The organism is Cytobacillus sp. IB215665 (assembly GCF_033963835.1).
Taxonomy (GTDB): domain Bacteria; phylum Bacillota; class Bacilli; order Bacillales; family SM2101; genus Nanhaiella.
Window position 1 is genome coordinate 1 of the sequence record NZ_JAXBME010000004.1, and the last position, 115,343, is coordinate 115,343.

Annotated in this window: 128 protein-coding genes and 3 riboswitches (1 of these 131 running past the window's edge); of the genes, 114 read left to right on the forward strand and 14 right to left on the reverse strand. The window is 34.8% G+C overall.

Annotation, left to right across the window (positions count from 1 at the left end; translation table 11 throughout):
- The first annotated feature begins 264 nt into the window (after positions 1-264).
- From spoIIM to sigF, 11 genes are all read left to right on the forward strand, one after another.
- Positions 265-909, forward strand: a complete 645-nt coding sequence (gene spoIIM / locus SLH52_RS06230; protein ID WP_320208423.1) for a stage II sporulation protein M — start codon at positions 265-267, stop codon at positions 907-909.
- A gap of 109 nt (positions 910-1,018) precedes the next feature.
- Positions 1,019-1,468: a Fur family transcriptional regulator gene (locus tag SLH52_RS06235; RefSeq protein ID WP_320208424.1), complete on the forward strand. Its 450-nt coding sequence runs from the start codon at positions 1,019-1,021 to the stop codon at positions 1,466-1,468.
- A 364-nt stretch (positions 1,469-1,832) separates the two neighbouring features.
- Positions 1,833-2,057 carry a YqzK family protein gene (locus SLH52_RS06240; RefSeq protein WP_320208425.1) on the forward strand — a complete coding sequence of 75 codons (225 nt, stop codon included), beginning with the start codon at positions 1,833-1,835 and terminating at the stop codon, positions 2,055-2,057.
- A 6-nt stretch (positions 2,058-2,063) separates the two neighbouring features.
- Complete coding sequence (xerD, locus tag SLH52_RS06245) at positions 2,064-2,957, forward strand: site-specific tyrosine recombinase XerD (RefSeq protein ID WP_320208426.1); 894 nt, start codon at positions 2,064-2,066, stop codon at positions 2,955-2,957.
- 406 nt (positions 2,958-3,363) lie between these two features.
- Positions 3,364-4,548 carry a phosphopentomutase gene (gene deoB, locus SLH52_RS06250; RefSeq protein WP_320208427.1) on the forward strand — a complete coding sequence of 395 codons (1,185 nt, stop codon included), beginning with the start codon at positions 3,364-3,366 and terminating at the stop codon, positions 4,546-4,548.
- A gap of 14 nt (positions 4,549-4,562) precedes the next feature.
- Entirely contained in the window at positions 4,563-5,384 is an 822-nt protein-coding gene (locus SLH52_RS06255) for a purine-nucleoside phosphorylase (protein WP_320208428.1), read from the forward strand.
- Positions 5,385-5,563: 179 nt separating this feature from the next.
- A complete protein-coding gene (locus tag SLH52_RS06260) occupies positions 5,564-6,868 on the forward strand; it encodes a pyrimidine-nucleoside phosphorylase (RefSeq protein WP_320208429.1) in 1,305 nt (434 codons plus the stop codon).
- Positions 6,869-7,058: 190 nt separating this feature from the next.
- Positions 7,059-8,237 carry a D-alanyl-D-alanine carboxypeptidase family protein gene (locus SLH52_RS06265; RefSeq protein WP_413785496.1) on the forward strand — a complete coding sequence of 393 codons (1,179 nt, stop codon included), beginning with the start codon at positions 7,059-7,061 and terminating at the stop codon, positions 8,235-8,237.
- Positions 8,238-8,341: 104 nt separating this feature from the next.
- Positions 8,342-8,692, forward strand: a complete 351-nt coding sequence (spoIIAA, locus tag SLH52_RS06270; RefSeq protein WP_214480123.1) for an anti-sigma F factor antagonist — start codon at positions 8,342-8,344, stop codon at positions 8,690-8,692.
- Positions 8,692-9,132 carry an anti-sigma F factor gene (gene spoIIAB / locus SLH52_RS06275; protein ID WP_320208430.1) on the forward strand — a complete coding sequence of 147 codons (441 nt, stop codon included), beginning with the start codon at positions 8,692-8,694 and terminating at the stop codon, positions 9,130-9,132. The genes spoIIAA and spoIIAB overlap by 1 nt, the downstream gene beginning before the upstream one ends.
- Before the next feature lie 13 nt (positions 9,133-9,145).
- Positions 9,146-9,904: an RNA polymerase sporulation sigma factor SigF gene (gene sigF / locus SLH52_RS06280; protein WP_320208431.1), complete on the forward strand. Its 759-nt coding sequence runs from the start codon at positions 9,146-9,148 to the stop codon at positions 9,902-9,904.
- A gap of 355 nt (positions 9,905-10,259) precedes the next feature.
- On the opposite strand, the gene SLH52_RS06285 is transcribed toward sigF, so the two are convergent.
- Positions 10,260-12,200, reverse strand: coding sequence for an AMP-binding protein (locus SLH52_RS06285; protein WP_320208432.1), 1,941 nt, complete (start codon positions 12,198-12,200; stop codon positions 10,260-10,262).
- Between the two features lie 214 nt (positions 12,201-12,414).
- Between SLH52_RS06285 and SLH52_RS06290 the strand changes: the two genes are divergently transcribed.
- The 12 genes from SLH52_RS06290 (at position 12,415) to SLH52_RS06345 (ending at position 23,827) form a co-directional block, all read left to right on the forward strand.
- Positions 12,415-13,035: a stage V sporulation protein AA gene (locus tag SLH52_RS06290; protein ID WP_320208433.1), complete on the forward strand. Its 621-nt coding sequence runs from the start codon at positions 12,415-12,417 to the stop codon at positions 13,033-13,035.
- Complete coding sequence (locus tag SLH52_RS06295) at positions 13,025-13,450, forward strand: stage V sporulation protein AB (protein ID WP_320208434.1); 426 nt, start codon at positions 13,025-13,027, stop codon at positions 13,448-13,450. Before SLH52_RS06290 ends, SLH52_RS06295 begins: the two co-directional genes overlap by 11 nt.
- A gap of 217 nt (positions 13,451-13,667) precedes the next feature.
- Entirely contained in the window at positions 13,668-14,252 is a 585-nt protein-coding gene (locus tag SLH52_RS06300; RefSeq protein ID WP_320208435.1) for a stage V sporulation protein AE, read from the forward strand.
- Entirely contained in the window at positions 14,230-15,705 is a 1,476-nt protein-coding gene (locus SLH52_RS06305) for a spore germination protein (protein ID WP_320208436.1), read from the forward strand. The genes SLH52_RS06300 and SLH52_RS06305 overlap by 23 nt, the downstream gene beginning before the upstream one ends.
- 207 nt (positions 15,706-15,912) lie before the next feature.
- Positions 15,913-17,232 (forward strand): diaminopimelate decarboxylase, encoded by a 1,320-nt coding sequence (lysA, locus tag SLH52_RS06310; RefSeq protein WP_320208437.1) that lies wholly within the window; start codon positions 15,913-15,915, stop codon positions 17,230-17,232.
- Between the two features lie 118 nt (positions 17,233-17,350).
- On the forward strand, positions 17,351-17,776 hold the full coding sequence (locus SLH52_RS23335; protein ID WP_413785499.1) for a histone H1-like repetitive region-containing protein: 426 nt from the start codon (positions 17,351-17,353) through the stop codon (positions 17,774-17,776).
- 675 nt (positions 17,777-18,451) lie between these two features.
- Complete coding sequence (locus SLH52_RS06320; RefSeq protein WP_320208439.1) at positions 18,452-18,892, forward strand: peptidylprolyl isomerase; 441 nt, start codon at positions 18,452-18,454, stop codon at positions 18,890-18,892.
- Positions 18,893-19,047: 155 nt separating this feature from the next.
- Positions 19,048-19,199: riboswitch (FMN riboswitch) on the forward strand.
- Between the two features lie 273 nt (positions 19,200-19,472).
- Positions 19,473-20,564: a bifunctional diaminohydroxyphosphoribosylaminopyrimidine deaminase/5-amino-6-(5-phosphoribosylamino)uracil reductase RibD gene (gene ribD / locus SLH52_RS06325; protein ID WP_320208440.1), complete on the forward strand. Its 1,092-nt coding sequence runs from the start codon at positions 19,473-19,475 to the stop codon at positions 20,562-20,564.
- Between the two features lie 15 nt (positions 20,565-20,579).
- A complete protein-coding gene (gene ribE, locus SLH52_RS06330; RefSeq protein WP_320208441.1) occupies positions 20,580-21,239 on the forward strand; it encodes a riboflavin synthase in 660 nt (219 codons plus the stop codon).
- A 142-nt stretch (positions 21,240-21,381) separates the two neighbouring features.
- Positions 21,382-22,575, forward strand: coding sequence for a bifunctional 3,4-dihydroxy-2-butanone-4-phosphate synthase/GTP cyclohydrolase II (locus tag SLH52_RS06335; protein ID WP_320208442.1), 1,194 nt, complete (start codon positions 21,382-21,384; stop codon positions 22,573-22,575).
- Between the two features lie 132 nt (positions 22,576-22,707).
- Complete coding sequence (ribE, locus tag SLH52_RS06340; protein WP_320208443.1) at positions 22,708-23,184, forward strand: 6,7-dimethyl-8-ribityllumazine synthase; 477 nt, start codon at positions 22,708-22,710, stop codon at positions 23,182-23,184.
- A 292-nt stretch (positions 23,185-23,476) separates the two neighbouring features.
- Positions 23,477-23,827, forward strand: coding sequence for a GNAT family N-acetyltransferase (locus tag SLH52_RS06345; RefSeq protein ID WP_320208444.1), 351 nt, complete (start codon positions 23,477-23,479; stop codon positions 23,825-23,827).
- A gap of 293 nt (positions 23,828-24,120) precedes the next feature.
- On the opposite strand, the gene SLH52_RS06350 is transcribed toward SLH52_RS06345, so the two are convergent.
- On the reverse strand, positions 24,121-24,645 hold the full coding sequence (locus SLH52_RS06350) for a DUF309 domain-containing protein (RefSeq protein ID WP_320208445.1): 525 nt from the start codon (positions 24,643-24,645) through the stop codon (positions 24,121-24,123).
- Between the two features lie 175 nt (positions 24,646-24,820).
- On the opposite strand from SLH52_RS06350, the gene SLH52_RS06355 reads away from it, so the two are divergent.
- From SLH52_RS06355 to SLH52_RS06485, 27 genes are all read left to right on the forward strand, one after another.
- On the forward strand, positions 24,821-25,573 hold the full coding sequence (locus SLH52_RS06355; protein WP_320208446.1) for a segregation/condensation protein A: 753 nt from the start codon (positions 24,821-24,823) through the stop codon (positions 25,571-25,573).
- A 7-nt stretch (positions 25,574-25,580) separates the two neighbouring features.
- The gene (scpB, locus tag SLH52_RS06360; protein ID WP_320208447.1) at positions 25,581-26,159 is read left to right on the forward strand and encodes an SMC-Scp complex subunit ScpB; all 579 of its coding nucleotides are present in this window, start codon (positions 25,581-25,583) and stop codon (positions 26,157-26,159) included.
- 123 nt (positions 26,160-26,282) lie between these two features.
- Positions 26,283-26,690: a hypothetical protein gene (locus tag SLH52_RS06365; protein ID WP_320208448.1), complete on the forward strand. Its 408-nt coding sequence runs from the start codon at positions 26,283-26,285 to the stop codon at positions 26,688-26,690.
- 32 nt (positions 26,691-26,722) lie between these two features.
- Positions 26,723-27,211, forward strand: a complete 489-nt coding sequence (locus SLH52_RS06370; RefSeq protein WP_320208449.1) for a YpuI family protein — start codon at positions 26,723-26,725, stop codon at positions 27,209-27,211.
- 97 nt (positions 27,212-27,308) lie between these two features.
- Positions 27,309-28,202: a superoxide dismutase gene (locus SLH52_RS06375; protein ID WP_320208450.1), complete on the forward strand. Its 894-nt coding sequence runs from the start codon at positions 27,309-27,311 to the stop codon at positions 28,200-28,202.
- A 255-nt stretch (positions 28,203-28,457) separates the two neighbouring features.
- Positions 28,458-29,579, forward strand: a complete 1,122-nt coding sequence (locus SLH52_RS06380) for a D-alanyl-D-alanine carboxypeptidase family protein (RefSeq protein WP_320208451.1) — start codon at positions 28,458-28,460, stop codon at positions 29,577-29,579.
- Positions 29,572-30,165: a nucleoside recognition domain-containing protein gene (locus tag SLH52_RS06385; protein WP_214480103.1), complete on the forward strand. Its 594-nt coding sequence runs from the start codon at positions 29,572-29,574 to the stop codon at positions 30,163-30,165. Before SLH52_RS06380 ends, SLH52_RS06385 begins: the two co-directional genes overlap by 8 nt.
- 1 nt (position 30,166) lies before the next feature.
- A complete protein-coding gene (locus SLH52_RS06390; protein WP_320208452.1) occupies positions 30,167-30,700 on the forward strand; it encodes a spore maturation protein in 534 nt (177 codons plus the stop codon).
- 96 nt (positions 30,701-30,796) lie between these two features.
- Positions 30,797-31,537: a pseudouridine synthase gene (locus tag SLH52_RS06395; RefSeq protein ID WP_320208453.1), complete on the forward strand. Its 741-nt coding sequence runs from the start codon at positions 30,797-30,799 to the stop codon at positions 31,535-31,537.
- Between the two features lie 145 nt (positions 31,538-31,682).
- Positions 31,683-32,207, forward strand: coding sequence for a thiol-disulfide oxidoreductase ResA (resA, locus tag SLH52_RS06400; RefSeq protein ID WP_320208454.1), 525 nt, complete (start codon positions 31,683-31,685; stop codon positions 32,205-32,207).
- Between the two features lie 12 nt (positions 32,208-32,219).
- Positions 32,220-33,875 (forward strand): cytochrome c biogenesis protein ResB, encoded by a 1,656-nt coding sequence (locus SLH52_RS06405; protein WP_320208455.1) that lies wholly within the window; start codon positions 32,220-32,222, stop codon positions 33,873-33,875.
- A gap of 1 nt (position 33,876) precedes the next feature.
- Positions 33,877-35,049: a c-type cytochrome biogenesis protein CcsB gene (gene ccsB / locus SLH52_RS06410; protein ID WP_320208456.1), complete on the forward strand. Its 1,173-nt coding sequence runs from the start codon at positions 33,877-33,879 to the stop codon at positions 35,047-35,049.
- Between the two features lie 75 nt (positions 35,050-35,124).
- Complete coding sequence (locus SLH52_RS06415; RefSeq protein WP_214480097.1) at positions 35,125-35,841, forward strand: response regulator; 717 nt, start codon at positions 35,125-35,127, stop codon at positions 35,839-35,841.
- On the forward strand, positions 35,838-37,613 hold the full coding sequence (locus tag SLH52_RS06420; protein WP_320208457.1) for an ATP-binding protein: 1,776 nt from the start codon (positions 35,838-35,840) through the stop codon (positions 37,611-37,613). Before SLH52_RS06415 ends, SLH52_RS06420 begins: the two co-directional genes overlap by 4 nt.
- Before the next feature lie 249 nt (positions 37,614-37,862).
- Positions 37,863-38,090, forward strand: a riboswitch (cobalamin riboswitch).
- A 286-nt stretch (positions 38,091-38,376) separates the two neighbouring features.
- Complete coding sequence (locus tag SLH52_RS06425; RefSeq protein WP_320208458.1) at positions 38,377-39,408, forward strand: ABC transporter substrate-binding protein; 1,032 nt, start codon at positions 38,377-38,379, stop codon at positions 39,406-39,408.
- Positions 39,374-40,426, forward strand: a complete 1,053-nt coding sequence (locus SLH52_RS06430; RefSeq protein WP_320208459.1) for an iron ABC transporter permease — start codon at positions 39,374-39,376, stop codon at positions 40,424-40,426. The genes SLH52_RS06425 and SLH52_RS06430 overlap by 35 nt, the downstream gene beginning before the upstream one ends.
- A 7-nt stretch (positions 40,427-40,433) precedes the next feature.
- Positions 40,434-41,912, forward strand: a complete 1,479-nt coding sequence (locus tag SLH52_RS06435) for an adenosylcobinamide amidohydrolase (protein ID WP_320208460.1) — start codon at positions 40,434-40,436, stop codon at positions 41,910-41,912.
- Positions 41,912-42,874: an adenosylcobinamide-phosphate synthase CbiB gene (cbiB, locus tag SLH52_RS06440; protein ID WP_320208784.1), complete on the forward strand. Its 963-nt coding sequence runs from the start codon at positions 41,912-41,914 to the stop codon at positions 42,872-42,874. The genes SLH52_RS06435 and cbiB overlap by 1 nt, the downstream gene beginning before the upstream one ends.
- Complete coding sequence (cobD, locus tag SLH52_RS06445) at positions 42,849-43,925, forward strand: threonine-phosphate decarboxylase CobD (protein WP_320208461.1); 1,077 nt, start codon at positions 42,849-42,851, stop codon at positions 43,923-43,925. The genes cbiB and cobD overlap by 26 nt, the downstream gene beginning before the upstream one ends.
- A complete protein-coding gene (locus tag SLH52_RS06450) occupies positions 43,922-44,497 on the forward strand; it encodes a bifunctional adenosylcobinamide kinase/adenosylcobinamide-phosphate guanylyltransferase (RefSeq protein WP_320208462.1) in 576 nt (191 codons plus the stop codon). Before cobD ends, SLH52_RS06450 begins: the two co-directional genes overlap by 4 nt.
- Positions 44,494-45,282, forward strand: a complete 789-nt coding sequence (cobS, locus tag SLH52_RS06455) for an adenosylcobinamide-GDP ribazoletransferase (RefSeq protein WP_320208463.1) — start codon at positions 44,494-44,496, stop codon at positions 45,280-45,282. Before SLH52_RS06450 ends, cobS begins: the two co-directional genes overlap by 4 nt.
- A gap of 20 nt (positions 45,283-45,302) precedes the next feature.
- Positions 45,303-45,734 carry a bifunctional adenosylcobinamide kinase/adenosylcobinamide-phosphate guanylyltransferase gene (locus tag SLH52_RS06460; protein ID WP_320208464.1) on the forward strand — a complete coding sequence of 144 codons (432 nt, stop codon included), beginning with the start codon at positions 45,303-45,305 and terminating at the stop codon, positions 45,732-45,734.
- Between the two features lie 16 nt (positions 45,735-45,750).
- Complete coding sequence (locus SLH52_RS06465; protein ID WP_320208465.1) at positions 45,751-46,344, forward strand: cob(I)yrinic acid a,c-diamide adenosyltransferase; 594 nt, start codon at positions 45,751-45,753, stop codon at positions 46,342-46,344.
- 155 nt (positions 46,345-46,499) lie between these two features.
- The gene (gene sigX, locus SLH52_RS06470; RefSeq protein ID WP_320208466.1) at positions 46,500-47,048 is read left to right on the forward strand and encodes an RNA polymerase sigma factor SigX; all 549 of its coding nucleotides are present in this window, start codon (positions 46,500-46,502) and stop codon (positions 47,046-47,048) included.
- The gene (locus SLH52_RS06475; protein ID WP_320208467.1) at positions 47,026-48,264 is read left to right on the forward strand and encodes a GerMN domain-containing protein; all 1,239 of its coding nucleotides are present in this window, start codon (positions 47,026-47,028) and stop codon (positions 48,262-48,264) included. Before sigX ends, SLH52_RS06475 begins: the two co-directional genes overlap by 23 nt.
- Positions 48,265-48,353: 89 nt before the next feature.
- Complete coding sequence (locus tag SLH52_RS06480) at positions 48,354-49,337, forward strand: peptidoglycan DD-metalloendopeptidase family protein (protein ID WP_320208468.1); 984 nt, start codon at positions 48,354-48,356, stop codon at positions 49,335-49,337.
- A 235-nt stretch (positions 49,338-49,572) separates the two neighbouring features.
- Positions 49,573-50,388 (forward strand): histidinol-phosphatase, encoded by an 816-nt coding sequence (locus tag SLH52_RS06485; RefSeq protein ID WP_320208469.1) that lies wholly within the window; start codon positions 49,573-49,575, stop codon positions 50,386-50,388.
- A gap of 86 nt (positions 50,389-50,474) precedes the next feature.
- Here the strand turns inward: SLH52_RS06485 and serA are convergent, their stop codons facing one another.
- Positions 50,475-52,049 carry a phosphoglycerate dehydrogenase gene (gene serA / locus SLH52_RS06490; protein ID WP_320208470.1) on the reverse strand — a complete coding sequence of 525 codons (1,575 nt, stop codon included), beginning with the start codon at positions 52,047-52,049 and terminating at the stop codon, positions 50,475-50,477.
- Between the two features lie 276 nt (positions 52,050-52,325).
- A riboswitch (FMN riboswitch) is annotated at positions 52,326-52,476 on the forward strand.
- Between the two features lie 225 nt (positions 52,477-52,701).
- Between serA and SLH52_RS06495 the strand changes: the two genes are divergently transcribed.
- On the forward strand, positions 52,702-53,289 hold the full coding sequence (locus SLH52_RS06495) for an ECF transporter S component (RefSeq protein ID WP_320208471.1): 588 nt from the start codon (positions 52,702-52,704) through the stop codon (positions 53,287-53,289).
- Positions 53,290-53,329: 40 nt separating this feature from the next.
- On the opposite strand, the gene SLH52_RS06500 is transcribed toward SLH52_RS06495, so the two are convergent.
- Positions 53,330-53,578 carry a ferredoxin gene (locus SLH52_RS06500; protein WP_214480082.1) on the reverse strand — a complete coding sequence of 83 codons (249 nt, stop codon included), beginning with the start codon at positions 53,576-53,578 and terminating at the stop codon, positions 53,330-53,332.
- A 280-nt stretch (positions 53,579-53,858) separates the two neighbouring features.
- Between SLH52_RS06500 and SLH52_RS06505 the strand changes: the two genes are divergently transcribed.
- The 5 genes from SLH52_RS06505 to SLH52_RS06525 all read left to right on the forward strand — a co-directional run bounded on the left by SLH52_RS06505 (position 53,859) and on the right by SLH52_RS06525 (position 58,499).
- On the forward strand, positions 53,859-54,944 hold the full coding sequence (locus SLH52_RS06505) for a helix-turn-helix domain-containing protein (protein WP_320208472.1): 1,086 nt from the start codon (positions 53,859-53,861) through the stop codon (positions 54,942-54,944).
- Positions 54,919-56,439 carry an ATP-dependent DNA helicase RecQ gene (locus SLH52_RS06510; RefSeq protein WP_320208473.1) on the forward strand — a complete coding sequence of 507 codons (1,521 nt, stop codon included), beginning with the start codon at positions 54,919-54,921 and terminating at the stop codon, positions 56,437-56,439. Before SLH52_RS06505 ends, SLH52_RS06510 begins: the two co-directional genes overlap by 26 nt.
- Positions 56,433-57,035 carry a CPBP family intramembrane glutamic endopeptidase gene (locus SLH52_RS06515; RefSeq protein WP_320208474.1) on the forward strand — a complete coding sequence of 201 codons (603 nt, stop codon included), beginning with the start codon at positions 56,433-56,435 and terminating at the stop codon, positions 57,033-57,035. The genes SLH52_RS06510 and SLH52_RS06515 overlap by 7 nt, the downstream gene beginning before the upstream one ends.
- Positions 57,036-57,040: 5 nt before the next feature.
- Positions 57,041-57,655 (forward strand): LysM peptidoglycan-binding domain-containing protein, encoded by a 615-nt coding sequence (locus SLH52_RS06520; protein WP_320208475.1) that lies wholly within the window; start codon positions 57,041-57,043, stop codon positions 57,653-57,655.
- A gap of 382 nt (positions 57,656-58,037) precedes the next feature.
- On the forward strand, positions 58,038-58,499 hold the full coding sequence (locus SLH52_RS06525) for a YpbF family protein (protein WP_320208476.1): 462 nt from the start codon (positions 58,038-58,040) through the stop codon (positions 58,497-58,499).
- Positions 58,500-58,520: 21 nt separating this feature from the next.
- Here the strand turns inward: SLH52_RS06525 and SLH52_RS06530 are convergent, their stop codons facing one another.
- From SLH52_RS06530 to SLH52_RS06540, 3 genes are read right to left on the reverse strand one after another with little or no spacing between them, the layout of a single operon-like run.
- Complete coding sequence (locus SLH52_RS06530; RefSeq protein ID WP_320208477.1) at positions 58,521-59,090, reverse strand: manganese catalase family protein; 570 nt, start codon at positions 59,088-59,090, stop codon at positions 58,521-58,523.
- A gap of 37 nt (positions 59,091-59,127) precedes the next feature.
- Entirely contained in the window at positions 59,128-59,391 is a 264-nt protein-coding gene (locus SLH52_RS06535) for a spore coat protein CotJB (RefSeq protein ID WP_214480075.1), read from the reverse strand.
- Positions 59,388-59,618 carry a spore coat associated protein CotJA gene (locus tag SLH52_RS06540; RefSeq protein WP_320208478.1) on the reverse strand — a complete coding sequence of 77 codons (231 nt, stop codon included), beginning with the start codon at positions 59,616-59,618 and terminating at the stop codon, positions 59,388-59,390. The genes SLH52_RS06535 and SLH52_RS06540 overlap by 4 nt, the downstream gene beginning before the upstream one ends.
- A gap of 166 nt (positions 59,619-59,784) precedes the next feature.
- Between SLH52_RS06540 and SLH52_RS06545 the strand changes: the two genes are divergently transcribed.
- The 6 genes from SLH52_RS06545 to SLH52_RS06570 all read left to right on the forward strand — a co-directional run bounded on the left by SLH52_RS06545 (position 59,785) and on the right by SLH52_RS06570 (position 65,292).
- Positions 59,785-60,417, forward strand: coding sequence for a CBS domain-containing protein (locus tag SLH52_RS06545; RefSeq protein WP_320208479.1), 633 nt, complete (start codon positions 59,785-59,787; stop codon positions 60,415-60,417).
- A gap of 61 nt (positions 60,418-60,478) precedes the next feature.
- A complete protein-coding gene (locus SLH52_RS06550; protein ID WP_320208480.1) occupies positions 60,479-60,874 on the forward strand; it encodes a hypothetical protein in 396 nt (131 codons plus the stop codon).
- A 9-nt stretch (positions 60,875-60,883) separates the two neighbouring features.
- Positions 60,884-61,651, forward strand: coding sequence for a metallophosphoesterase (locus tag SLH52_RS06555; RefSeq protein WP_320208481.1), 768 nt, complete (start codon positions 60,884-60,886; stop codon positions 61,649-61,651).
- 173 nt (positions 61,652-61,824) lie between these two features.
- Entirely contained in the window at positions 61,825-62,415 is a 591-nt protein-coding gene (locus SLH52_RS06560) for a genetic competence negative regulator (RefSeq protein ID WP_320208482.1), read from the forward strand.
- A gap of 341 nt (positions 62,416-62,756) precedes the next feature.
- Positions 62,757-64,037, forward strand: a complete 1,281-nt coding sequence (locus tag SLH52_RS06565) for a Glu/Leu/Phe/Val family dehydrogenase (protein ID WP_214480069.1) — start codon at positions 62,757-62,759, stop codon at positions 64,035-64,037.
- A 283-nt stretch (positions 64,038-64,320) separates the two neighbouring features.
- A complete protein-coding gene (locus SLH52_RS06570) occupies positions 64,321-65,292 on the forward strand; it encodes a YpdA family putative bacillithiol disulfide reductase (protein WP_320208483.1) in 972 nt (323 codons plus the stop codon).
- 184 nt (positions 65,293-65,476) lie between these two features.
- Here SLH52_RS06570 and SLH52_RS06575 read toward each other — a convergent pair whose 3' ends face one another.
- Positions 65,477-66,445 carry an asparaginase gene (locus SLH52_RS06575; RefSeq protein ID WP_320208484.1) on the reverse strand — a complete coding sequence of 323 codons (969 nt, stop codon included), beginning with the start codon at positions 66,443-66,445 and terminating at the stop codon, positions 65,477-65,479.
- Positions 66,446-66,652: 207 nt separating this feature from the next.
- Between SLH52_RS06575 and prsW the strand changes: the two genes are divergently transcribed.
- The 9 genes from prsW (at position 66,653) to fni (ending at position 75,027) form a co-directional block, all read left to right on the forward strand.
- Positions 66,653-67,321: a glutamic-type intramembrane protease PrsW gene (prsW, locus tag SLH52_RS06580; RefSeq protein ID WP_320208485.1), complete on the forward strand. Its 669-nt coding sequence runs from the start codon at positions 66,653-66,655 to the stop codon at positions 67,319-67,321.
- A gap of 592 nt (positions 67,322-67,913) precedes the next feature.
- The gene (gene sleB, locus SLH52_RS06585; protein WP_413785497.1) at positions 67,914-68,759 is read left to right on the forward strand and encodes a spore cortex-lytic enzyme; all 846 of its coding nucleotides are present in this window, start codon (positions 67,914-67,916) and stop codon (positions 68,757-68,759) included.
- Positions 68,760-68,773: 14 nt separating this feature from the next.
- Positions 68,774-70,120, forward strand: coding sequence for a germination protein YpeB (gene ypeB / locus SLH52_RS06590; RefSeq protein ID WP_320208486.1), 1,347 nt, complete (start codon positions 68,774-68,776; stop codon positions 70,118-70,120).
- Positions 70,121-70,216: 96 nt separating this feature from the next.
- Positions 70,217-70,873: a flagellar brake protein gene (locus tag SLH52_RS06595; protein WP_320208487.1), complete on the forward strand. Its 657-nt coding sequence runs from the start codon at positions 70,217-70,219 to the stop codon at positions 70,871-70,873.
- Positions 70,874-71,123: 250 nt separating this feature from the next.
- A complete protein-coding gene (locus tag SLH52_RS06600) occupies positions 71,124-71,309 on the forward strand; it encodes a YpfB family protein (RefSeq protein WP_320208488.1) in 186 nt (61 codons plus the stop codon).
- Between the two features lie 162 nt (positions 71,310-71,471).
- Positions 71,472-72,143, forward strand: a complete 672-nt coding sequence (gene cmk, locus SLH52_RS06605) for a (d)CMP kinase (protein WP_320208489.1) — start codon at positions 71,472-71,474, stop codon at positions 72,141-72,143.
- On the forward strand, positions 72,143-72,742 hold the full coding sequence (locus SLH52_RS06610; protein WP_413785500.1) for a lysophospholipid acyltransferase family protein: 600 nt from the start codon (positions 72,143-72,145) through the stop codon (positions 72,740-72,742). The genes cmk and SLH52_RS06610 overlap by 1 nt, the downstream gene beginning before the upstream one ends.
- An 84-nt stretch (positions 72,743-72,826) precedes the next feature.
- Positions 72,827-73,966 carry a 30S ribosomal protein S1 gene (rpsA, locus tag SLH52_RS06615; RefSeq protein WP_320208491.1) on the forward strand — a complete coding sequence of 380 codons (1,140 nt, stop codon included), beginning with the start codon at positions 72,827-72,829 and terminating at the stop codon, positions 73,964-73,966.
- An 11-nt stretch (positions 73,967-73,977) separates the two neighbouring features.
- Positions 73,978-75,027 carry a type 2 isopentenyl-diphosphate Delta-isomerase gene (fni, locus tag SLH52_RS06620; protein ID WP_320208492.1) on the forward strand — a complete coding sequence of 350 codons (1,050 nt, stop codon included), beginning with the start codon at positions 73,978-73,980 and terminating at the stop codon, positions 75,025-75,027.
- A gap of 300 nt (positions 75,028-75,327) precedes the next feature.
- Here fni and SLH52_RS06625 read toward each other — a convergent pair whose 3' ends face one another.
- Complete coding sequence (locus SLH52_RS06625; RefSeq protein WP_320208493.1) at positions 75,328-75,468, reverse strand: YpzI family protein; 141 nt, start codon at positions 75,466-75,468, stop codon at positions 75,328-75,330.
- 159 nt (positions 75,469-75,627) lie between these two features.
- Between SLH52_RS06625 and SLH52_RS06630 the strand changes: the two genes are divergently transcribed.
- The 29 genes from SLH52_RS06630 to SLH52_RS06770 all read left to right on the forward strand — a co-directional run bounded on the left by SLH52_RS06630 (position 75,628) and on the right by SLH52_RS06770 (position 102,493).
- The gene (locus tag SLH52_RS06630; RefSeq protein WP_320208494.1) at positions 75,628-76,227 is read left to right on the forward strand and encodes a hypothetical protein; all 600 of its coding nucleotides are present in this window, start codon (positions 75,628-75,630) and stop codon (positions 76,225-76,227) included.
- 1 nt (position 76,228) lies between these two features.
- Positions 76,229-77,125 (forward strand): YIEGIA family protein, encoded by an 897-nt coding sequence (locus SLH52_RS06635; RefSeq protein WP_320208495.1) that lies wholly within the window; start codon positions 76,229-76,231, stop codon positions 77,123-77,125.
- Positions 77,122-77,307 carry a capping complex subunit for YIEGIA gene (locus SLH52_RS06640; RefSeq protein WP_320208496.1) on the forward strand — a complete coding sequence of 62 codons (186 nt, stop codon included), beginning with the start codon at positions 77,122-77,124 and terminating at the stop codon, positions 77,305-77,307. Before SLH52_RS06635 ends, SLH52_RS06640 begins: the two co-directional genes overlap by 4 nt.
- A 297-nt stretch (positions 77,308-77,604) precedes the next feature.
- Positions 77,605-78,915, forward strand: coding sequence for a ribosome biogenesis GTPase Der (gene der / locus SLH52_RS06645; RefSeq protein WP_320208497.1), 1,311 nt, complete (start codon positions 77,605-77,607; stop codon positions 78,913-78,915).
- A 277-nt stretch (positions 78,916-79,192) separates the two neighbouring features.
- A complete protein-coding gene (locus SLH52_RS06650; RefSeq protein ID WP_320208498.1) occupies positions 79,193-80,230 on the forward strand; it encodes an NAD(P)H-dependent glycerol-3-phosphate dehydrogenase in 1,038 nt (345 codons plus the stop codon).
- A gap of 458 nt (positions 80,231-80,688) precedes the next feature.
- Positions 80,689-80,889 (forward strand): DUF2768 domain-containing protein, encoded by a 201-nt coding sequence (locus tag SLH52_RS06655; RefSeq protein WP_320208499.1) that lies wholly within the window; start codon positions 80,689-80,691, stop codon positions 80,887-80,889.
- Positions 80,890-80,918: 29 nt separating this feature from the next.
- Positions 80,919-81,641, forward strand: coding sequence for a hypothetical protein (locus tag SLH52_RS06660; RefSeq protein ID WP_320208500.1), 723 nt, complete (start codon positions 80,919-80,921; stop codon positions 81,639-81,641).
- Between the two features lie 203 nt (positions 81,642-81,844).
- Entirely contained in the window at positions 81,845-83,323 is a 1,479-nt protein-coding gene (spoIVA, locus tag SLH52_RS06665; protein ID WP_320208501.1) for a stage IV sporulation protein A, read from the forward strand.
- Between the two features lie 340 nt (positions 83,324-83,663).
- Complete coding sequence (locus SLH52_RS06670) at positions 83,664-83,936, forward strand: HU family DNA-binding protein (RefSeq protein ID WP_214480049.1); 273 nt, start codon at positions 83,664-83,666, stop codon at positions 83,934-83,936.
- 256 nt (positions 83,937-84,192) lie between these two features.
- Positions 84,193-84,759, forward strand: a complete 567-nt coding sequence (folE, locus tag SLH52_RS06675; RefSeq protein ID WP_320208502.1) for a GTP cyclohydrolase I FolE — start codon at positions 84,193-84,195, stop codon at positions 84,757-84,759.
- Positions 84,760-84,847: 88 nt separating this feature from the next.
- Entirely contained in the window at positions 84,848-85,093 is a 246-nt protein-coding gene (mtrB, locus tag SLH52_RS06680; RefSeq protein ID WP_320208503.1) for a trp RNA-binding attenuation protein MtrB, read from the forward strand.
- A 438-nt stretch (positions 85,094-85,531) separates the two neighbouring features.
- Positions 85,532-86,356 (forward strand): heptaprenyl diphosphate synthase component 1, encoded by an 825-nt coding sequence (locus tag SLH52_RS06685; protein ID WP_320208504.1) that lies wholly within the window; start codon positions 85,532-85,534, stop codon positions 86,354-86,356.
- Positions 86,357-86,360: 4 nt separating this feature from the next.
- Positions 86,361-87,062 carry a demethylmenaquinone methyltransferase gene (locus SLH52_RS06690; RefSeq protein WP_320208505.1) on the forward strand — a complete coding sequence of 234 codons (702 nt, stop codon included), beginning with the start codon at positions 86,361-86,363 and terminating at the stop codon, positions 87,060-87,062.
- A 68-nt stretch (positions 87,063-87,130) separates the two neighbouring features.
- Positions 87,131-88,093, forward strand: a complete 963-nt coding sequence (gene hepT, locus SLH52_RS06695) for a heptaprenyl diphosphate synthase component II (RefSeq protein WP_320208506.1) — start codon at positions 87,131-87,133, stop codon at positions 88,091-88,093.
- Between the two features lie 102 nt (positions 88,094-88,195).
- A complete protein-coding gene (ndk, locus tag SLH52_RS06700) occupies positions 88,196-88,642 on the forward strand; it encodes a nucleoside-diphosphate kinase (protein WP_320208507.1) in 447 nt (148 codons plus the stop codon).
- A gap of 168 nt (positions 88,643-88,810) precedes the next feature.
- A complete protein-coding gene (locus SLH52_RS06705; protein WP_320208508.1) occupies positions 88,811-89,584 on the forward strand; it encodes a protein-glutamate O-methyltransferase CheR in 774 nt (257 codons plus the stop codon).
- A gap of 312 nt (positions 89,585-89,896) precedes the next feature.
- On the forward strand, positions 89,897-91,069 hold the full coding sequence (gene aroC, locus SLH52_RS06710) for a chorismate synthase (RefSeq protein ID WP_320208509.1): 1,173 nt from the start codon (positions 89,897-89,899) through the stop codon (positions 91,067-91,069).
- Between the two features lies 1 nt (position 91,070).
- Positions 91,071-92,156 (forward strand): 3-dehydroquinate synthase, encoded by a 1,086-nt coding sequence (aroB, locus tag SLH52_RS06715; RefSeq protein WP_320208510.1) that lies wholly within the window; start codon positions 91,071-91,073, stop codon positions 92,154-92,156.
- Between the two features lie 2 nt (positions 92,157-92,158).
- Positions 92,159-92,527, forward strand: a complete 369-nt coding sequence (gene aroH / locus SLH52_RS06720; RefSeq protein ID WP_320208511.1) for a chorismate mutase — start codon at positions 92,159-92,161, stop codon at positions 92,525-92,527.
- A 169-nt stretch (positions 92,528-92,696) separates the two neighbouring features.
- Positions 92,697-93,800, forward strand: a complete 1,104-nt coding sequence (gene hisC, locus SLH52_RS06725; RefSeq protein WP_320208512.1) for a histidinol-phosphate transaminase — start codon at positions 92,697-92,699, stop codon at positions 93,798-93,800.
- Positions 93,801-93,816: 16 nt separating this feature from the next.
- Positions 93,817-94,920: a prephenate dehydrogenase gene (locus SLH52_RS06730; protein WP_320208513.1), complete on the forward strand. Its 1,104-nt coding sequence runs from the start codon at positions 93,817-93,819 to the stop codon at positions 94,918-94,920.
- Positions 94,921-94,943: 23 nt separating this feature from the next.
- Complete coding sequence (gene aroA / locus SLH52_RS06735) at positions 94,944-96,221, forward strand: 3-phosphoshikimate 1-carboxyvinyltransferase (protein ID WP_320208786.1); 1,278 nt, start codon at positions 94,944-94,946, stop codon at positions 96,219-96,221.
- A gap of 477 nt (positions 96,222-96,698) precedes the next feature.
- Positions 96,699-97,604 (forward strand): hypothetical protein, encoded by a 906-nt coding sequence (locus SLH52_RS06740; protein WP_320208514.1) that lies wholly within the window; start codon positions 96,699-96,701, stop codon positions 97,602-97,604.
- 228 nt (positions 97,605-97,832) lie between these two features.
- The gene (locus tag SLH52_RS06745; RefSeq protein WP_320208515.1) at positions 97,833-99,089 is read left to right on the forward strand and encodes a tetratricopeptide repeat protein; all 1,257 of its coding nucleotides are present in this window, start codon (positions 97,833-97,835) and stop codon (positions 99,087-99,089) included.
- An 80-nt stretch (positions 99,090-99,169) separates the two neighbouring features.
- On the forward strand, positions 99,170-99,706 hold the full coding sequence (locus tag SLH52_RS06750; RefSeq protein ID WP_320208516.1) for a ReoY family proteolytic degradation factor: 537 nt from the start codon (positions 99,170-99,172) through the stop codon (positions 99,704-99,706).
- A gap of 153 nt (positions 99,707-99,859) precedes the next feature.
- Complete coding sequence (locus tag SLH52_RS06755; protein ID WP_320208517.1) at positions 99,860-100,327, forward strand: YpiF family protein; 468 nt, start codon at positions 99,860-99,862, stop codon at positions 100,325-100,327.
- 152 nt (positions 100,328-100,479) lie between these two features.
- Positions 100,480-100,989 carry a ubiquinol-cytochrome c reductase iron-sulfur subunit gene (locus SLH52_RS06760; RefSeq protein WP_320208518.1) on the forward strand — a complete coding sequence of 170 codons (510 nt, stop codon included), beginning with the start codon at positions 100,480-100,482 and terminating at the stop codon, positions 100,987-100,989.
- Between the two features lie 3 nt (positions 100,990-100,992).
- On the forward strand, positions 100,993-101,667 hold the full coding sequence (gene qcrB / locus SLH52_RS06765) for a menaquinol-cytochrome c reductase cytochrome b subunit (protein WP_320208519.1): 675 nt from the start codon (positions 100,993-100,995) through the stop codon (positions 101,665-101,667).
- Between the two features lie 49 nt (positions 101,668-101,716).
- A complete protein-coding gene (locus SLH52_RS06770) occupies positions 101,717-102,493 on the forward strand; it encodes a menaquinol-cytochrome c reductase cytochrome b/c subunit (RefSeq protein ID WP_320208787.1) in 777 nt (258 codons plus the stop codon).
- Positions 102,494-102,593: 100 nt separating this feature from the next.
- Here the strand turns inward: SLH52_RS06770 and SLH52_RS06775 are convergent, their stop codons facing one another.
- Together SLH52_RS06775 and SLH52_RS06780 are read right to left on the reverse strand one after the other, a co-directional pair.
- A complete protein-coding gene (locus tag SLH52_RS06775) occupies positions 102,594-103,061 on the reverse strand; it encodes a YkyB family protein (RefSeq protein WP_320208520.1) in 468 nt (155 codons plus the stop codon).
- Between the two features lie 497 nt (positions 103,062-103,558).
- On the reverse strand, positions 103,559-103,777 hold the full coding sequence (locus SLH52_RS06780) for a penicillin-binding protein (protein ID WP_320208521.1): 219 nt from the start codon (positions 103,775-103,777) through the stop codon (positions 103,559-103,561).
- Between the two features lie 141 nt (positions 103,778-103,918).
- On the opposite strand from SLH52_RS06780, the gene SLH52_RS06785 reads away from it, so the two are divergent.
- Entirely contained in the window at positions 103,919-104,299 is a 381-nt protein-coding gene (locus SLH52_RS06785; RefSeq protein ID WP_320208522.1) for a CrcB family protein, read from the forward strand.
- Between the two features lie 22 nt (positions 104,300-104,321).
- A complete protein-coding gene (gene crcB / locus SLH52_RS06790) occupies positions 104,322-104,678 on the forward strand; it encodes a fluoride efflux transporter CrcB (RefSeq protein WP_320208523.1) in 357 nt (118 codons plus the stop codon).
- A 116-nt stretch (positions 104,679-104,794) separates the two neighbouring features.
- Here crcB and SLH52_RS06795 read toward each other — a convergent pair whose 3' ends face one another.
- Complete coding sequence (locus SLH52_RS06795; protein WP_320208524.1) at positions 104,795-105,658, reverse strand: metallophosphoesterase; 864 nt, start codon at positions 105,656-105,658, stop codon at positions 104,795-104,797.
- Between the two features lie 204 nt (positions 105,659-105,862).
- Here SLH52_RS06795 and fadH point away from each other — a divergent pair, with 204 nt between their 5' ends.
- The 3 genes from fadH to SLH52_RS06810 all read left to right on the forward strand — a co-directional run bounded on the left by fadH (position 105,863) and on the right by SLH52_RS06810 (position 107,896).
- Entirely contained in the window at positions 105,863-106,627 is a 765-nt protein-coding gene (gene fadH, locus SLH52_RS06800; protein WP_320208788.1) for a 2,4-dienoyl-CoA reductase, read from the forward strand.
- A gap of 161 nt (positions 106,628-106,788) precedes the next feature.
- On the forward strand, positions 106,789-107,028 hold the full coding sequence (locus tag SLH52_RS06805; RefSeq protein WP_320208525.1) for a hypothetical protein: 240 nt from the start codon (positions 106,789-106,791) through the stop codon (positions 107,026-107,028).
- 343 nt (positions 107,029-107,371) lie between these two features.
- Complete coding sequence (locus SLH52_RS06810) at positions 107,372-107,896, forward strand: DUF3993 domain-containing protein (protein ID WP_320208526.1); 525 nt, start codon at positions 107,372-107,374, stop codon at positions 107,894-107,896.
- 50 nt (positions 107,897-107,946) lie between these two features.
- Here SLH52_RS06810 and SLH52_RS06815 read toward each other — a convergent pair whose 3' ends face one another.
- Together SLH52_RS06815 and SLH52_RS06820 are read right to left on the reverse strand one after the other, a co-directional pair.
- A complete protein-coding gene (locus SLH52_RS06815) occupies positions 107,947-108,186 on the reverse strand; it encodes a glutaredoxin domain-containing protein (RefSeq protein ID WP_320208527.1) in 240 nt (79 codons plus the stop codon).
- A 196-nt stretch (positions 108,187-108,382) separates the two neighbouring features.
- Positions 108,383-109,348: an MBL fold metallo-hydrolase gene (locus SLH52_RS06820; RefSeq protein ID WP_320208789.1), complete on the reverse strand. Its 966-nt coding sequence runs from the start codon at positions 109,346-109,348 to the stop codon at positions 108,383-108,385.
- Between the two features lie 183 nt (positions 109,349-109,531).
- Here SLH52_RS06820 and SLH52_RS06825 point away from each other — a divergent pair, with 183 nt between their 5' ends.
- From SLH52_RS06825 to SLH52_RS06865, 9 genes are all read left to right on the forward strand, one after another.
- Positions 109,532-109,768 (forward strand): YkuJ family protein, encoded by a 237-nt coding sequence (locus SLH52_RS06825; RefSeq protein ID WP_320208528.1) that lies wholly within the window; start codon positions 109,532-109,534, stop codon positions 109,766-109,768.
- A gap of 43 nt (positions 109,769-109,811) precedes the next feature.
- Entirely contained in the window at positions 109,812-109,961 is a 150-nt protein-coding gene (locus SLH52_RS06830) for a hypothetical protein (RefSeq protein WP_320208529.1), read from the forward strand.
- Between the two features lie 283 nt (positions 109,962-110,244).
- A complete protein-coding gene (locus SLH52_RS06835; RefSeq protein WP_320208530.1) occupies positions 110,245-110,763 on the forward strand; it encodes a ribonuclease H-like YkuK family protein in 519 nt (172 codons plus the stop codon).
- An 87-nt stretch (positions 110,764-110,850) separates the two neighbouring features.
- Positions 110,851-111,294, forward strand: a complete 444-nt coding sequence (gene cbpB / locus SLH52_RS06840) for a cyclic-di-AMP-binding protein CbpB (RefSeq protein ID WP_320208531.1) — start codon at positions 110,851-110,853, stop codon at positions 111,292-111,294.
- A gap of 61 nt (positions 111,295-111,355) precedes the next feature.
- Complete coding sequence (locus SLH52_RS06845; RefSeq protein ID WP_320208532.1) at positions 111,356-112,222, forward strand: LysR family transcriptional regulator; 867 nt, start codon at positions 111,356-111,358, stop codon at positions 112,220-112,222.
- A 97-nt stretch (positions 112,223-112,319) separates the two neighbouring features.
- Positions 112,320-113,030: a 2,3,4,5-tetrahydropyridine-2,6-dicarboxylate N-acetyltransferase gene (gene dapD / locus SLH52_RS06850; protein ID WP_320208533.1), complete on the forward strand. Its 711-nt coding sequence runs from the start codon at positions 112,320-112,322 to the stop codon at positions 113,028-113,030.
- A gap of 207 nt (positions 113,031-113,237) precedes the next feature.
- Positions 113,238-114,380 (forward strand): N-acetyldiaminopimelate deacetylase, encoded by a 1,143-nt coding sequence (locus tag SLH52_RS06855; RefSeq protein WP_413785501.1) that lies wholly within the window; start codon positions 113,238-113,240, stop codon positions 114,378-114,380.
- Positions 114,381-114,458: 78 nt separating this feature from the next.
- Positions 114,459-114,701: a YkuS family protein gene (locus SLH52_RS06860; protein ID WP_320208790.1), complete on the forward strand. Its 243-nt coding sequence runs from the start codon at positions 114,459-114,461 to the stop codon at positions 114,699-114,701.
- Positions 114,702-115,036: 335 nt separating this feature from the next.
- Positions 115,037-115,343, forward strand: the 5' portion of a protein-coding gene (locus tag SLH52_RS06865) for a peroxiredoxin (RefSeq protein WP_214480013.1). 236 nt of this gene lie beyond the right edge of the window; the window shows 307 of its 543 coding nt (coding positions 1-307); its start codon is at positions 115,037-115,039; the stop codon falls past the right edge of the window.

A 115,343-nucleotide genomic window follows, 5' to 3' on the forward strand; every position in this document is an offset into this window, starting at 1 on the left:
GTGAATTTTAGTAAGCTCAAATTCACCTCTCTTTATTTTTTTAGCTAGTTATGTCCCAGCCTCTTTTTAGTGAACCCCATGCAGTATGGAACATATCACTTAATTTACAAAAATGACCGTACTATTATTTAAAGCATTGAAAATAAATAGTTGGAATATTATTAGTTAATCTTATACTATCATTCTTTTCTAGTTAATAGTTTGTCATAGTTTTAAATTAAAATCATACAATCTATTAATACTGTTCCGTCAAGGAGGAGAATGATGAAAAAACAATCGTATCAGAAAATATTACAATTACACATTCAAGAGCATTCGTCAATCTATTTATTTATTACTGTGCTCTTTTTTATGGGAGTTATTTTTGGCTCGATCGTTGTTAACAGTCTGAGCTTTAGTCAAAAACAAGATCTTTTCTACTATTTAAGTAGATTCTTCGAACAAGTTTCCGAAGGTAAATTTGCATCCTCAAAAGATAAGTTTGTTGAAAGTTACTTTCAAAATATAAAATATATAGGGTTAATATGGTTACTAGGTGTGTCAATTATTGGGTTGCCGCTTATACTCGTGTTACTTTTTTTAAAAGGAGTTGTTGTGAGTTTTACTGTTGGGTTCCTAGTAAATCAAATGGAGGCTAAAGGGTTACTGTTGTCCTTCATATCAATTTTCCCGCAAAATTTGTTAGTAATTCCGTCATTTATTATTATAAGCACGCTTGCAGTCACATTTTCTTTGAAAATGATCCGACAGCAATTTAATAAAAGATTTAATCAGCAAATTTTTCCGCTATTTATGCGGTACTCTCTTGTTATGGTAGTTATAATGATAGTATTATTAGTAGCTTCAGCATTTGAGGCGTTTATTTCTCCAGTTTTAATGAAAAGTGTATTAGAGGTTATTACAAAATAATAATTATTAAATAATATAGGCTTAAATTATTTATTTATAATCATTTTATTTTGACAGTTCCCATATCTTTGCTATAATTATGTAATGAACGGCGAGGGAGGGAATATTAATGGAAAATCGGATAGAACGGATAAAAAAACAATTGCACTCCTCAAGCTATAAACTAACCCCTCAGAGAGAGGCGACTGTCCGGGTGCTACTTGAGAATGAAGAGGATCATTTAAGTGCTGAAGATGTATACCTCCTCGTTAAGGAGAAGTCCCCCGAAATTGGTTTAGCTACTGTTTATCGTACATTAGAATTACTAACTGAACTTAAAATAGTTGATAAAATTAACTTTGGTGATGGTGTGTCACGCTACGATCTTCGTAAGGAAGGGGCAGCTCATTTTCATCATCATCTAGTTTGTATGGAATGTGGATCTGTAGAAGAAATAGAAGAAGATCTTTTAGAGGATGTTGAGAAAATAGTTGAAGCTGACTGGAATTTTAAAATTATGGATCATAGACTGACTTTTCATGGCATATGCAGAAAATGTCAAAACAAGGCTAGTGAGTAATTTACTATTACTACTTAGGGGAAATTCATTTATATAATTTAACGACATAAAATGGTTACATGGTCTATTGCACAATGGGGAACTGTGAACAATGATTTTAAATTTTGTAAAACAAGCTTTAAAAAGTCTAAATAATAAAATGACTAAAGGGTCTAACCAAACACTCTGTATATCTTAAGACAATTTATAGAGACTGTTTGATTTGACCCTTTGATTATACAATAGAAAGCTATATATCGTTCCGCTACTTTTTTATTAAGCGATTAAAAATGAACTTACTAATGAAATATTTAGTGCTTTTACGTATAAAGTTTGTCCTTTTTGTCATATCTTCTAATATGAAGATTGTAATGGAGGATAAACGATGAAATGGTTTACGGTTTTTTATGATATTTTAAAAGTATTTATTCTTTTTACAGGCTGTACAATATTATTTTATTTTTGTATATTGTGGATAAATCAAGAATACCAAGAATATCACCGCTATGATCAACCAGAAGGGAATGCGGTCAAAGTAGTGAAAATGATAGAAAATAAAGATGAAAGCTGGTTAGAACGATTAAAGTTCTTTTATCTTAATGGGGAGTAGAAGAATGTGGAAGATCATTTAAAAGACTTTATACATTATTTAGTAGTTGAGCGGGGGTTAGCTGAAAATACAATTAAGTCTTATGAACGTGATCTTAAGGAATATCACAAATATTTAGCAAAAGTGGAACGAGTATCGAACTGTGATGATATTACTAGGGTTCACATCATTCACTTTTTAGGCCAATTGAAGAACCAAGGGAAGTCTCCGAAAACACTTGCTCGACATGTTGCATCTGTCAGATCATATCATCAATTTTGTCTTCGTGAAAAAATTGCAAACCATGACCCCTCAGTTCATATTGAATCACCTCAAACTGAGAGAAAACTACCGAAAGTGCTCACTGCTGGTGAGATTGAAGCATTATTGGCTATTCCAAGCATAACTACTTCATTTGGATTAAGGGATAAAGCAATGCTCGAATTACTATATGCTACGGGTATAAGAGTAAGTGAGCTTATTCAACTTAACATGTCTGATGTTCATTTAACGATGGGCTTTATTCGCTGTATTGGAAAAGGAAATAAAGAAAGGATTATTCCTTTAGGAAAATTAGCTACAGATGCGATACATAACTATATTAATCAAGGTAGAGGAGAATTAGCAAATAAGAAGAGAACAACAGAATCACTTTTCTTAAATCATCATGGAAATCGCTTAACACGCCAGGGATTTTGGAAGATTCTTAAAAATTTAGCTAAGAAAGCAAATATAGAAAAAGAATTAACTCCTCATACATTACGCCATTCGTTTGCAACACATTTACTTGAGAACGGTGCTGACTTACGTGCAGTGCAAGAAATGTTAGGTCATGCAGATATCTCAACTACACAAATATATACACATGTAACGAAAGCAAGATTAAAAGATGTTTATAATATGTATCATCCAAGAGCATAAACAGAAGAGAAGAAGTGTCTCAACTAGCTATTTTATACAGGAGCCCATTCAAAAGTAGACTTTGAGGGATAGAACATGCCTTCAACTCGAGAGGCTAGAAGACATAGCTACACAATACAGCAAAGCCGCTATAAAGAGAAAAGACTTTATGGTGGCTTTTTTCTTTTTCCTGTAATACGTTAGATCAAGTACTTCAGAACTTGTTGGATAATTGGTTGTTTTCCTATTATTATTTTATTCATGAAATGTTCATTTTTTATTGTTTGCAATATGAGTATGAAAAGGCTTATACTAGGGTTGTCAGACCTCAGACAAGTGTTGCTTGTTAAAGGTTTTTATTGGTTAATATGAACGTTAATGGGAATGATATCTTTTATTGAAAAAGATAGATTTAGGAGGTTATTTTATGTCAGCGCATTCATATAAGCGAATTTTTTTAGTTGTAATGGATTCAGTTGGAATTGGTGAAGCTCCAGATGCAGAGAAATTTGGAGATAAAGGTGCTAATACTTTAGGACATATTGCAGAGCATCGCGGAGGCTTAAATATGCCTCATATGGCAAAGTTAGGGTTAAGTAATATCGAGGTTATAAAAGGAATTGACAAAGCAAAGTCACCTTTAGCTTACTATACGAAAATGCAAGAGTCATCAAATGGAAAAGATACAATGACTGGACATTGGGAAATAATGGGCTTGAATATCGAAACTCCATTCCAAGTATTTCCTGATGGGTTTCCAAAAGAGCTTATAGATGAGCTAGAGAGTAGAACGGGACGTAAAGTAATTGGTAATAAACCTGCAAGTGGTACAGGTATTTTAGATGAATTAGGGCAAGAGCACATGGAAACGGGTGCTTTAATCGTTTATACATCAGCAGATTCTGTGTTACAAATCGCTGCGCATGAAGAGATCATTCCAATCGAGGAACAATATAAAATATGTAAAATTGCTCGTGAACTAACGCTCGATGAAAAATATATGGTAGGTCGTGTTATCGCTCGTCCGTTTATTGGTGAACCAGGAAATTTCGAAAGAACTGCTAATCGTCATGATTATGCGTTAAAGCCTTTCGGTAGAACGGTAATGAATGAATTAAAGGATAATAACTTTGATGTCATTGCAATTGGAAAAATTTCTGACATTTATGATGGCGAAGGGGTAACAAAATCACTAAGAACGAAGTCAAATATGGATGGAATGGATAAGTTAGTTGATTCGTTAAAGATGGATTTTACCGGAATCAGCTTCGTGAATTTAGTTGATTTTGATGCATTATTTGGGCATCGCCGAGATCCACAAGGTTATGGTGATGCGTTGGAAGAATTTGACGCTAGACTCCCTAAAGTATTAGAGAATCTTAAAGAAGATGATTTACTTATTATTACTGCAGACCATGGGAATGATCCGATACATCATGGTACTGACCATACGAGAGAATATGTACCTTTATTAGCCTATAGTCCAAGTATGAAAGAAGGAAATCAATTATCAATAAGAGAGACGTTTGCAGATATTGGTGCAACAATTGCTCATAATTTCGATATTAATATGCCAAAATACGGGAAAAGCTTTTTATCAGAAATGAAATAGAGGAGGAGACTTGAATGAATTTGGAAGCTATTAACAAAGCGACTAACTATTTAAAGGAAAAATTTCCTACAACCCCTGAAATAGGTCTTGTGTTAGGTTCGGGACTAGGTGTATTAGCTGATGAAATTGAATCAGCTGTGAAAATCCCATATGAAGAGATACCTGAATTTCCTGTTTCAACTGTAGAAGGTCATGCCGGGCAATTAGTTTATGGACAATTGCAAGGGAAAACAGTTGTAGCAATGCAAGGGAGGTTTCACTTTTACGAGGGCTATTCCTTTGATAAAGTGACTTTTCCAATTAGAGTTTTAAACCAACTCGGTATAAAAAAGATGATAGTAACAAATGCCGCTGGTGGTGTAAACGAATCATTTAAGCCAGGAGATTTAATGCTCATCACTGATCATATTAATTTCATGGGAACAAATCCTTTAATTGGCCCAAATGATGCAGAGTTAGGAGTAAGGTTCCCTGATATGTCTGAACCTTATAATAAACAATTACAGCAACTAGCAAAAGATATTGCAAATAAACTTTCTATCAAAATTCAAGAAGGTGTTTATGTAGGTGCTACAGGACCTTCTTATGAAACACCTGCAGAGATACGGATGTTCAGAACTCTTGGAGGAGATGCAGTAGGAATGTCCACAGTTCCTGAAGTAATCGTTGCACGTCATTCAGGTATGGATGTAATCGGAATCTCATGTATATCCAATATGGCGTCAGGAATATTAGATCAGCCTTTAACACATGATGAAGTAATTGAAACAACTGAAATGGTAAAAGCGAACTTTCTAGCCTTTGTTAAAACGATCGTGAAAGAAATGTCTAATTAAGTGAACAGAGAACTTATTACATCATTAGCCTTTTGAATAATCTTATATAACAACGTGTAAATGTGTGGAAAAACCCTATAGAAGTGAATCTGACAACTACTGTAGGGTTTATGACACATTAAGTGCAGCTTGATAAATGAAAAATAACAACACCTATTGGAGAACGGAGATGTTTGATTATGAGAATGGTGGACTTGATTCAAAAGAAAAAACATGGTGAAGTATTAACAACAGAAGAAATTAAATTTATTGTTGAAGGTTATGGAAACGGTGACATTCCTGATTACCAAATCTCTTCTCTTTGTATGGCAATATACTTTAAAGGTATGAACGAACAAGAAATTTCAGATCTAACAATGGCGATGGTTAATTCTGGTGATGTGGTCGATTTATCTGCAATTGATGGAGTAAAGGTGGACAAGCATTCTACAGGAGGGGTTGGTGATAAAATTAGTTTAATAGTTGCTCCTCTAGTAGCGGCTGTAGGTGTTCCTGTAGCAAAAATGTCTGGAAGAGGACTGGGGCATACAGGTGGAACTCTTGACAAACTAGAATCCATTGAAGGCTTCCAAATAGAGTTAACTAGTGAACAATTTATCGAAAATGTAAATAATAATAAGATAGCTATTGTAGGTCAAAGTGCCAACCTAGCGCCAGTTGATAAAAAATTGTATGCGCTAAGAGATGTGACTGCAACTGTAGATAGTATTCCAATGATTGCAAGCTCAGTGATGAGTAAGAAAATTGCCTCTGGTGCTGAAAGTATCGTTCTTGATGTAAAGACAGGCTCTGGTGCGTTTATGAAGTCAACTGAAGATGCTATATCGTTAGCTCAAACAATGGTTGATATCGGTAAGAATACAGGCAGAAAAACAGTTGCTGTTATTAGTGATATGAACCAACCGCTCGGTTACGAAGTAGGTAATGCAAACGAGATTAGGGAGGCTATCGAAGTACTACAAGGTAGTAGAGTGGATGATCTAAGAGAAATCGCTTTAACGATATCTTCGCATATGACAGTATTAGGTGGAATTTATGGAGATTTTGAGGAAGCGTTTAAAAGTTTGGAAGAAGTGATAAGTTCAGGCAAAGCAATTGAAACTCTTAAACGATTTATCGAATCTCAAGGAGGAAATTCGGCAGTTGTTGATGATACATCTAAATTGCCACAAGCGAAATATCACAAAGAAATTAAGGCTACCTCAAGTGGGTATGTAAGTGAAATCAACGCAGAACTTGTTGGAGTTTCAGCAATGATGCTTGGAGCAGGTAGAAAGAAAAAAGACGATGTAATTGATCATTCCGCTGGCATTTCGTTAAAGAAAAAAGTAGGAGATCAAATTAACGAAGGTGACACATTGTGTGTATTCCACAGCAACATACAAGACGTAACAGAAGCAGAAAATACATTATTATCTGCGTACACGGTTATACAAGAACAAGTTCCTAAAAAGACAACATACATCCATCATGTTATTGCTTAAGATGTACATTAAATAACCACCCTAAGGGTGGTTATTTTTTTGTGTGATTTTATTGATTAAAAAACATTCTAATGTATAAAAAAATAGTACATGGAAAAAATGATATGTATTGTATAATATTTCAATATAAAAATATTCTACCATTAAAATTCTCTTAATATCGAAATAATGGCGTAAAAACTAGATAAGAATGGAGGGCTTGACTTTGTCTAAAATTTTTTGCTCTATGACAACAGTAATTTTATTTATGCTGTCGATATCTTCATATGCTTCAGCAGAAGAAACAACAGTACAGTTAGTTGAAGATGCTAAATCAGGTATTTTAATTGAAAGAGACACAGGTAATATACTATATGAAAAAAATGCACATGAAAGACTACCACCTGCAAGTATGACTAAAATTATGACTATGTTACTCATTATGGAAGCGATAGATAAGGGAACAGTTACATTAGATGAAAAAATTCGAACTAGTGAATATGCGGCTTCAATGGGAGGATCACAAATTTTTCTTTCTCCGGGAGAAGAGATGACTGTCCAAGAGATGCTAAAAGGGATTGCAATCGGTTCAGGGAATGATGCATCAGTTGCAATGGCTGAACGTATTGCAGGGTCTGAAGAGGCATTTGTAGCCATGATGAATAATAAAGCGAAACAGTTAAAGCTGGAAAATACAGTATTCCAAAATTCAACGGGTTTACCTGCTAATGAACATTTTAGTACATCTTATGATATGGCGATCATTGCGAAAGAATTATTGAAATATGAAGAAATAACAAAATATACAGGGAAATATGATGACTATTTAAGGGAAAACACTGATAAAAAATTTTGGTTAGTTAACACAAATAAACTTGTTAAGTTTTATGAGGGCGTAGATGGTGTGAAGACAGGTTATACAAGTGAAGCAAAGTATTGCTTAACAGCTACAGCGAAAAAAAATGATATGAGGGTGATAGCAGTAGTCTTTGGAGCTCCAACATCAAAGTCTAGAAATGCCCAAGTATCTAAAATGTTAGACTACGCATTTGCGCATTATGAAACGATGCCTAAATATAAACGTAATGAATTAGTATCGACAGCAAAGATAAATAAAGGGATGAAAGAAGAAGTTGATGTAGTGACAACAGAGCCCATTTCACTTCTTATGAAAAAAGGAGAATCGCAAGATAACGTTACTGAAGAAGTCATATTAAAAGACAAAATTATTGCACCAGTAAAAAAAGGTGATCAGCTTGGAACTATAATTTTGAAAAAGGATAATGAAGTTCTTATAAAAAGTGACCTAATTGCTAGCGAAGACGTTAAGGCTGCTAATTTATGGCAACTGATGAAGCGATCTGTTGAAATGATGACTAAAACACAATAGTTTTGCCGAATCTGCACTAGTTTTGTCATGATGAAGGATTATCAGGTGAATATAGCGAAATGACTCACTAAGTAAAAGTAGAAAACATAAAGGAGGATAACATAGTGAGTCTATCTATTACTCTTGAAGTAATGAAGGACGTTTTACTTATTCGTCTACATGGGGAACTCGATCATCATACAGCTGAAGAGCTGAGAGAACAAGTGAATAAAGCGATTAGTAGTAAAAATATTCATCACATCGTCTTAAATTTAGAACAACTTACCTTTATGGACAGCTCGGGATTAGGGGTTATCTTAGGTCGTTACAAACAAATTAAGAATTTAGGTGGGGAAATGGTAGTATGTAATATTTCTCAACCTGTAAAAAGATTGTTTGATATGTCTGGACTATTCAAAATAGTACGTTTAGAAATGAATGAACAATATGCACTCCAAACGTTGGGGGTGGCATAATGAAAAATGTCATGAACCTCCAATTCTCTGCGCTCAGTCAAAATGAATCATTTGCCAGAGTCACAGTTGCTTCATTTATTGCTCAACTAGATCCAACTTTGGATGAGTTAACTGAAATAAAAACTGTTGTTTCTGAGGCTGTAACAAATTCGATCATTCATGGTTATGAAAATGATCCAAATGGCGTAGTGTACATATCTGTAATACTTGAGGATGGCTTTGTTCATATAACCATTCGTGATGAAGGGAAAGGTATTATAGATATTGAAGAAGCTAGACAACCCCTTTTTACAACTAAACCTGAGTTAGAACGATCAGGAATGGGATTTACCATTATGGAGAACTTCATGGATGAAGTAACGATTGATTCTACCATTTCAAGTGGTACGGTTGTTAAATTAACGAAGCATTTATCAAAAAGTAAAGCTTTAAGCAATTAAGGGAGACTTGCCTATGGATGTGGAGGTCAAGAAAGAAAAAGGTCAAACATATTTAAAGGATCATGAAGTTAAAGACTTAATCAAACGCAGTCAAAAAGGAGAGCAAGAAGCTCGTGATTTGATTATTGAGAAAAACATGAGACTAGTTTGGTCAGTTGTGCAACGTTTTTTAAATCGGGGTTATGAGCCTGATGATTTATTTCAAATCGGATGTATCGGTCTCTTGAAATCAGTTGATAAATTTGATTTAACTTATGATGTTAAGTTTTCTACCTATGCTGTTCCGATGATTATTGGAGAGATTCAGCGATTTATTCGTGACGATGGAACTGTAAAGGTAAGTAGATCCTTAAAAGAGATTGGAAATAAAATTCGAAAAGCTAAGGATGAACTTGCAAAGCAATTTGGTAGGGCTCCAACAGTGAATGAAATTGCAGAGTTTTTATCAATATCTCCAGAAGAAGTTGTTATGGCTCAAGAGGCTAGTCGTACACCTACATCAATACATGAAACTGTGTACGAAAATGATGGAGATCCAATCACTTTGATTGATCAAATTGCAGATCATGCTGAGGCAAAATGGTTTGAAAAAATTGCACTAAAAGAAGCAATACATGAGTTAGATGAACGTGAAAGGTTAATTGTTTATTTACGTTATTATAAAGATCAAACTCAAACTGAAGTAGCATCTAGATTAGGCATTTCTCAAGTACAAGTATCAAGGTTAGAAAAGAAGATATTAAAACAAATGAAAGAAAGGATGGGCGGTTAGCCCATCCTTTCTTGCTAAGGTTTTTTTCGGTTTTATTGTTGTTTTTCGTAATAATTTATAAACACAGACACCACAATAGTTTAGTGGCATCTTTTCTGCTATAGTATGATTATAATTACAAAAACCTTCTTTTTTAAGGTGGTAATTTTGTATAAATGACTACCAAGTTTACTACAAGAGCCTTTGCTAAATAAGTATTCACACTAGAAATGCTATTTGTCTTTTCAGCTACGGACAGCCTCTAGCTCTTTTAGCTACTTCATCAATTTATACGAAGGTATAAAAAACACCTCATATGTAAAGGTTCCAACGCTTATCGGGGAGTCAGTATGACAACATCCAACCTTTCTTCCTTCTAACTACTCACATTGCTTATTGATGATATGGCAGATTGGTTTTCTAATGCTGAGAGATCACCTGGATCTTGACCGAGATAAATAGACTTGATGACTCGCCGCATAACTTTGGCGTTTCTTGTCTTTGGCAGCTCAGAGACAGTATAGATGTCATGAGGCTTCAAAGATTTACCAAGATTCCGTTCAACTAATAGATATAGTTCAGAAATTAGTTTTTCCTTGTTTTTTACCTTATCTTTTAGGACAACAAAGCAAACAGCGACCTCACCTTTTATATTATTAGGAACTCCAATAGTTGCTGCTTCCACCACTTGAGGATGTTCAACTAAAATAGACTCTACCTCAGCAGGGCCAACTCTTTTTCCAGCAATATTTAACGTATCATCAGATCGGCCAGTAATTGTCCAAAAATGATTTTCATCTACACTAACCCAATCACCATGTACCCAAATATTTTCCCAGCGATTCCAATATGATTCAATATATCTGTCAGGTTCTTTCCAAAAGCCATTCGCCATACCGACCCAAGGTTTTGTTAGTACTAATTCGCCTACCTCTGAGCGAACCGTTTCTCCTTTAAGGTTATAGACGTCTGCTGCCATTCCTGGTAGTGGTGCATTAAAACTAACAGGTGCGATCGGTTTAAGTAATATATTCCCTAGAATTCCTCCTGATATTTCTGTGCCACCTGAATAATTCATAATGGGGATTTTACTTTTGCCGACTTTATGGAACAACCAGAGCCAAGGTTCTACATTCCAAGGCTCTCCTGTTGAACCGAATACTTTTAGAGATGTTAGCTTAATATTATTCAGCCATTGTTCTCCTTGCTTCATCAATACACGAATAAGAGTTGGTGAAATACCTAAATGTGTAACTTGGTGCTTTTCTACCAATTTCCATAACCTATTTACTTCTGGGTAATCAGTTGAACCTTCATACAACACCATTGTACTATTGTTTAACAGTGTGCCAAATACTAAAAAAGGTCCCATCATCCATCCCATGTCTGTAACCCACATCATTCTTTCGTGAGCATTTAAATCCATTCCAAACCGTGCATCAAATGCGGCCTTTAATGGGAATCCACTATGAGTATGTATGATTCCTTTTGGTTGGCCAGTTGTTCCAGAGGAATATATGAGCATAAATGGGTCAGAGCTATCCATTTCTTCGTTATCAATATGTTGATCGTTATCTATTACATCTTCCCATCGTAAATCTACTTCTTTATCCCACGGGATTTCTCTTCCAATTCGATTCACGACGATCATTTTTTCAATTGATTCCGCTTGCTTAATAGCTTTATCTGCCTCTTCTTTCATTTGAATCACTTTCCCTCTGCGAAGGAATCCATCAGCTGTAATAATAATTTTTGCATCACAACCTGCAATCCTTTTTGCCACAGCGTTTGCTGCATATCCAGAAAATGCCGGGGTGAAAATTGCACCTATTTTACTTATTGCCAACATGGCAATAACTGTTTCAATAAGCATGGGTAAATATAGTGTAATGCAGTCACCTTTTTTTACTCCTAATTGCTTTAGTCCAGCAGCGAAAGAGTTGACTTGCTTTCCTAATTGTTTGTATGTTATTTTCTGAACTACACCGTCCTCTCCTTCCCATATGATTGCTTCTTTCTTTGCGCTATGATCATTGTGTAACCATTTATCGATTGCATTGTTGGTTACATTTAATTTTCCTTCAATATACCATGTTGGCCATTGAACACCTCTTGTTACATCAAGGACTTTTGAATATGGCTGATACCATTCAATATTCATTTCTTTTTCTGCTTCGTGCCAAAACCATTCAATGTTTGTAGTCGAGTCTTTATAAAAAGAATCATAATCGCTGTAGCCAAGTTTATTCATCCATAAATATAAGTTTGTTTTTTTGATGCTTTCTTCATTTGGTATCCATACTGGATGATTACCCATTTCATAACCTCCTCATCTTGTAAGCGCATTCATTAACATATTCTCTGTGTGGATGAATATACCTTCTATTTAGAATTATCAAAATTCATTTTGCTAGTTTGTTGGTAATTGATGGTGAACATTGTTCAATAGAATTGCTCATTGTGTGGAAATACATACTATAACTATAAGCTATTGGCTGAAGTAGGAGATGTATTTATAGGATGTGAGGTTTGTGACACAGGTAATTTATGTTCGTATGTACAATAAAGTTCAGGCAAAACTAAATTCAGTCATTACAGTAGGTGATATAGCAAAGGTGATTGCTGATGAACAGCTTGCAGAAAAGGTCAGGGAAATTAATGTTCATAGAATCCGTTTGCGTGATAAAAATATCCTTGTTGTTGATGTGACACAATTAATCGAGATCATCTTATGTCATTATCCAAAAATAGAAGTGCAAACTATCGGTCCATCCCAAACGATCATTGAGGTGAATTTAAACCAACGTAAATATCATCCTGTCTTCTTTCTATTTATATGGCTGTTGTTGTTTGTTGGAGCAGCAATAGCTATTATGAACTTTCATGAAGACGTTAGTATGCAAAAAGTTCATCAACGTCTATATCTAATTATAACTGGGGAAAAAGTGCTTAAACCATTATTGTTACAAGTTCCTTATTCAATTGGATTGGGTCTGGGAATGATACTCTTTTTTAATCATTTATTTAAAAAACGTATAAATGAAGAGCCAAGTCCACTAGAGGTTGAAATGTTTAAATATCAATTAGATTTAGATCATTATGTCATTATAAATGAAAACAAAGAGAGCTTGAAAAAAACTGATGTTGAATGAAATGTTTATCATGATATTTACTGGCTTTGCAGCTGGACTTGCAGTTGGATCAGGGTTCGTTGCATTCCTGACAGTTTTAGGTGTGATTCCAAGATTAATGCAGCTTTCTAAAACAGAGAAGTATGTTCGAGTGTATGAATGGGGTGTGATATTAGGTGCTGTTACGGGAGGTTGGATTAGCCTTCAAGACAACACGTTTCTCCTACCAATTTTTTTTATCATTCTAATTGGCTTATTAAATGGTGTTTTTGTGGGGCTCTTAGCTGCAGCACTTACTGAAGTACTAAATGTGCTACCGATATTAGCAAAACGTGTGGGGGTAGTTGATCAAATCGTTGTCTTATTAATGGCAATTGCACTAGGAAAGGTAGTTGGTTCATTATTTCATTGGCTTTACTTTGTTGACTACTGGTAAGGGAGCATTGTCTTAATTATGTTATGGGTTAATTTTTAGGGTGTTTTCGAAAATTGTGATGATTAGTCGCTATGCTATTATTTCAAAATGCAAAGGTGCTAAGATTGCTAGTTTTTTTGCGTATATTTCTTAGTACGGAAAACACCAACACATGCAAAAACACTAAATTTATAAAATTGCCATATCTTTACTATGGATGACGAAAGGATAGAGTTGGATGAACGGGAGTCGTCATGTAATCATCATTACTGATGGAGACGAATACGCTTTGAGAACAGTAGAATACATTGCAACGGAAATTGGTGGTAGGTGTATTTCGAGGTCCTTTGGTAATCCAACCAAGTTATCTGGTCCTGAAATTGTTCATTATATTTTACATGCTAAACATGACCCTGTCTTTGTCATGTTTGATGACAGTGGATACATTGGTGAAGGTAGTGGGGAAACGGCGTTACAATATGTCGTTAATCATAAAAAAATTAATGTGTTGGGAATTATCGCAGTTGCTGCTAAGACCAACTTTACTGAATGGACGAAAGTTGATGTGTGCATCGATAATACAGGAGAACTTACACATTTCGGAGTAGATAAATATGGAGTGAAAGAGGGGGAGGTTGGACGAATCAATGGTGACACAGTGTATTGTTTAGATCACATGAAAGTCCCAATCGTTGTGGGAATAGGAGATATAGGGAAAATGGCGATGCAAGATCATATTAAATATGGATCACCTATTACACGTAAAGCAGTCGCCCTTATTTTAGAAAGGAGTGGATTTTATGACAACTTCAAAAAAGAATAAAATTCCTATATCAGCTTCACCATCAGAAAATGAGGAATTTTTTAAAACACATTTGGGACTAGAAACAACCTATGATATAGGAGTTAAAAAGATCAAAATATTAAACAAGGATGTCCATATTTATTTCGTAGCGGCAATATGTGAAACGGCTACGATTATGCAACTCTTAACTGTGCTTATTGAAATTAATGATAGAGAAAGGCAATCCTCAAAAATAAAACAAATCATCGAGAATCGTCTTGTTCACCAACAGGTAAAAGAGGTGGACAATCTAGATGAAGCAGTAGATCAATTGTTAGCTGGCTTAATCTTTGTTGTCATTGAAGGCGAAAAAAGTGGGTTTATCGTTGATGTTAGAGGTTATCCAGGCAGAACCCCAGAAGAGCCTGATACAGAAAAGGTTGTTCGAGGAGCACGAGATGGCTTTGTAGAGATGATGGTAGTAAATACGGCATTAATAAGAAGACGTATACGTGATGAGCGGATTCGCTTTGAAGTTATACAAGTGGGCGAACGTTCGAAAACAGATATATGTATTGCGTATATTAAAGACATTGCTCAACCTAGCTTAATAGAAATTATTAAAAAAGAGATTAATGAGATCGAAATAGATGGATTAACAATGGCAGATAAAACAATAGAAGAGTTTTTAGTCGCACAAGGATTTAACCCTTATCCACGTGTACGTTATACAGAAAGGCCAGATATAGCAGCGACTCACTTACTTGAAGGGCATGTCCTTGTATTGGTAGATACTTCACCTAGTGTGATCATTACTCCTACGACATTTTTCCATCATGTTCAACACGTAGAAGAATATCGCCAATCACCAGCAATAGGTACGTTCATCAGATGGGTGCGTTTTTTAGGGATTGCTGCATCTATTTTCTTATTACCATTGTGGTTGCTTTTTGTGCTTGAACCATCGTTAATTCCTGAAAAAATATCCTATATCGGTCCTGAGGAAAAATCGAACATACCAATTATTATTCAAATCATTATCGCTGATCTAGGCATCGAATTCTTAAGGCTAGCTTCCATACATACGCCTACTGCTCTATCAACTGCTATGGCTCTAATTGCAGCGGTTTTGATTGGTCAAATTGCTATAGATGTAGGCTTATTTGTTCCAGAGGTTATTTTTTATGTTGCAATAGCAACAATTGGGTCTTTCGTAACCCCGAGCTATGAATTAAGTATCGCAAATAAATTGTCTAGACTACTGCTCATTGTCGTTGTAGCAATATTTCATTTGCCTGGTTTATTGATTGGTTCGACTGTCTATTTATTATTTCTAATCCAAATGCGTTCGTTAAATACACCTTATTTATGGCCGTTTATCCCGTTTAATCCTGGTGCTTTTCTACAAATCTTAATTCGGAGATCTGTCCCTGGTTCACGTGTTAGACCAAGTATTGTGCATCCGCAAAATAGAATAAAACAGCAAAAATAGTGTATAAGATACTGATGAAAATAAGATGATAAGTTTGCTGTTATACAATTAATATAAACACCATCTGGTGATAAGAAACCCACTGTTTGTTTAGATTATTCTGTGTCCATATGCTTTTCTTGTAATCATCTATTGCGTGCTAGTGGAACTTGTGATAATGTAGTTTTAATTATTTTTAGAATGAAGTAGAGAAAATGAGGGAATGCAATGTTTTTTCACGGTACTAGTCGAGTTAATAATGAGGGGCATCTAGAAATTGGTGGAGTAGATTCAATTGAATTGGCTAAGCAGTATGGTACCCCACTGTATATTTATGATGTTGATTTAATACGCAAAAGAGCATCAGCATTTAAAGATACGTTCACAGCTTTAGAAGTCGAAGGTCAAGTTGCATACGCCAGTAAAGCATTTTCTTCTATAGCTATGGTACAGTTAGCGGAAGAAGAAGGGTTATCATTAGATGTTGTTTCAGGTGGAGAGTTATATACTGCTCTTCAAGCAGGATTTCCTGTTGATCGTATTCATTTTCATGGAAATAATAAAAGCATACATGAGCTTGAAATGGCAGTACAACATAACATAGGGTGTATTGTTATCGATAATTTTCATGAATTAGCGATGTTACAGGAAATTTGTCAAGCCAAATCAACGAACATAAACGTACTTTTGAGAGTAACTCCAGGAATTGAAGCACATACACATGATTATATCTTAACTGGGCAAGAGGATTCAAAATTTGGTTTTGATTTACTAAGCGGCCAAGCAGATGAGGCACTAAAACAAGTAACGCAATCAGATATGCTTACGATGTTAGGTGTGCATTGTCATATAGGTTCACAAATTTTTGAAACGACTGGCTTTTTACTAGCAGCTAAGAAGTTATTTCAAAAATTACATGAATGGTATAACGAGTATGATTATACTGCTCAAGTGTTAAATTTAGGCGGTGGCTTTGGAATTAGGTACACAGACGAAGATGATCCTATTCCAGCTGACCAATATGTAAAAGAAATTGTTAAAGAAGTAAAAAAATTAGCTGTACAGTTTAATATGTCTGTACCAGAAATATGGATCGAGCCTGGTAGATCTCTAGTTGGTGATGCTGGAACTACAATTTACTCTATTGGCTCTCAAAAAACTGTGCCAAATGTTCGTAATTATGTAGCAATTGATGGTGGTATGAGTGATAACCTTCGTCCGGCATTATATCAAGCAAAATATGAAGCAGCTATAGCTAATAGAATATTAGCTGAAAATGAAGAAGTCGTATCTATTTCTGGGAAATGTTGTGAAAGTGGAGATATGCTTATTTGGGATATTGATCTTCCAACTATTCAAAACGAAGATTATTTAGCAGTTTTTTGTACAGGTGCATACGGGTATTCCATGGCGAATAATTACAATCGTCTACCTCGCCCGGCGGTTGTTTTTGTAGAGAATGGTGAAGCACAATTAGTTATTAAAAGGGAAAGCTATGAAGATCTAGTTCATTTAGACATTCCGATGAAAATGAGAGTTAATAAATAGCAATAACAACAAGAAGAGGTATGGCAAAAAACTTTTTGACATACCTCCTTTTTTATGGTGTTATCAGTATTTATTCATCTGTAGGTAAGGTATTGCTATAGGATTAGAGCGTCTAGGTATATCGCCAACCACTACCAGGCATACCACTGCCCGGCATACCACTGCCCGGCATACCACTACCAGGCATACCACTACCAGGCATACCGCCGCCCGGCATACCGCCGCCCGGCATACCGCCGCCCGGCATACCGCCGCCCGGCATACCACTACCCGGCATACCACTGCCCGGCATACCACTACCAGGCATACCGCCGCCCGGCATACCACTACCAGGCATACCACTACCAGGCATACCACTGCCCGGCATACCACTACCAGGCATACCACTACCCGGCATACCGCCACCCGGCATACCACTACCCGGCATACCACTACCCGGCATACCGCCGCCCGGCATACCACCGCCCGGCATACCGCCGCCCGGCATACCACCGCCCGGCATACCACTACCAGGCATACCGCCACCAGTAATCCAATCATCTAATACTTGACCAATGCCAGGTGGCCATTGGTATTGAGTTGTACCCATAGGGGGATAGGACAATTGGCCTCCACTAGGTTGGTATCTATATCGTGGGTGAAAAGCATTAAAGTACATATGTCTCGATCCTTTCTCTTAGTATAGATATTTGTCTCGGTTTAATATATGTATCTTAAATGGTAGTGTATAGGTATGTGTCTACAACAACGAACATTCTTTATAAATTTATTAATTTGGATTCACAAAAAATATAGAACATTAAGAAATAGTCGAGCTTTTTTCCTAGCTTGTTTCTCAACAATTCATTGTTGATCATCATAAGTAATCTTCTAAACGCATAGAGAAATCGTGACATCTAATCTTATATGATCCTATAACAATTATTTGAAACTATTTCTATATCCTTTGATAGGAATTGCAACAAAGTTTATGAAAGGCTCTTTTCGTAAACTTTGTTGTTAATGTGATCAAATTAGCAACATAGAAATGGTTTTATATTGTTAGTCATTATTGTATACAAGAAAAGATGCCACGAACTTTAGTTTTGTACGTGTTTATTGTTTAGAACGAAAAGCAACAATCAATACAAAAGCAGCCTTACGAAAAGAGCCTTTGTTTTTCATTTGCCGAATGTGATAAGATAGATAATGATTTTACATTTGAAGGAGTGCTTTGATTATGAGTAAAAAAGGTTACATAATAATGAATAGTGGAGAAAAGATTGAATTTGAGCTTTATCCTAATGAAGCTCCTAATACAGTTGATAATTTTGAAAAATTGGCTAATGAAGGCTTTTATAATAGTCTTACATTCCATCGGGTAATCCCAGGATTTGTTTCACAAGGTGGTTGTCCACAAGGAACTGGAACAGGTGGTCCGGGTTATACGATTAAATGTGAAACTGAAGGCAATCCTCACAAACATGTGCCAGGAGCATTTTCAATGGCTCATGCTGGAAGAGATACAGGAGGAAGTCAATTTTTTATCGTTCATGAAGCTCAACCTCATTTAGATGGCGTTCATACAGTGTTTGGTCAAGTTACAAGTGGCTTAGATACTGTTCTAAATATGAAAAATGGGGATGTAATGAAAACTGTAGAAGTTTTTGATGCGGAGTAATAGATGAAACGTAACAAATGGATTGTGTTTATTATTATACTAATAATGAGCATGATTTGGGGATTGATCTATTGGTTATTTATAGCCTAAACACGTTTCAATATGCAAACTAGAAAATGTGTGATATAATATGTAAAACTATAAAATTGAATAAGATAATCCTTCGGGGTCGGGTGAAATTCCCAACCGGCGGTGATGAAGCAATTGTTGTTTCTAAGCCCGTGAGCTGTATATATAATTGGTTATATATGGCTGATCTGGTGAAAAACCAGAGCCGACAGTATAGTCTGGATGGGAGAAGGATATGGCGTGAAGTATATGATTTGCTGTAATCATATGCTAATTTTGTCCTGTTTTAGAACGATGGATAAACACACGAAATATATCGATAACTCTGACCCTAGGTAATTATACCTAGGGTCTATTTGTTAAACTTATATTATGAGCTATGAAAAACGTATGGCTTATTTGCTATGGAGTTATGTTTGTAATATTTCGAATTATGACTATATTCGGTAATTCCCCATCTATTTTCCCCATAAGATTTTCTTGTAACCTACGTTGTTGGAGGTATCCCATTTTGAATGACCATGATTATATGAGAGTTGCACTAGAAATGGCTAAAAGTACCATTGGTCAAACAAGTCCAAACCCAGTAGTGGGAGCTGTTGTAGTTAATAGAGGACAAATTGTTGGTCTTGGGACACATTTAAAGGCTGGTGAAGCACATGCGGAAGTACATGCTATAAACATGGCAGGTAATAAAGCAAAAGATGGAACGATTTATGTGACCTTAGAACCTTGTAGCCATTTTGGTCAAACACCACCGTGTGTAGATTTATTGATCAGTAGTGGTGTTAGCCGAGTAGTAATTGCTTGTGAAGACCCAAATCCGAGTGTAGCAGGTAGAGGTATAAGAAAGTTAGAAGAAGCTGGTTTAAAAGTTGATGTTGGAGTCCTGCAGGATGAAGCTAAGAAATTAAATAAGGTATTCTTTCGTTATATTAAAAACAACACCCCTTTTGTGACGTTAAAAACTGCGATTAGCATGGATGGAAAAATTGCTACACAATCAGGCGAGAGCAAGTGGATTACTGGAGAGTTAGCACGTCAAGATGTGCATAAATATCGTCATCGATATGATGCAATTCTTGTTGGGGTGAACACCGTAGTTGCTGATAATCCTTCATTAACGGCAAGGCTTCCGTATGAAACGAATAATCCTATACGTATTATATTAGATACAAAATTACGAACACCTCTCGACTCAAAAGTGATTACTGATGGCTTAGCACCAACATGGATTGTTGTAGGAGAGGACTGTTCTGATGACGAGATAGCTTGTTATACTTCTCAAAAAAATGTTCGAATCATTCAAATGAGGGAAAAACGTATTAATATTAAGGATTTATTACGCGTATTAGGAGGTGAAGGGATAACAAGTCTTTTCGTTGAAGGCGGAGGGAAAGTAAATACGAGCTTTTTAAAAGCTGATGTTGTTCAGCAATATATTACATATATTGCTCCGAAGCTTATTGGAGGTGAGTGTGCACCTACCTCTTTTAATGGAGAAGGATTTGATCGTTTGTACGATGTACCGAAACTACAAATCAAGTCAATTGAGCAGCTGGGAGAAGATATTAAACTGATTGCTATTCCAAAGAATAAATAAAAAGTGGTGATGACTTTGTTTACTGGTATTGTTGAGGAAGTTGGAAAAGTAAATCGATTAACCCATTCAATTGATGCAATTGAACTACAGATTGATGCTAGAAAAATATTATCTGATATCCAGTTAGGAGATAGTATAGCGGTGAATGGGGTGTGTTTAACCGTTACTTCATTTAATGAATTTGGTTTTGCAGTAGACGTTATGCCAGAAACTATAAAAGCGACTTCATTAAAATTATTAAAAAATGGATCTTCGGTTAATTTAGAACGAGCTATGTTAGCGAATGGAAGGTTTGGAGGACACTTTGTATCAGGGCATGTTGATGGAGTAGGCGAAATAATTAGTAAGACTCGAAAGGGCAATGCAATCTATTACGTAATTGCGATAGATGAGAAATTAGCTAAATATATATTACACAAAGGGTCTGTCGCAGTGGATGGGACAAGCTTAACGATATTTGACGTTGTCGATAAATCTTTTACTATATCAATTATTCCGCATACGCTCTCTGAGACGATTATAGGTCAAAAGGAGGTGGGTGATATTGTCAATATAGAATGTGACGTTATTGGAAAGTATATTGAGCACTTTCTTTTACGAGGTACACACTCTATGGAAAAAGTTAAACACAGCAGGATAACAAAATCTATATTAACGGAAAATGGATTTATTTAGGGATCTTTTCCAAAGTTTTGTTGCTATTGCTCCGAAATTAGCATAGCTAGACTCTATCTCTTTAAACAGCCTTATTCTATGATGAAACACGATTAATGGTTCATTTCCTAAATAAACATTACATATAGAAAGGTGTGCAAACATGTTCCATACTATTGAAGATGCGATAAAGGATTTAGCTGATGGAAAAATAATCATAGTCTGTGATGATGAAGATCGTGAAAATGAAGGTGATTTTGTTGCGTTAGCAGAAAGCGTAACGCCTGATACAATCAACTTTATGATAAGACACGGACGTGGATTAGTATGTTCACCCATATCAGAAGAAATTGCTGAAAGGATTCAATTAAATCCTATGGTGATAAATAATACTGATCCTCATGGAACAGCTTTTACTGTAAGTGTAGATTACAAAACGTCAACTACAGGGATAAGTGCTTATGAAAGAGCGGAAACAATTAAGCAGCTTTTAAATGAACATTCTAAAGCGAGTGATTTTAAAAGACCTGGGCATATTTTCCCGCTTATCGCTAAAAAGGGCGGTGTGCTTAGGAGAGCAGGGCATACTGAAGCAGCTGTAGACCTAGCTAATTTAGCTGGATCGTCCTCTGCAGCTGTTATATGTGAAATAATAAAGGAAGATGGCTCAATGGCACGCGTACCTGACCTAGCTATTGTTGCTGATCAATTCAACTTAAAGATGATAACAATTAAAGATTTAATTAAATATCGTAATCAAAAAGAAAAGTTAGTTAATAGAGAGGTAGAGGTTCTACTACCAACTGAATTTGGTGAATTTAAAACAATTGGATACACCAATGAAATCGATAGCAAAGACCATATTGCATTAGTGAAAGGTAATATTTCTCCAGATCATCCAACTCTCGTTAGAGTGCATTCCGAATGTTTAACAGGTGATGTTTTTGGCTCATTTCGTTGTGATTGCGGTCCACAGTTACATGCGGCACTAACACAAATTGAAAAAGAAGGTAATGGTGTTTTGTTGTACATGCGTCAAGAGGGAAGAGGCATCGGTTTACTTAATAAGCTTCGAGCCTACAAGCTTCAAGAGGCAGGGTATGATACTGTGGAGGCGAATGAAGAGTTAGGTTTTGCCCCAGACCTAAGAGAGTATGGAATTGGTGCACAAATTTTAAAGGATTTAGGAATACGTAAAATGAAATTACTTACTAATAATCCTCGAAAAATAGCGGGGCTAGAAGGCTACGACTTGGAAGTGGTTGAACGTGTGCCTATCCAAATGCCGACTAAAAAGCAAAACGAGGCATATTTAAAAACTAAAAATAACAAGCTAGGACATCTACTAAATATTTAATGAAAGACCATTAAGTAAATGTTGTTACCAAAAAATTAGAATTTTTTAATTAAATAATATCTTTTCATTTTTATAAAGAAGAAAAAATAATCAAAAAACTACATTGTTATAAATACACGGGAGGTATGTTCTATGATTTATGAAGGGAATTTGATCGGAACTAACTTAAGAATAGGTATAGTTGTTGCGAGGTTTAATGAGTTTATTACAAGTAAACTTCTTGGTGGGGCACTTGATGGACTTAAGCGTCATGGCGTAAATGAAGAACAAATAGATGTTGCGTGGGTACCTGGTGCCTTTGAAATCCCTCTATTCGCAAGAAAAATGGCTGAAACGAATAAATATGATGCAGTCATTACTTTAGGGGCTGTCATAAGGGGAGCGACCACTCATTATGATTATGTTTGTAATGAAGTAGCAAAAGGAATTTCGGCTGCAGGAATTTCGACAGGTTTACCGATTATATTTGGTGTGATTACGACAGAAAATATTGAACAAGCAATCGAAAGAGCCGGAACAAAAGCTGGTAATAAAGGGTGGGAAGCAGCATTGTCTGCTATTGAATCTGCAAATTTATCTCGAGAAATTGTTAAAAACTTTGACGAATAGGTTTAAAAACCTATACAAAATGTATATAATGGTTTGTTAGAATGTATATTTACTCTCTTATAAAAAGAAAAGATTCATAATTACAATCGAACTTTACTTTTTTTAGAAGCGTTCAAACTAGGAAAAAGGACTGTGAAAAACTGGTATATAAAGCCTAGAGTAATAGTGACTTGTATGTTTGTAATGTTCATGAGGCTGAAATGCGGGTCAACGAGGTTATGTGACAGCCCAATTTCCAAAAGTTTTGAACTCCTTCTTTAAGTGAGTGTTCAATAATAATGAGGGATATTATATGTTAATTCGATACAAAAAGAATTATGAAAAAATTGCAATGGGACTTCTTTCATTCATGCCAAATGAAAAAGACTTAAAAAAGTTGCAGCAAACCATTAAACAATATGAAGAAGAAAAGGATAAACAATTATTTCTTTGGAAGGAAGAAGATATTATAGGATTGATCGGTGTTATTCAATTTCCAGAAAAAAGAATAGTTGTGCAGCATATTAGTGTTAATCCATCCCATCGGTATCAAGGGCTTGGGAAAAGAATGGTTGAAGATTTAGCTAAACTATTTCCAAATGATCAATTACAGCCAACCTCTGAAACTGCTTCTTTTATAGAAAAATGTAATATCGATCATTAAATACAGCCTTTGTTGTCTCTTTTTATTTTTACGCAAAAGTCATCGTTTGATAGAAGAAAAGATACCCCGAAAGCTAATGGTTTCATGTTTAGCTCTTATTACGAAAAACAACAATCAGCGCTTCTAAAACAGCCTTGTTAAAACAATATTGTTATGTTGTGTATGAAACTTAATTCAATGCATAAAGTGAGAAAACAGCCTAAATTAAAGAAAGGCACTAAAATAGTGCTTTCTTTTTTTATATAGGCTGTTTTTGGAATAAAAACTTAAACGCATATTCATTTAATTTTTAATCAACAAGAGCCTTTATTTTTTTTCTTTCTTTTGGCTAATTGATTAGCTCTTTCTGTTATAACTTCAGTACGATCACGTAAAGTGTGTTTATTAATAAGGAAATTATTAGTTAAATCGCTACTTTTTCCCCATGTCAAGCCTTTTTCACTACATGCATTTTTACATGTAGTTAACAATGATTCGTCTTGAATTGGTAAATTAATACTTATATAAGGCTCATTAGCGATAATGGCATTCAGTTGCGACTGTAAAGTTGTTAATAGTGTTTTTAGGTTTATGCCTAGCTGTTCGACAGTATCTTTTTGAGCTTCTAAGATAGCAATAGCGTTTGCTATCATTTTTTGAGCACCTTTGAAATTACCTCTTCGATGATGATATAATCCGACAGCAATTTGAATGAACCCAACCCAAACTATATCATTGTCTGTTTGTTTCCAATACTCTTCGAGAACTTCATGGCATTCGAAATAATCACGATCCCCATGGAAATACACTAAATAATCTATATAAGCTTTTGGATACAAGAATTTATCACTCCCTATTTATCAAAGTATCTCACCATTTTTTTGTTAATAGTGTATCATAGTATGTAGCAAAAGCACCGTATAAAAGAGTATTGGATAAAAATTTAGTTTGTTCTATACTATACGTTAGTGTTAAGCTATATAAATACTGAATGAAGTATGATATGTTGGTGGGATGAAAGTGCAATATAATGTGAAAATTGATGCTTTTGAAGGACCGCTTGATCTTTTATTGCATTTGATTAATCGATTAGAAATAGATATTTATGATATACCAGTAGCGAAAATTACAGAACAATATATGTTCTATATTCATACAATGCAAGAATTACAGCTAGATGTTGCTAGTGAGTATTTAGTTATGGCTGCTACTTTATTAGCAATCAAGAGTAAGATGCTACTACCTAAACATGAAGAGGAGTTATTCGATGAGGATGTTGAGGTCGATATCACTGAAGATCCTCGAGAAGAGTTAATCAATCGCTTAATTGAATATAGGAAATATAAGGAAGCTGCGACAGACTTAAAGGAGTTAGAAGCTGAACGTAGCAAAGTTTTTACAAAAGCACCCAGTGATGTAAATGAATTTGTAAAAGATACTAAGGCAAAGAGCCAGCCACTTGATGTGAACTTATACGATATGCTCGCAGCATTTCAAAAACTATTACGTAGGAAAAAGCTCCAAAAGCCACTCCATACGAAAATAACTCGTCAAGAAATTCCAATTGAAAAAAGAATGGAAGAAATTATACAAGAGTTATCGTCAATTAAAGGAAGGAAAAGTTTTTTTGAACTATTTCCCTATGAAGATAAAGGGCACATCGTTGTTACTTTTTTAGCCATTTTAGAATTGATGAGAGAAAACGCGATTAATATTGAACAAGAAAAAAACTTTGATGAAATTTTTTTAGCTAGTAAGGTAAGGTGATTTGGCAATGAATATTGTCGAGTGGAAAGCTGTAGTAGAAGGGCTGCTATTTGTCGCCGGTGATGATGGACTATCGTTAAAGCAAATAGCGCTAGTTCTTGAAATTGACGAAAATGTTGCTCATGACATTATTATTGAATTACAGGAAGAATATAAAAATAATAAACGCGGATTGTTTGTTTCAGAAGTTGCTAATACATACCAACTGACGACAAAGAAAGAACATGCAGCCTTCATAAAGAGGTTAGTAGAGTCTCCTGCGTCAACATCTCTTTCACAAGCTGCATTAGAAACATTAGCCATTGTAGCTTACCGTCAGCCAATTGCAAGAACAGAGGTAGAGGAAATTCGTGGCGTGAAAACAGAAAGACCACTACAAACATTAATGGCAAAGGCGTTAATTAAGGAAGTAGGTCGTGTTGAAGGCACTGGGAGAGCCATTCTTTATGGCACAACAAAAGAGTTTCTTGAGTATTTTGGTTTAAGAACTCTTGAAGAGCTCCCACCATTACCTGAGCAAGTTCAAGAGGAATCCGTTCAAGAAGAAGCCGATTTGTTTTTTGAAAAATTTCAAGAAATTGAGTAAATAAGTTAGTCTTAAATTCAAGTGTCATAATATACACTCTTTTTTTTGTATGTTAAGATGGATGTAAAATAACTTTTTTTTTCACAAGATGTTGACGATTGCACAAATGGGATGGTGGGCTGTATGCTAATAAAAAATTGTAATGGTTATGAGCTAGAAAAGGAGAAGCCAAACACATCAGAAGACTTTTTTAATCGATCTGAGGTTACATTTGTTGAAGATGGCGAAGAAAGAACATTTCATTTGCTATATATTCGTTATTTTGATGAACGCTTGAGTGAATTCACACCCTACAACAGTGATCCTATTTTTACAATAGGGGAAAAAGACATCCATTTCAAAGATATTGTAGGATTAATTTGTTTACTAAAAAAACCACAATTTCTTTCACGTAAACGCGTATATATAAATAATATTAATGAATTTGTAGAATATTTTAAGGATGTACAATTTGAAAAACTTCCAGAAATATTTCAGTCGATTGAATATAATGAAGGATATAAGGTCGATTCAACGTTATTGTTTAGTTAAGAAATATACTAATAATAATTTGGAGGGCTATGATGGGGAACAGTATCGTACAAACACAAACAGTAGAAGTTGAAGAATTTTTAAGTAAAACAGTCAACACATTAACAACGTATTTGAATGGCATAACTATTCATACACTGCTTCAAGAAACTCCGGAAAACCAAGTTTATTTTGAAGATATTTTATCAGAAATTAGAAGATTAGTTGTGTATTGTGAAGAAGGGCTTGAAGCTTGTAGAATTGTATTATCAAATGTTCCATTTCGAAAAGCTGCGGCGGAGAAAACACTTTATAAAATATATCATCAATGTATTGAAGAATTCTTTTCACCTAAAAAAGATTTATGGTATGAAGATAGTCGTTCAGCTTACACAGGGAATAACTCAATTAGATTCCGAGAAGTCCCCCCATCTTCTATTAAACAACTGTTAGCATCTTTGGAGAAAGGTTTTCAAACGATTCGAGAAGAGCTAGAATATTATGAAACTGATTATCATACAAAAATTCTTCAATCAAAATAAGTTTGAGGTGGCGATTGCCACCTCTCTTTTTTATATTTGTTTTTCACATTAAGCCTATTTTTGAATACGATATGTTGGAGTAGGAAGGGGTGAATGTGTGAACGATACTAATTATAGAAGGTATATGAGTGATGTTACAAAATGGGGAAAGGATGTTATAGCCCATTTAAATAACAATGATGTTCATAATGCTAGTCTACAAGAAAGGATTCAAAATGTAATCTCACAGGTGCAAGAAAATATAAATAGAGATGGAGTAATTTTAAAAGAGGAAGCAACACGGATTCATGATCAAGTGCTACTTTTACATCACGAATTAGCAAATATACCACAAAATGAATTTAGTAGGCAATCGTTTAATGATCGTGTTCCCATAGGAGAGCATAAGCTTCCTCCATTGCCATACGACTATGATTCTTTAGAGCCTTATATTTCCGAAGAAATTATGCGTTTACACCATGATAAGCATCACCAAAGTTATGTAGATGGACTTAATAAGGCAGAAAAAATGCTTCTTAAGGCAAGAGAGTCAAATGATTACTCTCTTATTTTACATTGGGAGAGAGAAGCGGCTTTTCATGGATCTGGACATTATTTACACACTATATTTTGGAATAATATGACACCGAATAGTAGCGGAAGTCCTCGAGGGTCGTTATTAAAACAGCTTATTTTAGATTTCGGTAATCTTGAACAATTTGTACAGAATTTCACAGCAGCTGCCAAAGCTGTTGAAGGTGTAGGGTGGGCTATAGTTGTATGGTCACCTCGATCGAGAAGGCTAGCGATTCTACAAACTGAAAAACATCAGTTATTTACACAATGGGATACGATTCCAATTATGGTCTTAGATGTTTGGGAACACGCTTATTATTTGCAATATCATAATGACCGTGGGACTTATGTGGATAATTGGTGGAAAGTAGTGAATTGGAATGATATTGATGAACGTTTTGAACATGCGAGAAGCTTAAGATGGGATCCGTATTAATTGTAAGTAGCTCAAAATTATAATGATTCCTTCTTTTTTTAGACAACAAAGTAAAACATCTTCGAACCTATCTTCATCGTTAATTGATGGATTGAGGCACTGGCGTTTTTCCGAATTTTTATTCATATAGAAGCCTGTCTTGCATACACTTGTATTAGTCCGGGTTCAATACGAGGATAGGCTTTTTTTATATCCTCTCATAGAAAAATCTCGGGAAAAAGGGACGGGGATTTGATGGTATGCATGAGAAAATGTATGACATTTCTTTTAATCATTGTTTTATTATTATCAGTTAATCAACAAGTAGCAGTTGCGAATAATGACGTAAGTGCCAAAAGTGCTATCCTTATTGAACAAGAAACAGGTAGAGTCTTATACGGGAAAAATGAGCATACAAAGATGAGAATAGCAAGTATAACAAAAATAATGACTGCTATAATTGCTATTGAGTCTGGAAAACTTGAGGACATAGTGGATATTAGTGAAAGAGCAATATACACTGAGGGGTCGTCCATACTTCTCGAGCTAGGTGATCAGATAACATTAAAAGATTTAGTATATGGCTTAATGCTTCGCTCTGGAAACGATGCAGCCGTCGCAATAGCTGAACATGTTGGTGGTAGTGTGGAAGGCTTTAATTTCTTAATGAATGAAAAAGCTGCAATGATTGGTATGACAAACAGTGAGTTTTCGAACCCTCATGGATTGGACGATCACGAGAATCACTATTCAACTGCGTATGATATGGCATTATTAACGAAATATGCAATGGAAAATGAAGCATTTCGCGAACTATTCGCGACTGAGCTCTACCATCCAACATATAAAACTAAAGCATGGAAGAATAAACATAAGCTAGTGACTGGAATGTATTCCTATACAACTGGTGGTAAAACCGGTTATACGAAAAGAGCGAATCGTACTTTAGTGACGACAGCTGAAAAGAATGGCTTAGAACTTATAGCAGTTACTTTAGATTCAAATTCGAATGACTGGAACGACCATATTAATATGTTTGAAACGGGATTCGATCAATATAATCTTATTAATATATTTGGCCAGGATAACTTGGATAAGGTCAAGGATGAATTTTATAAAAATAAAATATTTGTGGAAAGAGATGTTCTTTATCCTTTAAATAAAGAAGAAGAAAATGAAGTAAACGTTGCTGTACAGCTTATAAAGCCTCAAAAATCTTGGAAAAAAAATAAAGACGTTCCAACGATTATAGGTAAAGTAGTGATCAGCCTTAGTGATGATAAGATCCAAGAAATTCCAGTTTTTTATGATCATGGGAATAGAAAATCGAAAAAGTCATGGTGGCCGATATTTTCACAAGTGTTTGCTATGATTATTGGAGTAAACTCAGATGGTTAATATAATTTGGGTTCTAATGACAGTCGTTGGCATCGTTTTTTCTTTGCTAAATGGAACGATTGAACAAGTCAATGAAGCAATATTTAAAGGTGCTAGAGAAGCGGTGACGATTTGTATTGGACTAATTAGCATTCTCGTGTTCTGGTTGGGGTTAATGAAGATTGCTCAGGAAGCAGGGATGTTAGACAAGCTGGGAAAAATTTTTAAACCACTCGTAAGTAGGCTTTTTCCTGAAGTTCCTGCTGATCACCCCGCGATGGGTTACATATTATCAAATATGATGGCAAATATGTTTGGTCTTGGCAATGCCGCCACCCCGATGGGGATAAAAGCAATGGAACAGTTAAAAAAGCTAAACGGTGATAAAGATGTAGCTAGCCGTTCTATGATAACTTTTTTAGCAATCAATACTTCTAGCCTTACACTAATTCCAACTACGATTATCGCTATACGCATCACTTATGAATCTTCAAAACCAACTGAAATTGTCGGTACAACATTAATTGCCACCTTTTTTTCAACTATTTGTGCAATTTTAATTGACCGCTATTTTTATTATAGAAGGTTAAGAAGGGGTGGAAAATGATATGGCTATACTTACATTAGTGTCTTTATGGTTCATCCCTTTTCTCATTTGCTTTATATTAATAGTTGCTACGGTAAAAAAAGTTCCAACGTATGAAGTTTTTGTTGAAGGTGGTAAGGAAGGAATCAAGATTGCATTTTCAATCATTCCATTTTTAGTAGGGATGCTTGTATCAATATCGATATTTAGAGCATCAGGAGCGTTGGATTATTTTATAGGGATGATAAGGCCGTTATTAGAAGGGATAGGTGTACCTGCTGAAATTATTCCCCTCGCAATAATGAGACCTATTTCTGGAACTGCAGCATTAGGAATGACCACAGACTTAATTGGCACGTATGGACCAGATTCTTTTATTGGAAGGTTAGCTTCGACGTTACAAGGTAGTACCGATACAACTCTTTACGTGCTTACAGTATATTTTGGAGCAGTAGGAATAAAGAAAATGGGTGATGCATTAAAGGTTGGTCTCCTTGCTGATTTATGCGGTATCATCGCGGCAATCACCGTTGTAACAATTATTTTTGCTAATTAAGGCGCATCTCAATAGAGTAGCGTCTTATTTTTTTTATTCTGAAAACTTGTGAAAAGATGTTCAAACAAGTAAGATGTTATCGAGGTGAATTTTAATATGGAACGACTACAAAAAGTAATTGCACAAGCAGGGGTTGCTTCTAGGCGAAAAGCAGAGCAATTAATTTTAGATGGAAAAGTAAGTGTAAATAATAGCATAGTTAAGGAGCTTGGAACGAAAGTTAGCTCACATGATAAAATTGAAGTGAATGGGATTCCTATTGAGCGTGAAGAACCTGTTTATTATTTACTATATAAACCAAGAGGTGTTATTTCCAGTGTATCAGATGAAAAACAAAGAAAAGTTGTCACAGACTTTTTTCCTCATCTAAAACAACGTATATATCCTATTGGACGCTTGGATTATGATACATCAGGGTTATTGTTGTTAACGAATGATGGTGACTTTGCAAATATATTAATGCATCCTAAATACGAGATTGAGAAAGAGTATGTTGCAAAAATAAAAGGTATCCCTACTCGTGAAAATGTGAAAAAGCTTGAGAAGGGGATTCGTCTAGATGACGGAGTAACTTTACCGGCAAAAGTGAAAGTCAAGTCAATTGATAAGAAAAAAAATACTTCAATCGTGCAAATTATTATTAGGGAAGGTCGAAATAGACAAGTTCGGAGAATGTTAACGGCGATCGGTCATGATGTAATGAAGTTAAAACGTGAAAAATATGCCTTTTTAGACTTGAAAGGGTTAAATACAGGGGATGCGCGTGAGCTTTCTCCTCATGAGGTGAAACAGCTACGCTCGGTAGCGAAGACTGGTAATAAAAAAAATATTTATTAAGTTTATGAATCTGTCACACAACATTCAAAATGTAAACACTGTGTAAAACTTATTTAGTGATATAATGTGGAGTGGATTATACTAGGTAAGTGAATTTACCAAGATACAGGGGGATGTTATTTAGCCCTAGAGGGGGATTGGGATCATGAAAAAGCAGCAACGGTTAATTATGCGAACCGTCATTTTAGTTGTATTGTTGGCGGCCCTCGGATATGCCCTATACTCAAATATATTTATGACAAAGGAAGCGGTTGCAAAGGGAGATCAAGCGCCAGACTTTGTGTTAACAGATTTGGAAGGTAACACACATCGATTGTCCGACTACAAAGGCCAAGGGGTATTTTTGAACTTTTGGGGAACTTGGTGTAAACCATGTGAACTTGAAATGCCCTACATGAATAATCAATATCAATATTTTAAAGATAAAGGCGTGGAAATCATTGCAGTTGATATTGATGAATCTGAATTTAGCGTGAAGAAATTCGTCGACAAACACGGATTAACATTTCCAGTTGTAATTGATGAAGACAGCCAAGTGATGAATGCATATGACGTTGGGAATTTGCCAACAACTTTTTTAATAGACAAAGATGGAAAAGTTGTTGATATTGTAAACAAAACCATGAGTGAAAGTGATGTTAAACAATACATGGAAAGCATCATACCATAGGGAGTTAGAGAAATGGAAAATGTTAAGTGTGAATGTGGACACGTAAATCCGCATGGAACGGTTTTATGTGAGTCCTGTGGAAGGCAGATTGATAATGTTAATAATGAAGAGCAAAAACAAGTTGATATGCGCTATGATGGTAGTGCAAGGCGTTCACAAACATATAACAAAACGATAATTGATAAAATATGGAATTTCTTTTCTTCTGTAAAAGTTGGTGTTTGGTTAATAGTTATTACTTTAATAGCTTCAGCTTTTGGAACAATTTATCCGCAATTAATGTATATACCGAATGCTGCTAAGGCTGATCCAGCAGCATACTATGAATCTCAATATGGTGTGACAGGCAAATTATATTACGAATTAGGCTTTCATGAGTTATACGGTTCATGGTGGTATTTAATCTTAATAGGGAGTATCGGTATTTCTCTCGTTATTTGTAGTTTAGATCGAGTAATTCCTTTGTATCGTGCATTAAAAAAACAAGGTATTTCAAGACATCATAGTTTCTTAAAAAGACAAAGGCTTTATAGTGAGTCTCAACTTAAAGACAATGAAAATTCGTTAGCTACAGTGAGGGAGAAGCTATTAAAGAAAAGGTATAATGTCCGTGAAGAAAATGGTAATATTCTTGCTGAAAAGGGAAGGTTCTCACGATGGGGGCCATATGTAAATCATGTTGGACTCATAATTTTTTTAATAGGTGTACTCGTTCGATCAGTGCCAGGGGTATATATTGATAAGTCATTGTGGATGCGAGATGGAGAGACTAACGAAATCCCAGGTACGAATGGGCAATATTATTTACAAAGTCATGGCTTTAAGTTAGATGTCTATGAAAAAGACTCTGAAAAAGAAGTTTTTGAAGATGCGTTAGCGAAAATTGGCGATGGGGTGTTAGCAAAAAACTATCAAACTGATGTTACGTTATATGAACGTGTCGGTGATTTTATTCCAGGTGCGGAACCGGAGCTCAAAAAAATCAAGGATTTTGCAATCCGCGTGAATGAACCTCTAAAATATGACCATTATGCATTATACCAGGCAGACTTTAAATTAAATGAGTTTCGTGAAATGTCTTTTAAATTAGTAGAGAAAGAAAATGAGGATGTAAGCCTGGGTGAATTAACGATAGACCTTCATAATCCCCAGGAAGAGTATGATTTAGGTGAAGGTTATCAAGTAAAGTTATTGAAATACTTTCCGGATTACTATTTAAATAGTAATGGTGAACCTGATACAAAATTAAAAATTCCTAATAATCCTGCTTTTGTATTTGAAATGTATACACCTGATACTCCAGAGGGTGAAAGAAGCTTTGTTGCAATACGACAAAATATTGAGCCTAATGGAGATAATAAATATAAGGTGGCTTTTTCAGGAATTGAAACGGTAAATGTCTCAGGGCTAACTGTAAGGCGTGATTTCTCATTAGCTATTATAGCCATAGGTGGAGCAATATTTATGATCGGTGTTATCCAAGGTATGTACTGGAATCATCGTCGGATTTGGTTCAAGCGTGAAGGGGATTTGATTTATATTGCAGGACATACGAATAAAAATTGGTTTAGTTTGAAAAAGGACATTACATCAATTATCGAGGGTACTCAGCTCGTTATGCCAGTTGATCAAGTAGAAGATCGTAAGAAGCAGGCAAAGGGGGATTAATATGGCAGAATTAAGTAGTAATTTACTATATATTGCTTTTTTATTATATTTAATTGCAACAGTTTTTTTTGGAGGGACGATAGGCAACAAACGCAGTGATAATAAAAAAAACCGTTGGGCACAAATTGGGATTATTATTACGATCTTAGGGTTTGTGTCACAGCTTGGTTATTTTATTTTGAGGTGGATTGTAGCTGGACATGCGCCAGTCAGTAACTTATTCGAATTTACTACGTTTTTTGGAATGATGTTAGTCGGTGCATTCATTTTTATCTATATTATTTATAAAGCTAGTGTACTCGGTTTGTTTACACTACCAATAGCTATGCTAGTTATTGCATATGCTAGTATGTTTCCAACCGATATTTCTCCTTTAATTCCTGCGTTACAAAGTGACTGGTTATACATACATGTTATTACTGTATCAGCAGGTCAAGCAATTCTTGCAGTAAGTTTTGCTGCTGGGTTAATTTATTTACTTAGATCAGTAGATCAATCGAAGAAAAGTAAACGTACTTTTTGGCTTGAATTAATATTGTATAGTTTAGTAAGTACAATAGGTTTTATTACCATTACTAGTGGGTTTAAGGTTTTAGATTATGAAGCGACATTCTCATATGTTGACAAAAGTGAACAGCCACTTGAGGTTACTTATCAACTTCCAGCTTTAGTTGGACCATATCAAGGGGAGCTTCTTACAGCTGAACGCTTTGAGCCATTAATAAGTATGCCTGCCGTAATCGATGCACAAAAATTAAATACATTACTATTATCATTAATAACAGGATTAATTATATACGGCATATTGAGGTTAATACTCCGGAAAAGAATTGGTGCTGCATTGCAGCCTATTGTGAAAAATGTTAACTTAGATCTAGTGGATGAGATAGGTTACCGTGCAGTAACTATTGGGTTTCCAATTTTCACATTAGGCGGGCTAATCTTTGCGATGATTTGGGCGCAAATAGCGTGGAATCGTTTTTGGGGATGGGATCCAAAAGAGGTATGGGCGCTTATTACGTGGCTCTTTTATGCAGCCTTTTTACATTTAAGACTTTCTAAAGGGTGGCACGGTGAAAAATCAGCATGGTTAGCGGTAATTGGTTTTGCCATTATTATGTTTAATCTAGTTGCTGTTAACTTAGTCATTGCAGGATTACATTCATACGCATAATCATAAAGACACATACGCATAAACCTATACGTTAACAATTTCAACTATTAACATTGTCTGAGGAGGACGAGACATATGGAAAGAGAAATTAAGATATTAGTTGTTGATGATGAAGAACGTATTCGACGACTATTAAGGATGTATTTGGAGCGTGAAGATTACGTAATTGAAGAAGCAGACAACGGTAATGATGGTTTACTTAAAGCTCTTGAAAATGACTATGACCTCATTCTTTTAGATTTAATGATGCCTGGGAAGGATGGCATTGAAGTATGTAGAGAACTTAGAGAGAAAAAGGCGACACCTACAATTATGCTAACTGCAAAAGGTGAAGAAGTAAATCGTGTACAAGGGTTTGAAGTTGGGACAGATGATTATATCGTTAAACCATTTAGCCCGAGAGAGGTTGTACTTAGAGTCAAGGCATTATTAAGAAGATCTTCACCGACTTCTTATTTACAAACTGAAACAACTACAAAAGATGTAATTGTATTCCCTCATTTATCAATCGATAATGATGCACATCGTGTATCTGCGGATGGGAAAGAGGTCAGTCTTACACCTAAGGAGTATGAGCTTCTTTATTTTCTTGCCAAGGCTCCTGATAAAGTGTTTGATAGAGAGCAATTATTAAAAGAAGTTTGGCACTATGAATTTTTTGGTGACTTACGTACTGTTGATACACACGTAAAACGTCTACGTGAAAAACTGAATCGTGTTTCTGAAGAAGCAGCAAAAATGATCGTAACTGTTTGGGGTGTGGGTTACAAGTTTGAGGTAACCAATGAATGAAACTTTGGCGAAGTGTAGTAGGGAAATTATGGTTTACCATTTTGCTATTAGTTTCATTCGTATTATCAATTCTAACCGTCCTTTTACTCCAGTTTTTTGAAAATTATCATGTCAATGAGGCAAAGAATGATTTAACAAAAACAGCAACCAAAATAGCCTCGATTATGGAAGAATATGATGATAAACAATTAGCACGGAATATTTCATGGGAATTAATTGATGAGATGACGAAGGTCATTATTGTATATGATAAAGAAAATTATTGGTATTCACCTGATAGTAATGTACTAGAAAACCTACCAATATCATCGATCTTTAATGATAAACAACTAGCTAGGGTGTTTACAAACAGGGAAGTAATAAGCGAAAAGAAATACTTACATGAAATCACAGCTCCAGTAGATAAAAACAGCCAATTGTTTTTAGTTGCTGCACCTTTAAAAGTTTCTAACGAAGAAAATGGCGCAGTAATTATATATCAGTCATTAAGGGCTGTTGAAGAGACATCGCACCAAACAACTAAACTAATACTTTTAGCTGCGGGAGTCGCAATTGTTTTAACGACAATATTTGCTTTTTTCTTGTCAACTAGAATAACTTCTCCACTGCTTAAAATGAGAGAAGCAGCGTTCGAAGTGGCAAAGGGGAAATTTGATACGAAGGTACCGATTTTAACGAATGATGAAATTGGTGATTTAGCTACTGCTTTTAATCAGATGGAGCGACAATTAAAATATAATATGAACGCGTTAAGTCAAGAAAAAGAGCAGTTATCTAGCATTTTAAGCAGTATGGTTGATGGTGTAATTACATTTAATAAAGATGGCTCGATCTTAGTTTCAAACCCACCTTCTGAGCAATTTTTGCAAGCATGGTATTATGAGCAAGGTAATTTAGAGAAGCCTACGGAAGAGCTACCATCAGAGGTTCGAGAATTGTTTAAACAAGTTGTTTCTTTTGAGAAAGAACAGACGATAGAAATCACATTACAAGGTAGGAATTGGGTTATCGTCATGAGTCCATTATACGATAATAAATTTGTCAGAGGAGCTGTCGCAGTACTTCGAGATATGACTGAAGAACGAAGGTTAGACAAGCTACGAGAAGATTTTATTGCGAATGTTTCCCATGAATTAAGAACACCAATTTCTATGTTACAAGGATATAGTGAAGCGATCATTGATGATATTGCTAGTAGCGATCAAGAAAAGAAAGATATCGCAAAAGTAATATATGATGAATCTTTACGTATGGGTAGGCTAGTGAATGAACTGTTGGATTTAGCTAGGATGGAAGCTGGTCATTTAAATTTGCATTTAGAAGAGATAGATATTCAGCCTTACATTCAAAGAATAATTCGCAAATTTCAAGGATTGGCACAGGATAAGTTAATTACATTGGATGTGCATATTAACGTAATACATAAAACAATTATGTTTGATCCTGATAGGATTGAACAAGTATTAACAAATCTGATTGATAATGCAATACGTTATACTGATGAGCAGGGAACTGTTGTTGTACAAGTAAATTCTATAAAAGATGGTTTGAAAATTGACGTCAAAGACTCTGGGGCAGGAATTCCTGAGGAGGACTTACCATTTGTCTTTGAACGCTTCTATAAAGCAGATAAAGCTCGAACGCGAGGACGTTCAGGTACTGGTCTTGGCTTAGCCATTGCAAAGAATTTGATAGAGGCACACGATGGAAACATCTTTGTTCATAGTAAAATTGATGAAGGAACTACATTTTCATTCTTTATACCACAATAATAAAATGCGCAATTATGTCATGTTAAGTTTTTGCCAAGCAGTCAGATTATTCTTGTCAATATATTAATAATCGGGTATTATGAAAAAGAATTTTTAAAAAGGCTCATTTCGTATATGGAGATACGATTGTTAATAAATTAGAATGATAGAAGTGGTATTTTAAGCAATCAGCTTTATACTTACCGTCTTTGCATGAGTAACAATAATCAATGCGTAGACAGCCTAAAAAATAAATAGTGCTAGGTGTCTTTTCTTATATACTACATAGGATATCAAGAGAATTTTAAAACATTCTCATAAAGACTTAAAAGGGAATTCTAGTGTGAATCTAGAACTGCCCCCGCAACTGTATTTGTGGACGAAATGATATTACCACTGTATGGAATAATAATATTATACATATTGTTAGCCATATGGGAAGGATCAAAGTAGGATGAAGCATGAGTCAGTAGACCTGCCAAGCACTATATACGTTTTCAATTCTTCGGGGATTGAGTATTGAGACGGTCGAGTAGTGTATTTATTAATAACAATACATTTATGATGCCGTCTAACAGCTCATCCAATTCGGATGGGCTTATTTCTATTTAGGCTTATTTCTTAAACATTATTGTTTCCTTACCAACAGAGGATAAAATCATTCTCATCGTTGTATAGAAGAAAAGATGCCACGAAACTCTAGTTGTGAACATGTATATTTCCTAATACGAAAAACAACAATCAATGCGAAAACAGCCATATTACAAAAGAAGGAGAAAAAAAGATGTTAAACATTAAAAAGTACTTCCCCACTGTCTTTTTCGTTATTTTATCATTCATTTTATTAGTAGGTTGCGGTCAAACTGAGGTAAATAATAATGCTGCCTCTACAAACGGAGAGCAGGAAACTAAAGTTGATGATAAAGCAGAGTCTACAAACGGAGAACAGGAAACTAAAGTTGATGATAAAGCAGAGTCTAGCTTTCCAGTAACAATTACGGATGGATTAGGTAATGAAGTGACAATAGAAGAAGAGCCACAAGCAATTGTGTCGATAATTCCTAGTAATACAGAAATAGCTTTTGCGTTAGGTTTAGGTGATAAAATGGTTGGTGTTGGTGATTGGGCTAATTATCCACCAGAAGTAGCCGAGATAGAAAGGGTTGGAGGAGCAAAATTTAATGTTGAAAAGATAATTTCATTAAACCCAGACGTCGTTCTTGCCCATGCCTCAAGTGCCCATAGCTCTACTGAAGGTCTTCAACAACTACGAGATGCTGGTATAAACGTGGTCGTTGTTAACGATGCATCATCATTTCAAGCAGTATATGACTCAATTAAAATGATTGGCACTGTTACAGGAACAGAAGAAAATGCAGACAAGATCATAAGTGATATGACAGAAAAATTGAATCTTATTAAAGACAAATCAGCAGAAATTAAAGAAGCTGATCAAAAGGTAGTTTGGATAGAGGTAGATGCTCAATTATATACAACTGGAAAAGGTACTTTTATGCATGAAATGCTCGAAGCGATTGGAGCAATAAATGCTGCTGGTGATCAAGAAGGTTGGCCACAATTTACTGAGGAAGATGCGGTATTACTTAATCCAGATGTTATTGTTATTACATATGGGTATTATGTTGAAAATGCAGTAGAACAAGTATTAAATCGAGATGCTTGGCAAGAGGTACCAGCAGTTAAGGATAAGCTCGTATTCGATATTAACTCGGATTTAGTAACAATCTCTGGTCCACGTTTAATTGAAGGAGTAGAAGAACTTGCAAAAGCTGTCTATCCTGACATTTATCAATAAAAGCCGTGTTCTACCATATATTATTACTGTATGTTTTGTAATATTTTCAATTTTGTTAGGGGTTTCGATAGGGACGTTATCGATTCCCTTTTCTACTATTTTAAACGTTATTTTTTATAGTGTTTTTCATTTAGGATCAATAGAGACGCTTGATACAGCAGTAGTTAATATTATTATGGCAATACGCTTACCCCGAGTGATCCTAGCTTTTATAGTTGGATCTTCTCTAGCGATTGCAGGGGCTGCATTTCAAGGGTTGTTAAAAAACCCATTAGCAGACCCTTATACACTCGGAGTATCTTCTGGAGCATCAGTTGGAGCAGTAATTGTGCTTTTTTTTGGTATACATATCCCTTTTATAGGGAAATTTACTTTACCGATATTTAGTATTTCTTTTGCCTTTCTATCTCTCATACTCGTATTAGTGTTTGCCCGGGCGGTTGAGAAATCCATTTCTGTGGAAACGATCATTTTAACTGGTATTATATTTAGCTCATTTTTAGGGTCTATTATTTCTTTAATGATTGCACTTACTGGTGAAGAATTAAGACAAATCATTAACTGGTTATTAGGTAGTGTAGCGATGAGGGGGTGGGATTATATTAAGATTATTCTACCTTTTTATATGGTAGGCACTGTATTACTACTCGTTAATGGAAGAGAGTTAAATGCATTCTCATTTGGTGAAGAATCAGCTAAAGTTTTAGGGGTTAATGTGGCAAAACGAAAAATGACCATTTTGGCAGCTTCTTCACTATTAACAGGTGCAGCTGTTGCCGTGTCAGGAACAATTGGTTTTGTAGGTCTAGTTATCCCTCACATTACAAGACTATTATGGGGCGCGAACCATATTCGTCTATTACCATTATCGATGCTTAATGGGGGGGCATTTTTAGTTATTGCTGATTTAGTCGCTAGAACAATTATTACTCCACGTGAGCTACCCATAGGAGTCATTACAGCCTTAATTGGTGCACCTGTGTTTGCTTATATTTTTATATCGAATCGAAGAGGATGATATTGTCATGATTAATGTAACGGAAGTTAGTTATCATTATAATCAAAAAAAGGTGTTGGATGATATTAACTTCACTGTTAAAAAAGGAGAAATTTTAGGTATAGTTGGGCCTAATGGCAGTGGCAAAACAACATTATTAAAATTAATTTGTGGAATGGTACATGCTAATACAGGCGACATCAAAATAAAAGGCCAGTCGATAACAAAATATGAGCAAAAAAAACTAGCGAAAATCATTGCGGTTTTACCTCAAACTATTGAAGCATCATTTAATTATTCAGTTCAAGAAACAGTTAAATTAGGTCGATATGCTCACCAAAAAGGGCTATTTCCTCAGTGGACAGATGAAGATGAGAACGTTGTAAAAAAGTCTATTCAACTAACTGGTTTAACGGGAATGGAGCAAATGAGCTTAGCATCTTTAAGTGGTGGAGAGCGTCAAAGAGTGTTTTTGTCACGTGCATTATCACAAGAGCCTGAAATACTCATGTTAGATGAGCCAACCAATCATCTAGATATATCGTATCAAATCCGTTTACTAGATTCTTTATCACAATGGTCTAAGACATCAGAATTAACTGTTATTGCAATTTTTCACGATCTTAACTTAGCAAGTTTTTATTGTGATAAAATTCTTTTGCTGAATAATGGAAAAATGGTTGCGATGGACGCGCCTAATAAAGTACTTAACGAAAGAGATTTAATGAGCGTATACCGAACACAATTAACTGTAGGTGAGCACTCTACAGTACCGAAAACATTAATATCACTCGTCCCCAAATTACCTACTTTACAACAAGAAAATGGGTTGATGTCACAAATATCAATGGACACATCTAAAGAAATAATTGTTATAAAGACTAAACAACCATTTAAAACACTTTCTTCAGCAATAATTGGTGATGGAATTGGTTGGAAAAGTACCTTTGTAAACCGTCACGTCCACAAAAATTATGATTGCAGCAATCCAAAACAAGATATGGCATCATTTCTGCAAAGCCATAGTATGAATAGTCATGATTGTATCGGCATGATGACCGCAGCAACATTAGAAGATGTAGCTACGGAAACGCTTACTCTTGATAACCTTAACATATTTACAGTCATAACCGCAGGTACATCAAATGCAGTTGATGTGAGTAGAGCAATACATAGAGAAGAAGAGGTGGTTTATCCAGGGACGATTAATATGATGATCTTTATTGAAGGTAGACTTACGGAAGCTGCATTTGTACAAGCGATAATGATAGCTACTGAAGCAAAGACAAAAGCGCTCCATGATGAACATATAATGGACCCTTTGTCAGCAACTATAGCAAGTGGAACCTCGACGGATAGTATTGTCATAGCAGCATCTCAGACAAACAAGCTTATAGAATATGCAGGATCTATTACTCCTGTTGGTAAAGCGATTGGGCATACTGTTTATGGAGCGACAAGGAAAGCTATTCAAAATAATAAAATAAGAAGAAGTGGTCGTGAATGATAGAGCATATCTTTGCAATTATTATTGCGCTCGGTTTAGATTTTGTAATAGGAGATCCAAAATGGCTTCCCCATCCAGTTAGAGGTTTTGGCTGGATGATTAAGAAGTGTGATAATGCGTTAAATGAAGGTAGGTTCAGAAAAAGCAAAGGGGTAATAACAGTCATAGTAGTTTGTGGTTTTGCAACAGTCATTTCTGCGGCAGTTATATTTTACCTATATTCATTACATTGGGCCATTGGCATGCTTGTTGAGGCACTGTTTATCTTTACAACAATCGCAACGAAAAGTTTAAAGGAAGCCGCCATTGAAGTTAAGCTACCTTTAGTTGATCAAAATCTAGATTTAGCTCGAGAGAAATTAAGCTGGATTGTTGGAAGAGATACGATACAGCTTGATGAATCAGAAATTGTTCGTGGGGTCGTTGAGACTGTAGCCGAAAATACGAGCGATGGTATTACAGCCCCTTTATTTTTCGCAATACTTGGAGGTGGCCCTTTAGCTGTAATGTATCGAGCAGCAAATACGTGCGACTCAATGCTTGGCTATAAAAATGAAACATACCGAGAATTTGGTTGGGCGGCGGCGAAATTTGATGATTTATTAAATTTTGTTCCTAGTCGAATATCTGGAGTATTAATGATTGTTGCAAATGTTGCATTGACAAAGCAGTCATTAAAGAAATGTATGAAACTCTTATTTCGTGATGCTAGCAAACATCCCAGTCCTAACAGTGGGTGGCTAGAAGCGGCGATGGCTTCGATATTAAGTGTTCAGTTAGGAGGGATTAACTATTATAAGGGCGTTGCATCCAATAGAGCGACAATTGGTGAACCCATCGTTGCACTAACTGTAAAGCATATAGATATGGCAAATCAAGTGATGATCAGAACGGTTATAGCGTGTACTATTTTCTATGTTCTAGGAGGGATGTTCATTGAAAGTACCAACACATGGCGCTAATCCTAAAAAACTGTACGAGGCATATAATATCGCACCTCCAAAAAGGATAATAGATTTTAGTGTTAACACTAATCCTTTAGGAGCTCCTATCACCTTAAAAGACGAATTTAACAAGAGCTTCCACTTTGTCACTGAATACCCAGACATTGAGTCTAGTAAACTATATTCGGCTATTTCTCACAGGGAGAATATTCCAACTTCAAAACTATTTGTTGGGAATGGTGGATCCCAATGTATTTATTTATTATCCCAACTGTTTGCTGGGAAGAAGGTAGGGTTACTAGAGCCAACTTTTTCAGAATATCGAACTGCTTGTACCGCTTATTCATGCCAAATTGAATCGATTCTATTAAATGAATCTAATAACTGGCAACCTCAAATTAATCGTCTTAAAGTCCTCATTAGAGAAGTTGATGTGATGTTTCTTTGCAATCCGAATAATCCTACTGGGACTGTAATAGATGAGGCTATACTACTCGACATTATTGATTATGCAAAGATACATCATACAACAGTCATTTTCGATGAGGCGTTTTACGATTTTTGTGAAACTTCAATATCAATGGTCAAGTATATACAAGAATACAATCATGTTATTATTTTACGCTCACTCACTAAAATGTACCATTTAGCGGGGGTCCGCTTAGGTTATGTGGTTGCATGTGAAAGTATAATAGAACGTTTAAAGACGCTACAGCCACCATGGAGTGTAAACGGAATCGCTCAACATTTAGGTGTGTTATGCATAAGTGATAAAGCTCATGTTGCTAAGACAAAACAATTGGTTGATGAAGAGAGAAGGAGAGTATTCCAACAACTTACACAGCTTCATTATTATGTTTCTCCTTCCACTGTAAATTATTATTTACTGAAAGACCCCGTATATAATAATCAGCAAGATTTGATAAGCTATTTATTGATGAATGGGATTGTACCTAGACACACGTACAACTTTTCAGGGCTTGATGGTAAGTATATAAGATTAGCTATTCGGACAATAGAAGAGAACAATTATCTGTTCGAAGTTTTAATGAGGTGGAAGAACAAATGATGGTATTTGTCTCTGGGGGTGTGAGAAGTGGTAAAAGCAGTTTTGCTGAACAAGTAGTTGAAAAATTAGCTAATAACTCAGAACAAGTTCATTATATTGCTACGTCAAAAGCTGTGGATGCAGAAATGCTTGAACGAATTAGCAGGCATAAACAAGATCGTAAAGCTTTGAAGCGGGACTGGATACTTTGGGAACAACCATACAATATAAATAACCTTATTTCTAACTTTTCAAGTAGCAATCTTATTTTAATTGACTGTCTGACGATTTTAGTAGCAAATGAATTGTTTAGAGAAGGGTGTAATTGGACGAGTAAAGAATATGGTAAGAAATTAATACAAGAGCTTTTAAGCACGTTCTATATGTTAAATGAAAAATGCAAACATATTGTCATTGTATCCAATGAATTGTTTTCAAGTGGGATAGCTTCAGATAAGGGGTCCTATATGTATATGTATGTGCTTGGTAATCTTCATCAAGCAATCGTTCAAGCATGTGACGAAGCTTATTTTGTTCAATTTGGCATTCCTCAATTAATGAAGAGTAAAAACGAGATGAGGGAATTACGTTGAGAATCATCAATGGCTTTTTATTAGCAATTCAATTTTTTACGACTATTCCTTTTAAAAAAAACATTCAATGGGATTCAAAAAGTGGAAGATGGTGTGTCCGATTTATTCCTCTTATTGGTCTTATTTTAGGTATTTTACTAGCTAGTATACATACGTTATTCCTTAATTACTTTTCGATATCAAACGCGGTGATGGCTTTATTTCTTATGTTTTTCTCAGTTTTATTTTCTGGTGGACTACATGTTGATGGGTGGATGGATTGTAGTGATGCATTTTTTTCTTATAAAGATACGGATCGTAGACTAGAGATCATGAGTGATGCTAGAGTTGGTGCTTTTGCTGTGATCTCATTGTTATTCTTATTTGGCTTTCGTTATTTATTCATCTTTGAATCTATGGGTTCCTCTATTATAACTATCGCTTTACTAGTTATACCCATTTTATCTAGAACGTTTATGGTATATTTGCTAGTCACAACACCACTTGCAAAACACGAAGGAATGGCGGCTGCATTTAAAAAACATCTAACCTCAGCTGAAAAGAAATACGTTTATGCAACTGTTATCTTAGTTTTATTACTGCTATACTTCTTCACTCATTTAACCGCTATGCTATTTACAGTAATATTAATGATCGCATCTTTCTTTCTTTTATTTACAGGAAGAGCTTTTATTGTGAAGCATTTTGGGGGCATGACAGGAGATACGTTAGGTGCTTTTGTTGAAGGAACAGAAACGGTGTTATGGTTCATTTGTTGGCTTTATGCTTCTTACTACATATTATAATCGAATGAGGGGGAAGTACAATGCATTTTGTATGTGGAGGTGCCTTCCAAGGAAAGCGGAAGTGGGTAGTGGAAACATATCAGTTACTAACTAAGGAAAGCTGTTGCTGGATATGTGGATATAATGATGAGACAAGTGAAATAAAAGAAGGTTTTTCGATCGTAGTTATCGAAGGAATAGAAGCGTTAATAAAAAAGTCCATTGATCATTGTGTAGATCATCAGTTACGTAGTTTGTGGCAGGAGAAAATAACTCAATGGTTAAATTGGGAGAATGAGTCTGAAGAAAATCTAGTTATCCTTATCGGTACAGATATTACTCAAGGTCTTGTGCCAATTGAAAAAACAGAACGTCTATTGCGAGATATTGTAGGTTGGTGTTATCAAGACATTGTGCAACAATCTATTAGAGTTGATAGAATTTGGTGTGGTATAAGTGAAAGAATAAAATAAAGAGGAGTAGATTACTTTGAAGCTATATACACGATCAGGTGATAAAGGACAAACAAGTATAATTGGTGGTAGAGTAGATAAAGACCATGTTAGAGTAGATGCATACGGAACAGTAGATGAGTTGAATTCCTTTGTTGGACAAGCTATGACGTTACTTAAGGAAGAAACATTTGCTGATATATATAGTGAATTAGAGAAAATTCAGCACGAACTGTTTGATTGTGGTGGAGATCTAGCTGTAATTAACAATAAGCGGGCTTATAAGGTACAGTATGACATCGTTGAATTTTTGGAGAGTAGAATTGATGAATATATTAAGGAAGCGCCTGCACTAGAAAGGTTCATATTACCAGGAGGATCAGCACCCTCAGCAGCCATACATATTGCTAGAACGGTCGCACGTAGAGCTGAACGAAAAATTGTGACGTTACAAAAGCAAGATGAAATAAATGATAATGTTCTAAAATATATTAATCGACTCTCTGATTACTTTTTTGCAATTGCACGTGTAATTAATGCTCGCGACGGAGTGAAAGATGTAGAGTATGAACGAAGCGCGATTGTTTTCAAAGATAGAAAGATAAGGGATGTAAAGAAAGAAGATAAATAGCAAATACCATTAAAGGAAGAATTAAAAATTCTTCCTTTTTGTTAAAATGAGTAGTGTAGTTGTCTAAGAGAGGTATTGTTAATAATTGTAATATAATTTGGTTGTAACTTTTTAAATAAAACTTACGTCAAATACATTGAAACGGGGGGAAAGAGATGAACACCGTTTTCCAGAACTTCTATGAGAAATATCATCAAGATATTTTTCAATTTTTGTTTTATATGGTGCGCAACAAGGAGCAAGCTGAAGACCTTGTTCAAGAGGTTTATATAAAAGTGTTAAAGTCATCTGACCAGTTTGAAGGAAACAGTAGTGAAAAAACTTGGTTGTTTTCAATTGCAAGACATGTTGCGATCGATTACTTTCGTAAACAAAAGGGCTGGAAGCAAAAGATTATAGACTCTTTTGATTGGCATAAACAACCAGTAAGAGATCAAACCCCTCTTCCGGAAGAAATTGCAGTTCAAAATGAAGAGATTCAGCTGATGTATAAGTGTCTTGACAAGTGTACTGTCGATCAGCGACTTGTTATTGTCATGAGATACTTGCAATCGTTATCTATTTCCGAAACCGCAGAGGCGTTAAATTGGACAGAGAGTAAAGTGAAAACAACTCAACATCGTGCGCTAAAAGTGTTAAAACGTTATATGTTGGAGTATGCAGATAAGGAGGGTAACATACATGAAAAAATCACAGTTGAATGAAGAACGGATTGAAGAAATACTTAGGAAAATGCCTTCAATTAAGGACGAACGTGATCCGTTATCCATATATAACCAAGTATCCTCATCTGTAAATAAAAAAAGGAAGGTAATGTGGATTTTACCTAGCTTTGCAACAGCCGCTGCTATAATTATTGTTTTTATACTTCTGCAACCTTTAATGAATGACTTTAATAACCAGGCTACCAATGAGAGCTCTAATAAATCTTCAGCTACTGAACTAACACAAGATGCTACTAATGGAGATCTTCAAGATGTCGTGTCTGAGGCAACCGAATCAGTAGAAGTAAAAAGTGAAGAAGAGAAAAGTGACAGGTCGGTAGCGAATGAAACGAGTATCATTTCGCCGAAGGTTGAAAATAATCGTTTTGTAGTGACTGAAGAGCAATTAAATGATAAAACACTCGTTACCTTTGCCATTCCTGATAAGGATATGCAAAATGTTATTCCAATTAGTTATTTAAGGGAAAATACGAATCAATCAAGTATTGAATTAATGGAAAGTATGAAGTCACAATTACCAATTGAAGAGTGGGGGTTATCAGACTTTATTCTTAACGACTACTCTATAATTGAAGTGAATGATGATAACGAAGTAGGGAAATCAATTATTGTCGATATTCCACAACTAGATCAAGTACAAGAAAAGGGTACGACTGAAGAAACTATATTAAGCAAAAGTGTCTCTGAAACATTTAGATGGATGGGTATCCAATCCGTCAAATTCATGTCAGAAGGGCAAGATGTAGAATTTGGTCATACTGATATAGGAGCTGTCAGCGAGATCAAGCAGGTGAGCAAGAAAGCATATCTTCTTTATCAAGCAGGTGAACAATACCCAACATTTTTAACTCCTACTGAAGAATCGTTTAGTAGCTTGAAAGAAGCATTTATAAATATGACTGTAGTGAATAAGCAATATAATCTTAAACCTTCTATACCTGAAGGTGTAGAAATAGTAGCTGTTGAGTCTAGTGGTGATGGAACTCATGTTAATATTCAATTTTCACAAACAACGGCACTAAGTGACTCCGAGCAGTACAGAATAATGATTGATGCAATCATGTTAACTGCACGTGAATTTGATATTCAAACTGTTTCATTTACTGGAGCAAATATTTCTTCAATAGGTAATGTAGAATTGTTAGCAAGAAATCGAGTACCTGTGGCACCTAACTTAATGGATTTAGACGATTGAGGGATGTTTTTTCATCTCTCTTTTTGTTCTATTTTTGGCCAAGTCCTCATATATAAGATAACGATATATTAATGGGGAGGCTAACAATAATGTTAGATTTTTTTAGACGCTTATTCGTTGTCTTAATGATAGCTTTCTGTATAGGGTTATTATTTGTAGGAGGGAGAATTGCAAAAGCTGAAGGGTTGTCAATAGAAGAGCTAACAAAAAATTGGGTTTGGCCTGCTGAAGGTGAGCTAACAGATAATTTTAATTCTCGAAAAGGGAGACATAAAGGTTTAGATATATCTGGCCAAATTGGGAGTCCAATTATGGCTGCTGCTAGTGGTACTGTTCTGAAATCATATTATTCTAATACATATGGAAATGTTGTATTTATCAAACATAATAACGGTATTGAGACCGTTTATGCACATATGCAAAATCGTTATGTTGTTGAAGGAGAAGAAGTGAAAACTGGGCAACAGATAGGCGAGCTTGGAAGCACAGGTCGTTCAACAGGCCCACATTTACATTTTGAAATACACGTCGGAGAATGGAATTATGCAAAAACAAATGCAATTGACCCCTTATCTGTATTAAAATCTCCTCAACAACAAAATAAAAGGCTGTCTAATGAAGCGATAGCTAGTAATTATAAGCGGTTAATAACCGAAATGGAATTCAGTAATGAAATCATTGAATGGCAAACAATTGATGTTGAAAATGGTGAGCTGTCTTCAGAGATAATCATTGGAAACCAGCAACCAAATTATGAAGATGTGGCTGAACCGGATGAAAAAATTACTGTGAAAGTTGAAGAAAATGATTCTCTTTGGAAAATTGCTTTAGAACATGAAGTTGCGATTAATTCTATTAAACAATGGAATAATTTGCAATCGGATATCATTCATGTTGGCCAAGAGATAGTACTATATCCTAATAGCGAAGAAGTGTATATTGTAAAAGATGGAGATTCGTTACCAGCAATTGCTGCTAAGTTAAATGTGACAGTTGACGAAATTAAGAAGTCAAATAAACTTACGAAGGATGTCATTTACCCATCCCAAGTGTTAGTCGTATCAGGAAGATAACGATTTATATCGTAAGACTATTTTAGTCCGAAGAAATAAACACGTAATAATTTAGCGTTCGAGTATCTTTTTCTCGTTTAATTTTAATGGTGCGCTATATCTCTTAAAGCCGTTCTAATTTATTGACAACAGCAACATAGTTTTCTCAAAGCACTTATACTAGTAACAATGTTATTGTTGTCCCGCGCTCATTGACAGGATATAATGAGAAAAAACATGCGGGAGGAACAGTCACATGCTTACAGATTATCATAATCATTTAGAAAAAGGTACACTAACCATCGATTATTTAAAGCAATTTACGGATGAAGCAGCTAAGAAAAAGATTGAACATTTTGGTATTTCAGAGCACGCTTATCACTTCTATCAAACAAAAGATATTTTGAGTAATCCTTGGGTTGATGAGCGCCGTTATTATGATATGGATGATTATGTTCAGCTATTTCATAATGCTTGGAATGACGGGATTGATGTGAAAATGTCTATTGAAATGGATTATACTCCTAACAAGCATAAAGAAATGGAAGCTTTTATACAAAGCTATGATTTTGACTACGTAATTGGTTCGATTCATTGGGTCGGTAATTTCGGTATTGATTTAGCTGAATATCGCAAAGAATGGGACAGAAGAGATTTATATGATACGTACCGAAAATACTATGATCAAGTTGTAACGTTAGCACAGTCAAATTTATTTGATATCGTCGGTCATCTAGACTTAGTAAAAATTTTCAAATATGTACCTACTGATGAAGAGTTTCTACTTGAACAATATGATCGTGCTACATCGGCATTAGCTAATTCAAAAACATGTGTGGAAATTAGCACAGCTGGGCTTCGTAAGCCTGTTGGGGAATTATATCCTGACCCACGCTTATTAACTATGTGTTTTGATAAAAAAATTCCAATTGTACTTTCATCGGACGCTCATGTACCTGAAGATGTTGGGCGAGATTTTGATCGGGCTATCAAATTAGCAAGAGATGTTGGATATAAAACACTTACAACCTTTCAAAAAGGTCAACGAAAAGAAGTAACACTAGGAGACTAATTGTTGTTGCGTTAACGTGTTTCACGAGTAGGGTTCAAGCCCTCAGAAAAAAGAAGGAGCTTATGCTCCTTCTATCATCTATAACTTTACAGATCTATTTTTCTTATAGAAACGATATCATCAAGAGTGGCTAGTGTAGCTATCATTTCTTCATCAAGTGGTTTATCAAATGATAGCATCATTATCGCTTCTCCACCAACCTCTTTTCTACCAACTTGCATAGTTGCGATATTGATTTCAAGGTCACCTAATATTTTACCAACTCTACCAATGACACCTGGTTTGTCTGTATGTTGTATATATACTAGATTTCCAACAGGATGAAAATCGATTACAAAACGATTTAAGCTAACGATCCTTGGACCGTAATCTTTAATATTCGTACCTTTAATTTCAAATGACTTGTCTTCACCATGAACGGTTACAGTTATACTATTTGAGTAACCATTTGTATCAGAAATCAGCTTTTCACCAACAGTAATACTCCGTTCTTTAGCAATCATTGAAGCATTTACTTCGTTCACAGTGGAATCAACTCTTGGTTTAAAAAATCCAGATAATAAACTTTTAGTAATAAAATCTGTTTCTAAGTCTGCAACACTACCTGAATAGGCAACTGAAATTTCCTTTACAGGCTCATGCATACATTGCGATAAAATTGTTCCCATTTTTTTCGCCAATTCATAAAAAGGTTTTATTTTGTCAAATACGTCTTTTGATAGTGTTGGTAGATTAATAGAAGATGATACAGGTTGTCCTTGTAAATATTGAACAACTTCTTTTGCAACTTGAGCTGCTACGTTCAATTGTGCCTCTTTTGTTGATGCACCTAAGTGTGGAGTTGTTAATACTTGCTCTAGTTGTATTAGTTGAGGGTTGGTAGGTGGTTCAACCTCATAAACATCAAGTGCAGCACCGGCTACATGGCCATTATTTATAAATTGTACTAGGTCGTTTTCATTAATGATTCCGCCTCTCGCACAATTAATAAGGTACACACCTTTCTTTGTTTTAGACAAATTTTCTGCATTAAGAAGACCTTTCGTTTCCTTTGTTAGAGGAGTATGCACTGTTATAATATCAGCTGTTCGTAATAATTCGTCGAGAGAAGATGATTTAACGCCGATTTTTTCGGCACGTGCCTTCGTTAAAAACGGATCAAATACTTGGACTGTCATGCCAAAAGCTTTCGATCGTTTAGCGAGCTCGCTCCCAATGCGACCTAACCCTACGATTCCTAGATTTTTACCATACAATTCTGTTCCAACATAAGAGGATCGATTCCACTCCCCAGATTTAACTGTTGCATTTGCTTGAGGGATATGTCTCATTAATGATGCCATCATAGCAAATGTATGCTCAGCCGTAGAAATAGTATTACCATCTGGAGCATTAATGACAACGACACCATGTTTTGTTGCAGCATCGATATCTATATTGTCTACTCCAACACCTGCACGGGCAACGATTTTTAAGTTGTCCATTTTTGCTAATAGGTCATTGGTAACTTGTGTACCACTTCGAACTAACAATCCATCAAATTCATGTAATTCATTTTCAACTTCACTAACCTTCTTTTGAACAATCTCCACATCATTTGACTGCAATAATGGGGCTAATCCTTCTTCACTCATTTTGTCAGAAACAAGAATGCGATACATGTAAGAATCCTCCTAAAGTTCTGGAATGTGTATAAATTTCTGATAATTTAACATAATAAAGTATCCATGTCAATGGAATAAAAAATAGTCAAAAAATTGAAAGCGTTTTATTAAACAAAGATTTATTTTCATATGAGCGGAACTAATAAAGAGTACACATAGGGCTTTTAAAATTATGTAGATTTATTACTAAACTGAAATGTTTGAATTAAAGATTTTATGATTCACAAATAAGTTCATATGAGGTATAATAATTGATGTACAAAAATTTAATAGGTCTATCTTCGGGGCTGGGTGAAATTCCCGACCGGCGGTGATGAGTGATTTTTTTAACACATTCAAGCTCTAAGTCCGCGAGCTATTTATAATAGCAGGATCTGGTGCGATTCCAGAGCCGACAGTATAGTCTGGATGGGAGAAGATGGAGGTTCTAGCTACGTCTTAAGGTTGTCCATACCTTTTTGTAAGCTTTATTTGTTATGTGATCAAAAAGGAAATGGTAAAGATCAAGAATACACCTTAAATGCAGCTTATTAAGTATACCTTTCATTCAAAACCCTCGTGCCTCTGGCATGGGGGTTTATTGTTGGTATCGAAAAGAACCTTTCCGCTTTTCGTGAGGTGGACTGAAAGACGAAAAGGAGAGAGGAACATGGAAAGACAGAACAACGTTAGAAAATTAGTTACAGTAGGGGTGTTAAGCAGTATTTCATTTATTTTAATGATGCTTGATTTCCCATTGCCGGGAATACCACCGTATTTGAAAATTGATTTTAGTGAAGTGCCAGCATTAATTGCTGCCATCGTTTTTGGGCCAGCCGCAGGAATTACTGTTGAGGCAATTAAAAATATTTTACATTATTTCTTTATGAGTAGTGCAGTAGGTGTACCTGTAGGGCAAGCAGCTAATTTTATCGCGGGATTATTGTTCATTTTACCCGTTTCATATATATACCGAAAATATAACTCAAAAACTGGTTTAACATTTGGATTAATTGTAGGAACGATTGTAATGACGTTAATGATGGCGGTTTTAAATATGTTTATTATTTTACCAGCATATACGATGTTTTTAGGTTACCCTGCTATGTCCAATTTAGAAACAATGAAATTAATTGCTGTCGCATTCATGCCGTTTAACTTGATCAAAGGAGGAGTTATAACGATCGTATTTTTACTTCTTTTCACAAGGATGCGTACTTGGTTAGAACAACAGCAAAGAGCATTGCATAATGCATAAGTAAAAAGCCCTCTGACTTGTCAGAGGGCTTTTTATTATTTTATTCAAATTTTAATGCATCGCCGTCAAATGCTTCGTCTGCAACTTTGATTGAATCTGTAGGGCATCCTTCAAGTGCATCCATCATATCATCTAATAGAACATCAGGAATTTCAACAATTCCTTGATTATCGTCTAATGTTACGAATGCAATACCTTCATCATCATAATCATAAATATCAGGTGCAGCTGCTCCGCATGCACCACATGCGATACATGTTTCTTTGTCAACAATTGTGTACTTTGCCATCAAAATACCTCCCAAAGTTATCTATTAATAAATTAGTTCCTCATAAAATGGAAACGAGTTGCTCATTCCTATTGTAAAACTGTTTTAAAAACTTTTCAATAGAAAAGTCATTGAGAATACTTATCATATAAGGCTTTCTAGCTTGTTAAATAAAAGTAGTGATCAGTGATTAAGACGTTTTTTATAGAGGTTTGACGAGAATAGTTCACATTACTTCTTCAATATTTGCTAAAATAAATATATCTATTCATTTTGAGTTTATTTACCTTAAGGTGATCATATGAAAACTCTCAATTATTTTTCTGTAGTAGTTTTATATTGTCTTAAGAAATTGAAAGGTGAGCGATCTGTTGCTGCTGTACACCATTTATTAAAAGGCAAAAAATCTTCACAAACAATACATGATGGTAAGCTATATCACTTATCAAATTTGTTTTCGGTCTTACCAGATCATTCAATACACGAAGTTACAAAAGCTGTTCATTTATTAAAAGAACAAAATTACATTAGAGAAATTGAGGAAGATCATTACGACGTAACAATAGCTGGTGAAAAAATAGTTACACAATATTTATTGGAAAGTCCATTGCCGGAAAAGCTTGACGGTTGGAAGTATAACAATGTAGCTAGTCATTTTTGGAAAAGACTCACCTTAATTGTGCAGGTACTCTCAAATATTTCTTATAAAAATCAGCAATATACACCTATTCAGACGAACGAAAGCGTTCAAAAATGGGTCAAGGATTTCTTCAACCACTATCAAGGAAACAAATTAGTGTTGATAAATAGTATAGCTAATGAATTAGAATTATTACTTTCCTTGTTGCCAGAAAAAAAAGCGAACCTTTTTGTTCTTAGGCTATCAAGTTTTAATCGCATAGGCTTGACATATAAACAATTATCAACAATGTATCGTGAAGATGAAACGTATATTGTTCTTACTTTTCAAGCTATATTACATGAAATGGTTAATTTAGTTGAACTAAACAAAACTAAAATGCCTATTTTAGCTAAAATGATTGCTGATATTAGCTTTCAATATCCACTAACAGTTTCTGCTCGGAAAACGCTAGCTTTAATTAACATCGGGAAATCAGTAGACCAAATTTCTAAAATAAGAGATTTAAAAGAGAGCACAATTGAGGATCATATTGTTGAAATTGCTCATAACATTGAAAATTTTAGTATAGAACCATTTATTAATACAAATAAGATAGCACTCATTCAAGCTCAAATAAGGGAGTTACAAACGAATCAATTAAAGCTTATTAAACAGGCATTAAATTCAACCTTTTCATATTTTGAAATTCGTCTTGTTTTAGCTAAAAGTGGTGGAGTAAATGAAGTTGGAAACTCAATTAAATAACCGATTTGGATATCAAACATTTCGAACTGGTCAAAGGGAAATTATTGAGGATATATTAGCGGGTGATGATGTTGTAGGGATGCTGCCAACGGGTGGGGGAAAATCTATCTGTTACCAATTACCAGGTTATATGTTGAGTGGCAGTATTATAATTATCTCACCATTAGTATCTCTAATGGAAGACCAAGTTCAACAGCTTAGGATGAATGGTGAAAAAAAAGTAATCGCACTAAATAGTTTTTTACGAACGGGTGCTAAACGCCTTGCTATTAGGGATATAGCAAGTTTTCGCTTTATTTATATTTCTCCAGAAATGCTGCAATTACCTCATATAATTTCAGCGCTAAAGAACATCAATGTTTCACTATTTGTAGTAGATGAAGCCCATTGTATATCCCAATGGGGACATGATTTTCGTCCAGACTATTCTAAGCTAGGTGAAATAAAAGAATTGTTAGGTAATCCAACTTGCCTTGCGTTAACTGCAACAGCAACAAATGAGGTAATTACAGATATTAAAAAATCATTAAATTTACATGATGCGAAGATGCATATTTATTCTGTAGATCGACCAAACATCGCTTTATTAGTTGAAAAAGTTAATACAATTGAAGAGAAAATAGACAAGCTCTTACATTTCATTCGATCTTTGAAAGGCCCAGGAATCATATATTTTTCCAGTAGAAATTGGACTGAAATAATAGCAGAAAGATTATTAAACGAAGGAATAACTGATGTCGCTTATTACCATGGAGGTATGGACCAAGAACAGCGTATGTTAATACAACAACAGTTTCTCCATGATCAATTAAATGTTATTTGTTGCACGAGTGCATTTGGTATGGGTGTTAACAAATCTAATATTAGATTTGTGATTCACTTCCATTTTCCAAGCCAATTTGAATCTTATGTTCAAGAAATAGGACGTGCGGGGCGTGATGGTAAAAATAGTATCGCAATCCTACTTCATACCGTTGGTGATGACAACTTACAAAGAGGTATTATCGAACATGAATTCCCGACAATTAATCAAGTTGGAAAAGTAGTTGATTACTTAGCTCATTCTGGGAAGATAAGCAGCGTTTCCTCTTTTAATAAACAACATGATATAGCCATCGTAGACAAATATCATTTGACAGAAGTACAGTGGCGATTATTAAAGCATCTAATAATGCAACTACCAAAGTTGATGATTAATAATGTTGATAAGGGTGAAATCATCCGTGTAATTTATGCAGAAGTACAAAGAAGAATTGAAGAGAAATATTTGAAGTTACATAAAATGCTGGAATGGATTGAATGTAACGATTGCCGAAGAGAACATTTACTAGCATATTTTTGCGAGAAGCTAGAAAATAAACCATCTAGTTGCTGTGATAATTGTTCATTTCAAATAAACAACTTTTATCAAAACTCTGAGATTACAAAACCTAAACCATTTAATTGGAGGAATGAGCTAAATCGAATGTTTAAAGTGAGTGAAAATAGATGTTAAATAATAGGCAACAACGTTTATTACAAAATATGGACGATCGTGAAATTTTATTTCATTTGTACGCAACACAAACATTATTGATTGTGGCCGCGATTATTTTTGGTTTTTTTCTATTTCCAGATTTTAATTCTTTCAAAGCACTATGGAACTTATTCGATTTCCGTATCATTATATATGGTGGTGGAATAGCGTTATTTGTAATTATAACTGACTTATTATTTATGAAATATTTACCAAACGAGCTAGTTGATGATGGTGGACTTAATGAAAAAATTTTTCAGCATCGAAGCATACCGCATATATTCTTTTTAACTATCGTCATTGCCTTTTCAGAAGAGTTATTATTTAGAGGTGTTATACAAACTCATTTTGGCATTGTCGTTGCAAGTTTAATATTTGCTCTTTTACATTTTCGATATCTTCAAAAGTGGGTTCTATTCATTTCAGTTATATTTTTAAGCTTTTTATTAGGATATATGTTTTTAAAGACAAATAACTTATTTGTCACAACCTTTGCACATTTTTTAATAGATTTTATATTAGCCGTCAGATTGCGTCTAAATTATATAAGTAGCAAAAGACATAGTAAGAGGTGATTGGTATGTCTAATAAGAATGAAAAGTTGCATGATCAAGCTGAACAATTACGGGATAGGATTGCAAATGCTGAAGATGAAAGTGTAAAAAAATCAGTGTTGCCTCCTAGAAGTCACGTACATAAAGCCAAAAAAAAGAAAACGAAATTTAGGGTTAAATACCCCATTATTCGTTTGTTAGCTCTGTTTTTTATATTATTACCAATTGTAATCCTTAGTATTGCATACAGAAACGCTAATAATACTTTAGATACCAATAGTAAGGGTCCTGTGAAAGTAAATATCCAATCCCCTAACAGAGGGAATGTGGAGGACGAAGAAAGCTATCAGCAATCTGAGCTAATAGAAAGTGAAAGTGATGAAGAAGATACCACCACTAATCATGCATCCAGCGATACGAATATAGAGAATGGGGTCGAACAAGATACCGAAATAACAGATAGTAATTCTTACATCATACATTATGTGAAAAATGACGAAACGTTATTTAGCATTTCAATGAAATATTTTAATAGTCAATCAGGAATTGAGGTCATTAAACTAGCAAATAATATACAAGGAAATAGTATATTTACAGGGCAAAAACTTCTAATACCTACGAGACAGAACGAAAGCAAATAAGAGTGCTTTCGTTTTTTAATTAGGCTCTTTTCGCAGTTGTTGCTTTTTTCACTTAGTAACTGTTGTGAAATGGTGAATAATGTTTAGTTCTATTGAATATTTCTCTTTTGGCTTATTTCAACATTTCTACTTGCAGAAGAAAGTGCCTATTAACACGCTTGGTAGGCAGGAGTGGAAGGTAAGGTTATTTATTGCCTCTTTGGCCTGTCTAGCTATTTTCTAAGCCTTTTGAGCCGCTTCTTTTTAAACCATAAAAGATGAAGCGTCTTTATGATTCGTAACTCCCGCATGTTGTCGTTGATCAAATCGCTACCTTATTTTGTTATGGCATAATACGTAGTCCAAGTTAATAGAATAGGAGTAAAGTGAGCTGGAGGTGGTTATGATTGAGGAGAAAATAAAGCAATTACATACAAATACAGATCAAGTAACAAAACAATTGCTTCAGCATCTCGTTGATAGAAAGCGTAAATTTGAGTTTATGAAACAAAGAGTGAAGCTGCTACAGTATACTTTACTATTTCTGTGCATCATATTCTTTCTATATATTTTATTTTTCATTGTACAGCCATTTTATTATTCTACAAGTAGGATCATGTCTATCTTTCTAGGAGATGAAATTCATTTATTCGTATTGCTCACCATATTTTCCGTGTATGGTACAATTCTTTATTATAAAAAGAAGGTTGACAAAGCTGAGAAGGAATTTCATGATTTACGCTGTGAAGTAATAAGAAAGAGTATTGAGCTATGGCCACAACCTATTAAATGGCATGAAAGAGAGCGTGTTTTCGATTTAATGCAGACAGAATATGATATTAATTTATACCATGAAAGTAAATAGCTAATGAGTTAAAGTCATTAGCTAAAAGAATCTCTTTTGATCTTTTTCCTCTTTTAATATTTCTACAGCCTCTCGAAAACGTTGCGCATGAATAATTTCTCTTTCTCTCAAAAAACGTAATCCATCATTCAAATCGGGATCGTCACTTAAATTGATAATCCATTGATAAGTTGCCCTAGCTTTTTCCTCAGCTGCAATATCTTCATACAGATCAGCAATCGGATCACCTTTTGCTGCAATATAGGTTGTCGTAAATGCATCACCACTTGAGTTTTCGTAAAATAAGGCTTTTTCATGATTTGCATAATGTGAACCTAAACCAGCTGCTTTCAATTGTTCAACAGTAGCGTCTTTTGTAAGTTTATAAACCATCGTTGCAATCATTTCTAGGTGTGCAAATTCTTCAGTACCAATATCGGTTAATAACCCGATAACTTTATCAGGAATCGTATACCTTTGATTGAGATACCGTAGTGCAGCTGCGAGTTCTCCATCTGCACCACCATATTGCTCAATGAGGTACTTTGCTAGTACTGGGTTACATGTACTAACCTTTACAGGATATTGTAGTTTTTTTTCATATATCCACATATCTTAAGAACACACTCCTCTTTACTTATGTCATTTGTTATATTTGCCATGGCCAAGGAGATTCGTTCCAATTCCATGGGTAGCCAGCATAGCTATTTCCATATTGTTGCAAAGGACCGTAAATAGGCTCAAGTTGTTTTGTTACTTGATGTTTTTTTGTTACATAATGATTGAATTGTTGAATTGCTTCATAGTCACCAGGGTGTGTATCTAAGTACAAAGATAACTCAAGGAGCACAAAATCTATCGACTGCAGTTCCTCCATCAGTGAGTAAAATTGTTCGGGTAATTGTTTATTCATTGTGATTCTCCCCGCTCTTCTACCTCATTTGGACCATAGTATGGATCATAAAAGATAGGCCATAATGTCCCTTTTCTTAATGCTTCTTTTGCTGTATATTGTGGTAGCCGGTTTGGTTGGAATGTTATATATAGATTAGGTGGGGTAACGAAGTATTTTTCGTATATGGGGTTACACGGGTCATGTGGGCTAACATACGGATGATATGATTTTCTAAAAGTAACCATTTAAAACCTCCTTGTTTAAATTTATTTTCAAAGTATCATTCCATTTTTATGTTTTATTTTAAGGTTTCATGCCCACAGAATAAAAAAACATATACATATAGCAGGAAAACTATTTTCTTTGTAGTATAATATACTATAGAGATATTATAGAATAGAGGTGTTTTTCATGTTTGTAAAGAGCCTACTTATCCCAAAAAGTAAGTGTATATCGGTAGCTCATGATGAGTCTATCCAAACAGCTTTGAAGAAATTAAATGATCATCAGATTGATGCACTACCTATCGTAATGAACGAAAGTTATGTTGGTACCTTAACCCGATATCAAATATATGAAAGTTACTTTCAATCAACGTATAGCAAGGAAGAGTTTTTATCGAAAACGACAGCAAGTGAATTAGCTACTCATCAGGATACATACCTAGAAGGTGAAGAGGTTTTTGAAAAGACGCTAATCCAGTTAAAAGATTTTCCTTTGCTAGCAGTTGTGGACGAAGATAAAACATTTTTAGGTATTGTGACTCGTTATGATGTGTTGAAACAGTTCCAAAGTGCTTTTGGTATGCAAAAGCCAGGTGTTAGAATTGCATTTTCATCTGTAGAAACCGAAGGAAGAATAGCTAGGTTAGCAGAAATAGCAAGGAGTTTCCATGAGCACATTATTTCATTGGTCACTTTTGACGAGACAGATAAGTTAGTTCGAAGAATTGTTATGAAAATTGAAAAAAAGGACAATATTGATAAATTTGTTGCGAAGTTAGAGCAATCTGGTTTTCGCGTTCTAGATATATACGAAGACTAAGCCTCTCTTTGTTCATGATTTAATCCTTCCATACATAGATGTAGTATGGGGGTTTTTTTTTATGTTAATGAAATTAATTAGTTTATTTACCGGTTTTTTATGTGGATATGTCTTTATTCGTTGGATTCCAATTGAATCTCCAGTGACTTTGTCAGGAATTTTAAACAATCTTATATTTGATCCGTTGAAATTCATTGCTGCAATGGTCTGCTTTTTCGTAGGTTTTATTTGTAATGCCTTTTTAATAAGAAGTGCTATTGAACAAACTTATTTAATCTTCAAAAAAAATAAAGTTTCTTTTCTTGATATTGCTTTATCCTACGGGATTTTACCTAGCTTTTACTTGTTATTTAATATGGGGTATTGGCAATCATTAATTTATTTATGCTTTGCTGTGATTTATGGTATGATCTCAATAGACTTAAAGAGGAACTCAGTTATTGAGCTAAATCGTTAGGGAGGAAACATGATTTTTTTTGTTATTACAATAATTATATTAGGATTTTTAATTAGCTATATGTTTTATGAGGCGTTTCAAAACAATGTGAGAGAAATTACTGTTGAGTTCAGCACCTTTCCTGATAGCATAGATTCATTTAAGATGTTTTTTATTTCAGATATTCATCGTAGAAGTATTGATGACGAGATTATTAACAAAGTCAAAGGGGAAGTTGATTGTATAGTCATTGGTGGCGACTTAATGGAGAAAGGAGTTCCCTTTTCTAGAGTAAAGGCTAATCTTCAGAAATTAAAGGAAGTCGGACCGATTTATTTCGTATGGGGAAATAATGATTATGAAGTTGATTATCACCAATTAGATGCATTACTCCTTGATTACGGAGTGAAAATACTAGACAATACAGCGGAGACCTTAGAGTCAGCACAAGGTGAGAAGATTATTATGATTGGTGTCGATGACATGACACATATGCGCGATCGAGTTGATCTTGCACTATTAGACGCTGACCAAGACGGGTTTAAAATTTTGATTAGTCATAACCCAAAGATTATCCAAAAAATAACTATGGAAGATGACATTAAGCTGATTTTGAGTGGACATACTCATGGGGGGCAAATACGTTTTCTAAAATGGGGCCTTTATGAAAAAGGCAAATTAAGAAAGGTTGATTCAACCAATATACTCGTTAGTAATGGATATGGAACAACGGGTTTACCTCTTAGGCTAGGAGCTCCTTCTGAAACACATCTTATAACGTTGAAAAAATGTGATTAATGAACGGTAGGCATTATATTCATTCATGAGGAAGAAACTTGCTTAATTAGCGACAAAATGCTTGTATTTATTATACAAAACATTGTAAACTGATAATTAAATCTAAGAACCTTTTGTTCGATTGAACATAAACTATAAGAAACTTGAGGATGTGTAGGTGGGGAGAGCTGATTATGAGACTCGAGCGTTTGAACTACAATAAGATTAAAATTTTCCTAACATTTGATGATTTAGTCGATCGTGGTTTGACAAAAGATGATCTATGGCAGGATTCTATAAAAGTCCAGCAATTATTCCGTGACATGATTGATGAAGCAAGTGAAGAGCTGGGTTTTGAAGCAAATGGATCAATAGCAGTTGAAATATTCTCCATACCAGCTCAAGGAATGGTCGTTATTGTAACGAAAGATCATGCAGATGTGGATGTAGATGAAGAATTTTTGGATGACTACATCGAAATGAAGGTTACTTTAGATGAAAGTGATGATTTATTTTATGAGTTTTCATCATTTGAAGATGTTATTCAGTTAGCAGGTCGACTATTTTTGTTAAACATTACCGACGGAAAATTATACTCATATAATAATCGTTTTTATATTCACTTTGATGAAAAAATTGACTTGTATAAAGAGCATTTTATCGCAGTAGTAGCAGAGTATGGAAATCCTGCAACGATTACTACACATCGTGTTCATGAATATGGTAAGTTGCTTATGGATGAAAATGCCATACAGCAACTTTATGAGTATTTTATCAAAAAGTAAAAGTCCTTTTTATTTTGTTAAATAAAAAGGCTTTTTCTTGTGGAAAAATAAAAATGAAACCGATTACATTTTCGAGTATAAAAATTAAGAAACTTGTTTTTTTCATCTTGCATTCTATGTAAGAAGGTGTATACTATGTCATGAAAGGTGGACACTAACCTTTAAAAAGTGTTGTTGCAAATAAGGGATAAAAAGAACGGAAATGAAACTGAGGTAGGCACATAATAATTGCCATGTCATTTGACAACCGTTGAATCAGTATGCTGAGAAGTATATTTGAAAAGCCTTTTTCCGGTTTTTTGACATCCTCTATAAGTGATTTTTTTCTAGGAGGTTTATCAATGGTAGCCGATAATAACACCGCTGGTGAGCATGGTAAAGAAGACAAACTAGATGTCCTAAAATCAACACAGACAGTAATACATAAAGCTTTAGATAAGCTAGGATATCCTGAAGAAGTTTATGAGCTATTAAAAGAACCAATTCGTATGATGACAGTGAAAATTCCGGTAAGAATGGATGATGGGTCGGTTAAAATTTTTACTGGTTATCGAGCACAACATAATGATGCGGTCGGACCAACCAAAGGGGGTATTCGATTTCATCCAAATGTAACTGAAAAAGAAGTTAAAGCGCTGTCAATTTGGATGAGCTTGAAGTGTGGTATTGTTGATTTACCTTATGGTGGAGGCAAAGGAGGCATCGTTTGTGATCCTCGAGATATGTCTTTTCGAGAATTAGAACGGTTAAGTAGAGGGTATGTACGTGCCATTAGTCAAATTGTCGGACCTACAAAAGATATACCAGCACCTGATGTATTTACGAATTCACAAATCATGGCTTGGATGATGGATGAATATAGCCGTATAGATGAATTTAACTCACCAGGATTTATTACTGGAAAACCTTTAGTTTTAGGAGGTTCACACGGTCGTGAATCTGCAACAGCTAAAGGGGTTACAATCTGTATACGTGAAGCCGCTAACAAAAAAGGTATTGATATTGAAGGTGCCCGAGTAGTTGTTCAAGGGTTTGGTAATGCAGGAAGCTATTTATCAAAGTTTATGAATGATGCAGGTGCAAAAATTGTAGGTATTTCAGATGCTTATGGCGCTCTTTATGATCCAGATGGCTTAGATATTGATTACTTACTTGACAGAAGAGACAGTTTCGGTACAGTAACGAAGCTATTTAATAATACAATTACGAATAAAGAATTATTGGAACTTGATTGTGATATATTAGTACCAGCTGCAATTGAAAATCAGATTACTGAGCAAAACGCTCATAATATTAAGGCTAGTATTGTTGTTGAAGCTGCTAATGGTCCTACGACAATTGAGGCGACTGAAATATTATCAAAACGTGATATACTACTTGTTCCTGACGTATTAGCAAGTGCAGGTGGTGTTACAGTATCGTATTTTGAATGGGTACAAAATAATCAAGGTTACTATTGGACAGAAGAGGAAGTAGAAGAAAAGCTTGAGAAAGTAATAGTGAAATCATTTAATAATATTTATGAAACATCAAAAACGCGGAGAGTTGATATGAGGCTAGCTGCATATATGGTTGGCGTTCGTAAAATGGCGGAAGCATCTCGCTTTCGTGGTTGGATTTAAGGTCAATCAAAGTTTTAAAATATGTATAATTAATAACGTTAGTATAAATATCGTTGCATGTAATTATAAAATCCCCTATCATTTTGATAGGGGATTTGCTTTTTGAATTTGAGATGCTGTAATACAGATCTTAAGCATCTCGAGTTGTCTAGTTAAATCATCTATCCCTTTAATAATTAACGACATATCAACTGAATAACGTACTTCATAAACTGTACCTCCAGAGCTAATGGGCAAGGAGGTTGAGTATTCGTAGATATTCAGCAAGGAGTGAAATATTATCATGCAAAAGGAAGACGTAATAATTGTAGGTGGTGGACCTTGTGGTTTGGCAGCAGCTATATCGTTACAATCAAAGGGTTTTGCCCCACTTATTATTGAAAAAGGCAATATCGTTAATGCAATTTATCATTATCCTACACACCAAACCTTTTTTAGTTCTAGTGAAAGGTTAGAGATAGGAGATGTACCTTTTATAACAGAAAACCGTAAGCCAGTTAGAAACCAAGCATTAGCATATTATCGAGAAGTAGTCATTAGAAAAAATTTACGAGTGAATACATTTGAAAAAGTAGCTAAAATTTCAAAAAGTAATCGTGGAGTTATAGAAGTAGTTACTTCTAATCAAACATATGAGACAAAAGATGTGATCATTGCAACAGGGTATTATGACCATCCAAATTTCATGAACGTACAAGGTGAAGAACTAGAAAAAGTACATCATTATTTTAAGGAGGCACACCCTTACTTTGACACGGATGTTGTAGTTATTGGAGGCAAGAATTCTGCGGTGGATGCCTCGCTTGAGCTTGTTAAAGCTGGCGCAAGAGTAACAGTGTTGTATAGAGGTAATGAATACTCAAATAGTATTAAGCCATGGATTTTGCCAGAATTCGATGGCTTAATTCGAGATGGTGTTATTAAAATGGAATTTGGAGCTCACGTTACACAAATTACTGAAGATAAAGTACTTTATCATGTTAATAATGAAGAAAAATGTGTAAAAAATGATTTTGTATTTGCGATGACAGGGTATCATCCAGATCATACATTTTTGAAAAATATCGGAATAGATATAGATGTGAAAACTGGACGACCTGTTTTTCATCCAGACACGATGGAAACAAATGTGCCAAGTGTTTTTGTGGCAGGTGTGATAGCAGCTGGAAATAACGCAAATGAAATATTTATAGAAAATGGACGTTTTCATGGAGAACAAATTGCAACATATCTTGAAAAAAAGAGACAGGGTTAAGTTTATTAGTATCTTTAATCAGGTGGAGAGTCTATTCCACCTGATTTTTTCATGTAATTTACTCTTTTTACGAGAGTTTCCTTTTTATTGAGGAAACGATCTGCGTGATAAATGCTCTTTTGTAAACGATCGAATAATTGCACTATTAAAAGTTATTAAGCTTTAATCGCACAGACGGATGTATTTATGAAAAAAAGTTGTTAATTTGTTCGTGATTGTGAGTGACTTCTAAAGCGATCATCAATTTAATTCTTGCCTTTTGGCCATTTAGTCCATTAGAAAAGATAATACCAAGATTCTTTAATTCTTTCCCACCACCTTTATATCCATAAATATCTTGTACAATCCCATTGAAACAGCGAGAAACTAACACAATTGGTATGTTATCTTCAATAAGATCTTGTAGTTTACCTACAGTGTTCGGGGGAAGGTTACCTTGACCTAATGCTTCAATAACTAAACCATCAAGTTGAATTGATTTAATTGCGTTAAATATTGAATCATCCATACCTGCATATGCTTTTAATAATACAACGTTCTTCTGTATGCTTTTGATAGAAAATTTATCTCGGCTAGAAGGAATGTGGTGGAAAAACACCCCCCTTTTCGTAACGATGCCAATTGGACCATATTGTGGACTTTGGAAGGTCGCAATATTGCTAGTATGTGTCTTTGTAACATTTTTGGCAGTATGAATTTCATCATTCAGAACGACTAACACACCTTTCCCTCTAGCATCTTCACTTGATGCAACTTTAACTGATGAAATTAAATTATATAATCCATCTGCACCAATTTCGTTACTTGATCTCATTGCACCTGTAATGACAATTGGTACGTCTACTTGTATAGTTAAATCAAGAAAATAAGCAGTTTCTTCTAATGTGTCAGTTCCATGTGTGACAACTACGCCTTCAATACAGTCACTGACTACTTTCTCTTCAATTTGTTGTTTAAGCTGTAGCATTTCAATAGGCGTGATATGAGGTGAAGGAAGGTGGAATAGTTCTATAACCTGTACCTGTGCGATATCAGACAAAGATGGTGTACTATCATGCAATGGGTTTACTTCATCAGGAGCAACATTGCCCGTTTTTTCATCCTCTTTCATAGAAATGGTACCACCAGTATGTATAATTAATATCTTTTTCACTTAAATACACTCCCTTTTAATGATAAAAATATTGCAATACTTTATAAGTCTAATCTTTACTATCCTGTAATTAAATCACCCCAAAAGGAAAATTATATTTTTCATCTTTTTCCAGTTAACATATGAAAATGTATATGGATGTTATTTTCAAATATAGTTTATCATGGTACGATACATTTAACATTTAAAAAGAAAAGAGGACAGATGATGATAGCGGTTGTTTCCGCAGGTATTGCTCCTGGCCTAGCTTTGTTATGTTATTTTTATTTAAAAGATGATTATGAGGTTGAGCCTATATCTATGGTTGTACGATCTTTTATTTTTGGCGCAATCTTAGTTTTTCCTATTATGTTTATTCAATATGTAATTCATGAAGAATATAATATTAGCTCAAATTTTATTAATTCATTTCTCGTAACAGGCTTACTTGAGGAATTTATTAAATGGTTCATATTATTTTATACAGTATATCAACATGTAGAATTCGATGAGGTTTATGATGGAATTGTTTACGGTGTAAGTGTTTCATTAGGGTTTGCAACTGTCGAAAATATATTATATTTATTTGCGCAGGGAGTAGAGACAGCCATTATGAGAGCGATGCTACCTGTCTCAAGTCATGCATTGCTAGGGGTTGTAATGGGGTATTATTTAGGTAAGGCACGTTTTTCCGAAGAAGCGAGTAAAAGTAAATGGTTAATCCTGTCTCTGTTGACCCCATTTATGCTACATGGATTATACGATTATATCATTTTATTAGCACAACAATTAGTACAAGAAAAGTGGATTTTATTTATCATCCCTTTTATGATATTCCTCTGGTGGTTAGGTTTACGCAAGGTAAAAAAAGCACGTGCTATCAAACATATATATTAGATACAGGGTGTTAATGATATTATACTCCGCATAGTTGATTTACTATGTTCAACTTGTGCGGGTTTCTTAAAGATTGCCTCTAGCTATAGAGGCGATCTTTTTATTTGGCATTTTCGAATCATTTGTAGCTTTTCGTAAAAAGAGCTAAACACAGAAATTCAGCTTTTCTTCTCTAAAGACTACAAAATCATCTAATACACATCAGTTTCTCCAATATAAGTGAAAGAAGTCACAAAGTTTTTTGAAGAAGAACCTTTTCCTTTTGTGACTATACAATAATGAGCAGCTATCATGCAGCACGTGCTGAGGTATTCCTATATAGTACTTTTTGCCCAAAAAATGAAAACGGATTTTAATAGGAAAAATTTGTTGCGTTCAACTCATTTCATAAATATATCGATATTTTTCTTGGACAAGAAAAACCTCATTATATCGTTTTTAAGAAGAAAAGATGCCATGAAAACTAGTTTCTATTTGTTAAATTTGCATATAACGACAACCTAAGCAAAACGACCTCTGAATAAAAATTCTATGTCTACGGAAATCTAATAGTGATAATTGTAGTATGTGAAAAGAGTTGGAGGTTAACAGAATGTACAAAAAATTATATAAGAAAGTATTTTTACTTGCCCTAACATGTACTTGTCTCATGCTTACAAACTCTTCACCGATCGTCACAAATGCTTTTAGTAATCAGGTTATACAAAAAGGTGCTGTCGGTGACGACGTTATAGAATTGCAATCTCGCTTACAATTTATAGGTTTTTTTAAGGGGAAAATAGATGGAGTTTTTGGATGGGGCACATATTGGGCTGTACGAGAATTTCAATCTGAATTTGGATTACCAGTCGATGGAATAGCAGGACCTAGTACAAAAGATAAGTTAGCTAATGCCTCAAAATTTAATAAAGATTTTGTTTATGAACAAATTAATAAAGGAAATCATTTTACTCATTATGGTAACGTCGATTTAGAAAAACAAGTAAAACAAAAAAAGCAGGAGAAAGAGTCTAAACCAGCGAAGAAATCGCAAAAAGGAACGGCACCTAAAAAGTCAACAGCAATGAATATGCCAAGCGGTTACTCACAAAATGATATTCAACTTATGGCGAATGCCGTGTATGGAGAATCTCGTGGAGAAGAATATATCGGGCAAGTTGCAGTGGCCGCAGTCATTTTAAACCGTGTAGAAAGCAGCTCCTTTCCAAATACGGTCTCAGGTGTCATTTTTGAACCTAGAGCATTTACAGCAGTTGCTGACGGTCAAATTTGGTTAACACCAAATGAGAAAGCGAAACAAGCCGTTTTAGATGCAATAAATGGATGGGATCCTTCAGAAAATGCACTTTATTATTTTAATCCAGATACAGCAACAAGTGAATGGATATGGACCCGTCCACAAATCAAAAAAATTGGTAAACATGTATTTTGTAAATAGAGAGGCGGGATATTTTGATTAGAGGAATAATAATAGGAATTTTAACATTAGGTGTAGCGAGTGTATCGTATTGGGGGTATCAGGAACATAGAGAAAAAAACGCAATTTTAATTCAGGCAGAAAATAATTATCAACGCGCATTTCATGACTTAACCTATCAACTTGATTTGCTACAAGATAAGATAGGAACTACATTAGCTATGAATTCTCCATTATCGCTTTCTCCTGCACTAGCGGAAGTATGGAGAATTACATCAGAAGCACATTCTGATGTAGGGCAATTACCTTTGACGTTATTACCTTTTAATAAAACGGAAGAATTTTTATCAAAGATTGGTGAATTTAGCTATCGAACTGCAATTAGAGATTTAAATAATCAGCCATTATCAAAGGACGAATATGAGACATTAAAAACGTTATATGGAAATGCTGCTGAAATTCAAAGTGAGCTTAGGAAAGTACAATACCTAGTGTTAGAAAATAACTTGAGATGGATGGATGTTGAATTAGCATTATCTACTGGCGACGAGCAAATGGATAATACGATTATAGATGGGTTTAAGACAGTAGAAAAAAACGTCGAAGGCTATTCGGAAACAAATTTGGGGCCAACATTTACGAGTTTAGATATGAAAAATGAAGGCTTAGAGCAAATAAAAGGTGAAAAGATTGATGAAGCAAAAGCTCAAAGAATTGCGATCAACTTTCTTGGTTTAAAGGGAGATGAGAAAATAAATATTAGTGAAAATGCTGACGGTTCAAACTATGATTTTTATAGCTTAACAATCCAGGATAACAAAAGTAAAGCTAATACGTATATGGATATAACTAAAAAAGGGGGCTACCCTATTTGGGTAATTCAGGACCGAGAGATTAAAGAACAACAAGTAAGCCTAAATGATGCAGCTAATAAAGCAGCTACATTTTTAAAAAAGAACAAGTTTGAAAACCAGCAGCTTTTTGAGAGTGCTCAATATGGTAATACAGGTGTGTTTACGTTTGTTACCGAGATGGATGGTGTAAGAATTTATCCTGACTCAATAAATATGAAAGTAGCCTTAGATAAAGGAAATATTATTGGGTTTTCTGCTCGGGATTATTTAACGGCTAAGCGGGACAGGGCTATCCCACAACCAACATTAACAGTAGAACAGGCAAAAGAAAATATAAACCCTGATGTAACTATAATGGAAGAGAGACAGGCGATCATTGTAAATAACTTAGGAGAAGAAGTTTTGTGCTTTGAGTTTATAGGGACGATCGACTCAGATACGTATCGAATCTTCATAAATGCAGAAAATGGTTTCGAAGAAAAAGTTGAAAAACTAAAAAACGCAGAACCTATCTACGAACAGCTTTAATGCTGTTCTTTTTCGTTCTTTCATGATTTAATAGTATTAATAAAATAACATATTTTAGTGTTTTTTGGTTTGATTACCTACATAGGAGTGGTTTAGATGTTGAAAGTAGGGGATACGATTACACTTTCTCATACACGTGGTGAACAGACAGATACATATAAATGTAGAATTGTTGAATTGAATACAAAATACATCTATATTGATTATCCAATTAATACGTCGACAGGGAAATCAACATTTTTTACGATAGGTACTCACTTTAATGCTAAATACATAAGAAAAGATCAGCAGGTTTTTACATTTAAGACACATATCATAGGCAAAACTAATCAGCGAATTCCTATGATTTCGTTAGTAAAACCAGCAAAAGACAAGTTTGTTAAAGTACAAAGAAGACAATTTGTTAGAATTGAGACTTCTGTCGATGTTGCGGTACATTCTACACAGGATGACTTCCCCCCTTTTTTAACTGTTACGAGTGATTTAAGTGCAGGTGGGGCAGCCTTGATTATGCCTCAAGATGTAGAGGTTTCACCTAATACAGAGATGTCAGTATGGTTTGTACTTCCTTACCAGTCGGGAGAATATAAATATTTGAAAATACCCTGTAAAGTCATTCGAATGATTGGAGGGGATGATTACGACAGAAATAAAGCAACAATTGAATTTCTTGACATCAAAGAAACTGAGCGTCAAATGTTGATTAGATATTGTTTCGAACAGCAAGTTGCCATGCGGAAAAGGGAATTGTAGTTTTTTTATAATATGAGGGTTTATATTAAATGCTCTTTTCGTAAACTATGTTGCTACTGAGACTAATTTAGAACCGCAATAAATAAATTTATGCAGTTGATATCACTTTAAGACAGTAAAGATGCTAGGATGCTTGGGTTACACGTAATTATTCCTTACGAAAAGCAACAACCAATGCAAAAACAGCCATATATAAAAAATGTTGAATGCATAATTTACTCTGTTTTTTAACACAATAATTAAAAACGGAGTGTTTAAATTGAAAAGATTTGAAGGTATTATCATGAAGTTAGTCATCATTCAAGTTATTTTTTTGATCATAGCTCAAAGTTTATTGGCTCACAATGATGTAAAGCCATATATATCCAAACTAGTTGACTATGAGGGAGTGCAAAAAAATAACTTTACAATTGTGCTTGAAACGTTCGACCAGTAGGTCAGTGTATGTTACAATATAGAGGGAATTTTATTAAAGATTTACTCCGCGCTTATGTGTGAAAAGGGGATTTTCATGTTTTTTTATGATCTGCCGCATGTTAATTTTCTTGTATTAATGAGCGCTTTTTATTTATCTTTGTAAGTAGTTGTAGGAGGCATCATGAAAAAACTGATTTCAATAGCGATTGACGGTCCAGCTGCCGCAGGAAAAAGTACAGTTGCGAAAATTATAGCAGAGCAATTATCGTATGTTTATATTGATACAGGTGCAATGTATAGAACTATTACTTATAATGCATTACTTAACGAACTTAATCTAGATGATGAAAAAGCATTAATTCATTTATTAAAAGATACTGATATTCAATTAAAGCCATCAAAAGACGGACAGATTGTTTTTATGAATGGAAAAAATGTTACTGAAGAAATTCGCAAAGATGATATTTCAAATCAAGTATCAATAGTAGCTAAACATAAACTCGTTCGTGAAGAAATGGTACTTAGGCAACAGCGATTTGCTCAAAATGGTGGCGTCGTCATGGATGGAAGGGACATCGGTACGCATGTACTCCCCGATGCTGAGGTAAAAGTATTTTTGTTGGCCTCTGTTGAAGAAAGAGCGAAAAGACGCCATGAAGAAAATATTAATAAAGGTTACGATTCAAACATCGAACAAATAATGAATGATATAGAATTAAGGGATAAACTTGATTCCGAGCGTGAGATTGCACCTTTGAAAAAAGCTCCTGATGCGATAGAGATAGATACCACATCGTATTCGATCCTTGAGGTTGTTAATATGATTATGGATATCGTTAAAGAGAGGATTTGATAAGGTTGGCTTTTTATACAATAGCAAAGAATATTGTTTGGGGGATATTAAAGCCGTTATATCGCATAAAAATTATCGGATCAGAAAATATCCCTAAAGAAGGGTCAGTATTAATTTGTTCAAACCACATATCTGTATTAGATCCACCCGTTGTTGGCATTACTTCAACTAGACCTATTCATTTTATGGCAAAAGAAGAACTTTTTCGAGTACCAATATTAAAAACAGCGATTAGCAACTTAAATGCTTTTCCAGTAAAGCGTGGCATGAGTGACAGGAGCGCTATTAGGAATGCTTTAGCAATATTAAATGATGATAATGTATTAGGAATATTTCCTGAAGGCACTCGAAATAAAGAAGGAAATCTCGGTAAAGGTTTAGCTGGCGTTGGGTTCTTTGCACTTCGATCAAATGCACTTGTAGTACCATGCGCGATTATTGGACCTTATAAACCGTTTCGTAAGCTTCATGTGGTTTATGGAAGGCCTGTTGATATTACTGAGATGCGGAAACAAAAAGCATCAGCAAGTGAAGTGACTGATGTAATTATGGATGCAATTGGTGAAATTCTTGAAAATTACGATGTCAAAGCAAGTTAATACTTGACAAAAGGTTTTATTTGTAAGAAGTTATTAAAAAGAACTTTTAAAGCTGTTGTTGGGGAATTAAGGAGGTAAATAGAGATGAGTGAGGATTTGAATCAAGTGGAAGTAACAACCTTTGAAGTTGGCGATGTAGTAAAAGGACAAATCACAAAGGTAGAAGAAAAGCAAGTATATATTGATGTAGAAGGTAGCAAACTAAGTGGAATAATTCCAATCAGTGAACTATCTAGTTTGCATGTAGAAAAAGCAAGTGATGTAGTTTCAGTTGATGATATGTTAACAGTAAAGGTTAAGAAAGTAGAAGAAGATGCATTAATTTTGTCCAAAAAAGAAATTGATGCTGATCAAGCATGGGATGACCTACAACAAAAATTTGAAACTGGTGAAATTATTGAAGCAGAAGTAAAAGACGTTGTAAAAGGTGGACTAGTTGTAGATATTGGTGTAAGAGGATTTATTCCAGCATCTCTTGTGGAAAAATTTTATGTAGATGATTTCACAGAATACAAGGGTAAGCAATTAACATTTAAAGTAGTCGAGTTAGATCGAGATAAAAACAGAGTTATTTTGTCACATAGAGCTGTCGTTGAAGAGGAAATAGAAACGAAAAAACAACAACTACTAAATACTTTACACGAAGGTCAAGTGTTAGAGGGAACAGTCCAAAGATTAACTAACTTTGGAGTTTTTGTTGATATTGGTGGAGTTGATGGTCTTGTACATATTTCACAACTCTCTCACAACAGAGTTGAACAGCCAGCAGAGGTTGTTGAAGTAGGTCAAGAGGTTAATGTGAAAATATTAGCTGTAGATCGAGATAATGAACGTATATCTCTGTCAATAAAAGAAACTTTGCCTGGCCCGTGGTCAAATATTTCTGATAAGTTAAAAGCTGGTGATATTCTTGAAGGAACGGTTAAGAGACTAGTATCATTCGGTGCATTTGTAGAGGTATTACCAGGAGTAGAGGGGCTTGTTCATATTTCTCAAATATCAAACTCTCATATAGGGACACCTCATGAAGTGTTGAAGGAAGATCAAAGTGTTAAAGTGAAGGTATTAGATGTTAATGAAGATGAAAAACGAATTTCATTAAGTATTAAAGAACTAGATGAAAATGTGAAAGAAGAAGTAGAAAGTAATTATCAAGCTTTAGAGGAAAATACTGGGTTTCAGTTAGGCGAAGTCATCGGTGATAAACTAAACGAATTTAAATAATGGTGATGGACTTGAGTAGAGCAAAAAGGAAGCAAGAGCATATATTGTTTGCACTTGAAACAGGACAGGAACGAAATAATGGTTTTGATGATGTCCAGTTTGTCCACCAGAGCTTACCAAATATAGCATTAGACAATATTGATGTTAGTACAGAAATAGGCGAACTTAATTTAAGTTCGCCTATTTTTATCAATGGCATGACAGGTGGTGGTGGAGAGGAAACGACAAAGATAAATAAAAGCCTTGCTATAGCAGCTAATGAATGTAATGTTGCCATGGGTGTTGGCTCAGGAATGTCAGCTCTTAAAGACCCAGCTGAAAGAGAATCGTTTCAAATCATTAGAAAGGTTAATCCGAATGGGGTTGTTTTCGCAAATATCGGTAGTGAAGCTACGGTAGAGGATGCACAGCGAGTAGTTGAGATGATCGACGCTAATGGCTTACAAATACACTTAAATGTTATCCAAGAGTTAATTATGCCTGAAGGTGATCGTGACTTTACAAGTGCGTTACATAGAATTGAAAAAATCGTTCATGGATTAGAGGTTCCTGTTTTAGTTAAAGAAGTTGGCTTCGGTATTAGTAAAGAAACAGCTCGACAGTTGTTTGATATTGGTGTGAAAATCATTGACGTAGGTGGATACGGAGGAACTAACTTTTCTAAGATTGAAAATAAGAGGCGCGAAGACACGTTAAGTTACTTTGATAAATGGGGGATTCCAACAGCTCCTTCCATTTGTGAGGTGCGAGCTACCCATGCTGAACTTTCAATCGTAGCGTCTGGTGGCATACAAAATGCTTTAGATGTCGCCAAGGCAATTGCGCTCGGAGCAAATGTAACTGCTTTTGCTGGATACTTTCTAACAATATTAACTAACCATGGATTACACGGCTTAATCGATGAGATTACGAAGCTTAAAAATCATTTAAAGATAATTATGACAGCTTTAGGTACAAGAACGATTACAGAACTGCAACATAGCCCTTTAGTCTTTAATGGGGACACGTATCATTGGCTATGTCAAAGAGGAATTAATACAAGTCAATATAGTAAAAGATAAGAACCTGACACTATCACCTCGATAGTGTCAGGTTCTTTTTTTATGGCTCTTTTCGTGAACTTTGTTGGAATTTGAATCGCGACGAATGGTTTTATACGTTTGTCATCGTTTTTAGAAAAGATACCCCAGATTCTAGTTGAGTACGTATTTATTTCTTAATAGCAAACAACTATCAATTGCAAAAACAACTTTTTAATATGGATGTTTTATGCTGTTCCAATAAATTACAACAACTAAAAGAGTTATTTACATTCGTTACTTTCTGTTGCTATCTTTGAACAACAATAAATACCTCAAATGTTACTGTTCTTGCCCATTGCGTAATCTAGCTTGACTAGGACTCTCAAGTTCTGTTGCACCACGGTAGTGAAGAGCTTGATCTCTGTCAGATTCAGTTTGCTTCTTTTTTTGCAGTTTTTTTTCCTGTCGATCTTTTCCCATATAGTAACCTCCATGTTGTTTAGTTTTAACTAACACAAGTTATAAACAAGATAATTCTAATATTCGTTTTTATAAAGCTATCTATTCATGATGTTTTTCATTTAATTGGATTAAATTTATTGTTTTGTAGCAATAATGGTTATGAAGGGAGAATTGGTCGTGGAGGGACAATTTTTTTATTGGTTCTTTTGGTCTTTGTGGGTTATAGCAACTTTTTGTCTAAATAAGAGTACGAAGAGATTAATGATAGCGATAGTTGCATTATTAACAATCATACTTTCGGTAAGTACGTTAAAAAATGACATCATATCTGTGTCATATAGTTATTTAATGTTGCTAGTCGTATGTTATGCAGTCATATCTAAAAAACGCTGGAACCAACAAATATATACGTTTATTTCAATGATTACCATTACATTTGCTTATGTTAGCTTTCATTTGTTTGAGTTGTTTGATCCTGTTTGGGTTTTATTTGATCGAAAATGGATGCTATCTATCCCACTAGTATATATCACTTTTATGCTTGCAAAATATTCAAAAGATAGAGTGATTATATTTGTAACCGGATTATGTCACGGTGAGTTATTATACTTTATCATTTTACAGAGATTTAACTTCTATTATGAGATTGGTTCACTTAATTTTCTAGATATAGTCTCCATAGGCTTATTTTTAATTATGGGTTGGGCTGCGTTTGAACATATGACAAAGTATTTTGATCTGTTAATTCATAAAAACATAAAGGAGAAACAAGGCTAAGATGAATGAATATACGTATCCGATTTTATTTGGTGTCATATTTGGTACTATTGCACGTTTATATATGCTTCGTACAGATTATAGGCAATATCCAACATACCTTCATGGCAAGATTATACATATAGCTCTTGGGTTTATCGCAGCAGGATTAGGAACAATTGCAGTCCCTGCTATTATGGAAGAAGATTTTTCTGCAATTACTTTTTTAGCATTAGCTGCATCACAATTTCGGGAAGTAAGGAATATGGAAAGAAATACATTAAATGAACTAGATCAATATGAACTAGTACCAAGAGGAAGTACTTATATTGAAGGAATAGCAATAGCTTTTGAAGGTCGCAATTATTTAGTTATTTTTACTTCGCTCATCGCAACATTATGCTATTTAGCGTTTGGGATATTGGCTGGAACAATAGTTGGATTTATCGCAATTGGGTTATCAAGAAAGTTAATGACTGGTGGAAAATTAAAGGAAATCGTAAGTGTGGAATTTGTTGAGCCACGATTTGATGGGAGTGGATTGTATGTAGATAATATCTATATTATGAATATTGGGTTACCAAAGAGACAAGAAGAGGTACTACAATACGGAATGGGTTTTATTTTATCTCCCAAAAATTTCGATGCCCGTTCAACGATCGCGAATTTAGGGCAACGACAAGCGATTCTACATGATATATCTACGGCATTAGGTGTGTATAGAGATTCTGGTACACCTGCGCTCATTCCTTTAGCAAAACGAGATTTAGATGATGGTAGGGTGGGCATATTTATTTTACCACAGGAAAAAGACGTAGTAAAAGCAATAGAGATCATCGGTGAAGTACCTACATTAGAAAGTGCAATTCGTATGCCTACAGAATCTAAAGCTAATGAAAAGGGGCGTGAGCTTAAATGAATCTCGAAAAGTATATTCTTGCAGTAATTACTACAAAAAGTAATAAGGTAGCAGGAGGAGCCCCTACGTTTACTTGTGATAGTACAGCAGAAATGGAAAAGATTGCGGCAAATCTGGAAGCAATTTTAGACGGAATTGCACATGGTTTGAGCGATGATTTATATATCATTGTAAAACATTAAAATAAGATGATGTTTTCGCCCATACCATTTTCATGTGTTCTAATTTTGCAGATGGTATTGATTATCGAGAGAAATTTCGATCTTAAAGAATATACTTATTTACTTGTTCAACTTCACTAAGGGGTTTGTCCTGTTGTTGGTTTTCTGATAATATATAAAAGTTAAACCCTTCATTATTGAAGGGTTTATTTATTAGCATTACTTCTTTATTATATATATGATTGATATTAAAGCACTTTGACACTAATACGACATTCATTTTCTTAATATAGATAACAGAGAGAGGTTGACAAAACTATGACTAAACCAGTTGTTGCAATTGTAGGTAGACCAAATGTAGGAAAATCAACAATTTTTAATCGATTAGCAGGCGAGCGGATTTCTATTGTCGAAGATATACCTGGAGTCACACGAGATAGAATATACAGCTCAGCTGAATGGTTGAATTTTGATTTTAATATTATTGATACAGGTGGGATTGATATAGGTGATGAGCCTTTTATAGAGCAAATCCGTCACCAAGCAGAAATTGCGATTGAAGAGGCAGATGTTATCATTTTTATGACAAATGGTAGAGATGGCATCACAGCATCAGATGAAGAAGTAGCAAAAATATTATATCGATCTAAAAAACCAGTAGTGTTAGCCGTTAATAAAGTAGATAATCCTGAAATGAGAGATCAAATTTATGATTTTTATGGACTAGGTTTCGGTGAACCATTTCCTATTTCAGGTACTCATGGCTTAGGGTTAGGTGATATGTTAGATGCTGTCGCAGCTCACTTCCCAAAGGATTTAGTTGAGGATTATGATGATGAAATTATTAGGTTTTCACTTATAGGTAGACCGAATGTTGGAAAATCTTCATTAGTTAACGCTATTTTAGGAGAAGATCGTGTAATTGTAAGTGATATAGCAGGAACGACAAGAGATGCAATTGATACTGAATATCAGTTCAATGGGCAAGACTATGTTATTATTGATACAGCAGGGATGAGGAAAAAGGGGAAAGTATATGAAAGCACAGAAAAATATAGTGTGCTTCGAGCGTTAAAAGCGATAGACAGATCTGATGTTGTATTGGTCGTAATCAATGCTGAAGAAGGAATCATAGAACAGGATAAAAAAATCGCTGGCTACGCTCACGATGCAGGAAGAGCCATTGTGATAGTAGTGAATAAGTGGGATACAATTCATAAGGATGAAAAAACGATGCGTGACTTTGAACAGAAAATTCGAGATCACTTTTTATTCTTGGATTATGCACCAATTGTATTTTTATCTGCAAAAACGAAGAAACGTATGCATACGCTTCTTCCAATGATCGGTTTGGCAAGCGAAAATCACTCGCTACGAGTTCAAACGAATATCTTAAATGATGTAATTATGGATGCTGTAGCGATGAATCCAACACCAACTAGTAATGGCAGCCGTTTGAAGATTTACTACGCTACACAAGTAGCAGTTAAGCCTCCTGCTTTTGCTATATTCGTAAATGACCCTGAGTTAATGCATTTTTCGTATGAACGTTTTTTAGAAAATCGTATTCGTGATGCTTTTGGTTTTGAAGGGACACCTATAAAAATATTTGCACGTTCCCGTAAATAGGGTATGTAAGGTAAATGTTTATAGCATCTGATCGTAAGGAGAGGGTAATACTGGATATTATGACCTATTAAATTATCCTCGGATTACCTAAACTTTTTTGCAATTGTATTAAAATAGAAAAGCAAAATATTAATTTTAATTAGTTAACGTCATTTTTGAATAAGAAAAGATGCCACGAACACTTGGTTTATACGTATATATTTCTTAGTATGAATAGCAATCATTAATGCGTAAAACATCCATAAAGTTATGAGATAATCAAGAAGGGTGTGGAAAAATGAATAGTATTGCAGTAATAGGTTCAGGAAGTTGGGGAACAGCTCTAGCAATGGTACTAGCTGATAATGGTCATGATGTTCGGATATGGGGGAGAAATAAGAAGCAAATTGATGAAATTAATACTGCTCATATGAATACACAGTATTTACCAGATATTGAATTATCACCTAAAATTATTGGATATAGCTCTTTAACAGAAGCCTTACAAAATGTGAAGACTGTCGTTTTAGCGGTTCCAACGAAAGCGATAAGAGATACGCTGAAAAAGGTTAAACAAATTATTTCAGAGCCGATTACAATTGTCTCAGTAAGTAAAGGGATAGAACCAGATTCTTTATTAAGAATTTCAGAAATAATAGAGCAAGAACTCCCTGAAAGTCTTTTGACAGACGTTGTAGTTCTTTCTGGACCAAGCCACGCTGAGGAAGTAAGTTTACGTCACCCAACTACTGTAACAGTAACTTCCAAAAATATGGATATAGCTGAAAATATTCAAGATTTATTTATTAATCAACACTTTAGAGTTTATACGAATCCAGATTTATTAGGTGTTGAAATTGGTGGGGCACTAAAGAATATCATTGCGCTTGCTGCTGGGATTACTGATGGTTTAGGCTACGGGGATAATGCGAAAGCTGCGCTAATTACTAGAGGATTAGCTGAAATCACCCGCTTAGGTAGTGCGATGGGCGCAAACCCATTAACATTTGCTGGTTTAACTGGAATTGGAGATTTAATTGTAACTTGTACAAGTATTCATTCAAGAAATTGGAAAGCAGGTCATATGCTTGGAAAGGGAGAAAGCCTTACCGAGGTATTAGACAATTTAGGTATGGTTGTTGAAGGTGTCCGTACGACAAAAGCAGCTTATCAACTTGCGAACAAAATGGATGTGACAATGCCGATTACAAAAGCTCTGTACGATGTTCTGTTTGAAGATAAAACTGCAAAAGAAGCTCTTGATTCACTCATGCAACGAACAAGAACAGGCGAGATGGAGGAGCTTTTAAATATCATTAGTATTAATAATAATTAACTAAAGGGTACATATTTCTTGCTAAATGTAATAAAAAATGGGCTGTTGATGATACAACATAGTTCATTTTCGCATAAAATGGAACGTACGACCATATGAGCTTGAGCTAAGCGAAATGGGTTACATTGTCATATGCTGGAGTAGAGCTGCCCCTCTTTACTTCAGCATTTTCTGATGATGAAATAGGATAAGCTGTGATTGTAATCTGACTAAAGCTTGCATTTAAGATATATAGAGGAGTTCATCGTGGTCATCCAACGACTCTAAGCTTTTAATTGTATAACTTTTGCAACTTTCCTCCACAGCGCTTCAACCCATTCACCAAAGCAAAGGTCCGTTAAATTAATGGGTTACAGCATGAGTGCTGCATATCCAAAGAACTTACTGATTTCTCATTGTTGATAACATTTTCATGTGATAAGATATATTATGGTTTTAAAAAGGAGAGATAGTTAAGAATGTCACCAGGGATGATTAAAATGTGGATATCGCTTGCAGCTATGGGCTTTATGTTTGTTGCTATTATAGCGATATATTTTAGTAGATTTAAGTTAAAAGGTGTGTTGAAAGGTATTGTTGCATTTATTGCGTATTGTTTCATGGTATTAGCAGGTATTATTATCTTTTTTGTTGTTTTTAGTGGTCCTGTAAGTGAATAGATATACATAAAATTAAGGAATGATTTACAATGAAATTATTCATTAACAGTGGGGTTACATTATTACTTCTTATGTTACTATCGGGATGTTTATACCCTGAAGCTAACTTGGAAAAAAATCAAATCCCAATCGAAAATCAAGTATCAGCTGTTCAGGAAGCAGTGGTTAATTATCAAAAGGACCAGCAAGGATTGTTGCCGATAAAAACGAGAGAGGCATCTACTCCTTTATATCAAAAGTATCCAATAGACTTTAACAAGCTAGTCCCACGTTATTTATCAGAAACGCCAGGAACAGCGTATGAAAGCGGTGGAGTGTTTTCATATGTTCTTGTAGATGTTGAAACGAACCCTATGGTAAAGCTTCTTGATTTAAGGATAGCGGAGCAAATTAGAGAATTAAATACACGTTTAATGTTCTATAGACAATCAAATGGATACCCTCCATATAAAGAAGTAGTTGATGATGGTGTTTTTACTCTAGATTATGCGAAATTAGGGTATGAAGAGCCACCATTTGTAGTCAGTCCATTTTCAGGACTTAATCTTCCATTAATCATTGCGTCTGATACAGAAATTTATGTTGATTATACAATAGATTTATTTAAAGTATTACAAGAGGAAGACTACTCTTTTAACCAAGATGAAGATATTAGGCATATATTAGTGGATCAGTCAATATTTGTGCCAGCGTATTCGATGCCTTATACAATTGATCCGATAAATGGAGAACCAATTTTTTTATATAAATAAGTCATGAACCCTTTACTTAGGAATACAATCTAAGTGAAGGGTTTTTTAGTAACCCTTTGTTTAGGTCATTGTATGCCATTTGAAAAAAATTGTTCATAATAGTCATAAATAAATAGGACAACATCATAAACATATAATGTCCCCTATTATCAAATAACTGGATTAAATATATTCCAAGAACTCTAAGACCGGGAGGGAATCATTTGGAAAAGGTAGATATTTTTAAAGATATCGCAGAACGCACTGGTGGAGATATTTATTTAGGTGTGGTAGGTGCTGTTAGGACGGGAAAATCTACTTTTATTAAAAAGTTTATGGAGCTCGTTGTGCTACCTAATATCGGTAATGAAGCTGATAAAGCGCGTGCACAGGACGAATTACCACAAAGTGCAGCCGGGAAAACAATTATGACTACTGAACCGAAGTTTGTACCAAATCAGGCGGTATCAGTACATGTCGAAGAAGGTCTTGATGTAAATGTTAGATTAGTAGATTGTGTTGGTTATACTGTACCAGGAGCCAAAGGGTATGAGGATGAGAATGGACCAAGAATGATTAATACGCCATGGTATGAAGAACCTATTCCATTCCATGAAGCGGCTGAAATAGGGACTAGAAAAGTTATTCAAGAGCACTCTACAATCGGCGTCGTCATAACAACCGATGGTTCCATTGGTGAAATTCCTAGAATGGACTATGTCGAAGCTGAAGAAAGGGTTATTGAAGAGTTAAAAGAGGTAGGAAAACCTTTTATTATGGTAATTAATACGGTTAGGCCGCATCATCCAGAAACTGAAGAGCTTAGAAGAAAACTAACAGAGAAGTATGATATTCCTGTATTAGCAATGAGTGTGGAAAGTATGAGAGATACGGATGTATATAATGTGTTGAGAGAAGCTCTTTACGAATTTCCTGTACTTGAAGTAAATGTAAATTTACCGAGCTGGGTAATGGTCTTAAGAGATGAGCATTGGTTAAGAGAAAGCTATCAGGAATCAGTAAAAGATACTGTAAAGGATATAAAGAGACTAAGAGATGTTGATCGCGTTGTTGGTCAATTTAGTGAATATGATTTTATTGATAAGGCAAGTTTAGCTGGGATAGAAATGGGGCAAGGTGTTGCGGAAATTGATTTATTTGCTCCTGATGATCTATATGATCAAATTTTGAAAGAGGTTGTTGGAGTTGAGATTCGTGGGAAAGATCATTTACTACAATTGATGCAAGATTTTGCTTATGCAAAATCAGAATATGACCAAGTGGCTGATGCACTTAAAATGGTAAAACAAACTGGCTATGGGATTGCTGCACCAGCTCTATCAGATATGAGCTTGGATGAGCCAGAAATCATTAGACAAGGATCTAGATTTGGAGTAAGATTGAAAGCTGTAGCTCCTTCGATCCATATGATTAAAGTAGATGTTGAATCTGAATTTGCTCCAATCATAGGCACTGAAAAACAAAGTGAAGAGCTTGTTCGCTATCTAATGCAGGATTTTGAAGAAGATCCATTATCAATTTGGAATTCTGATATATTCGGTAGGTCGTTAAGTTCATTAGTGAGAGAAGGGATTCAAGCGAAGCTTTCTCTAATGCCTGAAAATGCACGATATAAATTACAAGAAACATTGGAAAGAATCATTAATGAAGGATCAGGTGGATTAATAGCCATTATTCTATAATTCAAAGACTCCATAAGGGGTCTTTTTTATTGTTGATATTTGACAAAATGAATCCCCCTAATTATTGGGAATCACTGAAATAGGTGGTCTTAAAGCTAAAATATGCTTGCTATGACTGTTCCAGTGTGATAATCTTTTAACAGTAAAGGCGCATTTTAATAGTGATTGTCTATCTAAAGATTATTAGTCAAACATATTGAATTCTGTCAATTTTTCATATAACATTATGCATGGTAATAAAATGCTGATATTAGTATGTATAGAATTAGTTTAAAATGTGAAAAAATGTTGACAAGATAGCTTTTTATATAACATACATCTTTGGGAGGAGGTGAATGTCATGAATAAAGCAGAATTAATTAATACTGTAGCTGAATCAAGTGAACTTTCAAAGAAGGATGCAACAAAAGCTGTAGATGCTGTTTTTGATACAATCTTAGAGACACTTAAAACTGGTGACAAAGTACAACTAATTGGTTTTGGTAACTTTGAAGTACGTGAGCGTGCTGCTCGTAAAGGACGTAATCCTCAAACTGGTGAGGAAATCGAAATCCCAGCAAGTAAAGTACCTGCATTCAAACCAGGGAAAGCACTTAAAGACGCTGTAAAATAATATTTACATAGTTGGTAGAATCAATATAGCACACACAAAGAGGAACGACTGTTATGTAGTTCCTCTTTTCGTATGTCGTAAGATAAGAATCTGCTTTACGATGCAAGTAGATTTGATAATGAATGTTAGCATCTTAAACCGTCATTAGAGTAAACACTTATTTTTAGCGTTGATTGCGCAATCCTTTACTTTAATGTTGTCGTTATGCTAGAATCTGATTACGACGATAGTATACAATCGTAGGAGGATTTATTGAATGGCAAATATTAATTATGAACAACTTGAACATGCAATGAAATTAATTATAGAAGCTGTTGGAGAAGACCCAAATAGAGAAGGATTACTCGATACGCCAAAGCGTGTAGCGAAAATGTATGCAGAGGTTTTTGCTGGCTTAAATGAAGATCCAAAAGAGCATTTTCAAACGATTTTTAGCGAGGATCATGAAGAGCTTGTACTTGTCAAAGATATACCGTTCTATTCAATGTGTGAGCATCATTTCGTCCCTTTTTTCGGTAAGGCTCATGTAGCGTACCTACCTAGAGGAGGGAAAGTAACTGGGTTAAGTAAATTAGCTCGAGCAGTTGAAGCTGTTGCAAAAAGACCACAACTTCAAGAGAGAATTACTTCAACAATAGCAGATTCAATCATGGAAACTTTAGAACCATACGGTGCAATGGTTGTAGTTGAAGCGGAACATATGTGTATGACCATGCGTGGGGTGAAAAAGCCAGGCTCTCAAACAATAACAACTGCTGCAAGAGGCAGATACGAAAACGATCATATTGCTAGAAATGAAGTATTATCACTTATTAAAGCATAATAAGAAATAATAACTTTCTAAAAATTACCAATAGTTAAACGAATGGTTTTGTGTTATATGACATATAGAAAGTTCAGGAGGTTGTATCGTGAATAAAAATAACAATGGTGATTACATTGTGATTAAAGCCATTGAAGATGGTGTGAATGTGATTGGACTTACTCGTGGTACTGACACGCGTTTTCATCATTCAGAGAAGCTAGATAATGGAGAAGTGATGATTGCTCAATTTACCGAACATACATCCGCAATTAAAATTAGAGGAAATGCTATTGTTCAAACACAACATGGAGAAATGAAATCAGAGCCAACACGCAAAAACAAACAAGAATAGTAAATGTATGTTGAAAATTAAAATATTACATTATACTTCTTGCTAGTTTTTTTGATAAGGCTCATTTTTGTTACTTATGTTAACCAATTAGCTCAACTAGAAGAGCTTATAGATGATGGTCATCGTTATAAAGAGAAAGGTGCTTCGAACTAATGATAAATGTTTTTTTCATAGTTAGAAGAACGCAATCAATATGAAATGGCCTATGATAAACAACAAAATTAATCTGTTACTAAGTACATATTACAATTCATGTCGCTTCGCTGCTTCCTAGAAAGAACTATATCTTTTTTGGGAAAAGGCGAAGCGATTGTCAATAAAGAAATGTATAAACCTGTTTCGAAGAAAATAGTAAATTTTTTAAAAGTTATGTTATAATGGTCACTGGAATTTAGTAATTATCACGGTGTAAATATATGGGAAACAAGGGTGATTTAATTGGAAGACATCTGGGGAAAAATTGCATTATTTAAAGAAGACATTACAGATAGGATACACTATCCTTTTCTATTTAAGCACATTCATACTCCTGTAATTGACGAGGATAAAATGTTGCTTCTATATTCAGTACTTCAAGAATTAGAATTATCTAATGAAACAGTTTCTGAATATATGATAGCAATCATGCTTGTGCAAATTTCCCTTGATACCCATGATACGGTTACAAATGTAGAAGAAAATAATAGTGGCCAACTTACTGAACGACAGCTAACAATATTGGCTGGTGATTATTATAGTGGATTATATTACAAGATTTTATCACAAGCTGGAGATATTTCATTGATCTCAACGGTAGCAAGCGCTATTAAAATGATTAACGAGCATAAAATTAAACTATATGAAAATAAGCTAGATTCTTTAGAAGAGCTAATGAATAGCTTAAAGGTTGTTGAGTCATCATTATTTCAAAACGTATCTGAATTTTTTGGCAAACCATTTTGGAAAGAAATTTCTGCTCACTTTCTGTTATTTAAAAGGCTTCTGATAGAAAGAAAAAAATTCCTTAACAACGAACACTCTCTTTTCTTTGACTCATGTAAAAGAGTTATATTTCAGTTAAACAACAAAGATATACATGATAAAAGAGATGGTATAAAGTCACAGTTAATACATATGTGTGAAACACAAATCATACAAACTAAGAATTTAATAGACAGAGGGTTAGAAGGAAATCCTATCATTAAACATATTATGGCTAATCGAATTGAACAGCTAATGTATGAAAACTTTTTTACGGTAAAAAAGATAGTGGAAGAAGGGTAGGATTATGCAACAATCTAAAGAAGAACGTGTACACCATGTTTTTGAGAAAATCCATGATAATTATGATAAAATGAATTCGATTATTAGCTTTAAGAAGCATATTAAATGGCGAGCAGCAACGATGAAAAAAATGAATGTTCAAAAAGGTGCTAAAGCGCTAGATGTATGTTGTGGTACAGGGGATTGGACGATTGCACTTGCCGAAGCAGTAGGGAAAACTGGTCAAGTAACTGGCTTAGATTTCAGTAAAAATATGTTAAAAATTGGGCAGGACAAAGTTGATTCTTTAGGCTTAACTAATGTTGACCTTATCCATGGTAATGCGATGGAATTACCTTTCGATGATAATTCGTTTGACTATGTTACAATTGGTTTTGGACTAAGGAATGTGCCTGATTATATGCAAGTTCTTCATGAAATGTATCGCGTTGTTAAGCCAGGAGGGAATGTTGTCTGTTTAGAGACGTCTCAACCGACGCTACCTGGGTTTCGTCAAGGGTATTATTTATATTTCCGATTTGTTATGCCGATATTTGGTAAATTATTTGCAGAAAGCTTCAAAGAATATTCTTGGTTGCAGGAATCTGCACGTGAATTTCCAGGAATGAAAGAATTAGCGAAAATGTTTGAAAAAACAGGATTTATAAAAGTTGAATATAAAGCATTTACTGGTGGCGTTGCTGCGATGCACTTAGGGTACAAGTGAAAAAGTTAGCCAAAAGATATATCATATGACATACATTTTAGATTTTTTCTATGAATAAGGTGAAGAGCATGAAATTAAAAATGATGTATTCATTTTTAAATACCGATATAAATATTGTTGAAAAAGAATTAGAAAAGTCGATTAAGTCTGAACATCCTCTGTTGAGTCAGGCATCATTGCACTTATTACAGGCTGGGGGTAAGCGGATTCGCCCAGTTTTTGTCTTACTTGGGGGTAAATTTGGCGATTACCAAATAGATCAAATTAAATACGTAGCAATGTCATTAGAGTTAATTCATATGGCATCGCTCGTTCATGATGATGTAATTGACGATTCTACATTACGAAGAGGAAAACAAACGATCAAAGCAAAATGGGATAACCGCATTGCTATGTACACAGGAGATTATATTTTTGCTAGGTCATTAGAACTGATGTCTAATGTTGAAAATATATATGCTCAACAGATTTTATCGAAAGCGATAGTTGAGGTATGTGTTGGGGAGATTGAACAAATTAAGGACAAATACAATTTTCATCAGGACCTTCGCACATATTTGAGACGTATTAAAAGAAAAACAGCGTTGTTAATTGCCGTTAGCTGCCAGTTAGGAGCAGTTGCTGCAAATGCGGATGATGACATATGTGAATCATTATTTTGGTTTGGTTATTATGTTGGAATGTCATATCAAATTACAGATGATGTATTAGACTTCACTGAAACAGAAGCTCAGCTTGGTAAGCCCTCAGGTAGTGATTTACAGCAAGGAAATGTGACACTACCAGCATTGTTTGCGATGGAAAACCAAGATATTTACAACGAAATAATAAATATAAATCCAAAAACGACTAAAGAAGAAATGAATCATATTATATCGCTTATTAAGCAATCGGGAGCAATTGAACGATCGATTGAAATAAGTGATAAATACTTACAAAAAGCTCTTGTTGTTCTTGAAAGTTTACCGTCTGGTAAAGCAAAAACAGCCCTTTACAATATAGCCAAGTACATAGGAAAACGAAAAATCTAGGTCCAGAACTGTTGCTAAACTATTGAAACAGTGGTAATATTTTGATTGGTTGAACTATATTTGACAACCTATTTGACAATATTGTAGGGGTGGAAGAAAGTCATGGAAAGAACATTTTTAATGGTAAAACCAGACGGAGTACAACGCAATGTAATTGGGGAAATTATTTCACGATTTGAAAGAAAGGGCTTTCAACTTGTAGGTGCAAAATTAATGGCAATACCAACCGAGCTCGCAGAACAGCATTACGCTGAACATAAGGAGCGTCCTTTTTTTGGAGAATTAGTAGATTTTATCACTTCAGGTCCTGTGTTCGCAATGGTGTGGCAAGGGGATAATGTCATTGCAACTGCTAGGCAAATGATGGGATCAACTAACCCTAAAGATGCTGCTTCAGGAACAATTCGTGGAGATTTCGGTTTGACAGTAGGCAAGAATATCATTCATGGTTCTGATGCACCTGAGAGTGCCGAACGTGAAGTTAATTTGTTTTTTGCAGAAGATGAGTTAGTAGATTATAGTAAGTTAATAAATGAATGGATATACTAATTAATTGCCAGCTCAGATAGGGCTGGTTTTTATATCATTTATCGTTAATCGATTTGCAATATACACTTTTTAATGACTAGCCGCTGATTCCCCTCGAAATTTCTTTACTATGATTACATCGAAAATAATAGTACTATCCATTGAGTTCATGTTAGAGGAGTAATAAGTATGTCACGAGATTACATACAATTTATAGAAAATATTAAAAGGAAAACTGGAATTGATTTATCTTTATACAAAGAAGCACAAATGAAAAGAAGGTTAACATCTCTGTATGAAAAAAGAGGGTTTACAAATTTTCTGGATTTCTTTCGCGCCTTTGCAAGCGATGAAAAATTATATGACGAATTTTTAGATAGAATCACAATTAATGTTTCAGAATTTTATCGAAATGCTAACAGGTGGAGTATATTTGAAGAAAAAGTGTTGCCTAAAATACTGAATGGTCGCTCACGATTAAAAATATGGAGTGCTGCTTGTTCTACAGGAGAAGAACCTTATACAATAGCTATGATTCTATCAAAATATTTACCCCTTTCTAGATTTTCCATATTAGCAACGGATTTAGATGAAAATGTTATTCGAAGAGCTAAGGTTGGTGTGTATCCTGAGCGATCTTTGATGGAGGTACCAGAAGAAATAAAAAGGAAATACTTTAGTAAAGATAGAGCATATTATAAGTTATCAGATGAAATAAAAAGTGCAGTAAATTTTAAAAAGCATAATTTACTATCTGATCAGTTTGAAAACAATTTTGATTTAATTGTTTGCCGAAATGTGCTTATTTATTTTACTGAGGAAGCAAAAGATCACTTGTATCAAAAATTTTCTAATGCACTTCAAACTGGTGGTATTTTCTTTGTAGGCAGTACTGAACAAATTTTTACTCCGCATAAATACGGATTTGACTCTGAAGATACCTTTTTTTACCGTAAGGTTTGAGTCTGAAAACAGATAAGCATTATAATATAGAATAACTAGCAAAGGGTTCGTCAATTTGATGAATTCTTTTTTAAAAGATGGCTGTTTTCGCATTAATTGCTGTCCGAACAAGCTATAAACCGTTACAACTAGATCATGGCATCTTTTCGCAGGTGGGGTTCGGAAATGACCTCATCTTCCTTATTATATGTTGTAAAAATGGCAACAAAGGTTTCGAAAAGAGCATAACAGATAAAAAAGCTACCTTTTAACTACTGTATATGATATATTGTTACACATAAAAGCTTTAAAGGATTGAAGGGAGATAGAAAGATGAGGTATTTAACAGCAGGAGAATCGCATGGCCCACAATTAACGACGATATTAGAAGGCGTTCCGTCTGGTTTAGAGCTGTTAGTAGATGATATTAATATTGAACTAGCAAGAAGACAGAAAGGACATGGTCGTGGAAGAAGAATGCAAATTGAAAAAGACCAAGTTCAAATTGTCTCAGGTGTACGACACGGTAAAACACTAGGATCTCCAATAGCCTTAATTGTTGAAAATCGTGATTGGAAACATTGGACGCATATTATGGGAGCTGAACCTCTTGTAGATATAAAAGAAGAAGATGTAAAGCGAAAAATCACAAAGCCACGGCCAGGTCATGCAGATTTAGTAGGTGCTATGAAATATGGCCATAGAGATATGAGAAATGTGTTAGAACGATCTTCAGCAAGGGAAACAACCGTTCGTGTAGCTGCTGGTGCTGTAGCTAAGAAATTGCTTGAAGCTTTAGGTATTAAGGTAGCAGGTCACGTCTTAGAGATAGGCGGTGTAAAAGCTACTAATGTGAAGTATGATTCGCTTGAAGAATTACAACAGATAACAGAAGACTCACCCGTTCGTTGTGTAGATAAGCAAGCAGAGAAGCAAATGATGGATGCAATTGATACTGCTAAAGAAAACGGTGACTCTATCGGTGGTATTGTCGAAGTGATTGTTGAAGGAATGCCTGAGGGAGTAGGCAGTTATGTTCATTATGATCGAAAATTAGATGCAAAAATAGCTGCTGCCATTGTAAGCATCAATGCATTCAAAGGTGTGGAGTTTGGAATTGGGTTTGAAGCTGCCAGAATGCCAGGAAGCAAAGTTCATGATGAAATAAATTGGAATGAACAGGAAGGTTATACACGTAAAACGAACAATTTAGGAGGATTTGAAGGTGGAATGACAACAGGTATGCCAATTGTCGTACGTGGTGTCATGAAGCCTATACCTACATTATATAAGCCTCTTCAAAGCGTGGATATAGAAACGAAAGAAACATTTGCGGCAAGCATTGAAAGATCTGATAGCTGCGCTGTTCCAGCTGCTAGTGTAGTTGCAGAGGCTGTTGTTGCGTGGGAACTTGCAAATGCAATCATTGAACAATTTGGTCAAGATCGTATAGACCTTATTAGAGAAAATGTAGAGAATATGCGGAAGTACGCTAAGGAGTTTTAATATGGAAACTCTTAAAGTAACAACTGAGTCAAAGTCATATCCTGTACATGTTGGACAAGGAATTATAACCCGTTTATTATCATGTATTGATGAAACAAATGTTAATCCAAATAAATTATTTATCATTACTGATGATACAGTGGCTAAGTTATATTTACGACAAATTTTAAACATTATAGGGAAAAAATATGAAGTAGGTCATAAAGTTATTCCAAGTGGTGAGGCTGCAAAATCATTTGATAACTATTTCGATTGTCATACAGAGTTATTAACATTTGGACTTGATAGGTCATCACTCTTAATAGCTCTTGGTGGTGGGGTTGTTGGTGATCTAGGAGGTTTCGTAGCTGCTACATTTATGAGGGGCATCCCTTTTATACAAATTCCAACAACTTTATTAGCTCATGATAGTGCTGTAGGAGGAAAAGTCGCAATTAATCATCCTTTAGGAAAAAATATGATTGGTTCTTTTTACCAACCTGAAGCTGTATTATATGATATAGATTTTTTATCTTCACTACCGAAGATAGAAAAAAGATCTGGCTATGCTGAAGTCATAAAGCATGCACTTATACATGATGCAACATTTTTTGAATGGTTAGTATTAAATGTAGCTACAATTGGGGAATTGAAAGATGAAAAGCTTATTCATGCCATTAAATCTGGTATAAAAGTAAAATCAGAAATTGTATCCTCTGATGAGAAGGAAAGTGGTGTACGTGCCTTTTTGAATTTTGGCCATACGCTAGGACATGCCATTGAAGCTGAACTAGGTTATGGGAATATTACGCATGGTGATGCAGTCGCAATTGGAATGTTATTTGCTTTAAATGTAAGTGAGGAACGGTATAATATTGACTTGCAAATTCCTAAGATAACAAGTTTGATGACGTCTATCGGATTTCCAACTGAAATACCGAGTAACCTTTCATTAGATGGCCTAATCAAACGAATGAAGAATGATAAGAAATCGGTCACTGGGATGGTTCGATTTGTTTTATTAAAAGCGATAGGCACACCAGCAATAGAGCCAATTGAGGATGAGACTTTACGTGTATTATTAACGAGATTTATGAAAGGAGAGTAGATATGATTCGTGGGGTAAGAGGAGCAACGACTGTCGAAGAGAATAATGCAAATGACATCATTCAAGCGACAGAAAAGTTATTATTGGAAATGATTCATTCTAATAAAATTGAACCAACAGATGTAGCATCTGTTATGATATCAGTAACAGATGACTTAACAGCAAGCTTCCCAGCAAAAGCATTACGGAATATTGGCGGTTGGATGTATGTACCTGTTATGTGTATGCAGGAAATTAATGTGCCGAATGCTTTATCGCATTGTATTCGCGTGATGATGACTATTAATACTAGTTTGGAGCAAGAGGAAGTAAATCATATTTATTTAGAGAAAGCTACTGCATTAAGACCCGATTTAATTGACAGACAATGATTGTACTTTTTCTTCTGTTTGTTTTTGATCTGCCGAATTTCTGACAATTTGAGGTGGTGGCATAGACCAAACTGCTAGAGGTGGTTTATTGTTTGCACATATTTGTCATTTTTAAGCAGGTCAATTGTGCTTTTAATATTAAATTTTACAATAAGAGGTGTGTAAAAAGATGGATATTAAGAAACAATTTCTTACTTTAAAGCCATATCAACCAGGTAAACCGACAGAAGAGGTACAAAAAGAGTATGGGCTAGACAAAATTGTAAAGCTTGCATCGAATGAAAACCCATTTGGTAGTTCAAATAAAGTAAAGAGTGCCATTAATGATAGCTTAACTTCGCTCGCCATATATCCAGACGGATACGCTGCGAACTTACGGGAAAAGTTAGCCACTCATTTAGGTGTTGCGGAGTCTCAACTCATATTTGGTAATGGCTCTGATGAAGTGATTCAAGTGATAAGTAGAGCATTTCTCGGACCAGGTACAAATACAGTAATGGCAACACCTACATTTCCACAATACCGCCATAATGCTATTATAGAAGGTGCTGAAATAAAGGAAGTCCCATTAATTGAAGGTCACCATAATTTAGATGAGATGCTTAATGCTATTGATGACGATACGCAAATAGTATGGCTTTGTAGCCCGAATAATCCTACAGGAACATACATCAATTCAGAAAAGCTATTGGGATTTTTAAATAACGTTCCAAATGATGTTTTAGTAGTCGTTGATGAAGCTTATTACGAATATGTAACCGCAGTTGATTATCCAGAGACGGTTCCATTACTTGATTCATTCAATAATTTAATGATTTTAAGAACCTTTTCAAAAGCACATGGTTTAGCAGCGCTTAGAATTGGATATGGTATATCTCATCAAGAACTATTACAAAAAATAGAGCCTGGAAGAGAACCATTTAATACGAATAGATTGTCTCAAGCAGCCGCGCTAGCATCCTTAGATGACCAAGCTTTTATTGATCAGTGTGTTCAAAAAAATAAGGAAGGACTTCAACAGTTCTATGCATTTTGTGAGCAGTATCAATTAAGCTACTATCCATCTGAAGGAAACTTTATTTTAATTGATTTTGAGACTGAAGGTAATGAAATATTTCAATATTTACTTGAAAGGGGATTTATCATTCGTTCTGGAAATGCCCTAGGATTTCCTACGAGTGCTCGTATAACGGTAGGATCAAAAGAACAGAATGAAGAAATTATAAATATATTAAGTGAAATGTTAAGTAATAAGACTGCTAACATGAAATAGCTATAGGTGATTAAATATGAATAAAAGAGTATTAATTATAGGTTTAGGTCTTATAGGTGGGTCAATAGGATTAGCAATTAGTAAAGCACATAAACAAACAGCAATCATTGGGTATGATATTAATACTCATAACTTAAAACTTGCTAAAACTTTAGGAATCATAGATGAAATTGCAATATCTTTAGAGCAAGAAGTAAATAGTGCAGACTTGATTATTCTTGCGACCCCTGTTAGACAAACAGAAATATTAATTGAACAGATGGCACAGTATAAGTTTAAGCAATCAGCTATCGTTACTGATGTAGGGAGTACTAAACAGTTTATAGTGTCAAAAGCGAATATATTCCGCCAAAAAGGTGTTACTTTTATTGGTGGGCATCCGATGGCAGGTTCTCATAAGAGTGGAGTAGTGGCAGCGAAAGCACATTTATTTGAAAATGCATTTTACATTTTAACTACACCTGAAGATGTTGGTATTGAACATGTAAACGATTTGAAGGAGTGGTTAAAAGGTACAAATGCTAAATTCATTCATTTATCTCCACAGGAGCATGATAGAATTACTGGGGTCATTAGTCACTTTCCACATATTATTGCAGCAAGCCTTGTACATCAGGCGGAAACGTTTCAAAACGAACATGAGTTTATAAGTAGACTAGCAGCTGGAGGCTTTAAAGATATTACACGAATAGCTTCAAGTAATCCGGAGATGTGGCGTGACATTTTACTCCATAACAAAGATGAGTTGTTACATCTATTCAACCACTGGACTAGTGAAATGGAAACAATTCGAAAAATGATTGATAATGAGGATGGTGAAGGAATCTTCTCTTACTTTTCTTCAGCAAAACGTTTTCGTGAGTCATTACCAGCAAAAGCTAAAGGTGCCATACCATCATTCTATGATTTATATGTAGATGTACCCGATTACCCTGGGATTATCTCTGAGGTAACAGGGTATTTGGCATTGGAGAAAATAAGTATAACGAATATACGTATTATTGAAATTCGAGAAGATATATATGGAGTTCTTCGCCTTAGCTTTCAATCGGAGGAAGATCGAAATAAAGCAGTTTCCTGTCTTGCGAAGCATACCAGCTACGATACGTATTACGGATAGAACAAGGAGTGAACCTATTGAAAATGATAAAAACGAAGGTACCTAGCTTAGTAGGGACCTTACATATTCCAGGCGATAAATCAATCTCTCATCGTGCAGTGATGTTTGGTGCAATTGCTAATGGTAAAACGACAATCAACAATTTTTTAGCGGGAGATGATTGTTTAAGTACAATTGATTGTTTTCGCAAAATGGGTGTTACCATTGAACAAAATGACGATCATGTGGAAATAGAAGGACAAGGGATTGAAAAGCTAAATGAGCCGTCTGATATATTAAATGTAGGAAACTCCGGTACGACTACAAGGTTAATACTTGGGCTTTTAGCAGGCTGTGATTTTCATGCATGTTTAATTGGCGACGATTCGATAGCTAAAAGGCCGATGGGAAGGGTTACTATTCCATTAAAAGACATGGGAATTCAAATAGATGGGCGCTCAAATGGAACATTAACCCCATTATCAATTCGTGGAGGTAATGTCAAACCTACACAATATATTTCTAAAGTTGCTAGCGCACAAGTGAAATCTGCCATTCTTCTAGCGGGGTTACATGCTGATGGTGTGACTTCTGTTACAGAACCACATAAGTCAAGAGATCATTCGGAGCGAATGCTACGTGCATTTGGAGCTGACGTAAAGGAAGATGGACTAACTGTATCTATTGAGGGTAAACAGCCTTTAATGGGTACGAATATTCAAGTTCCAGGTGATATATCATCAGCCGCTTTTTTTCTAGTAGCTGGAGCTATTGTTCCTAACAGCAACATCACGTTAAAAAACGTTGGGGTTAATCCGACACGCACTGGGATTTTAGATGTGCTACACATGATGGGGGCAAATATTAATATAACGAATGAGCGTTTGGAAAATTTCGAACCTGTAGCTGATATTAACATTACAACATCTGAGTTAAAAGGTATAGAAATCGGTGGGGATCTTATTCCAAGGTTAATAGATGAAATACCGATCATAGCCCTGATGGCTACCCAAGCTAAAGGTGTAACAGTAATTAAAGATGCGGCAGAATTGAAAGTTAAAGAAACGAATCGTATTGATACAGTCGTTTCACAATTAATAAAGCTAGGTGCAGATATTACTGCTACTGATGACGGGATGATTATTAATGGCACGACTAAGCTAACAGGAGATCACGTCGATAGCTTTCATGACCATAGGATAGGTATGATGCTTTCAATTGCAGGATGTATTTGTGAAGGGGAGCTGACTTTACAAAATGATGAGGCAATATCGGTATCCTATCCAAACTTCTTTCATCATTTAAATAGTCTTATCAATTAAAGTACGGTTGTTTTTTGTAAGGATTCCCCACCAAAAGAGGTGGGGGTTTTTAATCGTAGTAGAGCTGACATCCCGATGTTTAGTTTTACTTTTCCGAGAGAATTTAGTTATTTATTGTGTAATGAATAACTAGGTTAATGGGTTGTAAACAAATCATTTGTTTTGGCTGTTTTCACATAGATTGTTGTTTTTCATCACCAGGTTGAACATAAAAGAGTCTGTATGCTCAATAGCGTTGTAAATTATATGAAAGGTTATTTAGATTGGCTGAATTTTGAAAGAATAGTAACAAAGCTGATCGATAGAGTATTATGAAAAGAGCGGAATATGTGTAATCGTACTTCGTTAAAAATGCTTTCGTGAGATATATGAATTGAGAGGGAGAGAGGCGTTATTGATTTCATAATTTGTGTCATAGTTACCATGCTTCGTACATAGCTTGTCATAAGACCTTTTTATCATTTCAAGGGGGATATTATGGCATATATAATTGATGAAGCCAAAGTGTTAAGAAGTAATGGAGTCGAAGCATGTTCAATTTTTGTTAAAAATAATAGGATTGACTTTATAAGAGAAAACGCCAATAGGTTTCGATCGCTTAAAATGAACGTGGATAGTTTTATCGTTACACCTGGTCATGTGATGCTTGATTTATCACTATCGACATCCCTCCCCTTTCAATTATTTAAACAACACCTTCGAACTCATTTCCTCATGAAGGGCTGTACAACAATACTTGTTATTTGTAAAATTCCTTATGAAAATCAGCTAATGAATGAACTCAATAAAGTTCGGAGAAATTTAGTTAACAGTCCGATCGATTATTACATTGGAGTACAGATTTCTTTGAAAACATTAACCCCTTCTTTTGTACGAGCTTGTAAACGAAATAAAATACCAGTAATATTAGTTGAAATTGAACGTGAAGATGATTTATTTGATGTACAGTGGGGATGGATTAGCGAAGCATTATTTTTATATCCAATTGTATTTATCCCTGTTTCGCAAAATCGATCAAAGCAAGAGCAAAAAAAGCTTACGAAGATTTGGAACCATCATACATCAACACATAAAATTCCAACTATTGCAGAATGTCCACAAGAGGGAAGACCGTTGTCAAAGGAAATATTAACAAAGATAGGAATCTATCCAGCTAAAGGGGACATTCGAGTTGGAGGGGAAGTTGATTATAATTTGTATAGCAATGAAGATCAAGTAAAGAAAGTTGCTCAAAATGCATTTGTCGATTATCATAATCATAACCCCGCTATAACGGTGCATAAAGGTGTAGTTATTAAATCAGGTGACAAAATCGATTTTCGTCCAGGTTTTGGAAATGAATGTAGTGTTAAAATTCCTGGGTATTTTTCTGCACCTACATAAACAGAACATAATTAATACTTGATGTGATAATAAAATAAGAAGGCTCTTTTCACAAACTTTGTTGCTCTTAAAAAGCAAAAAATAAAGTTATGCAGTTGACCTCATTTAAAATGAGATAAGATGCCACAACTGCTTGGTTTATACGTATGTATTTCTTATAACGAAAACCAATAATCAATGCGAAAACAGCCAATAAGAATGAGTTTAAAAAGAGAGGATTACTGTTATATGAGTACAATTGATAAAGCGTTAAGTTATATAGATAATGGAGATGTAGAGAGAGGTATTGATCTTCTAAATAGTTTAAAGCTAATCTGTACAGATGACGAAAAGTACCGAATTGCGGAGATATATTTCGATTTAGGGTTCGCAAATGACGCCAAAGTTATGCTTGAGGAATTGTTACTACTTTATCCTAATGAAGGAGAGTTATTAACTTTCTTGGCTGATGTGCTGATCGACTTAAATCATGAAGATGAAGCTATTGAGGTATTAAATACTGTATCCAAAGAAGATCCATCATTTCCGCAAGCGTTATTGCTGCTTGCAGATTTATATGAAATGCAAGGTTTAGAGGAAGTTTGTGAACAAAAGTTGTTAGAAGCAAAAAGTATCCTACCTAATGAACCACTTATTGACTTTGCCCTCGGAGAATTTTATCTAAGTCATGGATATTTTAATAAAAGTCTAACGTACTTCATTCGACTCGTAGAAAATAGTGAAACAATTTCAGGAGTAAATCTTAATCAACGTATTGCAGAAGCATACAGTTCAAGCGGTGAATTTGAAAAGTCACTTCAATATTATCAAGCAGCACTCGAAGAAAATGTAGATATTAATTTATTGTTTGGTTACGGATTTACGGCTTACCAAGCTGGAAACTATCAAACAGCAATTAATAAACTCACCGATCTTAAGGAGATCGATCCTGAATATACTTCATTATATTTATATTTAGCAAAGTCTTATGAGCATGAGGGTGCTACGACTAAAAGCTTGGAAGTAGTAAAAGAAGGACTTGCAGTGGACGAATATAATAAAGAATTATATTATTATGCAGGGAAATTAGCGATTTCAGCAGGTGAGAATACAGATGCGATTCAATACCTATATGAAGCCTTAGCTTTAGATCCAGAATACGTCGAAGCAATACATACGTTAATTGAACTATTCATGATTGAGGAGAACTATGACGAGGTTGTATATACAATTGAAGAAGCAAAAAAATATGGATTAGATGATCTCCAGTTTGCTTGGCAAATGGCAAAAGCTAAAAGCAAACTTGAAATGTTTTCAGATGCATTAAAACATTATCGTCTCGCATATACTTTCTTTAACAATGATATTGCATTTCTTGAAGAGTACGGTTATTTCTTAGTTGAAGAAGGCCTGAGAGATGAGGCGAAAACAGTTTTTTCACAGTTACTTGAACTAGACCCTGCCAATACGGAAATTGCTGATATGTTATTACAAATGGATTATTAATGATTAATTGTATCATGTTGTCTAACTCGTATAGCTGTTAATTGTTTCCTTTTATAGTTGAAAAGGAGGGAAGGAAGAGTATGGCGATTCCTGTTTCTGTTAATGAAAAAAAAGATTTTATTCGTTGGTTCTTAAGTAACTATCAATTAAAAAGAAGAGAGTGTGTTTGGATCTTAAACTACTTAATGAGTCATGATCAACTAATGAAACACGTTCATTTTGTAGAACAATCGCAATATTGCCCTCGAGGAATTATTATGTCAACACATTGTGTTGACGATGTTCCCTTTCGTTTTTATAAAGAAAATGTGATGACAACAGATGCTGAAAAATCCTTTCATGACATAAGGTTAAATCGGGAAGAGGAGATTTATATACAGCTAAACTTTCGAGCATCGATACATTCTCCCAATTATGCTGCTGTTTTAGAGGAAAATCCATATATTCCAAAACAGTTGCATATCAATGAAAAAGACCGCATTTTAGCTGAGAGGTTTTTAGAGGATTCTATACAATCGTTCCAAAAAGAAAAACTGCTAAAGTTGATTGATGAGGCGCTTGACTGTGATGATAAAGATGAATTTAACCGATTAACTGAGATTTTAAAGAAAATATGAACATTTTATGAACTTTTTTTATTGTATGTAGCCTTGCGTTATAATTTAGCAAGGTTTTTTTTTATTTGTAGTTTTCTTATGAATGTAATTATGATATGTTTTTTGCTAGTAAGGAAATTTAGTTTTGAAGACTGAATGATGGAGGGATAAATTTTGAGATGGACAATCAAGGATATTGACATGTATTTGAAATCGGCAGACTATGTTGATTCTGCTATCATTCCACTAATACCATTCGGTTTAGGTTCAAATATCAAGTCAACTGTAACTATGGGAGAATTCATAGGAATGATTACTAATGAGTTGGAGCGCCAATTTAAAGGAAGGTTATTGCTCTTACCACAGTTTACATACATGCAAGATGAGGAAATAGAAACGAAGAAAAATAAGTTGTTTACGTGGTGTACTGAATTAAAAGCTAATGGCATAAAGCATATCTTCATTTTGACAAGTGATAGTGAATGGAAGCAAATTGAATCTATAATGGAAGATATGTTAATCTGGTTGCCCGCCTTACCACTTGAACATTTAGATGACGAAGCCTACAATACAATGATGAAAGAACAAGTAAACCAATTAATTCCACTTTTTATTAATATGTGGAGAGAAAAAAACAAATAAATCTCTATATTAAGACACATAGTTGACATGTTTTAAGAGAATGATAATATTGACCTCATTGGCATATTGATATATCATGAGTATGTCCTAGTTTTATATGTGTATAATGTATGTCCGAGAAGGACCTAGCAATGTTTAGAGGGGGGAAAAATATGAGCGAGAAAAATCACCGAGTTTCTAGACGACAATTTTTGAACTACACTCTTACTGGTGTCGGTGGATTTATGGCGGCAGGGATGCTAATGCCGATGGTTCGCTTCGCAGTTGACCCTGTACTTAGACCATCGGAAGAACAAGAAATGCTTCCTGTTGCACAAGTTACAGATTTAACAAACGAGCCACAATCGTATTCTTTTAAAGTCCATCAAGTTGATGCATGGTATGAGTCAGAGGTTCCTTACACAGCTTGGGTGTATAAAGATGAAAAGGATGAAATCGTAGCATTGTCACCTATATGTAAGCATTTAGGCTGTGTTGTAGACTGGAATACAGATGAAGGCAATCCTAACCATTTCTTCTGTCCATGTCATCTTGGTCTATATACGAAGGATGGAACGAATGTACCTGGTACACCACCTTTGGCACCGCTAGATGTGTATGATTTTAAAGTAGAGGACGGGACGTTATATCTAGGAAAAGCAAAACCACGAAAGGAGGCGTAATTAATGTTAAACAAGATTTATGATTGGGTTGATGAGCGATTAGACATTACGCCTTTGTGGCGAGATATAGCTGACCATGAAGTACCTGAGCATGTTAACCCAGCTCATCATTTCTCAGCATTTGTGTATTGCTTTGGAGGCTTGACATTTTTTGTTACTGTCATTCAAATTTTATCTGGTATGTTCTTAACGATGTATTATGTTCCAGATATTGAAAATGCATGGAAATCGGTTTATTACTTGCAAAACGAAGTAGCCTTTGGGCAAATTGTTCGCGGAATGCATCATTGGGGTGCTAGCTTAGTTATTGTTATGATGTTTTTACATACGCTACGAGTATTTTTCCAAGGGGCATATAAGAAGCCACGTGAACTTAACTGGGTTGTTGGAGTTTTAATATTCTTTGTTATGCTAGGATTAGGGTTCACAGGCTATTTATTACCTTGGGATATGAAAGCGCTCTTCGCTACTAAAGTAGGACTAGAAATAGCAGTACAAACACCGTTAATAGGTGAACAATTAAAAACACTATTAGCTGGACACAGTGAAATTGTCGGGGCACAAACATTAACCCGTTTCTTTGCTATTCATGTATTCTTCTTACCAGGAGCTTTACTTGGATTGATGGGAGCCCACTTCTTAATGATCCGTAAGCAAGGAATTTCAGGTCCACTATAAAATATATGAATAATTGTATATACCTTAAACAAAGGAGGGAGAATTGAATATGCATCGTGGAAAAGGGATGAAATTTGTAGGTGATTCCCGCGTGAAAGCGGTAGAAATGCGTAAACCGAATATCCCGAAAGATTATTCGGAATACCCAGGGAAAACCGAGGCATTTTGGCCAAACTTCTTATTGAAAGAATGGATGGTAGGAGCAGTCTTTCTTACCGCATACCTAATCTTAACAGTAGCCCATCCATCGCCTTTAGAGCGTATGGCGGATCCGACTGATACTGGGTATACTCCACTGCCTGACTGGTATTTCTTATTCTTATATCAATTACTTAAATATACTTATGCGTCTAGTCAGTATACAGTATTAGGTGCATTTATTATGCCTGGATTAGCATTTGGTGCATTATTGCTCGCGCCATTTATTGACCGAGGACCTGAGCGTCGTCCTCTTAAAAGACCGTTAGCGACAGGATTTATGCTATTATCAATCGCTGCAATTACTTTCTTAACTTGGGAATCTGTAGATCAGCATGATTGGGAGTTAGCTAAAAAGCAAGGAGAAATTGTTATTGTTCCTGACGTTGAGGTAGATACTGATGCTGAAGGTTATAAATTATTAGAGGCAAATACTTGTTTATCTTGTCACGGTAATGACTTATTAGGTGGATCTGCAGCACCAGCACTTATCGATACAGGCTTAACTGTTGATGAAATTACAAATATTGTGATTAACGGACAAGGCGCAATGCCTCCAGGCCTTTTCAATGGAACTGATGAAGAACTTCAAAAGGTTGCAGAGTTTATCGAAAGCTTGAAGCCTTAAAAAAAGCTGACTAAAAGTCAGCTTTTTTTTTATTAAGGATGTTTTTGCATTTGATTGCTACTATTTTAGCAATAGCAACAAAGTTTACTGAAAGAGCTGTTTAAAAATAACTTTGTCCAAGTTTTTTAAAAATTGGTTTCTTACGTCGTTGAGAAGATGGAGGTGCTTTATCTGTATGATCTTCTTTAACACCGACGTAAGTTTGAAGTAGCATTTTTGCCTGTGACAATGGCATATGCGTCTTAGGGTTACGATATGTTTGGTTTAAATCCCCAAGATGTGGAAGTTTTGAAAAATCATCTTTTGTAGGGGGCATATGGAAAAAATAATCACCAGCAGACACGAGTACATCTGATTGCTGAATGCTGTTTCGAGGATTTCTTGAGAAGTGAAGGCCAATCTTTTCCGCCTTTTTTTCAGCTACTAGTTTTTGCAGAGCTTTCCGCTTTAACAGATACAGAAATTTAGGGTTTGTAGCTGTTTTAGCATGACGGTTTACAATGAAGATAGCCTTAGTGAGGTTACTAATAGTAGGTTTCAGTGGAGGAATTTCATTTGAGTTATTCATAGTCATCACCTTTCATTTATCTTTTAAAAATAGTTGTTTTCGTATAGATTGTTGTTTCGTACTAAAAAATCTTCACTTATACGGCTAGAATTTCAGTCATCTTTTCTTCTATAAAAACGATGACTTTCGTAAAACGACATATTTAACTGTTAGTTTACGAAAAGAGCATTTTAAATTAATTAGCATGTATATATATACCATTATACATTTTGTGTATGAATTTGCAAAAAAAAAGATATATCGAGAAAATAGTTTATGGTTGATGGTAAAATAAATCACACTGTACAGTTTACAGCTTATCGATAATGAGTATGGCTGAAGAAATCTAGAGGACACTTAAGTCCTCTTGAATAGTGGTAATTAGACAGCAAATGTTTGATATTGTTAATTAAAGGCTCTTTGCGTAAACTTAGTTTCTTTTTGTTTTTGAATAACTGATGTGTACGATATGATTTTTATAGTCTTTAACGAAAAGCAGCATTTAATGCGAAAACATCCTAATTAAAAGGTTGCTTTCTATACGAAAAAGGATAATTATAACCAAAACCGTAAGGGTTACCGTAACCTCCCCCATAATAATATCCTCCGCCGTAGGGGTAGCCGCCGTAATAAGGAGGATAATATGGTGGTCTAAAAATATAAGGGCTTATCGCAAGCCCAGCTAAAAATGGGAGGAATGGGAATCTTTGATAATGTTGAAAATGATGTGGATACATATTTCATCCGCCTCCTATCGTTCATTCTTTTCATCATATGGGGAAAAAGCGGAAGTTGAGCTTGATTACTTACAAGCTGTGCAGGAGAATTAAGCCTATATTTTACCTTTCTTCAAGTTTTTATAATATAGGAGTGATTAGATGTTGGTCTATTTAACACAAGTATTGTCTGTCGGAATTGGGGGCGCATTGGGTGCATGTGTACGTTATTTATTGCAAGTTGGTCTTGGAAATGACTTTTTTCCGATTGCCACTTTTATTGCAAATATGGTAGGTTCCTTCTTATTAGGCTTGTTATCAGGACTAACAGTAAGATATGAAATAAAAAACACCATCAAACTATGTATTGGAACAGGTTTTTGTGGAGGGTTTACAACAATGTCTGCTTTCGCCGCAGATATATATATTTTAAATACTCAGGAATATTCAAGTGTAATGTTTGTTTATATAAGTATAACGTTATTCCTAGGCTTAATATTATCTTTTATCGGGATAGTAATTGGACGAGGAGTAAAAAGTTAAGTGATAGGAAGGTGAAGTGGTGTTGACTATTTTGTCAATCATGCTTGGGGGTGCTATAGGAGCAATGAGTCGATATAGTATCGGTTTACTCATTTCAAAAAAAAAGAATCATTCAGGGTTTCCGGTTTCAATGATCATTGTTAATTGGATTGGCTCCTTCGGACTAGGTATCAGTGTTCATTTTATAAATGGCTTATACCCTCATGCTCAATCGCTCATAACAATAGGTTTTTTTGGAGCGCTTACTACGTATTCAACTTTCAGCGTGGAGGCAGTTGAATTAATCTTAGAGAAAAAGTATGTAAGTGGTTTATCATATATACTCCTCACGTTCATAGGGAGTATTGGTTTATATTTTTTAGGGGTTAGCTGGTTTTAGAATGTGTTCACTCCTATCAATTAGTGAGAACACGTCAGGATAGGAGTTTATAAATAACGGTAAATATTATGTACTTATAGTAGAATACAATGCTAGAAACATGCTCTAGCCTATTTTTAAGCATTAAGATGGAAGACGGTTATTTCTGGCTTAGACAAAAAACGGAATGGGAGGCGTGTTGTCCCAATACCACGATTTACATAGATACTCAAATTGCTTTCTTCTACTTCATAAAAACCCTCAACATATGTCGTTGCTAGTGGAGGGGTAATCAGTGGACCAAAAAAAGGAAGCTGTACTTGCCCTCCATGGCTATGACCAGATAGTTGAAGATGAATTGGATATTTTGATGTCAAATGAGCAGCATCTGGTTCATGTGCTAATAATATCGTGAATAGCTCTTGGGGAACATTTTCCAAAGCTTTATCATAGTCAGGATGTCCTAGTAATAAATCATCAACTCCTACTAAACATATTTGATTACCATCAGGTAAACTAATAACAGTTGATTCATTTACTAGCAATGTAAATTTTGCTTTGTTCATAATTTCAAGATATAGATTTGATCCATAGCCACCATGGTCATGGTTCCCGTATATAGAGTATTTACCTAGTGGGGCTTGAATACTTTCTAAAATTGGTGGTATTTTATCAGCATCTTTAAATGTCATAGGACTATCAATTAAGTCACCTGTAAATAATACTATATCTGGTTTTTCTTCGTTAATTTTATTCACTGCATTTTGAAGTTGCTTCAAATTATAGTTATATCCAATATGTAAATCACTAAATTGAACAATTTTTAGACCTTCAAAATTCTTGGGAATGAGTTGATGGGATATATTTTGATGGACTATAGAAAGTTGTTTTGGCTCAATATACCTTGCATAATAATAACCTAATGAGGTTGCTAACAAACTACCAACAGTGATAGAAAATGAGCGTTTTAAAAATGTTCTTCTCGTTTGCTTCTGTGTCATTTTATTTTTCAACCTACCTATAAATACAAATAAAATCTATATAAATCTTATGTTTATTATACTTGTTAGCAGAGAGAATAAAAAGATAGAATAGTAACATACATTATTTTCTATAAACTTAATTAAAAGATTAGAAAATTTAGAAAAGACATGGTATGATTAAAATGAATGGACATTCATTCATTTTAAAAGGGGGTTCACATGATGAAAGATAAGGTAGTTATAGTAACTGGTGGTTCTAGTGGAATGGGTAAATACATGGCAATGAAATTTGCTCAAGAAGGTGCGAATGTTGTCATTACAGGGCGTAACGTGGAAAAACTTAATGAAGTTAAAAAGGAAATAGAAACCTTTGACGGACAAGTGTTGACAGTACAAATGGATGTTAGGAATATTGAAGATGTTACACGAATGGTAAAAGAAACTGATGAAAAATTCGGTAGAATTGATTCACTAGTAAATAATGCGGCAGGTAATTTTCTAGTTCCAGCAGAAAATTTATCTGTAAATGGCTGGAATGCAGTCATTGATATTGTGTTAAACGGTACATTCTATTGTAGTTCAGAGGTTGGAAAGTATTTTATAGATAAAGGTATAAAAGGAAGTATCCTAAATATGGTAGCTACATATGCATGGGATGCAGGTCCTGGAGTTATTCATTCGGCATGTGCAAAAGCTGGTGTTTTGACAATGACAAGAACTTTAGCAGTTGAATGGGGAAGAAAATACGGGATTAGAGTGAATGCTATTGCACCTGGTCCAATAGAAAGAACAGGTGGAGCTGAGAAATTGTTTATTTCTGAAGAAGCAGCAAAGCGTACACTCCAAAGTGTTCCATTAGGTCGATTAGGAACGCCTGAAGAGATAGCTAGCTTGGCATACTATTTATTATCAGAAGATGCTGCATACATTAATGGTGAGTGTGTGACAATGGATGGTGGCCAGTATTTAAATCAAATCCCATTTTAAGAAAAAATAACAAAATAGAAGTGAATATAAGGGATATACCAAATAATTTCTTTGGTATATCCCTAATTTTATTTAGTAAATATCACCATAAAAAATACGTCTGAATATAGATAACTTATTTGTGAGAAAGTAAAAAAAGGATGTGTGAAGGTGGTGATTCAGTGAATAATTTAACATTTATACTGATGATTATTTCGATTCTTATATTAACGATCGGTCTAATCTATACCTACAGGTTAGGAAGGGCACTAAAGTTGCAACAAGATGAGTATGATCCGGAATTAAATGAAAAGGTCCAAGATCATCCAGTTATGAGAAACCCTATTTTTATAACGTATTTAATAGCACTTGGATTGGTTGTTGCTTATATGATTTATTTAGCTGTTAACTCAAATTGGTAGCCAATCCAATTTGAGTTATTTAGTTGTTAACTCAATTTGGTAGCCAATCCAATTTGAGTTATTTAGTTGTTAACTCAAATTGTCACTCAAGCCAATTTAAGTTATTTAGTTGTTAACTTAAATTGGTCAGCCAAGTCTTCTCTTAACCCCTATTCTCAATAAGATTTTCAAGAATAGGGTGTTTTTGTGTGCACCACTATAGTTTATGTAGAAAAAAACAAATTTACTGTAGAAAAAAATGTCAAAATATTATGGATATTTACGAACGATTTATACTAAATCAAGTCATATTTGTTGATACAATGATATTAACTTAAAAATCTAGTTAAGAGAGGAGAATTTTTTGGTCAATTACTTCACCCAACTGTTGCTGTCTATCGCTTTGTTATACTGTTCTGTTGAAGATGCGCAATTATATACACTCCCCTCCAAGGAAAACATAATAAATCATCTCGAAGATGCCTTTAACACACAAGTCTCCTTAAGTGAAGATTATCGTACACAGGAAGAAATCACTGAGTTACTCTCACTGTATTTTAATGATGAATTTATGAATCAGTTTATAAGTGAGAATGTTGTTCAAGAAGAAGATGGTTACATAACTCTCGGAACCGATTTTGCACGTTATTACATTCCATTTTTTTCATATACAGATCAAACAGTAGTCACATACGACATACAATTGCAGCAAATATATGTTTATGAATATTTTTTGGAAGAAAACAACATCTTATTTACTAGTCCTGACCATTATGAAATTGTCACACTTAGCAAGGTTGAAGGTGAATGGAAAGTTGCGGAGATTGAAAGTAGCGAGAGTAAACCGAGACGAATTAGCGAAATTGAAAGAACAAACAAGGTGGAGTAGACTCTCCACCTTGTTTGTTTTGTATAACCCACATTAAAACAGACTCTCGACTATTCTTCTATATTAAGTATATTTGCTAATTTTGTGAGATCAAAACCTTTAACAATTTCATCACCAATAATAATTGTTGGTGTAGAATAGGCTTTATATTCATTAATTAAACGGTCTCTTTCACGTTTGTTTTTTGTAATGTCAATCTCTTGATATGTTATCTTGTGGTGTGCCAAAAAATTTTTAACAACCTCACAAGGTGGGCAGTCTGGTTGGCTATATACGGTGATGCTTCTCATAACAAATCGTAGGCCTCCTGATATATTGTATTAAGCTGTAAATCAGTTTAAGATATAGGGATCTTGGTTTCTTGTACTTTAGTAATGATGCTAAAACTGTTCTAATGGTTTCGACAGAGTTTAACAGATTGCTAAAGTATGTAAGCAGCTTTGTAGACCTCTATTGTAACATATGCAAAAAAATACAACATGTAGCTCATCCTTCGTGGGCTATTTCTTCAACCAAATCATTCTTAACTAAATAATCTACAATTCCCATTGCACAGACTGACATATCCATAGGTATAATATTGTAAATCGGATGGTTTTCTGGAACTCCTTGCTCGTGAAGATAAGCAGAAATCATTGTTAATAATTCTTCAGTTACTGCTCGAACTTTATGTTCATTATTTTTATTAATACCTCTAGTTCCTGCATCAATAAATTTCGGTAACCAATAATGAAGTTGACTGAATACTTCCTCCACATTTGTAGTCATGCCATAATGTCCAAAATAAATGGATTTTAAATCTAGTTGCTCAATCATTTTTGCAGAATGTAACATTTTTTCTGGGTCAAATTGATTTGGAGATGTTGAAGGTAAGAACAGCAAGATATTTAGCTCACTTAATTGTTTGTAATAAATGCCTAGAGTATCACCTGTAAATATTCCTTTACTTATTGGATCATAAATACTGAAATGATGATTTGCATGGCCTGGTGTATCGTAAAAGGTTAACATTCGTTCCTTACCAACTTGAAGTTGTTCTTTATCCTTCATAATTACAATTTTGTTTTCTTCGATTGGAACAATTGGGTCAAATAGTGTATGGAAATTCATTCCGTAGACTGCTTTAGCACCTGCTATTAATTTGGAAGGATCTACTAAATGTCTTGCTCCTTTAGGGTGTACGATAACTTTAGCATTTGGACAATGAGATAATAATAATCCAGCCCCTCCTGCATGATCAAGATGTATATGGGTCACAATTATATAAACAATCTCTTCAGGTTCGACTCCTAAATCAGCCAAACCCTTCAATATGTATGGAATAGATGGACTAGCACAAGTTTCTATTATCGTGGGCTTATCGGTTTTAATTACAAAAGTCCCAGTCCTTTCCTGCATTCCTAAATCAAAATCGTCAATTAAAAAAATATCATCAAAAATTTGAACAGGCATACTCAATTGTATCTCTCCCCTTTGCAAAAAGAGTATTTAATACCTTTTATTGTATGTGCTTTATTTATATAAGTAAAGTAATGAACAGAAAATTCAGAAAGATAAATCATGAAAAATAGTGATGAAAATTTCATTGATAGTAAAACATATATAATAACCCATGTAGTAAAGGAGAGCGATATGATGTCACAATTACAAGCAATCATAAATCGTCTCAATAGTTTGCGTGAAAATACGTTGCAGGGAGATTTATCCCAGCGATTTTTTGAAGTGGAAGGAGAAAAAAAATGCAGTGTTAAATTCTTTCAAAATAATAATGCTTTTGAGTTGGAAGTTTTTGAAAAAGGAGAGCAGTCTAAGCGATACCAATTTGATAATATTGATATGATTGCGATTGAGATATTTGATTTAATTCAGTAATTGTAAAAAAAAACATCGTTATTTTATTCAGGGAGGTGGTTGATTGTTTCCAGATATTTTTGTCGTTTGTCCACAGTGTAAATCAACATCAACGATAACTTCTGTGTTAACAGCCCAATCAAATCAAAATGTTATTTATACATGCCCTAAATGTAATTTTGTTGCACGGAATATCGAAACGAGTAAAGGATGAGCCTTCTATTAAAGAGGGTTCTTTTTTTTTGTCGCATTCAAAGTTGCTTTTCGTAATAAAAGCTATACACGAATAAAGCTAACGTTCGTGGCATCCTTTCTTCTCTATCGGAAATAGAATCATTTCGTACACACCATTTATTCAAATATACGTAAAAAAATAACAAGCTGTATGAAAAGAGCCTTATTAAATGAACCATTCTTTTTATAAGCAATTATTTATTGAACTATTTCATGCAAGACTACGTATAGTATAGTAAATAAAGTCAGGGGTGGGATAACAAATGGATGATAAGCTCATGTTTTACAATATATCGGAAAGGAATATGTCATTTGAAACAGTTATCTGTAGAATCACTGAATTCATGAAAAGTGACCCTCATTCCCTTTATGTTCTGTCGATAGGTACAGATTCACATATTCATAAAGAAATTACTCGTTTTATTACTGCTATTCACTTACATAGGGTCGGTAAAGGTGCATGGGGTTGTTTGAAAAATTATAATTTATCTCGCCCGGTTCGAAGTTTGCGGGAAAAAATATCTTTAGAAACTAGTTTAAGCCAAGAAATTGCTTATGATTTTACGACAAAGTACGTAACAGAGTTATCGGAGGTAATTTTACCTTATATTGATAAAGGGGCTGATTTTCGATTAGAAGTTCACTTAGATATCGGTAAAAAAGGAATGACAAAGGAATTAATACATGAAATGACAGGGAGAATTACTGCAATGGGAATAGAAGCAAAAATTAAGCCAGATTCCTACGCTGCTTTTTGTTATGCAAACCGTTATACAAAGTAGTTAACCAACAGCCCTTACATAAAGTATTATTGTTAATAGTGTGATACAATAAAAAGGAAAATGAATAGTTAAAGGGGAAGATCAGCAATGATAAGCTTACACAGTAGTGAATTCTTAGAAACAAACATTAAGGATTTACTTATTCCAGCTGATAAAGTGGCCCATGTACAAATAGGGAATAGTTTAGAGCATGCCTTGTTAGTATTAACAAAGTCTGGATATACAGCAGTACCTGTATTGGACCCAATGTATCGTTTACATGGCTTAATAAGTTCTACGATGATATTTGATGCTATTTTAGGCTTAGAAAGAATTGAATTTGAGCAACTTGAAAATATGAAAGTTGAAGACGTCATGAATAGTGATATTCCAAGATTATATGTAAGAGATTCATTAACTAAAGGTTTAAATTTGGTCGTTAATCATCCGTTTGTGTGCGTACAAAATGATGATGAGACGTTGGAAGGAATATTTACCCGAAGAGCTATTTTAAAACAATTAAATCGCCACGTTCACAAATTAAATAAATAGCATTGCTCGCTTATATTTCATCTATGGAAGCGATAAGAAAAACTGAGTTAGAGGTATGAACATGCAATTTTCAGAGTTTCAATTATTAGTTGTGTTAGCTCAAGAATTAAATATGCGTAAAGCTTCAGAAAAGTTATTTGTATCTCAACCTGCGCTGTCACAAAGGCTTCATTCTATAGAAAAAGCATGGGATACTCAAATCTTTCTTCGTTCCCAAAAAGGATTAACATTAACACCGTCTGGTGAAAAAATTGTAAACTATGCAATGGAAGTAGTTAAGAATGAAGAAAAGGTTCGAGAAGAGATCAACAAGTTAGACCAAGAAATACACGGAACTTTAAAAATAGCAGTTGCAACTATTATCGGACAGCACTGGTTACCGAATGTGTTAAAGCAGTTTGTCAATACTTATCCACATGCAAAAATATCGTTAATAACAGGGTGGAGTAGTGATATATTAAAAAGCTTGTATGAGGATTCAGTGCATATTGGTATTATCCGTGGTAATCCCGAGTGGAAGGGTGTAAAAAAACATCTACTGTCGGATACTCTATATTTAGTTGATACTGAAATTAATAAAATAGAACAGGTTTTAGAAACCGAAAGGCCTTTTATTCAATTTAAAAGTGACTCTACTTATTATCAAGAAATACAAAATTGGTGGCATCGTCAATTTCAGACAACACCTAAAAGGACAATCGTAGTAGATCAAATTGAAACGTGTAAACAAATGGTTTTACATGGAATTGGCTATGCCATCCTGCCATCTGTTACTCTAGATGGGGATTCTAACATGTACCGAATCCCATTATTAGATGAAAATGACCGCCCAATTACTAGAGATACATGGTTACTTGGTTATGAATCTGCATTTCAGCTAAAACAAGTTCAAGCATTTATTGATATAATAAAGCAATCAAAACAGTAACTTTGTAGAGTTCTAAAACAGTTGTCACATACTCTTTTGTCTGTTAAAGTATAACAGAATAACTAATTAAACAAGTAAAGTTGTGGAGGTATAAGCCATGAAAATGATGGATGCTAACGAGATCATATCTTTTATTTCAAATAGTAAAAAATCAACCCCTGTAAAAGTATACATAAAAGGTGAGTTGGAAGGCCTAGAGTTTGGTGCTAATTCTCAAACATTTATAACTGGAGATACAGGAGTAGTTTTTGGAGAATGGGAAGAAATTCAATCTGCTTTAGAGAGCAATAAAGAAAAAATCTCTGATTACGTAATTGAAAATGACCGTAGAAACTCTGCCATTCCAATGCTAAACCTTAAAAATATAAAAGCACGAGTTGAACCAGGTGCGATTATTCGAGATCAAGTTGAAATAGGAGACAATGCTGTAATAATGATGGGAGCTTCTATTAATATTGGTGCGGTTGTTGGTGAGGGAACGATGATCGATATGAATGCAGTTCTAGGAGGACGAGCAACAGTAGGGAAAAACTGTCATATAGGAGCCGGCGCAGTATTAGCTGGTGTGATTGAACCACCTTCAGCGAAACCTGTTGTAATTGAAGATGGTGTTGTAATCGGCGCAAATGCAGTTGTCCTTGAAGGAGTTACTGTTGGACAAGGTGCAGTAGTAGCTGCTGGAGCTATTGTAATTGATGATGTGCTTCCAAATACGGTAGTAGCTGGTACCCCAGCTCGTGTAATAAAAGAGATTGACGACAAAACAAAATCAAAAACAGAAATTATGCAAGAGTTAAGAAAACTTTAAGTGTGAAAGGACAAAGGCTCTTTTCGTAAACTTTGTTGCCGTTTTCTAACATTGGTCAGCATGAAGAGTTTTGCATGAACTCAAAAATGTTAAAAGTAGAAAAGATGCCGATGAATACATACTTCATTTAAGTACAAAAAAGAGTAATGCTAAGCGTGGACAAATAAGTCCACGCTTATGTTTTAAGGAGGTATAAACTTGAGTGAAATGAACCGTTTTATAAAAATTCGAAGAGACTTACATCAAATTCCGGAATTGGGTTATGAAGAAAATAAAACCCAACAATACTTAATTAACTACTTATCGACTCTTAATGCTGAACGCTTTGTTATGAAGAAATGGAAAACTGGCTTATTCGTTAAAGTTGCTGGTACTAATCCACAACAAACGATAGGTTATCGAGCTGACATTGATGGACTTCCTATTACTGAAGAAACTGGGTATGAATTTTCAAGTAAACATCAAGGCAATATGCATGCGTGTGGACATGATTTTCACATGAGTATTGCGTTAGGCGTGCTAACTCACATTGTAAATCATCCTATTCGTGATGACGTTCTTTTTTTATTTCAGCCTGCTGAAGAAGGCCCTGGAGGAGCGTTACAAATGCTTAATAGTGAGATAATGAAAGCGTGGAAGCCAGATGAAATATTTGCGCTACATATAGCGCCAGAATATCCTGTTGGAACGATTGCGACAAAAGAAGGGTTGCTTTTTGCTAATACATCAGAGTTATTTATTAATTTGAAGGGGAAAGGTGGTCATGCTGCTTATCCGCACCATACAAATGACATGGTTGTAGCAGCTTGTTCACTTGTTTCTCAATTACAATCTATTGTTTCGAGAAATGTCAATCCACTTGATAGTGCCGTTGTTACAATTGGCAAAATTACCGGTGGAACAGTACAAAATATTATTGCAGAAAATGCAAGGTTAGAAGGAACGATTAGAACTTTGTCAGAAAAAGCAATGAACAATGTAAAGAATAGAATAACATCAATCGTGAATGGGATCGAAATAGGGTATCAATGTGAAGTTGAAATCGACTTTGGATCAAACTATTACGAAGTGAATAATCATAGTGTTAAAACTCGTGAGTTTATGCAATTTGTCAACGACCAAACAGACGTCAAGATGATTGAATGCACCGAGGCTATGACAGGTGAAGATTTTGGTTATTTAATCAAGGATATTCCTGGCTTCATGTTTTGGTTAGGAGTCGACTCTCCCTACGGCCTACATCACGCAAAGCTCATGCCAAACGAACAAGCCATACCAGTAGCCATAAACTTAATCACACAATATATTAACTACAAGCAGGGTCTGACCCCCACTAATTTATCGAGTTAAGCGGTAGGGGGTTAGGCTCTTTTATAATGAATATTTTATTGGATGTTAGCCACATTAAATGTGAGGAGGTGGTTTATGATGGCAAAAGTAGGAGTTGAGCAATCGTTAACCCAAGTACAGCAGGCACTTGAAGAGAAGGGACATCAAGTAGTTCAGTTACAACAGGAAAGTGATGCTCAAGGATGTGATTGTTGTGTTGTAACTGGACAAGACTCCAACTTTATGGGAATGAGTAATGTAGCAACAGCTGGCCCGGTTATCGAAGCGAGTGGTTTATCTGCAAATGAAGTGTGTCAGAAGGTGGAAGATAAATTAGGATAAGGTGATTAAAGAAATTAAAGACGACTAGGAAATCAAACTCTTCCTAGTTTTCTTTGTATGGAATAAACAACATTTATGTTAGAAAAAACAACTCAATTGTCATGATAGTACTATTAATAGGGCGTAATATTTTTCATCCGTTAGTTTGTTTGATAAACTATTATGTGTAGAATACAATTGATGCATCAAAAAGATAATTACTATCTATTTAAATTAATTATAATTTAATATTGACTAAAAACACATTGTATATTATAATTTTTTTTGTTAAGATATTCATTAGTGAGAATTCAAGATAATAATTCTCAATTACAATAATATTGGAGGTAATACATATGGCAGAACGTCTTGTAGGTAAACAAGCACCACGTTTTGAAATGGACGCGGTTTTAACAAATGGAGAATTTGGAAAAGTAAGTTTAGAGGAAAACATGAAAAATGATAAATGGACTGTGCTTTTCTTCTATCCAATGGATTTTACTTTTGTATGTCCAACTGAAATTACAGCTATTTCAGATCGTTATGAGGAACTTGAAGATCTAGATGCTGAAGTAATTGGTGTTTCAACTGATTCAATTCATTCTCATAAGGCTTGGATTAACACACCAAGAGACAGCAACGGCTTAGGTCAATTAAACTATC

Coding starts and splice junctions, on each gene's coding strand:
- SLH52_RS06405 (WP_320208455.1), top strand. CDS start 32,220: ATGGAAAATGTTAAGTGTGAATGTGGACACGTAAATCCGCATGGAACG.
- SLH52_RS06305 (WP_320208436.1), top strand. CDS start 14,230: ATGACAACTTCAAAAAAGAATAAAATTCCTATATCAGCTTCACCATCA.
- SLH52_RS06435 (WP_320208460.1), top strand. CDS start 40,434: ATGATTAATGTAACGGAAGTTAGTTATCATTATAATCAAAAAAAGGTG.
- SLH52_RS06860 (WP_320208790.1), top strand. CDS start 114,459: ATGGCAAAAGTAGGAGTTGAGCAATCGTTAACCCAAGTACAGCAGGCA.
- SLH52_RS06550 (WP_320208480.1), top strand. CDS start 60,479: ATGTTAATGAAATTAATTAGTTTATTTACCGGTTTTTTATGTGGATAT.
- SLH52_RS06650 (WP_320208498.1), top strand. CDS start 79,193: ATGAATAGTATTGCAGTAATAGGTTCAGGAAGTTGGGGAACAGCTCTA.
- SLH52_RS06780 (WP_320208521.1), bottom strand. CDS start 103,777: ATGTATCCACATCATTTTCAACATTATCAAAGATTCCCATTCCTCCCA.
- cmk (WP_320208489.1), top strand. CDS start 71,472: ATGAAAAAACTGATTTCAATAGCGATTGACGGTCCAGCTGCCGCAGGA.
- SLH52_RS06385 (WP_214480103.1), top strand. CDS start 29,572: ATGGTTAATATAATTTGGGTTCTAATGACAGTCGTTGGCATCGTTTTT.
- SLH52_RS06835 (WP_320208530.1), top strand. CDS start 110,245: ATGGATGATAAGCTCATGTTTTACAATATATCGGAAAGGAATATGTCA.
- SLH52_RS06415 (WP_214480097.1), top strand. CDS start 35,125: ATGGAAAGAGAAATTAAGATATTAGTTGTTGATGATGAAGAACGTATT.
- SLH52_RS06760 (WP_320208518.1), top strand. CDS start 100,480: ATGAGCGAGAAAAATCACCGAGTTTCTAGACGACAATTTTTGAACTAC.
- SLH52_RS06320 (WP_320208439.1), top strand. CDS start 18,452: ATGAGTAAAAAAGGTTACATAATAATGAATAGTGGAGAAAAGATTGAA.
- SLH52_RS06420 (WP_320208457.1), top strand. CDS start 35,838: ATGAAACTTTGGCGAAGTGTAGTAGGGAAATTATGGTTTACCATTTTG.
- SLH52_RS06770 (WP_320208787.1), top strand. CDS start 101,717: ATGCATCGTGGAAAAGGGATGAAATTTGTAGGTGATTCCCGCGTGAAA.
- SLH52_RS06475 (WP_320208467.1), top strand. CDS start 47,026: ATGAAAAAATCACAGTTGAATGAAGAACGGATTGAAGAAATACTTAGG.
- SLH52_RS06555 (WP_320208481.1), top strand. CDS start 60,884: ATGATTTTTTTTGTTATTACAATAATTATATTAGGATTTTTAATTAGC.
- deoB (WP_320208427.1), top strand. CDS start 3,364: ATGTCAGCGCATTCATATAAGCGAATTTTTTTAGTTGTAATGGATTCA.
- SLH52_RS06740 (WP_320208514.1), top strand. CDS start 96,699: ATGGCATATATAATTGATGAAGCCAAAGTGTTAAGAAGTAATGGAGTC.
- aroB (WP_320208510.1), top strand. CDS start 91,071: ATGGAAACTCTTAAAGTAACAACTGAGTCAAAGTCATATCCTGTACAT.
- SLH52_RS06540 (WP_320208478.1), bottom strand. CDS start 59,618: ATGGTTACTTTTAGAAAATCATATCATCCGTATGTTAGCCCACATGAC.
- SLH52_RS06425 (WP_320208458.1), top strand. CDS start 38,377: ATGTTAAACATTAAAAAGTACTTCCCCACTGTCTTTTTCGTTATTTTA.
- SLH52_RS06535 (WP_214480075.1), bottom strand. CDS start 59,391: ATGAATAAACAATTACCCGAACAATTTTACTCACTGATGGAGGAACTG.
- aroC (WP_320208509.1), top strand. CDS start 89,897: ATGAGGTATTTAACAGCAGGAGAATCGCATGGCCCACAATTAACGACG.
- SLH52_RS06390 (WP_320208452.1), top strand. CDS start 30,167: ATGGCTATACTTACATTAGTGTCTTTATGGTTCATCCCTTTTCTCATT.
- SLH52_RS06545 (WP_320208479.1), top strand. CDS start 59,785: ATGTTTGTAAAGAGCCTACTTATCCCAAAAAGTAAGTGTATATCGGTA.
- aroH (WP_320208511.1), top strand. CDS start 92,159: ATGATTCGTGGGGTAAGAGGAGCAACGACTGTCGAAGAGAATAATGCA.
- SLH52_RS06300 (WP_320208435.1), top strand. CDS start 13,668: ATGAACGGGAGTCGTCATGTAATCATCATTACTGATGGAGACGAATAC.
- SLH52_RS06820 (WP_320208789.1), bottom strand. CDS start 109,348: ATGCCTGTTCAAATTTTTGATGATATTTTTTTAATTGACGATTTTGAT.
- SLH52_RS06855 (WP_413785501.1), top strand. CDS start 113,238: ATGAACCGTTTTATAAAAATTCGAAGAGACTTACATCAAATTCCGGAA.
- SLH52_RS06365 (WP_320208448.1), top strand. CDS start 26,283: ATGCTAATAAAAAATTGTAATGGTTATGAGCTAGAAAAGGAGAAGCCA.
- hisC (WP_320208512.1), top strand. CDS start 92,697: ATGGATATTAAGAAACAATTTCTTACTTTAAAGCCATATCAACCAGGT.
- SLH52_RS06395 (WP_320208453.1), top strand. CDS start 30,797: ATGGAACGACTACAAAAAGTAATTGCACAAGCAGGGGTTGCTTCTAGG.
- SLH52_RS06505 (WP_320208472.1), top strand. CDS start 53,859: ATGAAAACTCTCAATTATTTTTCTGTAGTAGTTTTATATTGTCTTAAG.
- qcrB (WP_320208519.1), top strand. CDS start 100,993: ATGTTAAACAAGATTTATGATTGGGTTGATGAGCGATTAGACATTACG.
- sleB (WP_413785497.1), top strand. CDS start 67,914: ATGTACAAAAAATTATATAAGAAAGTATTTTTACTTGCCCTAACATGT.
- SLH52_RS06240 (WP_320208425.1), top strand. CDS start 1,833: ATGAAATGGTTTACGGTTTTTTATGATATTTTAAAAGTATTTATTCTT.
- SLH52_RS06845 (WP_320208532.1), top strand. CDS start 111,356: ATGCAATTTTCAGAGTTTCAATTATTAGTTGTGTTAGCTCAAGAATTA.
- scpB (WP_320208447.1), top strand. CDS start 25,581: ATGAATATTGTCGAGTGGAAAGCTGTAGTAGAAGGGCTGCTATTTGTC.
- fadH (WP_320208788.1), top strand. CDS start 105,863: ATGAAAGATAAGGTAGTTATAGTAACTGGTGGTTCTAGTGGAATGGGT.
- spoIIAB (WP_320208430.1), top strand. CDS start 8,692: ATGAAAAATGTCATGAACCTCCAATTCTCTGCGCTCAGTCAAAATGAA.
- SLH52_RS06730 (WP_320208513.1), top strand. CDS start 93,817: ATGAATAAAAGAGTATTAATTATAGGTTTAGGTCTTATAGGTGGGTCA.
- SLH52_RS06260 (WP_320208429.1), top strand. CDS start 5,564: ATGAGAATGGTGGACTTGATTCAAAAGAAAAAACATGGTGAAGTATTA.
- SLH52_RS06450 (WP_320208462.1), top strand. CDS start 43,922: ATGATGGTATTTGTCTCTGGGGGTGTGAGAAGTGGTAAAAGCAGTTTT.
- sigF (WP_320208431.1), top strand. CDS start 9,146: ATGGATGTGGAGGTCAAGAAAGAAAAAGGTCAAACATATTTAAAGGAT.
- SLH52_RS06345 (WP_320208444.1), top strand. CDS start 23,477: ATGTTAATTCGATACAAAAAGAATTATGAAAAAATTGCAATGGGACTT.
- spoIIM (WP_320208423.1), top strand. CDS start 265: ATGAAAAAACAATCGTATCAGAAAATATTACAATTACACATTCAAGAG.
- SLH52_RS06525 (WP_320208476.1), top strand. CDS start 58,038: ATGATTGAGGAGAAAATAAAGCAATTACATACAAATACAGATCAAGTA.
- SLH52_RS06560 (WP_320208482.1), top strand. CDS start 61,825: ATGAGACTCGAGCGTTTGAACTACAATAAGATTAAAATTTTCCTAACA.
- ribE (WP_320208443.1), top strand. CDS start 22,708: ATGATTTATGAAGGGAATTTGATCGGAACTAACTTAAGAATAGGTATA.
- SLH52_RS06285 (WP_320208432.1), bottom strand. CDS start 12,200: ATGGGTAATCATCCAGTATGGATACCAAATGAAGAAAGCATCAAAAAA.
- SLH52_RS06750 (WP_320208516.1), top strand. CDS start 99,170: ATGGCGATTCCTGTTTCTGTTAATGAAAAAAAAGATTTTATTCGTTGG.
- SLH52_RS06335 (WP_320208442.1), top strand. CDS start 21,382: ATGTTCCATACTATTGAAGATGCGATAAAGGATTTAGCTGATGGAAAA.
- hepT (WP_320208506.1), top strand. CDS start 87,131: ATGAAATTAAAAATGATGTATTCATTTTTAAATACCGATATAAATATT.
- SLH52_RS06520 (WP_320208475.1), top strand. CDS start 57,041: ATGTCTAATAAGAATGAAAAGTTGCATGATCAAGCTGAACAATTACGG.
- cbpB (WP_320208531.1), top strand. CDS start 110,851: ATGATAAGCTTACACAGTAGTGAATTCTTAGAAACAAACATTAAGGAT.
- rpsA (WP_320208491.1), top strand. CDS start 72,827: ATGAGTGAGGATTTGAATCAAGTGGAAGTAACAACCTTTGAAGTTGGC.
- SLH52_RS06745 (WP_320208515.1), top strand. CDS start 97,833: ATGAGTACAATTGATAAAGCGTTAAGTTATATAGATAATGGAGATGTA.
- SLH52_RS06235 (WP_320208424.1), top strand. CDS start 1,019: ATGGAAAATCGGATAGAACGGATAAAAAAACAATTGCACTCCTCAAGC.
- aroA (WP_320208786.1), top strand. CDS start 94,944: ATGATAAAAACGAAGGTACCTAGCTTAGTAGGGACCTTACATATTCCA.
- SLH52_RS06570 (WP_320208483.1), top strand. CDS start 64,321: ATGCAAAAGGAAGACGTAATAATTGTAGGTGGTGGACCTTGTGGTTTG.
- resA (WP_320208454.1), top strand. CDS start 31,683: ATGAAAAAGCAGCAACGGTTAATTATGCGAACCGTCATTTTAGTTGTA.
- folE (WP_320208502.1), top strand. CDS start 84,193: ATGGCAAATATTAATTATGAACAACTTGAACATGCAATGAAATTAATT.
- SLH52_RS06500 (WP_214480082.1), bottom strand. CDS start 53,578: ATGGCAAAGTACACAATTGTTGACAAAGAAACATGTATCGCATGTGGT.
- SLH52_RS06495 (WP_320208471.1), top strand. CDS start 52,702: ATGGAAAGACAGAACAACGTTAGAAAATTAGTTACAGTAGGGGTGTTA.
- SLH52_RS06355 (WP_320208446.1), top strand. CDS start 24,821: ATGAAAGTGCAATATAATGTGAAAATTGATGCTTTTGAAGGACCGCTT.
- SLH52_RS06775 (WP_320208520.1), bottom strand. CDS start 103,061: ATGAATAACTCAAATGAAATTCCTCCACTGAAACCTACTATTAGTAAC.
- ndk (WP_320208507.1), top strand. CDS start 88,196: ATGGAAAGAACATTTTTAATGGTAAAACCAGACGGAGTACAACGCAAT.
- SLH52_RS06595 (WP_320208487.1), top strand. CDS start 70,217: ATGTTGAAAGTAGGGGATACGATTACACTTTCTCATACACGTGGTGAA.
- SLH52_RS06565 (WP_214480069.1), top strand. CDS start 62,757: ATGGTAGCCGATAATAACACCGCTGGTGAGCATGGTAAAGAAGACAAA.
- ccsB (WP_320208456.1), top strand. CDS start 33,877: ATGGCAGAATTAAGTAGTAATTTACTATATATTGCTTTTTTATTATAT.
- SLH52_RS06640 (WP_320208496.1), top strand. CDS start 77,122: ATGAATCTCGAAAAGTATATTCTTGCAGTAATTACTACAAAAAGTAAT.
- SLH52_RS06660 (WP_320208500.1), top strand. CDS start 80,919: ATGAAATTATTCATTAACAGTGGGGTTACATTATTACTTCTTATGTTA.
- SLH52_RS06265 (WP_413785496.1), top strand. CDS start 7,059: ATGGAGGGCTTGACTTTGTCTAAAATTTTTTGCTCTATGACAACAGTA.
- SLH52_RS06530 (WP_320208477.1), bottom strand. CDS start 59,090: ATGTGGATATATGAAAAAAAACTACAATATCCTGTAAAGGTTAGTACA.
- SLH52_RS06515 (WP_320208474.1), top strand. CDS start 56,433: ATGTTAAATAATAGGCAACAACGTTTATTACAAAATATGGACGATCGT.
- SLH52_RS06785 (WP_320208522.1), top strand. CDS start 103,919: ATGTTGGTCTATTTAACACAAGTATTGTCTGTCGGAATTGGGGGCGCA.
- SLH52_RS06380 (WP_320208451.1), top strand. CDS start 28,458: ATGACATTTCTTTTAATCATTGTTTTATTATTATCAGTTAATCAACAA.
- SLH52_RS06480 (WP_320208468.1), top strand. CDS start 48,354: ATGTTAGATTTTTTTAGACGCTTATTCGTTGTCTTAATGATAGCTTTC.
- SLH52_RS06795 (WP_320208524.1), bottom strand. CDS start 105,658: ATGACACAGAAGCAAACGAGAAGAACATTTTTAAAACGCTCATTTTCT.
- der (WP_320208497.1), top strand. CDS start 77,605: ATGACTAAACCAGTTGTTGCAATTGTAGGTAGACCAAATGTAGGAAAA.
- SLH52_RS06635 (WP_320208495.1), top strand. CDS start 76,229: ATGAATGAATATACGTATCCGATTTTATTTGGTGTCATATTTGGTACT.
- lysA (WP_320208437.1), top strand. CDS start 15,913: ATGTTTTTTCACGGTACTAGTCGAGTTAATAATGAGGGGCATCTAGAA.
- SLH52_RS06655 (WP_320208499.1), top strand. CDS start 80,689: ATGTCACCAGGGATGATTAAAATGTGGATATCGCTTGCAGCTATGGGC.
- SLH52_RS06825 (WP_320208528.1), top strand. CDS start 109,532: ATGTCACAATTACAAGCAATCATAAATCGTCTCAATAGTTTGCGTGAA.
- SLH52_RS06625 (WP_320208493.1), bottom strand. CDS start 75,468: ATGGGAAAAGATCGACAGGAAAAAAAACTGCAAAAAAAGAAGCAAACT.
- SLH52_RS06255 (WP_320208428.1), top strand. CDS start 4,563: ATGAATTTGGAAGCTATTAACAAAGCGACTAACTATTTAAAGGAAAAA.
- sigX (WP_320208466.1), top strand. CDS start 46,500: ATGAACACCGTTTTCCAGAACTTCTATGAGAAATATCATCAAGATATT.
- SLH52_RS06705 (WP_320208508.1), top strand. CDS start 88,811: ATGTCACGAGATTACATACAATTTATAGAAAATATTAAAAGGAAAACT.
- SLH52_RS06485 (WP_320208469.1), top strand. CDS start 49,573: ATGCTTACAGATTATCATAATCATTTAGAAAAAGGTACACTAACCATC.
- SLH52_RS06295 (WP_320208434.1), top strand. CDS start 13,025: ATGTTGAATGAAATGTTTATCATGATATTTACTGGCTTTGCAGCTGGA.
- dapD (WP_320208533.1), top strand. CDS start 112,320: ATGAAAATGATGGATGCTAACGAGATCATATCTTTTATTTCAAATAGT.
- SLH52_RS06690 (WP_320208505.1), top strand. CDS start 86,361: ATGCAACAATCTAAAGAAGAACGTGTACACCATGTTTTTGAGAAAATC.
- serA (WP_320208470.1), bottom strand. CDS start 52,049: ATGTATCGCATTCTTGTTTCTGACAAAATGAGTGAAGAAGGATTAGCC.
- prsW (WP_320208485.1), top strand. CDS start 66,653: ATGATAGCGGTTGTTTCCGCAGGTATTGCTCCTGGCCTAGCTTTGTTA.
- SLH52_RS06815 (WP_320208527.1), bottom strand. CDS start 108,186: ATGAGAAGCATCACCGTATATAGCCAACCAGACTGCCCACCTTGTGAG.
- SLH52_RS06370 (WP_320208449.1), top strand. CDS start 26,723: ATGGGGAACAGTATCGTACAAACACAAACAGTAGAAGTTGAAGAATTT.
- SLH52_RS06510 (WP_320208473.1), top strand. CDS start 54,919: ATGAAGTTGGAAACTCAATTAAATAACCGATTTGGATATCAAACATTT.
- SLH52_RS06460 (WP_320208464.1), top strand. CDS start 45,303: ATGCATTTTGTATGTGGAGGTGCCTTCCAAGGAAAGCGGAAGTGGGTA.
- SLH52_RS06670 (WP_214480049.1), top strand. CDS start 83,664: ATGAATAAAGCAGAATTAATTAATACTGTAGCTGAATCAAGTGAACTT.